The sequence below is a fragment of the Streptomyces sp. NPDC051207 genome (genome assembly GCF_040682395.1).
Taxonomy (GTDB): domain Bacteria; phylum Actinomycetota; class Actinomycetes; order Streptomycetales; family Streptomycetaceae; genus Streptomyces.
The window spans coordinates 1-89,392 of the sequence record NZ_JBFBAX010000027.1 but is presented as its reverse complement, the minus strand read 5'-3'; the positions used below and the strand labels follow the sequence as shown (position 1 = coordinate 89,392).

Sequence of the window (89,392 nt, the reverse complement as noted above, 5' to 3'; positions counted from 1 at the left end):
TATCAACATATCTGGCGTTGACTTTTGGCACGCTGTTGAGTTCTCAAGGAACGGACGCTTCCTTTGTACTCACCCTCTCGGGCTTTCCTCCGGGCGCTTCCCTTCGATGTTTCAACTCTACCAGTGTTTTTCCGTCCCCCTGACCACCGTTCTGCGAGCGCGCAGAAAGTGACCTCTGGAGAGGATCTGGCTGAGTTGGATGCTGCCGGGCCGGACGCCGTGCGGCGCTGCTCAGCCCCAAGCAGGTCTTCGACTGTACATCGCGCTCTGGAGAGGCGCAAATCGCAGTGGGCCGACGCCAGGGGCGCGAAGCGAACCTCTCGTGCGGAACCGGCACTTCATATGACATACGCTGCTGGTCAGCGCCGTCCGGGACAGGTAGTGACGGCGCTCGTCTGACTCTCCACCTCTGGGAGGCTTCCCATGACCACCGTGACGTCCCCGCTGGCAGGACGTGCCATCGGACTGGCCGCCGTGCCGGATCCGGTCTTCTCCGGGGCCATGGTCGGCCCGGGTATGGCGATCGATCCCGTGCGTGAGCCATCGGAGGCTGTGTCACCCGTTGACGGAGTCATCGTCTCGCTTCATCCGCACGCCTTCGTCGTGGTCGACGAGCAGGGACACGGTGTGCTCACCCACCTCGGCATCGACACGGTGCAGCTCAACGGCGAGGGCTTCGAGCTGCTCGTCGGCAAGGGCGACAAGGTCACGCGCGGCCAGGGCATCGTGCGCTGGAACCCGGCCGACGTCGAGGCCGGGGGCAAGTCCCCGGTGTGCCCGGTCGTGGCGCTCGAAGCCACGGCGGAGGCGCTCTCTGAGCTCCGTGAGGACGGCGATGTGAAGGCCGGCGACACGCTGTTCGTCTGGAAGTGACGTCAGTGCCGTCCTCACGACGGCCCGCAGGACAACCAACGCGGCGGCGGGACCCGCCGCTCTATCGGAGACGGGTGAGATGGAGACAACGCTGCGAGGCGTCGGCGTCAGCCACGGAGTGGCGATCGGCGAGGTTCGGCACATGGGTACGGCGGTGCTCGAACCGCCGGCCAAGCAGATTCCGGCCGAGGACGCGGAGCGTGAACAGGGGCGCGCGCACAAGGCGGTCGAGGCTGTGGCGGCCGACCTCATGGCGCGCGGCAACCTGGCGGGCGGCGAGGCCCAGGCGGTGCTCGAGGCGCAGGCCCTGATGGCCCAGGACCCCGAGCTGATGGCGGACGTCGAGCGGCGTATCGCCGTGGGCAGCACCGCCGAGCGCGCGGTGTACGACGCCTTCGCCGCGTACCGGGCCCTGCTGGCCGGTGCCGGTGAGTACCTCGCCGGCCGGGTGGCCGACCTGGACGACGTGCGGAACCGTATCGTCGCGCGGTTGCTCGGGGTGCCCATGCCGGGTGTCCCAGACAGCGACCAGCCGTACGTCCTCATCGCGCGCGATCTGGCGCCGGCCGACACGGCGCTGCTCGATCCGGCGCTGGTCCTCGGTTTCGTGACCGAGGAGGGGGGGCCGACCAGCCACAGCGCGATCCTCGCGCGGGCGCTCGGGGTGCCGGCGGTCGTGGCGCTTCCCGGTGCCGGGGAGCTCGCCGAGGGCACGGTGATCGCTGTGGACGGCAGCACGGGCGAGATCTTCGTGAATCCGAGCGAGGAGAAGAAGGCGCAGATGGAGGCCGCGGCGGCCGAGCGGCGTGCGGCGCTGGCGGCGTCGTCGGGGCCGGGTGTCACGTCCGACGGTCACAGGGTGCCGCTGCTGGCGAACGTGGGCGGTCCTTCGGACGTGCCCGCGGCCGTCGAGGCCGGGGCCGAGGGTGTCGGCCTGTTCCGTACCGAGTTCCTCTTCCTGGACGACAGCAAGCAGGCGCCGTCCGAGGAGAAGCAGGTCGCCGCCTACCGTCAGGTGCTGGAGGCGTTTCCCGAGGGCCGGGTCGTCGTGCGGGTCCTGGACGCCGGTGCCGACAAGCCGCTGGACTTCCTGACGCCGGCCGACGAGCCTAACCCCGCGCTGGGCGTGCGCGGCCTGCGGACGCTGCTCGACCATCCGGAGGTGCTGCGCACCCAGCTGACCGCGCTCGCCAAGGCTGCGGAGGGCCTGCCGGTGCACCTGGAGGTCATGGCGCCGATGGTGGCGGACCGTACCGACGCCAAGGCGTTCGCGGACGCCTGCCGGGAGGCCGGGCTGCGGGCGAAGTTCGGTGCGATGGTGGAGATTCCGTCGGCCGCGCTGCGGGCGCGTTCGATCCTGCAGGAGGTCGAGTTCCTGTCGCTCGGCACCAACGATCTGGCGCAGTACACCTTTGCCGCCGACCGTCAGGTGGGTGCGGTGTCCCGCTTGCAGGACCCGTGGCAGCCCGCGCTGCTCGACCTGGTCGCGCTGTCCGCCGAGGCGGCGAGGGCCGAGGGCAGGAGCTGCGGGGTGTGCGGCGAGGCCGCGTCCGACCCGTTGCTCGCGTGTGTGCTGACCGGTCTGGGTGTCACCTCCTTGTCCATGGGTGCGGCGTCGATTCCGTATGTGCGGGCGACGCTGGCGAAGTACACGCTGGCGCAGTGCGAGCGGGCCGCTGCGGCCGCGCGGGCGGCTGACACCGCCGAGGAGGCGCGCAGCGCGGCGCAGGCGGTGCTGTCCGGCGAGTGAGGCGGCCGGTTCGCCGACCGGCTGCGGTGAGGGGCGCTCCGCCTTCGGGTGGGGCGCCCCTCCCGTGTTTCAGCCGTCGCCGTGGTCGTGTCCCGGGACCTCAGGTCCCGTGTCTCCGAGGTCGGGTGGCTCGCAGTAGTCGACGCCCGGTTCCGGGGCGATCAGGTCTCCGGTCTCGCGGTCGGTGCAGTAGGCGTCGAAGACCTCGCCCGCGGTGAGCGGTTCGAGGCCGTTGCCGCGCAGGCGCCAGCCGTAGACGTGGTCGGGGGTGCCGGGGGCGCTGGTGCGGATGACGATTCCGCCCGGGTGGTGGGTGGCGAGGCCGAGGGCCAGGACCGTGGTGAATTCGAGGGCTTCCGCCTCGTCCAGTTGGGTGGCGCCGTCGGTGTCGTCGTCGGCGTGCAGGACGGCGAGGAGGGTTTCCGGTGGTCCCGAGACGCTGCACACGAGGTGCCGGTTGCCGCTGCGCGATGTTTCGAGGATGCGCAGGAGCAGTTCCGAGGCGCGGGTGAAGGCGGCGCGGCCGATGTCCTCGCCGCAGGTGGCGCAGGTGCCGAGGCGGGCCAGGAGGGTGCTCGCGTACTCCCAGGTGGCCTGTCGTACGGCTGCGTCGACCAGGTTCGGCAGGAGGTCGGTGAGCGGCCGGCCGTCGTAGGGGACGGTCGGGCCGGTGGTGGCGAGCTCGGCGGTGAAGCGGGCGCGGCTGGCGGGCCGGTCGGGGTCGAGGCCGGTCTCCTGGCAGAACTCGGCGTACTCGGCCGGGTCGAAGAGGGCGACCGTGGTGACGGTGCCCTGGGTGGCGCGGGCCCTGAGGAGGGCCTCGACTTCTCGTAGGTAGGTGGTGTGGTCGTCGAAGGTGAAGCTGCGGTAGCGCCGCATGGCACGGAAGTCGTGCTCGTCGGTCAGCAGGCCGAGGGTGCCGGCGATTTCGCGGCGCAGAGCGCGTCGCATGGTCAGTCGGTCGGTGTGCGCCATGTTTTCCCCCTGTGCGCAGTCGATCAATGCTCACTCACAGTAATCGGAGGCACTGACAACGGCGTCCGGCGGGGCGCGGACTTCGCCGGGCGTTCGGCGAAGTCCGCGTGGTGGTGAGGGAGTTGGCCAACCGACGGGGGTGGTCAGGAGCGCTTGCGGGCCAGGTCCTCGTAGAAGTGCAGGAGGTCGAGGTTGTCGATGGATCCGGGGTTGACCGCCTTCTCCATCGGGGTGCCCTGGAGGAGGCGCTTGACCGGGACCTCGATGCGTTTGCCGGTGAGGGTGTGCGGGACTCCGGGCACCTCGATGATCTCGTCGGGGACGTGGCGGGGTGAGAGCTGTTCGCGGATGGTCTGCTTGATGCGGTTCAGGAGTGCCTCGTCGAGGACGGCTCCGGGGGCGAGGTGCACGAACAGGGGCATCCAGTAGCCGCCGTCGGGCTGCTCGATGCCGATGACGAGGGACTCCTTGATCTCGGGGAGTCGCTCGACGGCTTCGTAGATGTCGGCGGAGCCCATGCGGACGCCCTGGCGGTTGAGCGTGGAGTCGGAGCGTCCGTGGATGACGACGGAGCCGCGGGAGGTGACGGTGGTCCAGTCGCCGTGCCGCCACACGCCGGGGTAGGTGTCGAAGTAGCTGTCGTGGTAGCGACTGCCGTCGGGGTCGTTCCAGAAGTGGATCGGCATGGACGGCATGGGGTTGGTGACGACCAGTTCCCCGACCTCGTCGACGAGCGGAGCGCCGTTCGGGTCCCAGGACCGCAGGTCGGTGCCCAGGCAGGGGGCCTGGAGTTCGCCGACGTACACGGGGAGGGTGGGGACGGCTCCGGCGAAGCAGGAGCACACGTCCGTGCCGCCGCTGACGGAGGCGATCCACATGTCGTCGCGGACCTCGTCGTGGAGCCAGCGGAAGCCGTCGGGCGGCAGCGGTGAACCGGTGGTGGCCACGCACCGCACCTTGCTGAGGTCGTGGTCCCGCGCGGGGTGGACGCCGGCCTTGCGGCACGCCATGACGTATGCCGCCGAGGTGCCGTACAGGGTGGCGCCGGTGCGTTCGGCGACCCGCCACTGCGCGCCGGTGTCCGGGAAGCCGGGGCTGCCGTCGTAGAGGACGACCGTGGTGCCGGTAAGGAGGCCGGAGACCAGGAAGTTCCACATCATCCAGCCGGTGGAGGTGTACCAGAAGAAGGTGTCCTCGGGGCCGAGGTCGCAGTGCAGGCCGAGCTGCTTGAGGTGTTCGACCAGGATGCCGCCCTGGGACTGGACGATGGCCTTGGGCAGGCCGGTGGTGCCGGAGGAGTAGAGCACCCACAGGGGGTGGTCGAAGGGCACCTGCTCGAAGACGGGGTCGGTGTCCGCCGCTGTCAGGGCCGACCAGTCCAGCGCGCCCTCGGGTGCCTCGGTGCCGAGGAGGGGGATGTGGACGACGGCGCGCAGGGTGGGCAGTTCGCGGCGCAGTTCGGCGACGGTGTCGCGGCGGTCGTGTTCCTTGCCGCCGTAGCGGTAGCCGTCGACGGTGAACAGGACGACCGGTTCGACCTGCTGGAAGCGGTCGAGGACGCTGCGGGCGCCGAAGTCGGGGGCGCAGGACGTCCACACGCCGCCGACGGCGGCTGTGGCGAGCAGGGCGACCACGGCCTGCGGGACGTTCGGGAGATAGCCGCTGACGCGGTCGCCGGGGCGTACGCCGAGGGCGCGGAGTTCGGCGGCCAGGGAGCCGACCTGGCGGCGCAGTTCGGCCCAGGTGACGGGGCGGGGTTCGTGGGTCTCGTCCACGTGCAGGAGGGCCGGTTCGTCCGCGCGGGTCCGTGCGGCGCGCAGGGCGTGCTCGGCGTAGTTCAGGGTGGCGCCGGGGAACCACTGGGCGCCGGGCATGGAGCGGTCGCCCAGCACGCGCGCGTAGGGCGTGGTGAAGCGGACGTCGAACCACTCCGTGACGGCCTTCCAGAAGGTCTCCAGCTCGTCCACGGACCAGCGGTGCAGTGCCGCGTAGCCGCCCTCGGCCGGAGCGCCGTGGTGTTCGGCGGCCCAGGTCTGGAACCTGGTGATCTGCGCCTGGGCGATGCGTTCCGGATCGGGCTGCCAGAGCGGCTGGGGGTTCTGGGTCGACATGGGGCGGCTCCCGGACTGTGCGCGTCGTGTGCGTCCTCCGCGCACGGGCTGGGGTGTGCGCGTGACGCGGCTGACACGGACGATGCCATGTGATCGACTTCAACACCAGGGCGCCCTCCACATAGTCCCCCTCGTGAAGATGTGGCCGGGACACGAGTGAACGGAAGCTGAACGGCACGCGGGCGTGGGTCACGCAGTGGCAGGGTGAGCAGCATGGACGGTCGTGACCTGGTGCGTTCGGTGAAGGCAGTCGGTTCCGCGGGGGTGGCCCAGGGGTTGCGTACCGTACGGGCGGCATGGCGCAGGCGGCGTGCGGATGCCGCCGGGCTGCCGTCACGCGGGGCAGAGCGCGCCCGGGTGCCGGGGTCGGTGCGGGGTGCGGAGCCGGGGCCGGGCGGTGGTGTGCTGCGCTTCGACCGGTCCGAGCTGCGGATTGTCGTCGCCGGGAACGGGTCGGTCTTCTGGGGGTGGGACGGGGCCGGTCCCGAGCCGTCGTACGCGCTCGCCGGGAGCTGTCCCGAGCCGGATCCGCGGGCCCAGCTGGAGCCGGACACGGACGGCGGCTGGCGGGTCGTGTCGGAGCGGATGACGGTGGGGGTCTCCCGGCACGGCGCGATCGAGGTGTGCACGCCGGGAGGGGTGACGCTGCGCCGTGATCACCCGCCGCGCTGGTGGGAGCCGGTGGGTGGCGGTCCGGCGCGGTGGATGCAGCGGTCGGAGGTCGCGGCGGACGCCCGGTTCTTCGGGCTGGGTGGCCGCGCGTCGGGGCCGCGGCTGCGGGACGGGACGTACCGCCTGTGGAACACCGACCCCGGCCGGGCTTTCGCGGCGGGGGACGATCCGCTGTACATCACGATGCCGGTGCAGATGATCGTGGCCGACGCCGGGACGCATCTCGTCTTCCACGACACCTCCTGGGACGGCACGGTGAGGCTCCAGGAGGGCGTCGAGGGTGCCGGTTCCGGGCACGACCGGGTCGGGACGAGCGAGGTGCGCGCGGACGGCGGGCCGCTGCGGTGCTGGGTGATGGTGGGCACTCCCGCGCGTGTGGTGCGCGCCTGGAGCTCCCTGACGGGGGCCGCCGCTGTGCCGCCCGCGTGGGCGCTCGGGCACCAGCACGCGCGGTGGGGTTTCGGCACCGAGCAGGAGGTGCGGCGGATCGTGGCGGGCTATCAGGAGCGCGGACTGCCGCTCGACGCCGTGCACCTGGACATCGACCACTACGACGGGCACCAGGTGTTCACCGTCGACGAGGACCGCTTCCCGAAGCTGCCGCAGCTCGCCGAGGACCTGCGGGCGGACGGGATCCGGCTGGTGTCGATCGTCGACCCGGCGGTGCGGGCGGCGCCCGGCAACGCCGTGTACGACGCGGGGACGGCCGGGGACGCGTTCGTGCGGGACGCCTCGGGGCGGGTGGTGCGGGGCGTCGCGTGGCCCGGGGAGGCGGTCTTCCCGGACTTCACGCACGCGCGTGTGCGTGAGTGGTGGGGCGGCCTGTACGAGGAGCGGCTCACGCGGGGGTTCGCCGGGTTCTGGCACGACATGAACGAGCCGACGTCGTTCGCCGCCTTCGGTGAGTCGACGCTGCCGCGCTCGGCACGACACTCCCTGGAGGGGCGCGGTGGCGACCACCGGGAGGCGCACAACGTGTACGCGTTGTGCATGGCGAGAGCGGCCTACGAGGCGCTGCGCACGCTGGAGCCGGGCCGGCGGCCGTTCGTCTTCTCGCGCTCCGGCTGGGCCGGCATGCAGCGGTACGGCGGGACGTGGTCGGGTGACGTGGCCACGGGCTGGCCGGGGCTGCGGGCGTCGCTGGCCCTGGTCCTGGGCCTCGGGCTGTGCGGGGTGCCGTACTCGGGGCCGGACGTCGGCGGGTTCGACGGGAGTCCTTCGCCGGAGCTGTACCTGCGGTGGTTCCAGCTCGGCGCGTATCTGCCGCTGTTCCGTACGCACGCGAGTCTGCGGGCGGGGCGCCGGGAGCCGTGGGAGTTCGGTGCCGACGTGCTGGAGCACGCGCGTGTGGCGCTGCTGGAGCGCCGGCGGCTGCTGCCGTACTTCCTGACGCTGGCGCATGTGGCCCGGCGCACGGGAGCGCCCTATGTGCGCCCGCTGTGGTGGTCGGCGCCCGAGGAGCGTGCCCTGCGCGACTGCGGGGACGCGTTCCTGCTGGGCGACTGCCTGCTGGTGGCGCCGGTGCTCGCGCCGGGCGTGGACCGGCGTGCGGTGCGGCTGCCGCGGGGGCGGTGGTACGACACGGCGACGGGGCGGGCGTACGAAGGGCCGACGCAGGTGCTGGTGGAGGCCCCGCTGTCGCGGATCCCGGTGTTCGCACGCGCGGGTGCCGTGATTCCGGTGCGGGGGCCGGAGGGGGACCTGGAGTTGGAGGTGTGGGCGCCCGCCCCGGGGCGTTTCGGGGGCGGGCTGGTCGTGGTGGACGTGGGGGACGGCTGGGACGAGCCGGAGGTCGAGCGGTACGCCGTCCGCCGGGAGGGCCGGAGGGTGATCGTCGAGCGGGAGGGTGAGGACGGCGTCGGCGAGCCGCCTCATCCGGTGCGTGTGCGCGGGCTGGCGCCTGCCGGACGCCGCGCGGTGGGCACGCCGTGAGCCGCATCCACAGGCCGGACTTGCGTCGGTCAGGTGCGGGCGGTCACCAGGCGGCGGGCCGCCGCCCGCGGACGACGGCCCGGAAACGCGGCCCGCGTGCCTGCCGGGCGCCGCTTCACGTGGACCGCCCAAGGGCACCGTCGGCTCAGTAGCGGCCCTCGAACCAGGCCCGTACGGCCACCGTGTGCAGCGGGAAGGCGAGTTCCTCGGGCCTGCGCAGCAGGTGCCAGCCCTCTGTCTCGTCCGTGGCGGCGGAGGGCGGCAGGCCGTCGGCGGGGCGCTCCGGCAGCAGGCCGAAGAGCAGGAGGTGGCCGTCGGGCGAACTCATCACGTCGGCGAGGCGCACGTCGCGTGCCGCCGCGTCGATGCCGGTCTCCTCCTTGAGTTCGCGGACGACCGCGTGCCGCCAGTCCTCCCGGTCGTCGACGTAACCGCCGGGCAGGGCGGTGCCGCCGAGGGCGGGGGCCACGGTCCGCGTGATGACGACCAGGGCGGTGCCGCTGGTGTCGTACACGGGCTGGAGGGCCACCGCGACGGGCAGCGGATTGCGGTGGGCCACGGTGCCGCACGCGGGGCAGGTGCGGGGCCAGCCGGAGACGCCCTCCCCGTAGGGTGCGCCGCATCCCGAACAGTGGGAGCCCGGCACGGAGTTGGGGGTTGAGGTGTGGGTTTCGGACACGCCGCGGACTGTATCCGATCACCACGAGGGCGTCTCCGTCGGGCGGCTCAGTGCCTGCCGGTCAGCGACTTGGCGGACACGGGGAAGTCGAAGAAGGTGCCCGGGTACGGCTCGGGTTTGAAGGTGAAGTGCCACCACTCCTCGGCCAGGTTCACGAAGCCGAGGCTCTCCAGGGTGCCCTTGAGGAGCAGCCGGTTGGCGCGCTGTTCGCCCTGGATGCGCGGGTCGAGGGTGTGGGAGAGGGTGTCGAAGCAGTCGTAGCCGGTGCCCATGTCGACGGAGTTGTCCGGGAAGCGCTGGTCCTGGGGCGCGTAGCAGGGCACGAAGGGCTGGCCGGGGTGGTGGGGCCGGGTCGGCTTCGCGGGGAGCCGGACGATGGTGAGGTCGACGGTCGAGCCGCGGCTGTGGCCTGATTTCTCCGCGATGTAACCGTCCGCGAACAGGCGGGACTTGTCGACGTCCGGGTAGAACTCCGCCTTCATCGCCTGGTCGTCGAGGTCCTTGGCCCAGCGCACGAAGTGGTCCACGGCGCGCTGCGGCCGGTAGCAGTCGTAGACCTTGAGGCTGTAGCCCTGGCGCAGCAGTGCCGTCTGGGCCTCGTGCAGGGCTTCGGCGGCGGGGCGGGTGAGGATGCACAGGGGCTGCTGGTAGCCGTCGATGCGCTCGCCGACGAAGTTGTGCGGCGTGAAGTAGCGCATGTCCTCGATGATCGTCCGGTCGACGTCCCTGAGGGCCACGAAGTCCTCGGGCGCCCCGGGTTCGGTGCCGGCGTGGGCGGTGCCCGCGGCGGTGGTGGCGACGAGCAGGGTGGTGAGAGCGGTGACCAGAGCGCGTACCGCGGTGGAGAGTCGTGTCATGTCCCTGCGTCTATCAGGAGTGGGTTCCGCCGGGGAAGTGACCGGGCGCTGTCGTGCCGGTGGCGCCTGCCGCGCTGAAGGTCGGGCCAAGGCATGCACACGCTGTGCGACCGGGCGGGAAGCCTGCGTGAACGTCTCATGAACTGGGCCAGGGCGGTCCTCGGCGGCGCCACGATGCTCCCGTGCCCTCCTGGACGGACAGTCTGCGGTTCGCCTTCCAGCCGGTGGTCAATCTGGCCACCGGCGGGGTCGCCGGGCTGGAGGTACTCGCCCGCCCGGAGAGCGGCGACATCCTGGCCGAGGCCCGCCGCGACCCGGAGCTCGACAGGCGGCTCGCGGTGTCCGCCGTCCGTGCGGCGGTGCGCCACGAGACGCTGCTTCCGCTGCACGTCAACGTGTTCGCGGGCACCCTCGCCGATCTCGGCGGCCTCACGCCCCTGCACGACGCCGTGCGCGAGGCCGGGCGGCTGCCCTGGGAGGTGACGGTCGACGTCTGCCCGCCGTACACGCACGTGCCGCAGCGGGCCCTGCTGGAAGCCGTGGACGCGGTCAGGGAGCAGGGCTTTGGGATCTGCGCCGACGGCGTCGGGGACGGGGACGTTCCGCTGCGGCTGCTCGCCGACCTGGCCCCCGGTCTGGTGAAGCTCGACGCCGCGCTGCTGGCGCGGCCGGCCGCCGTACGGGCGATGCGGACGCTCTGCGACGAGCTGGGCGCGCTGCTGTCGGTCGAGGGCGTGGAGACCGAGGTGCAGTGCGGGGCGGCGCTGGCGGCCGGTGCGCAGCTCGCGCAGGGCGAGCTGTTCGCGCCGCCCGCCCGGCTGCCCGTGGCGGACGTGTACGTTCCGCCACGCTCCCCCGGGCCCGTGGCGGTGCCGCGGTCCGGACCGTCGGTCCGCGAGTTCGTGCGGCCGGCCGCGCTGCTGCCCGCCACGGCGTCCGCCGGTCAGGTGCGCGCGCTGCTGACCGGCTCCCCCGAGGTCTCCGGGGTGCTGCTCGTGGACCGGGCCGGGGTTCCGGTCCGTTCGGTGCACCGGTCGCGCTTCCTGCTGTCGATGTCGGCGCGCTACGGGCACGCCCTGTACGCGGACCGACCGGCCGCCAAGCTCGGTGACGCGCCCCGCACGGTCGGCGTCGACGCGACCGCGTGGGAGGTGCTGGACGTGCTGGCGGTCGGCGACCGGGACCGCACGTCGGACGACGTGGCCGTGGTGGACCGGTACGGGCGGTGCGTGGGCGTCGTACGGCTCGCGGACCTGGTGCGCGCCCTGGCCGAGAGCCGTGTGGAGGAGGCGGCCGGGCTCAATCCGCTGACCAGGTTGCCCGGTTCCGACGCGATCACCGGCGAGGTGGACCGGAGGATCGCCGCCGGGCGGCTCTTCACGCTGAGCTGGCTGGACGTCGACCACTTCAAGCAGGTCAACGACGGTGCCGGATTCGCGGCCGGGGACGAGCTGATCCGTTCGGTGGGGCGGGCGCTGCAACAGGCGGCGACGGGCGGCACGCGCGTGGGGCACATCGGCGGGGACGACTTCCTGGTGCTGGCGGAACCGGACGAGCTGGATCCGCTGGCCTCGTCCGTCCTTGACGCGCCCTGGTCGGCGGGTGGCAGGCCGGTCACGTTGTCGCTGGCGACGGTGCTGTGCGCGCCGGGCAGCGTCACGGACCACCGGCAGGTGGCCGCCTGTCTCGCGCCGCTGAAGAAGGCCGCGAAGGCGTTGCGGGGCGCGAGCTGGGTGCTGGGCCGGGCGGGGCTGCCCGGGTTCGAGATCCGGCGCGGCGCGGAGGGGACGCCCGCGCCCGCGGGGCTCGCGGTGGTGGAGCCGGGCGGGGTCTGACGGGGCGGACCACCGGGTCCGACGGGCGGAGTCGGGCGGAGGGCTACGGGGGGGGGCGCCGGCTGTCCGTGCGGGCTGTCGGGCGGTCGCCGACGTGTGCCGCCTCGTGGCCGATTCCCGCGCTCGTCTCTCCAGGGCTCTTGCGCTTGTCGTGCGCCGGCACGCTCTCAACCGTTGCCGTCGGCGACCTTGACGCCCTTTGGGTGCCGGTGAACACTTCCGGTGTCGGTCGACATCGCGCTCCATCTCGGCGCATTCCGGTATTGCGCCGCGCGGCCCCGCTGTGCTTCGGGCCAGTCCCCCACGGGCGATTCGGCTGCGCGGGCACACCCGTCGCGGGCGCCGGGCAGGCGCGCGGGATTCCTGCCGCCGGGCGAGACCGCCATGGGAAACGCACCATGGGAGAACGAACCCACCCTGCACGGAGCGCCGGGGCCGACCGTCCCGGAGCCGGGGCCTAGGAGTCGCCATGAGCAACGGAGACATTTTCGTCGGCGAGGTCATCGGTACGGCGATCCTCATTCTGTTCGGCGCCGGTGTCTGTGCCGCCGTCACCCTGAGATTCTCGAAAGCCCGCGCCTCGGGCTGGATCGTGATCGCGTTCGGATGGGGCTTCGCCGTGCTGGCGGGCGCCTACACCGCCGCCCCGCTGTCCGGCGGGCACATCAATCCGGCCGTCACCGTCGCCATCGCCATCGACACCGGCGAGTGGGGCAAGGTCTGGGTCTACGTCCTGGGCCAGCTCGTCGGCGCCATGCTGGGCGCGGTGCTGTGCTACCTGGTGTACTTCGCGCAGTTCCAGGCCAACGTGCGCGAGACGGGCACCACGGAGGGCACGGCGGACGAGCCGGTTCCGACGCTCGGGATCTTCTCCACCATCCCGGAGATCCGCAACCCCGTCGCCAACCTGCTGACGGAGATCATCGCGACCATGGGGCTCGCCCTGCCGATCCTCTCCTTCGGCCTCACCAAGGGTCTCGGCGAGTCCGGCATGCTCGTGCTGATCGTCGCGCTCCTCGTCGTCGGCCTCGGCCTGTCCCTGGGCGGTCCGACCGGCTACGCCATCAACCCCGCGCGCGACCTCGGCCCCCGGATCGTGCACACCTTCCTGCCGATCCCGAACAAGGGCACCTCCGACTGGGGCTACGCGTGGATCCCGGTCGTCGGCCCGCTGATCGGCGGATCGCTCGCGGGCCTCATCTACAACGCAGCCTTCTGACGTCCCAGCCCAAGGGGTAGCCATGACGGACAACTCTGAGAAGTACGTCGCCGCAATCGACCAGGGCACCACTTCGAGCCGCTGCATCGTCTTCGACCACAGCGGCGCCATCGTCGCCGTCGACCAGCGCGAGCACCGCCAGATCTTCCCCAAGCCGGGCTGGGTGGAGCACGACGCCACCGAGATCTGGTCCAAGGTGCAGGCGGTGGTGGCGGGGGCCATCGCCAAGGCAGGGCTGCGCGCGGACCAGATCAGCGCGCTCGGGATCACCAACCAGCGCGAGACGACGGTCCTGTGGGACCGCTCGACGGGCAAGCCCGTGCACAACGCGATCGTGTGGCAGGACACCCGTACCTCCGCCCTGTGCAACCAGCTGGGCGGCTCGGACGGCCAGGACCGGTTCCGCGAGCAGACCGGGCTGCCGCTGGCCAGCTACTTCTCCGGCCCGAAGGCGGCCTGGCTGCTCGACAACGTGCCCGGCCTCAGAACCCGCGCGGAGCGCGGCGAGATCGCCTTCGGCACGATCGACTCCTGGCTGATCTGGAACCTGACCGGCGGCACGGACGGCGGCCGGCACGTCACCGACGTGACGAACGCCGGGCGCACCATGCTGATGAACCTGGAGACCCTCCAGTGGGACCCCTCCATCCTGTCCGCGATGAACGTCCCCGAGGCGATCCTGCCCGAGATCAGGTCGTCCTCCGAGGTGTACGGCACCGCGGTCGGGCAGCTGTCCGGGGTGCCCGTCGCATCCGCGCTGGGCGACCAGCAGGCGGCCGTGTTCGGTCAGGCCTGCTACGACGTGGGCACGGCGAAGAACACCTACGGCACCGGCAGCTTCCTGCTGCTGAACACCGGGAACCGGCCGGTGCCGTCGAAGAACGGGCTGCTGACGACGATGGGGTACAAGATCGGCGACGAGGCGCCCGTGTACTGCCTCGAGGGCGCGATCGCCATCACGGGCGCGCTGGTGCAGTGGTTCCGCGACCAGCTCGGCATCATCCGTACCGCCGACGAGATCGAGCCGCTGGCGGCGAGCGTGGAGGACAACGGCGGGGCGTACATCGTGCCCGCGTTCTCGGGCCTGTTCGCGCCGTACTGGCGCTCCGACGCGCGCGGTGTCGTCACCGGGCTCACCCGGTACGTCACGAAGGCGCACCTCGCGCGGGCGGTGCTGGAGGCGACGAGCTGGCAGACCCGTGAGGTCGTGGACGCCATGTACCAGGACTCCGGGGTGCGGATCACGACCCTGAAGGTCGACGGCGGCATGACGAAGAACAACCTGCTCATGCAGCACCAGGCGGACGTGCTCGACGTGCCGGTGATCCGGCCGAAGGTGTCCGAGACGACCTGCCTGGGCGCCGCGTACGCGGCCGGGCTCGCCACGGGCGTGTGGAACGACCTCGACGAGCTGAAGGCGCACTGGCAGGAGGACGCCGAGTGGCGGCCGGCCATGGAGGCGTCGGTGCGTGACCGCGAGTACCACAACTGGCGGAAGGCGGTGGAGAAGAGCTTCGGCTGGCTGGAGGAGGGTGAATAGGCGGGCAGGCACGCGTCCGCTGGGCCGAGCAGCACGCACGCGTGCACGCGGTTCTTTCGTCCACGCGCGTGTGCCGCCGCCCTCTCACCGCGTTCCGTGCCCCTGGACGGCCGAGGGGCACGGGCCCGCGCGCGTCAGGTGGTGACGGCCCGGCGGCGGTCCGACGCGAACCTCATCGCATGCTGGACGACGCCCACCAGGATGTCCTTCACGGACTCGCGGTCGCGCGCGTCGCACATCACGACCGGGACGTAGTCGTCGAGGTCGAGGGCGTGCCGGACGTCCTGCTCGGGGTAACGGGCCGCTCCTTCGAAGCAGTTGACGCCGACGAGGAACGGTATGGACCGCCGCTCGAAGTAGTCGATCGCGGCGAAGCAGTCCTCCAGGCGGCGCGTGTCGGCGAGCACCACGGCGCCGAGGGCACCCTCCGAGAGCTCGTCCCACATGAACCAGAACCGCTCCTGGCCGGGCGTTCCGAAGAGGTACAGCACCAGGTCCTCGCGGAGCGTGATGCGACCGAAGTCCATGGCCACGGTGGTGGTGTGCTTGCCCTCCACACCGCTGGTGTCGTCGACCGGACGACCGGCCTCCGTGAGCAGTTCCTCGGTGCGCAGCGGCCTGATCTCGCTGACCGCGCCGACCAGCGTGGTCTTGCCCACGCCGAAGCCGCCGGCCACCAGGATCTTGAGCGTGACGGGCTCGACGGGGGGCTTGCCGCGCTCAGAGCGCCCGAAGATCATCGGTCTTTTCTCCTGCTTGATGGGGGTCGGGCGGCGGTGGGCCGTAGCCTCCGCCGCCGGGGGTTTCGATGACGAGCACGTCATCGGGGCCGACGTCCGCGAAGTCGCTTCCGCCGAGCTCGGTGACCGTGCCGTCGGCGCGCTCCACCCGGTTGGCGCCGAGCGCGCCGGGGGCGCCGCCGGCCATGCCGTACGGCGGGACCCTGCGGTGCTGGGAGAGCGTGGAGGCGGTCATGGGTTCCAGGAACCGGATGCGGCGTACGGCGCCGTCCCCTCCAGGCCACCGTCCGGCGCCGCCGCTGCCGCGCCGGACCGCGAACTCGTCGAGCCGGACGGGCAGGCGCCACTCCAGGACCTCGGGGTCGGTGAGCCGCGAGTTCGTCATGTGGGTCTGGACCACGGGCGCGCCGGGGAAGCCGTGGCCGGCGCCCGATCCGGAGGCGACGGTCTCGTAGTACTGGTGGCGTTCGTTGCCGAAGGTGACGTTGTTCATGGTGCCGGAGCCCTCGGCCTGGACGCCGAGGGCGGCGTACAGGGCGCCGGTGATGGCCTGGGAAGTCTCGACGTTGCCCGCGACGACGGCGGCCGGTGGCTCGGGGGCGAGCATGGAGCCGGGCGGCACGACGATGTTCAGGGGGCGCAGGCAGCCGTCGTTGAGGGGGATGTCGTCGGCGACCAGGGTGCGGAAGACGTACAGGACCGCGGCGTCGACGACCGAGGAGGGGGCGTTGAAGTTGGTGGCGAGCTGCGCCGAGGTGCCGGTGAAGTCGATGGTCGCTGAGCGGTTCCCGCGGTCCACGCGCACGCGTACCCGGATGATCGCGCCGGAGTCGGTCTCGTAGGCGTACTCGCCGTCGTCCAGGGCGTCGATGACGCGGCGGACGGCTTCCTCGGCGTTGTCCTGCACGTGCCGCATGTAGGCCTGCACGACGTCGAGGCCGAAGTTCTCGATCATGTGGCCGACTTCGTCGACGCCCTTTTGGTTGGCGGCGATCTGGGCGCGCAGGTCGGCGAGGTTGGTCTTCGGGTTGCGGGAGGGGTACGGCGCCTCGGTCAGCAGGCGGAGGGTCTCGGCCTCGCGGAAGCGGCCGTTCTCGGTCAGCAGCCAGTTGTCGAAGAGGACGCCCTCCTCCTCGATGGTGCGGCTGTTCGCGGGCATGGAGCCGGGGGCGATGCCGCCGATCTCGGCGTGGTGGCCGCGGGAGGCGACGTAGAACAGAATCCGGTCACTGTGCGTGCCCGTGTCCACGGTCGCTTCGGTACTCGTGGCCGCGGCGGGCGCGGTGCCGAAGACGGGGGTGATCACTGTGACGTCGGGGAGGTGGGTGCCGCCGTGGTAGGGGTCGTTGACGGCGTACATGTCGCCGGAGCGCATGCTCGTGCCGCGGCGCCGGATGACCTCCTTGACGCTGGTGCCCATCGAGCCCAGGTGGACGGGGATGTGCGGGGCGTTGGCCACCAGGTTCCCGTCCGGGTCGAACAGCGCGCAGGAGAAGTCGAGCCGCTCCTTGATGTTGACGGACTGGGCGGTGGACTCCAGCCGGGCGCCCATCTGTTCGGCGATGGACATGAACAGGTTGTTGAAGACCTCGAGAAGAACCGGGTCGGTTTTCGTGTCGAGATCGGAACTCTGCGTGACCGCGACGCGTTCCATGACCAGATGCCCGTCGTCGGTCGTCGCGGCTTGCCAGCCGTCGTCGACGACGGTCGTCGAGCCGGCCTCGGTGATGATCGCCGGGCCGGTGACGGTCTCGCCGGGGGGCAGGTGCTCACGGCGGTGGAGGGGTACGTCGCGCCAGGTGCCGCCGGTGTGGAGGCGGACGGTGTCGGGGGCGGCGCGGTGGCCTTCGTAGCGGGCGAGGGCCGACAGATCGGGGGGTTCGGTGATGCCGGTGGCTTCGACGGAGAGGGCTTCGACGACGATCGGACGGTCGAGCGTGAAGGAGTACGTGGCGCGATGACGTTCTTCGAAGGCGCCCCGCATGGTGTCGGGGTCGGTCAGCTCGACGGTGAGGGTGGTGTCGGTGCCGTCGTAGCGCAGTTGCGCACGGCGGGTGACGCGGATGCGGTCCTCGGGGACGTCCTCCGCGAGGACTTCGGCGCGGGCCGCGGTCGCCAGGTCGTCGGCGGTCTTGTGGACGCCGGGCATCGCGGCGGGGTTCAAAGGCGCTTCGACGGACTGTTCGCGCATGGCGGTGGTGTCGGCGAGGCCGATGCCGAGCGCGGACAGGACACCGGCCATGGGCGGCACGAGTACGGTGCGGATGCCGAGGGAGTCGGCGACCATGCACGCGTGCTGGCCGCCGGCGCCGCCGAAGGTGGTGAGGGCGTAGCGGGTGACGTCGTGGCCCTTCTGGACGGAGATGCGCTTCACGGCGTTCGCGATGCTGACGACGGCGATCCGGAGGTAGCCCTCGGCGACCTCCTCCGGGCTGCGGTCGTCGCCGGTCCGCTCGCGGATCTCGCGCGCGAGGCCGGTGAAGCGGTCCCGGACGACGTCCGCGTCGAGCGGCTGGCCGCCGCCGGGGCCGAACACGCTGGGGAAGAACGCGGGCTGGATGCGTCCGAGCATCACGTTGGCGTCGGTGACGGCGAGCGGTCCGCCCGCGCGGTAGCAGGCGGGGCCGGGGTCCGCGCCCGCCGAGTCCGGCCCTACGCGGTAGCGGGCGCCGTCGAAGTGGAGGACCGAGCCGCCGCCGGCCGCGACGGTGTGGATGTCCAGCATGGGCGCGCGCAGCCGGACGCCGGCGATCTGCGTGGTGAAGACCCGTTCGTACGCGCCGGCGAAGTGCGAGACGTCGGTGGAGGTGCCGCCCATGTCGAAGCCGATGACACGGTCGAAGCCCGCGAGCTGCGACATGCGGGCCATGCCGACGATGCCTCCGGCCGGGCCCGACAGGATGGCGTCCTTGCCGCGGAACTGACCGGCCTCGGCGAGTCCGCCGTTGGACTGCATGAACATCAGCCGCACGCCTTCGAGCCGGCCGGCGACCTGCTGCACGTAGCGGCGCAACACGGGCGACAGGTAGGCGTCGACGACGGCTGTGTCCCCGCGCGGGACGAGCTTCATCAGCGGGCTGACCTCGCTGGACAGCGAGACCTGCGGGAAACCGACACGCGCGGCGAGCGCTCCCACGGCCTGTTCGTGCGCGGGATGCAGGTGGCTGTGCAGGCATACGACGGCGACGGCGCGGATCCCGTCGTCGTACGCCGCCTCGAGCTGCCCGGCGAGGGCGTCCAGATCGGGGGCGCGCAGGACGGTGCCGTCGGCGGCGATGCGTTCGTCGACCTCGATGACCCGCTCGTACAGCGGCTCGGGCAGCTCGATGCGGCGGGCGAAGATGCGGGGGCGGTTCTGGTAGGCGATGCGCAGCGCGTCGCGGAAGCCGCGGGTGATGACGAGCAGGGTCCGCTCGCCCTTGCGTTCCAGCAGGGCGTTGGTGGCGACGGTGGTCCCCATCCGGACGGCCTCGACGGGATCGCCGGCACCGTCGAGCAGCGCCCGGACACCGGCCACCGCCGCGTCGGGGTACCGGGCCGGGTTGTCCGACAGCAGCTTGTGCGTGAGCAGCCGGCCGTCGGGGCGGCGCGCGACGATGTCGGTGAACGTGCCGCCCCGGTCGACCCAGAACTGCCAGCCTGTCACGTCAGTACTCCGCTTCCGCACCGCTCACAGCGCACGCAGGCCGTTGATCACGTCGCGCAGAATACTCTCGTCCGGCAGCTCGGCCGGGGGTACAGGCCGGTTCACATGGACGAGTTCCGCGGCCACGAGATCCCCCACGAGTACCCGCACCACGCCGATCGGCAGGTCGAGTTCCGCGGCGAGTTCCGCGACCGACTGCGGGGTGTCCCGGCACAGTCCGACGATGTCGACGTGTTCCGGGGACAGCGTGGGGTCGGCCTCCGGGTCGTCCGCGTGGGGTTCCGTGACGACCACCGCGATCACGTCGAGGCGGTGCTGGGCCGCACTGGTGGTGCGGCCCCGCGTCATGGCGTAGGGACGGACGACCGGTCCGGCCTCGTCGTCGAACCAGTGGCTTCTTCCCTGACCGTCTGCGCTCATGTCATCCCACTACCCGCCTGGGTGCAGATCGGTGCGCGGAGCGGTGCCCAGATGTACGCCGACCCGCTTGACCAGCAGCGTCATCTCGTAGGCGACCTGACCGACGTCCGAGTCCGCGTCCGAGAGGACGGCGAGGCAGCTGCCGTCGCCGGCGGCCGTCACGAACAGGAACGCGTCGTCGAGTTCGACGACGGTCTGCCGGACGTTGCCCGCCTCGAAGTGCCGGCCCACGCCCTTGGCGAGGCTGTGGAAGCCGGAGGCCACGGCGGCCAGGTGCTCGCTGTCCTCACGGGTGAGGTCCTTGGACGCCCCCGTTGCCAGACCGTCGCCGGAGAGCACGACGGCTTTCCGGATGCTGGCGACGCGGTCCACCAGGTCGTCGAGGAGCCAGTTCAGCTCCCCGTTGATGGTCGCGGTGTGGCCGGTCGGCTTTGGTGCGGTCATCGACCGTCCCCCTTGTTCGTTCCTTGCGGTGCTGGGCCGCTGCGGGCTTCGTCGCCCGCGGCGTTCTCCTCGCGGCCGCGCTGCCAGCCGCGCTGGAGCGAGGCCATGCGGCTGCGTACTTCGTCGGCGTCCCGGTCGGCGGGCTCGGCCCGGTTCGCGGTGCGCCGCTGTTCGCGTTTCAGCTGGGGCGCCAGGCTGGCCTGCCGGACGCGCCGGGGCAGTCCGCCCGGGCCGCCGGGTCCCGACGCCGCGTCCGTATCTGCGTATGGGGCGCCACGGCCCGGTGCCCGGTCCGCCGGGCTCGGTGCGGCACCGGTTCCCGCCGCTGCGGGACCGGGGCGCTCGGAGGCGTCCACCGGGCCGCCGGCCGCGGCTTCCGGGCGCCGGGCGCGCCTGGGCAGGCCAGGGACCTCGGGCTCGTCGCCGGGGGCGCCGCACCAAGGGGCGGGCGTGGCCGGGGTCGCGGCCTGCCCGTCGGCGCGGGCCGCCGGGTCGGTGTCCCAGCGGGCGGGTGTCGTGCCGCGGCGCCGGGCGGGCAGCGGTGGCACGGCGTCGGTCTGCGGGCGGCCCGGGCCGGGCCCGGAGGCGGGCTCGGGACCGCGGCGGCGGGTCGGCAGCGTGGGCGGCGTCTCGTCGAGCCGCTCGGGGCCGCCCGACAGGGCCGTGTCGTCCGCCTCACCGCGCCGCCCGCGCTGGTCGGTGACCGGGCGGCCGTGCGAGCTGACCAGCTTCGGCGTGTGGCGCCGTGGCAGCGGCACGGGGGCGTTGAGGGCGCCGTCCGCGTCGTCGGTCGTGCCCGGGGTGTCGGCGGGGGCGCGGTGGTGACGGTCACGGCGGCGTGCCGTGGTGTCGTCGGGGCGGGGGACGGCGCCGCGCCTGCGGAAGATGCCGCCGCGTTCGCTGTCCTCGTCGCCGAGCACGCCCGGGAAGTCGTCGAGGCCGTCCAGGCCGACGGGCGCCTCCAGCTCGATCGGGCCGTCCAGCACGGAGACCGGGAGGCCCGGCAGGTGCGCCGGCACCTGGGTGAGGGCGTCCCGGCCGTCCTCGGACTCGGCGGCGTCGGGACGCTGGGGTCGGTCGAGGCGGAAGCCGACGCCGTTGGTGTCGGGGGCGTCGTCCGTCAGCAGCGTGTCGGGGATGAACACGACGGCGGTGGTGCCGCCGTACGGGGACGGCTGGAGGGAGACCCGGACGTTCTGCCGCTGGGCGAGCCGGCTCACGACGAACAGGCCGAGCCGGTCGGTGTCGGACAGCTCGAACTCGGGGGTCTCGGCGAGCCGGAGGTTGGCGTCGAGCAGCGCGTCGGCCGTCATGCCGAGGCCGCGGTCGTGGATCTCCAGGGTGAAGCCGTTGGCGACGCGCTCGCCGAGGACCTGCACGGCGGTGTGCGGCGGGGAGAACACCGTGGCGTTCTCCAGGAGTTCCGCCACGAGGTGGGTGAGGTCGGCGACCGCGGGGCCGGTGACGGCGACCCGCGGCAGGCGGCGCACCTCGATGCGCTCGTAGTCCTCGACCTCGGCGACGGAGGCGCGCACGACGTCCATCAGCTGGACGGGCTTGCGCCACTGCCGGGAGGGGGCGGCGCCGGAGAGGATCACCAGGCCCTCGGCGTGCCGGCGCATACGGGTGGTCAGGTGGTCCAGGCGGAACAGGTCCGCGAGTTCCTCGGTGTCCTCGGTCCGCCGCTCCATGCTGTCGAGCAGGGTGAGCTGCTTGTGCAGCAGGACCTGGCTGCGCCGGGCGAGGTTCACGAAGACCTCGGAGACGCCGGCCCGGAGTTCGGCCTGCTTGACGGCTGCCTCGACGGCGGCCCGCTGGAGGGTGTTGAGGGCCTGGCCGACGTCGCCGATCTCGTTCTTGTCGTACTCCAGGCGCGGGACCTCGGTCTCCACGTCGACCTGCTCGCCCGCCGAGAGGCGGCGCATCACGCTGGGCAGCCGCACGCCGGACGCCTCGTGGGCCTCCAGGCGCAGCTGGCGCAGGTCGCGGATGAGGCCGCGGCCGATGCGGACGGACAGGAAGAGGGAGAGCAGCAGGGCGATCAGGCCGAGGACGCCGGCGACGGCCACCTGGGCGATGACGTTCATCGCGGCCGGGCTGACCCGGTCCTGGTAGCGGTCGCCGGCCTGGTCGTTGAGGGTGGCGAGCTTGTCGAGGACATTGCCGGCCGCGGCGTCCCAGCTCTTGGCGTCGACTCCCCTGGGGCTGCCGGTGTCCGAGGTCACGGCCGCTTCCTCGGCCACGCGCACGGGAGCGGAGGAGGCGTTCTTCCAGAAGCTCTCGAACCGGTCCCGCTCCGACGAGGGCAGCAGCGGCAGGTTGACGTCGTACAGCAGCCTGCGCTGGGCCACCAGGTCGGAGACGTCGCGCATCTCGCCGCGGGTGATCCTGCCGACGATGAGGGCCGAGCCGAGCAGGGCGTCCTCGCGGGAGAGCAGTTCCCGGGCCCGGGCGAGGTTGACGAGCGCCCGGTACTGCTTTTCGAGCTCACCGTCGTCGACGACGGTGAGGCCGGAGAGCAGGACGTAACAGGGGTCGATCAGACGGTTGTAGAGGTCGAGGGCCTGGGCGCGGTTGACGGTGCCCTCCTCGACGCTGCGGCGCAGGGAGGTGATGCCCTCGAAGGCGTCGAGGACGGCGGTCAGCCGGTCGCTGGAGCCTTCGCCGAGGGCGTCCCGTACATCGGCGTTCCTGGCGTTGGCACGAATTGTGGCGACGGCCTTGTCGGTGGCCGTGCGGCTGCGTCGGAGATCGGCCAGTCCTGCGGAGGCGCGCGGGTCGGCGAGGTGGACCAGGGTCTGGCGGCGCTCCTGCTGGAGCACCCGGACGGTGTCCTCGACGGGGTAGCCGATCTTCTCGACCACGGCCGACACGTTGAACAGCCGGCTCGCCTCACGTCCCGTGATGACCGTGGCGAAAGCCCAGATCGCGGTGAGCGACACCAGCGGCACGAGAAGCAGCGCCACGATCTTCCGGCGGATCGACTTCCCGCGAAAGCGCATGGCCTCCCCCAGCTCGACCCCCGTCGGCACGGGGATACTCATGTGCGTCAACAAACGGCGCGAGCCTACTACCGACGCCCCGGGAACTCGAAGAGCCTTCCGGAACCTGAACTTCCGTACCGGCGGAAAGAGATGGGGAGTTGTCCGGTCATTGGGGGAGATTGCCTCCCCGAATCCGGCTGGACCCCTGTGCGCGGATCACTGTGTGGCGCAGGTCAGTTGGCCGGTTTTCATCGCTGCCCGGGAATCTTCATGCGGCGCCGTTCGTCCTACTCCATGGGAAATGGGGGCGGAATCGGCCACAGGAACCGTGCCCTGCCCCGGGGCGGCGTAAAACAGCGCAAGCCGGGCAGCCAGTGGGAGTCGGGTCGTCGGACTCGGGACGAGCGGACTGCTGGGGATGGGAAGTGACACTTGATGGGCACGGCGGAGCGGCTGAAGACATCCGTTGACGAGGGGGCGGGACGCGTGAGGGCGCCACGCGGCACGGAGGCACGGGATATCGGCATTCCGGCGGCCCGGCAGGAGACGGCGGGCAAGGACGCGCCCGGGAAGACCGGGACCGGGGCGGGGACACCCCGAGGCGGAGGCATATCCGGGGCGGCCGGCGCGGACGAGGCGCGACAGGAGCAGGCGGCCTACCGGCCGCTGTGGATCGAGGAGCCCGCGCGGCGGCGCCGACTGCCCGATCCGGTGCGCACCGCGGCGGTGCGGGCGGTCCTCATCATCGCGGTGACGCTGGTGCAGGCGGTGGTGGCCTTCCTGTGCACCATGGCCGGGTCGTGGCTGGCGGTCCCGATGGTGATCAGCAGCGTGGCCAGCACGATGGTGGCCACCTGGGGTGCGCTGGACGTCTGGGTGACGCGCCAGGTCTGGAACCAGCGCAACGGCGTGGTGTCGACCCCGAGCAGCACGGCCCGCGCCCTGCGGCGCGAGCGGCGCCGGGCCCGCAGGCAGGCGCGCGTCGCCGAGCGGGCACAGGAGCGGATACGCAGGCGGGGCGGCACGGGCCGGCTGTCGCATTCGTAGCGGTCGAGGCCTGAGCCGGCGGCTGAGCGGCGCCCCGGGGGCGCGGGAAACGGCGCGACCAGCCGCACCGAATCGCAGTTCCCGACGACGCCCCGCCACGACGAAGCTGCGGAGCGACGAAGCTGCGGAGCGACGAACCCGCGGTCCCACGCCGAGCTACGAGCTACTGGCCGCCGGCCGCCGGTACATCCGCGTCGCGGTGATCTCACTGTGCCCGCCCTCCGCGCCGGAGGTGACCCGCGGCAGTCCCGGCCGCAGGTGTTCCTCCACGCTGATGTACTTCAGCCCGGCCCGCAGGTCGGCGTCGTTGCGCAGCCGGATGACCAGCGGGAACTCGGCCAGGGCGGTCGTGTCGAACAGACCGGTGGTGTAGAGGAGCTGGACCCCGAGGGCGTCGGCGACCGCGCGCTGGAGTTCCAGGAGGTACGTGGCGTTGGCGCGGCCGATCGGGTTGTCCAGGAACAGCGTGCCGGCGTGCCGGTGCTTGTCCCGGCCGCGGTCGTTGGAGCGCAGGGCGGCCATCGTGCAGTACAGGGCGATGGCCGCCGTCAGCAGCTGGCCGCCCGAGAACACATCGCCCATCTGGCCGACCGGCACGCGCTCGGCGCGCAGCACCGCGTCCGGCTTGAGGATCTCGACGGCCACGCCCTTCGGCTGGAGCGCCGCGGCGACTCCCCGCAGCAGCAGGGACATGCCGTCGCGCCGCAGGTCGGAGTTCTTCTTCACGGCCGCGCGGGTCGCCTCGTCCACCACGTCGCCGAGCCGCTCGGTGAGCGTGGCCTGGTCGGGCTCCTCGAAGCGGATGCGCAGGAACTCCTGCCCGGACCACTCGCCGAGCCCTTCGGGCAGCCGGGACAGCCGCTGCGCGGACCGCAGCGTGGCGAGGGCCGACTCCACGAGTCCGCGCAGGCGGTCCACGATCGAGTCGCGGTTGCGCTCCAGTTGCGCCAGTTCGTCCGTCAGGACCCGCAGGCGGGGTGCGAAGGCGTCCGCCCATTTCTGGGCGTGTTCGGGCAGGGTTGCGGCGGGCAGTTCGCGGATCTGCTGCCGGGCCGGGGTGCGCACCTGCTCGTAGCGCGTGGAGTTGGCGTGCCGGACGAGGATGTCGCTGGCCTCGCGGACGGCGGCCTCGGCGGCCGACAGGTCGGCGGCGCAGCCGCGCAGGGACCGGCGGGCCTCGGCGGCCGAGTGCCGGGCCTCTTCAAGGCTGCCCGGGTACGGCTCCGGGGCCTCCTGGTCCTCCTCGGCGGGGTGCTCGCGCAGCAGGTCGCGGAGCATCGCGGCGATCTCGTCGAAGCCGCCGGCCGCGTCCTCGGCCGCGCGGTGGGCGTCGAGGAGCTCGGCGTGGGCCTCGCGGGCCCGCGCCAGTGCCTCGGTGCGGGAGGCGAGTTCGGCCGTCGCCGTGCGCAGCAGGGCCTGGGCGTGCTCGGCGTCGCGCGGGACGAGGTCCCCGGGGAGTTCGGTGTGGGCGTCGCCGTCCTCGGGCGCGTGCCGCTCGGCCTCGCCCCGCAGCCGTCCGAGGTGCTCGCTGGCGCTGGACATGCGGGTCTCCAGCAGCTGCACCAGTTCCTCGGCGCGGGCCGCGGCGGCCTGCCGGGAGGGCCCGTCGGAGCCGTCCGGGGACTCCAGCAGGTGTGCGGCGCGCGTGCGGACCTTGTTGCTGAGGCGGTCCAGCTCGGCCCGGGCGGCGCTCTCGTCGCTCTCCGCGCGGGCCTGCTCGGCGCGCAGGTCGGCGCCGACGCCGACCTTCTCGTACAGCTGGGAGGCGGCCCGGTAGGCCTCGCGGAGAGCGGGCAGGGACGACTTCGGGGCGGCCGCGTCGTCCGCGGGCACGTCGTCGGGGGCGCCGGCGATCTCGGAGCGTTCGGCGCGCAGCGCACGCGCGGTGCGGCGGGCGTCGTCGGCGGCGCGCTGGGCGGCACGCCGGTCCTCGTCGGCGGCGCGGGCGCGTTCCAGGCAGGACTGGGCGCGGGCCTCGGCCTCGGTGGCCTCGTCGGCGAGTTCACGCAGCTTGGCCTGCCAGCCCGCCCGTTCCCGCAGCCGGAAGGCGAGGCCTGCGAGGGCGTCGGCGGCGCGGCGGGCCTGCTGCGCGGCCTCCTGACGTTCGTCACGGACCCGTACCGCCTCTGCGGCGGCTTCCTCGGCCTCGGCCCGCACGGTGCGTGCCTCGGCGAGTTCGGCCTCGGCCTCCGCTGCGAAGGCGCGTGCCTCCGCGGCGGCCCGGGCCAGCTCGGCGAGGCGTCCGGCGGGGCAGCCGGTGCGCCAGGAGGCGAGGCGGGCGGCCAGCTCGCGGTCCTTGCCGAGCCGCGCGGCGAGCGCCCGGATCTCCTCGTCGCGCGCGGTGGCGCGGGCGCGCAGCGCCTGCCGCTCCTCGTCGGCGGCGTGCTCGTCGTGCATGGCCGGGTTCGGCGGTACGAGGAACACATCGCCGCTGCCGGAGCCGGTGCCCGGGGTGGGGGCGAGCAGGGCGGCGGCGGTGCCGACCGCGACGGCCGACCTCGGCAGCAGGGCCGCGTCGCTCAGCGCGTCCCGGGCGCGGGCGTGCGAGTCGGGGTCGGTGATGATCACGCCGTCGACGAGTTCGGGGCGGGCGGCCAGGACGCGCGCGTGGTCGGCGGGGTCGACGGCCTGGGCCAGGTAGCGCCAGCCAGGCAGCGCGGGGATGCCGTGCTCGCCGAGGAACTCGACGGTGGCCAGCACGTCCGGTCCGGGCGGCAGCAGCCCGCCGTCGCCGAGGGCGCCGAGGATCCGGGCGTCGTCGGCGGCGGCCGTACGGAGGTCGAACAGCTGGCGTTCGGCGGAGGAGACGGCGTCGTCCAGGAGTGCGCGCAGGTCGTCGGCGAAGCGGTCCAGCTCCTCGGCGGTGAGCGCCCCTTCGGCGGCGGGGCTGCCCGCCCAGGACGGTTCCTGGGCGGCGCCGCGCGCGCCGTCGGGCCGGGCTGCGGACGGGCCGTCGCCGCTGCGGGGCCCGGGTACGCCGACCCGTGCGGTGCCGGGCAGGCTGAGCAGTTCCGCGAGCCGTTCCTCGGCCGCGAGCGCCTCGGCGGTGCGCAGCTCCGCCTGGTGGCCGCGCTCCGCGGCGGTGGCGGCGTCGGAGGCGCGGGCCGCGGTCAGTTCCGTGCGGGTCTCGGCGGCGGCTGCCTCGCGCGCGTGCTCGGTGGCGCGGCGTGCGGCTTCGCGGGCGGTGTCCCAGGCGGCGACCGCGGTCTTCTCGGCGTCGCTGGCGGCGAGGGCGGCGCGGGCCGGGTCGGCGTCGGGCGCGCTGTCGTCGAGCCAGCCCGCGCGGACGGCCTCGGCGGTCTCCTGCTCGACCTCGGCGAGGCGCTGGCGCAGGTGTCCGATCTCGCTGCGGGCGCGCTGGGCCTCGGTGGCGGCGGCCGTGGCGTCCCGGTGGGCGAGGTCGCCGGTCTCCTGGAGGGCGGCGGAGCGCTCCTCCTCCTCGTTGGCGAGGTTCTCGGCGTTCTGCGCGGCGGCGTGCAGGGCCCGTACGAGGTCGGTGGCGGCCTTGGTACGGGCGGCGAGCGCGGGGGCGGCGTCCCGCTCGGCCTCCTGGATCGCGGCGGACACGCGGGCGACGCGGTCGGCGGCGGCGCGGTGGCGCAGTACGGCCTCGGCGGCCTGCCAGGCGGCGTGCAGGGTGCGGGCGTCGGCGAGTTCCCGCTTCTGCGCGGCGGCGGCCTTCTCGGCGGCGGCGAGGGCCAGCGAGGCGTGCCGGTAGGCGAGTTCGGCGGCGGTCAGGGCGCTGCGCTCGCGGGCGGACCCGGCATGGGTGACGGCGTGCGCGGCGGCGGTGACGCGCTGGGCGAGGTCGGCGGCGCGGGCCCGCTCCTGTGCGCCGCGCGCGGAGAGCCGGCGGGCCAGTGTCCTCGTGCGGCGTTCGGCGCCGGCGTGCACGTCACGCGCGCGTGAGCGGGCGTCGGCGGCTTCCACGATGCGGCCGAGGAGGTCCACGGAGCCCGCGGTGAAGTCGCGTTCGGCGATCAGTTCGGCGCGGCGGCCGAGTTTGCTGCCGAAGCCGCCGACGAGGTCGGCGAGGCCGTCGGTGTCCCGGGTGTCGGTGACGGCGCGCAGCAGCAGGTCGGTGAAGTCGGAGTCCTTCTTGACGGCGAACAGACCGGCGGCCTCGCCCTCGTCGGCGTTCATCTCCCGCTGGTAGCGGAAGAGTTCGGGGTCGAGGCCGAGTTCGCCGAGGTGCTCGGTCCAGCGCTCGTGGATCTCCTCCCAGTGCACCTCCAGGTGCGGGTAGGCCTTCTGGGCCTCGGTGAGGGCGTCGCGGAAGCCCTTCATGGTGCGGCGGCGGCCCTGGGCGCCCGAGACGCCCTCCGCCGCGGGGCGCACGGCGGTCGACTCGGCGACGGGGAGGTTGTCCAGGCTGAGTCCGGGGCCGGGCCGGAAGGAGTACCAGGCCTCGGCGAACTTCCGCGGGTCGTTGGAGACCTGGCGCCCGCGCCATTCGCTGACCTTGCCGACGACGACGCACTCGCCGGTCAGCACGTGCTGCCACTCCAGGGCCACGTGCCCGCAGTCGTCGGCGAGCAGGAACTTGCGCAGCACGCCGGAGCTGGCGCCGCCGAGGGTGTTGCGGTGGCCGGGCAGCATCACGGAGAAGATCAGCTTGAGCAGTACCGACTTGCCGCCGCCGTTCTCCAGGAAGAGCACGCCGGCGGGCGCGGGGCGGCGCGGCGGGCCGACCGGTTCCTCCTCGAAGAACTCCGCCTGCGTGGGCGCGGGGTCGGGCACGGGTTCGCCGACACCGCGCAGGTCAAGCACGGTGTCGGCGTAGCGCGCACCGGCGGGTCCGATGGAGTAGAGGCGGACCCGGGACAGCTCGTACATGGCGGACTCTCGTCAGTCTTTTCGAGGTGGGGGGTCAGGGGGCTTCAGGAGGAGTGGAAGGGCAGCCCGGCGTCGGCCACCAGCTCCGGGTCGTCGGCGTCCTGCGGGGGCAGCAGTGTCGGCGTGCCGTCGGTGACCGGGACGATCCCCAGCTCCAGCAGTTCGGCCATGGCGGCGCTGCCGGCCATGTCGCGCACCTGGAGCTGGTAGCGGGCGGTGGTGCGGTAGGTGCCGCCGTTGTCGTCGCCGGTGCGCTGGAGGAAGCCGGAGTCGGTGAGGAAGGCGACGGCCTTGCCGACGATGCCGGTGGTGGAGCCGGCGAGGCGGCGTGCGTCCTTGGTGGCGCCGGTCGCGGTGCGTCTGGCCCAGATCCGCCAGGCGGTCTCCAGGCCGGGCGCGTCGGTGGCCGGGTCGGTGTTCTCGCCCTGTGCCTCGGCGCGCTCCTCCAGCCGTCGGCAGGCCTGGCGGACAAACGCGTCGACGCCGTTGACCGTGACGCGCCCGATGTACCCGTCGTCGGCGAGGTCCTCGGGGCGCGGGAACGCCAGGGCGGCGACGGCGAGATGGGCGAGGCCGTGCAGGAAGCGGTCGGCGGAGTCGGCGGACGTGCGGCGCGCGTACTCGCCCATGCGGACGGCGAACACCGAGTCCTCGGCGGCGGTCACGGCCATGCCCGCGCGCGGGGACACCTCCAGGACGACGAGCCCGAGCCCGGTCGCGACGGCGTCGGCGAGCCGCGCGAACGGCGGGTCCTCCCGGTAGCGGCGCAGCAGGTCGGCGTACTCCTGGTCGCGGGCCGGCTGCAGCTTGGGCTGCAGGCCGAAGGCGACGAGCCGGGCCGCGTCGGCGGCGTCGGCGGGGGTGACGGCGGCGCTCGCCGACGGGGCCGCGGGCTCGGCCTCACTCCACTCGACGTGCTCGGTCACGGTCGGTGCTCCTTGCTGCGCTGGTGCTCACTCATGCCGCTTCCGTCCGGTCCGCGGCCATCCCCGCCGCGTCCAGCAGCGCGGTGCCGACGACGAGGTCGGCGCCGCCGAACTCGGGGTCGTCCAGTTCGGTGCCGTCGTCCACGGCGAACAGCAGTCTCTGCTCGCCCTGCCGGTAGGCCGTGCCGACCGGCGGGCTGGCCGCGTGGACCGCGAGCAGGGCGACCAGGTACGGCAGGTCGGGGTCGCGCCGGCGGGCGTCGGCGAGCAGGCCGGACAGCCGGCGCGGCGCGTCGTGCGGCAGGTCGAGCAGTTCCCTGGCGGCAGCCAGCTGCTCCTCGCTGAACCGGCTGTCGTCCGGCGTGGCGATCAGGTCGGGTTCGGGCATCTCGGCGCCGAGGTGCTCACGCTCCACGGGCGGGGTGAGCAGCAGGTCCACGAGGTCGCCGACCCGGACGGAGACCGGTGTGCGCAGTCCGGTGCCGCGGGCGAAGAAGGCGTCGGTGACGCGGATCGCCTGTTCCAGCGGGAGCGGCAGGACGGGCGCGACGAGGTGGCCGTAGAGGTCTATGCCGGCGGTGCCGATGGGGGTGGCGAAGGCCTGCCGGTCCTGCTCGGCGCGGAACAGGGGGCCCGCCTCCAGCAGCCGGGACTGGAGCTGGGTGTGGCGGCGGATGCAGTCCTTGACGATGTCGACCAGTTCGGCGGCGCGGCGCTTGTGCTCGGGGTCCTCGGACTCGTCGCGTGCCTTGCGGATGTTGGTGAGGATCGCGTTCTCGTGGCGGTAGCGGTCGGCGACGTGGTCGAGGGCCTCGGCGATCATGTCGGGGACGGCGTTGAGCCAGTCGACCGCGCGGACGTTGCGCCGGGTGGCGTCGAGGGCTCTGCGGAGGGTTTCGGAGTACTGCACGGTCCGGTAGCGGGCCTGCTCGGCGGCGAGCTGGGCGTCGGCGAGCCGGCCGCGGCTGATGAGCACCTCCAGCTTGACCTCGGCGGCGATCTGCGCGCTGGTGACATCGGTGTCGAGGGCGCCGACGAGGACGTTGACCGCTTCGTCGGTCGTGCGCAGGTACACCGTGCCGCCGGGGCCGGGGACCTCCTCGATCAGCTTGAAGTCGTAGTCGCGGCGGACGTACGAGCCGTCCGGTCCGAAGGTGCCGTACACGGCGCGGAAGCCGCGGTCGACGCTGCCGACGTTAAGCAGGTTCTCCAGGACCCAGCGGGCCACGCGCTCGTGCTCGGCGGCGGGGCGCCGCGGGGCCTGGGCGGCCACGCGCGGGACGAGGCGGGCCACGATCTGGTCGTGGTCGGCGCCCGTGTCGAAGTCCATGTTGAGCGTGACGAGGTCGATGGCGGCGAGGGCGATCTCCGCCATCCCGTACACCGAGTATTCGCCCGCGAGGTTGGCCTTGCGGGTGTCCAGGTCGTGCAGCGGCGCGGTGCAGGCGAGCGCGCGCAGGCGCCGCGCCAGTCCTTCGTCGGCGGCCGGGCCCGGCGCGGGCCGCGGCCCCGCGCTGAGCTGGGGCGGAACGCTGTCCGTCGATGCAGGCGAAGTCACGGTGCACAGACTAGGTCCTCGGTCTGACAACGGCCCAAACGACGCAGACGCGCCCCGGCGCCACGGTTGTCATGCCCGCACCGTCCGGCCTCGGGCCTCTCCGGCGGCGGGGGCGCAGCGGAGTCCGCGCACCGTCTCCCGGAGTGGTCCCGGCCCTGCCGCGTCGCGTGTCCGCGCCCCGCGTTCGAGTAGCTCCATGTCACGTACGGCACACGCGGAGTTGAGTAGAGTTTTACCTTCACGGGGAGGGGAGAACACGTGTCTGAGTTACTGACGGCCGCGGCCGTCATCGCGCCGTTCGTCAGCACGGCGGCGACGTCCTTCGCCGGTGCGGTCGTCCAGTCGGCGCAGACCCGGCTGGCGGACAGCGCGGTGGAGAGGGGCCGGGTCCTGCTGGGCAGGGTGCTGCGGCGGAACGAGGACGACCCGCCGGAGACCGAGCAGGACACCGCCGCGGCCGCGGCCATCGCGCGGCTTTCCGCCCAGGAGCGGGAGATCCTGGAGGCGGCCATCGGTACGTGGCTGACCAGTGGGGACGATCTGAGCGCCCAGTCCTTGCGGAGGCAGATCGAGCTGGCCCACCGCACGACGCACAGCGCCGACCGCATCGAGGTGACCTCGCACGGCGACGGCTCACCGGCGATCGGCAAGCTGGAGAGCGCGACCTTCTACTTCAATCCGCGTCCGGGCCGGGGGGACGGCAGTTGACCGGTGAGAGCCCGGTCACCGGCAAGGCGAAGACCTGGGGTGACGGGTCCCCGGCGATCGGGTTCGTCAGCAAGCTGTTTTTCAGCGTGTTCGTCGGGGACGTCGTGGAGTTCGCCGACAAGGCCAGGCGCTGGGGCGGCTGGAACTGGCCGCCGTTCCTGCTGGTGCTGGCGCTCGGCACCTTCGCCCTGATCACCGCGCCCGACGGACCGTTCCGCCAGTTCGTGTGGGTGTACGCCGCCTTCGGCACGGCCGTGGCGCTCGCGCTCGCGCGTCTGCTGGCACTGGCGAGCGAGGTCCGGGGCCGTCGCTGGCGGGTGCTGATGTCGGCGACGGCGGTGATCTGCGCGGTCGCCGGGACCATCGGCATGGACCACCTCGCGGAGCACGGCGAAGTCGACGTCACCGGACGGACCCGCATCATCCCCGGCACCGCCACCGACGGCTCGCGCCTGCGGCTCGTCGTGGACAGCCCCGCCGACCGTTCACGGCTGCGTCTGACCCTCACGATCAGGGACGCGGCCCTCGACCAGCAGTACTGCGTGCCCGAGACCGAGTACACCGCCGAGCTGCCGGGCAACGCGAACAGCCGGGTGGAACATGTGCGCAGCGGCCAGACCGTCGAGCTCGCGCTGGGCGGGCTGCGGGGCGAGATCGAAGCGCTGATCACCCTGGCGACCGACGAGAACTGCCGCATGAACCTGTCCGTCGCGGACGTCGTACTGCACGACTGAGAGGACACCGTGCCCGACACCTCGCAACCCAGGTCTTCCACCGTGCGCCTGCCGAGGCGCCTGATCGGCGCGGCGACCGCGCTCGCCTCACTGGTGGGGCTCGGGGCATGCTCCGCCGAGGAACAGGAGCCGACGTTCCTCGGCCTGAACCGGATCACCGTCGCCATGCACAACGACCTGCCCGGCATGTCCTACTCCTCGAACTACGACCGTTCCGGACTGGACTTCCACGTGTTCCATCACATCAAGGACACACTCGACGTGGCGTTCAGCGAGCCCGTGGACGTCTCCTCCAGTGACCGGGTGACCCAACTCCTCGAGAAGAAGGCGGACCTGACGATCGCCTCCTTCTCCATCACCGCGGAGCGGATGAAGAAGATCCATTTCGTCGGCCCCTATCTCACCACCCGGCAGGGCTTCCTCGTCGGTCCGGACAGCGACGTGCGCAGCAAGGCCGACCTGCGCCGCTCCACGGTCTGCACCTGGGACGGCACCACGTCCAAGTCGGCGCTGGACGAGATCAGGGAGGTCCGGGGCGTGGAGATACTCCCCCTCGACGACGCGTCCGACTGCGTCGATCAGCTCATCGCCGGAAAGGTCGACGCGGTCTCCACCGACCAGGCGATCCTGTACGGCTTCGCCCACCGGTACCGCAAGGAAGGTCTGCGTGTGGTGCAGGGGGTGACGATAGGAGTGGCTCAGCACTACGGCATCGGGCTGCGCAAGGGACACACGGCCGACTGCAACCACCTCAAGGAGTGGCTGATGGGGTATGTCGGCAGCAGTGAGTGGACCCGGGACATCCAGACGTCCCTGCCGGCCCTCGTGGACCAGGAGCCCGGCTGGATCAGCAACTACAAGCCGAGCGCCGCGAGGATCGAGGCCCGCTCGTGCCGGGACACGGTGAGCCCTTGAGCATGCCGGACCGGTGGTGTGCTCAGCCGGCCGCGTCCTGGTCCTCCTCGCCGACCCGCCGCCGGTAGACGTCCACGATCCGTTTCCGGGAGTCTTCGAGGTAGCCCGCGAGCAGCCGTTCGGCCTTGTCGCGGTCGCCGGCCCGGAGGGCGTCGAGGATGTCGGCGTTGCGTGCGATGTACGGCTCGTGCAGGGCGCGCGGGTCGTCCACCACGTGGAAGGCCAGGCGCAGTTCGGCGAAGACGCCGCGCATCAGTTCGCCGGTGCGCGCGCTGCCGGCGAGGGCGACCAGTTCCCGGTGGAAGTGGATGTTGGCCGTACCCACTGCTTTCCAGTCAGCTTCGCGGGCCGCGCGCCGCCCGCGTTCGACGGCCTCGACGAGTCCGTCCAGACCGTACGGCGGCTCGCCGAGGCCGCGGACGACGGCGCACTCCACGAGGGTGCGCGTGCGGTAGATGTCCTCGACGTCCTCGACCGTCAGGACCCGGACGAACACGCCCCGGTTGAGTTCGTGGACGAGCAGGCGTTCGTGGGTGAGCAGCCGGAACGCCTCCCGCAGCGTGTTGCGGGAGACGCCGAGCGCGCCGCCGATGCTGTCCTCCGACAGCCGGGTGCCGGGCGGGAAGAACCCCTCGGCGATCCGGCTCCTGAGGATGTCGGAGACCCGTTCGGCGGTGCTGGTGCGACCCAACAGGGCGCGGTCGCCGGCCAGTTCGCTCAGCTGCTCTGCCATGCCCGAATTCAACCGCAGACACCAGAGCGAAACAACAGGGGTATTGAGGGATCGTTCAACGATCCTCTACCTTGCTACGGACGGCGCCGCCTCCGGTACTGCGGCGCCGACCGCTTCGGCACGGCACGGCACGGCTCAGTTCCCAGCACCCTCCGTCCTTCCACTGCGAGGTGCCCATGAGCACGACCCCTCCACCGCAAGCCCTGACGACCGCGGCCCCGCCCGGCCCGGACGAGCGCGCCTCCCACGACGGCGCCCTCGGCTGGCTGCGCGCTCTGGGCCCGCGCGGCCGACGCGCCTTCGGGGGCGCGTTCGGCGGCTACGCCCTGGACTCCTACGACTACTTCACCCTGCCGCTGAGCATGGTCGCCCTGGCCGCGTACTTCGGCCTGGACAGCGGCCAGACCGGCCTGCTCACCACCGTCACGCTGGTGGTCTCCGCGATCGGCGGCGCCCTCGCGGGCGTCCTGGCGGACCGCATCGGCCGCGTGAAGGCACTGCTGATCACCGTGATGACGTACGCCGTCTTCACCGTGGCGTGCGGCTTCGCGCCCAACTACGAGACGCTGCTGGTGTTCCGCGCCCTGCAGGGCCTCGGCTTCGGCGGCGAGTGGGCGGTGGGCGCGATCCTGGTCGCCGAGTACGCGAGCGCCAGGCACCGGGGCCGCACGCTCGGTGCGATCCAGAGTTCGTGGGCCGTCGGCTGGGCCCTGGCCGCGATCGTGTACACGCTGGTCTTCTCGCTGGCCGGCGAGGACCTGGCCTGGCGCATCATGTTCTGGACCGGCGCGCTGCCCGCGCTGCTCGTGGTCTGGGTGCGGCGCAGCGTGCACGACGCCCCGCAGGCGGCCCTGGCACGCGAGCGGAGCACGGAGAAGGGCTCGTTCGCGGCGATCTTCCGGCCGGGCACGGCCGCGTCGCCCGGACTGCTGCGCACGACACTGTTCGCGGTGCTGCTGTCCACCGGCGTCCAGGGCGGTTATTACACCCTGGCGACCTGGGTGCCGACCTATCTGAAGACCGAGCGCGGCCTGTCGGTCGTCGGCACCGGCGGCTATCTGACGTTCCTGATCTCGGGCGCCTTCATCGGCTACCTGACCGGCGGCTACCTCACCGACCGGCTCGGCAGGCGCCGCAACATCTGGCTGTTCGCGCTGCTGTCGGCGATCTGCATCCTGGCGTACGCGAACATCCCGAGCGGCGCCGACACCCTGCTGCTCGTGCTCGGTTTCCCCCTCGGGTTCTGCATGTCGGCGATCTTCAGCGGATTCGGGTCCTACCTGAGCGAGCTGTACCCGACGGCCGTGCGCGGCACGGGCCAGGGCTTCACGTACAACACGGGCCGCGCGGTCGGCGCCGTCTTCCCCACGACGGTCGGCTTCCTGGCCGACAGCTGGGGCGTGGGCGGCGCGCTGGTCTTCGGGGCGATCGGCTACGGGCTCGCGGCGCTGGCGCTGCTGGGCCTGCCGGAGACGCGCGGGAAGGAGCTGACGTGAACCGCACCGGTGACCGCCCCCTGGTCCTCGTCGACGAGCACGCGCACGCGTGGAGCCCGGCCGCCGCACGCGCGCGGTTCCGCGCCGGCCTGTCCGGTCCCACGGCCGGCGTCGCGGCGGGGCACACGCAGGCCAACCTGATCTCGGTGCCCGCCGACTGGGCGTACGACGTGCTGCTGTTCTGCACGCGCAACCCCAAGCCGTGCCCGGTGCTCGACGTCACCGACGCCGGGTCGTACCGGACGGCGCTCGCGGACGGCGCCGACCTGCGCACCGACCTGCCGCGCTACCGGGTGTGGCGGGACGGCGAGCTGGTGGACGAGCCGCGAGACGTACGCGCGTACTGGCGCGAGGACCTGGTGTCGTTCCTGATCGGGTGCAGCTTCACCTTCGAGTGGGCGCTCGCGGAGGCCGGGGTGCCGATGCGCCACATCGACCAGGGGCGCAACGTGCCGATGTACCGGACGAGTTGGCAGTGCCGTCCGGCGGGCCGGCTGCACGGGCCGTTGGTGGTGTCGATGCGCCCGGTGCCCCCGGAACACCTGTCGGCCGCGATCCGGGAGAGCAGTCTGCTCCCGGCGGTGCACGGCAGCCCGGTGCACTGCGGCGATCCCACGGGGCTCGGGATCGCCGACCTCGGCCGCCCCGACTTCGGCGATCCGGTGGATGCCGAACCGGACGACATCCCGGTGTTCTGGGCCTGCGGAGTCACCCCGCAGGCCGCCGTGACGGCCTCACGGCCGCCGTTCGCCATCACCCACGCGCCGGGACAGATGTTCATCGGCGACGCCCGCGACGAGCAGTACCGCGTGGCCTGAGAAGGAGACTCCGGGGAACCATGACCACGATCGATCTCAACGCCGACCTCGGTGAGGGCTTCGGCCGCTGGCGCCTGACCGACGACGAACAGCTGCTGTCCGTCGTCACCAGCGCCAACGTGGCCTGCGGCTTCCACGCCGGGGACGCGGCCACCATGCGCCGGGTGTGCGACCAGGCCGCCGAGCGGGGGGTGCGGATCGGCGCCCAGGTCTCCTACCGGGACCTGGCCGGGTTCGGCCGGCGCGCGATGGACGTGCCGGCCGCCGAGCTGACCGCCGAAGTGGCCTACCAGATCGGCGCCCTGGAGGTGTTCGCCCGCGCCGCGGGCGCGCACGTGGCCTACGTCAAGCCGCACGGCGCGCTCTACAACCGGGTCGTGCACGACGAGGAGCAGGCCGGCGCGGTCGTGGACGGTGTGCTCCTCGCCGGCGCCTCGCTGCCCGTGCTCGGGCTGCCCGGGTCCCGCCTGCTGGAACTGGCCGGGAAGGCCGGACTGCCGGTCGTCACGGAGGCGTTCGCCGACCGTGCGTACACCCAGCGGGGCACGCTCGTGCCCCGCGGCCGGGACGGCGCCGTGATCACCGACCCGGAGGCCGTTGTGGAACGCTCCGTCGGCCTCGCCCGGTACGGCGTGGTCACCTCGCACACCGGCACACCGATCGGGGTACGCGCGCGTTCCCTGTGCCTGCACGGCGACACGCCGGGCGCGGTGGAGCTGGCGCGGCGGGTCCGGGACGGGCTGGAGGCCTGCGGGGTCCGGGTGGAGGCCTTCGTATGAGAGTCCTGCCGGCCGGCGACACCGCCCTGCTGGTCGAGGTCGCCTCGGGCGAGGAGGCCGAGGCGCTCCACGCGGAGTTGCTGCGCCGCCGCGCGGAGGGCTCGCTGACGGCCCGGGAGATCGTCCCCGCGGCCCGTACGGTCCTCCTGGACGGCGTCGCCGACCCGGCCCGGCTGGCGTCCGAGCTCGCCGCCGCCGAGGTGCCGCCCGCTCCGCCACGCGCGCGTGAGGTGATCCGCATCCCGGTCCGCTACGACGGCCCCGACCTGGCCGACGTCGCCGCGCTGTGGGGGGTGCCGGAGGAGGAGGTGGCCCGCATTCACGCGGGCACCGAGTTCACGGTGGCCTTCTGCGGTTTCGCGCCGGGCTTCGGCTACCTCACGGGTCTGCCCGCGCGCTACGAGGTGCCGCGCCGGGCCACGCCCCGCACGGCCGTCCCGGCCGGTTCGGTGGCGCTGGCCGGGCCGTACACGGGCGTGTACCCGCGCTCGTCGCCGGGCGGCTGGCAGCTGATCGGCACGACGGACGCCGTGCTGTGGGACCACACACGCGTACCGGCGGCGCTGCTGTCACCGGGCACGCACGTGCGGTTCCTCCCCGTGGACGGCGCGGACGCTTCGCAGGGAGCTTCGGCGCACCGGACGGGAACCCCATGACCGACCGTGCGCTCTGCGTCGTACGCGCCGGGGCGTTGACGACCGTTCAGGACCTCGGCAGGCCCGGGCACGCCCACCTCGGGGTGCCGCGGTCCGGGGCGCTGGACCGGCCCGCCGCGGCGCTCGTCAACCGGCTGGTCGGCAATCCACCGGACGCGGCCGTGCTGGAGACCACCCTCAACGGCTGCGCGGTACGGCCCCGTTCGGCGCTCACGGCCGCCGTCGGCGGCGCCCCCTGCCGGGTCACCGTGGACGGCCGCCCGGTCGCGTGGGGTGCGCCCGTGCACGTCCCGGCCGGGGCACTCCTGGACGTCGGACCGGCCGTCGCGGGGGTACGCGGCTATCTGGCCGTGTCCGGTGGCATCGCCGTCGAGCCGGTGCTCGGCAGCCGCTCCACCGACCTGCTGTCGGGGCTCGGCCCGGCGCCGCTGACGGACGGCGCGGTGCTGCCGCTGGGCACCCCGGCGGGCGGCCACGCGTGCGTGGACGTCGCGCCGCAGCCCGCGCCGCCCGCCGAGCTGGTGCTGCGGGTGACGCCGGGCCCCCGCGACGACTGGTTCACCCCCGGGGCGCTGCGGACGTTCACCACGCGCGCGTACCGGGTGTCGGCGGCCAGCAACCGCATCGGCCTGCGCACCGAAGGCCCCGCCCTGGAGCGGGCCCGCGATGGTGAACTTCCCAGCGAGGGCATGGTCCTCGGCGCCGTCCAGGTGCCGCCGGACGGCCGGCCGGTGGTGTTCCTGGCCGACCATCCCACCACCGGGGGCTACCCGGTGATCGCGGTCGTGCGCACTGCCGACCTCTCGGCCGCCGCCCAGGCGGCACCCGGCACACCGGTGCGGTTCATTGCCGTACGCCGCCGGTGACCGCACCCGCCCGCACCACCCAGCACCCCCGTGCACTTCATCCCCGTACGCCGCCGATGACCGCACCCACCCGCACCACCCAAGCGGCACCCGGCACCCCCGTGCGGTTCGCTGCCGTACGCCGCCCCCGTCCGCAACCCCTAGGCGGCGTCCGCCCGTTCCGGTGCCGGGAGGGCCGTCAGCGCCGCCGACACCGCCGCGGCCGTGCGCAGGTCGAGCCGCGTGCTCGTGCCCCGCGCGCGGTGCCGGACCTCGTCGGCGGCCAGCCGCAGGAGCTGCGGCAGCAGGTCGGTGCAGCGCCGGGTGACCCAGCCGGTGCCCGCGGTGGCCAGCCACCACAGGCTCTGCCAGGTGCCGGGCGCGGGCGCCTCGGGCTCCGGTGAGGGCGCCCGGCCGGTGGCGAGGCCGCGTTCGGCGAGCAGCGCGTGGAACCGCAGGGCGACGTGCCGGTGCCCGCGCTCGCCGGGGTGCAGCCGGTCCGCGCTCCACATCGCGCGGTCCGTGATCCAGGCGCCCTCGGCGGCGTGCAGGTGCACCGCGCCGTACCGGTCGGACAGCGCATGCACGACGCTGTTGACGGCCTGTTGCCGCCGGGCGAGCGGCCGGGCCAGGGCGCCGGGCAGCCCGAGCAGCGCGCCGGGGTCGGGCAGGCACGCCGTGAGGATCACGGTGCCCTGCCGGGTGAGGGCCGCGTACACCTCGTCGAGCCGGGCGGTCACGGCGTGGATGTCGAAGGTGCGGCGCAGCGTGTCGTTGACGCCGACGACGACGGAGGCGAGCTCGGGCCGCAGGGCGAGCGCGGCGGGCAGTTGCCGTTCCCGCACGTCCCGGGTCTGGGCGCCGCTCTCGGCGAGGTTGGCGAAGCCGCCCGTGCCGCGGGGGCCGTCGCCGAGCCCGGGGGCGAGCAGCGCGGCCCAGCCGCGCCACGCGCCGCCGACCGGGTCGCCCACGCCCGCGGTCAGCGAGTCGCCGAGGGCCACGAACCGGGTGGGTCTCATGCGACGCCCTCCGGCACCACCGCCGGACGTGCGGTGCCCGGTGCGGGAGCGTCGTGCGCGGCGAGGAACGCGGCGACGGCCGTGTCCCAGCCGAAGCACTCCGCACGCGCGCGTGCCGCCTCGCGCCGGTCGCTCTCCCGGCGTCCGAGCAGTGTGTCCACGGCGTCCGCGAAGGCGTCGCCGTGGTCGGCGGCGACGGCCCCGGCGGAGCCGATGATCTCGGGCAGCGCGGACGAGGCGCTGGCCACGACGGGCGTGCCGCAGGCCATCGCCTCCAGCGCGGCGAGCCCGAACGTCTCAGCGGGCCCGGGTGCCAGGCACACGTCGGCGGACGCCTGGAGCGCGCCGAGCAGCGCGCGGTCGCGGACGTGCCCGAGGAAGGTCACCGGCAGCCCGCGCTCCCGCGCCCGCTGCTGGAGCCGGGAGCGCAGCGGACCGTCCCCGGCCACCACCAGCACCGCGCGCCGGCCGCGCCGCCGCAGTGACTCCAGGGCGCCGAGGGCGGTGCCGGGCCGCTTCTCGACGGACAGCCGGGAGCACATCACCAGCAGCGTCTCGTCCTCGCGCGCGTGCCGGTCGCGCAGCGCGGGGTCGCGCAGCGCGGGGTGACGCGCCGCCAGGTCGACGCCGAGCGGAGCCCGTACGACGTTGCGGACACCGATGCGGACGAACTCCCGCTCGGCGAACTCGGTCGTGCACACCACGCGCGCGTAGGCGTGCGCGGTGCGGAGGTTGAGGCTGTCGGCGGCCCGCCGGGCGGCTGCCTCGGACAGGCCCCAGGTGCGCAGTACGCCGTCGGCGCTCTCGTGGGAGACCATCACGGCGGGCACCCGGGCGCGCCGGGCCCAGGTGCCGGTCCAGCGCAGCGTGGTGCGGTCGGACACCTCGAGCCGGTCGGGCGCAAGTTCTTCGAGCAGCCGGGCGACGTGCCGTTTGCCGGTGAGGACGCGGTAGCCGCCGGTGCCGGGCAGCAGCGGCCCGGGCAGGGTGATGACGCGGCCCTGTTCGGTGTCGCGGTCGTCGTACCGCTCGCCCGGCACGATCAGGACGGGTTCGTGTCCGGCGGCGGCGTAGCCCTTGCCGAGTTCGCGCAGCGCGGTGCGCAGCCCGCCGGACGCGGGCGTGACGAAGTTGGCGAGCCGGACGATGCGCAGCGGGCGCGGGGCGGCGGTCACGCGGCCACCACCGAGCGCCGCGCGGCGAGCACGTCCGCGTAGTGGCCGATGAGCTGGTCGCCGACGGCGGCCCAGGTGCGGCCCTCGACCATGGCGCGTCCGGCGGCGCCGTAGCCGGCCCGGCGCGCGGGGTCGGCGGCGAGGGAGGCCACCGCGTCGCGTACGGCGTCCGCGTCGCGCGGCGGGACGAGCAGTCCGGTGCGGCCGTGGGCGACCAGGTCGAGGGGGCCGCCGGCGGCGGGCGCGACGACGGGCACGCCGCTGGCCATGGCCTCCTGCACGGTCTGGCAGAAGGTCTCGAAGGGGCCGGTGTGCGCGAAGACGTCCAGGGAGGCGAAGACGCGGGCGAGGTCGTCGCCGGTGCGGCGGCCCAGGAAGACGGCGCCGGGCAGGGCCTGCTCCAGGCCGGGGCGGCTGGGTCCGTCGCCCACGACGACGAGCCGGACGCCGGGCAGCCGGCAGACCCCGGCGAGCAGTTCGATGTGCTTCTCGGGGGCGAGCCGGCCGACGTAGCCGACGAGGACCTCGCCGTTCGGGGCGAGGCGGCAGCGCAGCGTCTCGTCGCGGCGGCCGGGCCGGAAGCGGACGGTGTCGACGCCGCGCGGCCACAGCGTGACGCGGGGCACGCCGTGCGCCCGGAGGTCGTTCAGGGCGGCGCTGGACGGGGCGAGGGTGAGGTCGGCGGCGGAGTGGACGGAGCGGATCCGGCGCCAGGCGGCGGCCTCGCCCGCGCCCATGTAGGTGCGGGCGTATCCGGCGAGGTCGGTCTGGTAGACGGCGACGGCGGGGATGCCGAGCCGGGCGGCGGCGGCCATGCCGCGCACGCCGAGGACGAAGGGGCTGGCCAGGTGGACGACGTCGGCGCGGTGCTCGGCGAGTACCGCGGCGAGGCGCCGGCTGGGCAGCGCGACGCGGACCTGGGGGTAGCCGGGGAGCGGCAGGGAGGGGACGTGGGAGACGGGGCACGGCGCGAGGGCGTCGGGCTTGCTCCCGGGGGCGGGGGCCGGGGCGACGACGACGGGGGCGTGACCGCGGTCGACGAGGTGCCGGGCGGTCTGGAGCGCGCAGTGGGCCACGCCGTTCACGTCGGGAGGAAAGGATTCGGTCACGATGACGACACGCATACGGGTGTTGTCGCCCTGCTGGACGTGGCCGCGTCAACGTGGATCTTTCCGGCCGGGGAACGTCCCATGAGCGTTGCCTCGTACGTCCGCGCAGGTCAGGCGGCGGACATGCGCTCCTGACCGGCGGGTCACCCCTCGTTCATCCGGCAGGCCTGAATCCGCCGTGCTCACGTGCCGAACGGGGGTCTACAGCGCGGGTGCGTCGGGTCCGATGCGGCTGCGCACGGCCGTCTGGACCTCGGCCTCCTCGGCCGGGTCGGCGGCGAGCCTGCGCAGGCGCTCGACCACGCGGGCGTCGCCGGTCTCGGCGTGCCGGGCGGCCAGTTCGCGGGTGGTCTCCTCGCAGTCCCAGAGGCATTCGATCGCGAAGCCGGTGGCGAAGGAGGGGTCGGTGGCGGCGAGGGCCCGGGCGGCCCTGCCGCGCAGCTGGGAGGAGGCGGTCTCGCGGTAGACGTGGCGCAGTACGGGGGCGGCGCAGGCGATGCCGAGCCGTCCGGTGCCGTCGACGAGGGTCCACAGGGTGGGCGCGTCGGGGCCTTCGCCACGTACCGCCTCGCGCAGCGCGGCGAGGACCAGGTCCCGGTCCTGTGCCCCGCCGCGGCAGGCGAGGACGCGTCCGGCGGCGGCGCCGAGCGGGTCGGGCCGGTGCACCCAGCGGCGGGCGCGGTCGACGGCGGCGACACTGCGCATCCGTTCGAAGGCGTCGACGGCGGCGTCCGCGACGGCGGCCGGTCCGGTGGCCACGGCGCCCTCGATCAGGTCGAGCGCGGCCGGGTCGTTGCCGTCGGCGAGGTAGCGCAGGGCGGTGCAGCGGGCGCCGTCGGTGCCCGACGCGGCGGCCGTGAGGATCTCGGTCCGGTCCTCGGGGGCGGCGACGGCGGCGAGACATCGGGCGGCCGGGACGTGCAGCGCGGCGCCGCGTTCGAGGCCCTGCTGGGCCCAGTCGAGGACGGCCCGCACGCTCCATCCCGGCCGGGGCCCGGTGGGCCGCATCTGCCGCTGCCAGCGGTCGAAGCACCCGGACTCGTACGCGGCACGCACGCGTGCGGCGACGGACGGTCGCGGGTCGTCGGCCCACAGCCGCCAGGGCCGGGGCTCGAAGGCGTCGCGGACGGCGACGGCGAGTTCGGCCTCGCCCTCGGCGTCGGCGGGGAAGCGGGCGAGGACGGGCACGGCGAGGGCGCGCAGCCCGGCGTCGTCGTCCCGCAGGGCCAGCTCGTCCAGGGCCCAGGCCCAGTTGGTGCCGTGGGCGGCGTACCTGCGCAGCAGGTGGAGGGCGTCCCGCCTGCCGTAGGAGGCGAGGTGGCCGAGGACGGCGAGGGCGAGGCCGGTGCGTGACTCCTCGGTGTCGAGGACGTCCTCGGCGTCGAAGAGGTGGGCCTCCACGGCGTCGAGGCCGCCGTTCAGGTCGAGGTACAGGCGCGCGTAGTAGAGGGAGCGGTTCTCGACCTGCCAGTCGTGGCGGGGGTCGCGCAGCACGCAGTGGTTCAGTGCCGCGAGCGCCTCGCCGCGGGGGGCGGTGAGCGCGTGCAGCGTGCCGTCGCCGCGGCCCCTCTGGAGCAGGCCGAGCAGCGTACCGCTGGGCGCTATGACCGGATCGAACATGGGAAACAGCCTCACATCAAGCGTCGACGCAACCGGGGACGTGCCTTACCTGGCCGCGAGACAACACGTCGGGGCGCCCGCCGCTTCCTGCTTGCTGTAGACCATCTTCCTCTGCCTCTCGTCGGTGACCCTTGCGGGCCGGGTCACGGCCCGCGCGGTGCGGCAAGACCTGCCCAGCCATCGCGTCCGTGAACCACGACGTCATGATGACTCGGCGGTAAGACCTGCCGCGACCGATATTTCGGCGGCCCTGTACCGCCTCCCCCGTTTTCCGTGTTGTGCCTGGTCAGGGCGGATGAGTCAGTGTCGGATCACTGTTCGCCGAACAGCTGGAGCAGTTCCGTGCGGCCGAACATGCGGGCCGTGTCGACGGCCGAGGGCGTGCCCGCGCGCGGGTCGGCGCCGCCCTCCAGGAGCGCACGGATCACGTCCGTCTCTCCCTTGAACACGGCTCCCGCGATGGGGGTCTGGCCCCGGTCGTTGATCCGGTCGGCGTCGGCGCCGCGGGCGAGCAGCGCGCGGACGGCGTCGGCGTGGCCGTGGTAGGCGGCGAGCATGACGAGGGAGTCGCCGCGGTCGTTGGTGAGGTCGGCCGGGACGCCCGCGTCGACGTACGCGACGAGTGCTTCCGTCCGCCCCTGCCGGGCCAGATCGAAGATCTTGGTCGCGAGTTCCACGACCTCGGGGTCGGGGGCATCACTCATCGGCGGGACCGCCTCTCACTGCGAACTCCGGGGACTGCGCGCACGGCGGCGAGCGGTGCGCCGTACGGGTGAATCGCCAGGGTACTGGCTCGCGGGGCACATGACGGGATGCGCCCGAGGCAAAGATCACACAGCTCCGGCCGGACGCGGCAGTGCGCCGCGACAGGCCGGGCAGGGCTCCGCCGAACGAGGGTAATTGCCGGAATTTCACTCACTTGCACCTTTTATCGTATGGATACATGCTGTGAGCCTGGAAGTACTCATGGTGACTGTCCCCGCGAACCAGGAGAACTCACATGATCCTCTCCATCTCAGGCGTGGTGCTGCTCGGCATCATCGTCTTCCTCTTCTTCCGCAAGGACGGCCTGAAGGCGTCGCACGCCATCGTCGCCACGCTCTTCGGGTTCTACCTGGCGAGCACGGCCATCGCCCCGAGCATCAAGGCGGGCGGCGAGAGCCTCGCGAGCCTCCTCGGCGGTATCAAGTTCTGAACGCCCGTCCGCCCGCCCGCACGCACCCTCTGGAGGCAGCAGTGGCCCGGCGCCCTCTCCCCCGCATTCTGAGCACCGGCACGGCGCAGCTCGCCCGCGGCCGGGAGCTGGCCCGGACGGCGGTCGACGGCGCCACCGACGTCCTCCACCCGCTGATCACGATCACCCGCGGGTTGCGCCGGCTGGCCTCGGCCGGCCTGCGCAAGTGGACCGCCACCCCCAAGGACAGGCGCGGCGCGCTGCTGTTCCTGGTGGCGTCCGTGGTCCTGGTCGTGGCGCTGGTGCCCTACGGTCCGCTGCTCGCCGTCATCACCCTGATGGCGGCGGCGGCCTGGCGGGGCCGGGACCGCACCGGGTCCTCGCCCGACGGTCCCGACGAGTCCCAGAGCCAGCGCCTGCGATCGCTGTACGAGGCCCTCGTGCCGTACTTCTCGGCCGCGGAGGACCCCGCTCCGCTGTACGCGCACGGCGGCGAGTGGGACAAGGCGTTCCCGGCCTACGAGTTCGACTCCACCGGCCGGGTCTCGCAGCTGGTGGTCCGCTACCCGGCGTACTTCACCGACGGCGAGGCCGAGGCGCGCGCCCGGATCGAGCACCTGCTCGCCGCGAAGGCGGGTCGCGAGCGGGAGTACCACATCGCGTGGGACGAGGAGGGCAACGAGCTCACCCTCACCGCCCTCGCGCCGCTGCCCGCCGACATCGCCGCCCAGCGTTTCGTCACGGCCCCCGGCGAGACGGTCCTCGGCTTCACCGACGCCACGCAGGTGCAGCGCACGCTCCCCCTCACCCACGGGGAGGAACAGTGCGACGTGCCGCCCGTCGTCTGGCGCACCGGCATCCGCTCCACCGAGCCCCATCTGCTGATCCTCGGCCAGCCGGGCAGCGGCACCTCGACGCTGCTGCGCTCGATCGCCCTGCAGGCGCTCCAGCACGGCGACGTCGTGATCGTGGACGGAGGCGGCACGGGCGAGTACGCCTGCCTGACCGGCCGGGACGGCGTGCTGGCCGTGGAGCTGGACCTCGGCGGCGCGCTGGCCACCCTGGAGTGGGCCGCGCAGGAGACCGAGCGCCGGCTGATCGCCGCCAACCGCGCGCGTCAGGCCGGCCAGCCGCCGCCGGAGGACACCAGGCGACCCCTGTGGATCCTGCTGGACCGGCCGAGCGCGTTCACGCACCTCGCGGCGGCGGACGGCGACCGGGACCCGCAGTCGCTGCTCCAGGTCCCGCTGCGGCACGGCCGCCCGGCCAACGTGACCGTGGTCGTCGCCGACCAGCTGGACGGCACGGAGACGCTGAGCGAGGCCGTCCTCCAGCACACGCGCGCGCGTGTCGTCCTCGGCCCGGCCGCGCGGGACCGGCTGACGGCCGTCCTGGGCGCCGCGCCGGGCACCACCCCGGTCGCGCAGCTTCCGCCCGGCCGCGGTTACGCCCGGCTGGGCAGCGGTCCCGTGCACCGCCTCCAGGTCCCGGCGACCCCGGACCCGTACGACGACGCCACCAGCGACGCGCACCGCCAGGCCGTCCTGGACCTGCTCCCGCCGCGCTCGACCCCGGCGGACGAGACACCGGCCCCGGCGGAGGAAACGGCACCGGAGCCGACCCCGGTGCCGCAGCTCGTGCCGGAGAGGGTGGCCGCGGCCCCGGCGGAGGAAGCGGCACCGGCCCCGGTCCCGCAGCTCGTGCCGGAGACGGTGGCCCCGAAGGCGGTGGCGGCGGAGACGTCGTAACCCTCCACAGGCAGGCAGCCTTTGCCGTACGAACGGCTCGCTTACGCCACGAACGTCCGCGGCGGTTCATGGCCCGCCGTGCCGCCGCTCTCCACCAGACGGGCGGCCGACGCCAGCCGTGCCGCCGCCTCCTCGGCCACCGCTCCCCCGACCGTGAACGGCAGCCGCACATACCCCTCGAAGGCGCCGTCGACTCCGAAGCGGGGCCCCGACGGCACCCGCACGCCGACGCGTTCGCCCGCCTCGGCGAGCCGCGAGCCCGACAGGCCGCCCGCGCGGACCCACAGCGTGAGCCCGCCCCTGGGCACCTCGAACTCCCAGCCGGGCAGCTCGCGCCGGACCGCGGCGACGAGCGCGTCCCTGTTCTCCCGGGCCTGGCGGCGCCGCACTTCCACCGCCTGCGCCCAGCCGCCGGTGCTGAACAGCCAGTTCACGGCCAGCTGCTCCAGCACGGGGGTGCCCAGGTCGGCGTAGGCCCGCGCGGCGACCAGGCTGCGGATCACGTCCGGGGCGGCCCGCACCCAGCCGATGCGCATGCCCGCCCAGAACGCCTTGCTCGCCGAGCCGACGGTGATCACGGTGGACCCGGCGGGGTCGAAGCCGCACACCGGGCGCGGCATGGCGGCGTCGTCCAGGTCGTCGTCCAGCCACAGCTCGCTCATCGTCTCGTCGGCGACGATCACCGTACCCGCCGAGCGGGCGGCCTCCACGAGCTGCCGCCGCTGTTCCTCCCCGGCGAGGGCACCGGTCGGATTGTGGAAGTCGGCGACCACGTACGCCAGCCGGGGCGCGGCCTCCCGCATGACCTGCCGCCAGCGGTCCAGGTCCCAGCCGCTCAGCCCTTCCGCCATCGCGACGGGCACGAGCCGGGCGCCCGCCTCCCGCATGAGCTGGAGGATGTTGGCGTAGGACGGCGACTCGACCGCGACGCGTTCGCCGCGGGGCGCGAAGAGGTGGCAGATGGCGTCGATGGCGCCCATCGCGCCGGTCGTCACCATGATCTGCTCGGGCATGGTCGGGATGCCGCGCGCGGTGTAGCGCTCGGCGATCATCGCGCGCAGCGCGGGCAGCCCGGCGGGATAGTCGCCGTGCGTGTGCGCGTACGGCGGCAGTTCCTCCAGCGCGCCCTGCACGGCGCGGGTGAGCCACGGCTCGGGTGCGGGCAGCGAGGCGCAGCCCAGGTCGATCACGGAGCCGAGCGCCTCCGGGGGCAGCGGTTCGAGACCCCGGGCCGGAAGCGGGTTGCCCGCCGGGACGGCGGTCCAGCTGCCCGCGCCGCGCCGGGACTCCAGGAAGCCCTCGGTGCGCAGCGCCTCGTAGGCGGCGGCGACGGTGGTGCGGCTGACGGACAGCGCCATGGCCAGTTCGCGTTCGGCGGGCAGCCGGGCGGCGACCGGCACGCGCCCTTCGAGCACCAGCAGCCGGATGCCGTCGGCGAGCGCCCGGTAGGCGGGCGGGCGGCGGGTGCCGGGGCCGGTCGGCCGGTCCTGCTGGGAGGTGAGCAGCCGGGCCAGCTGCGCGGCCCCCACCGCCGAGGTCCACTGCGGCATGGAAATCAGTCCACCTTCCCCGAATTGGCCATGGCTGGCATGCTTCCCCGAGCCACAGGGTGTCATGCGTCAGGCCACTACGACCACTGGGGGGCACATCTTGTCCGCGAAGAGACGTCTGGGACGGCGGCTGGTCCAGCTGTACGCGGGGCTCGCCCTGTACGGGGCCAGTTCCGCGCTGCTCGTCGAGGCGGGCCTGGGGCTCGAGCCGTGGAACGTGCTCCACCAGGGCCTCGCCGAGCTGACCGGGCTCACCATCGGCGTCGTGTCGATCGTCGTGGGCGCCGCGGTGCTGCTGCTGTGGATCCCGCTGCGGCAGCGGCCCGGCCTCGGCACCGTCTCGAACGTCTTCGTCGTGGGCATCGCCATGGACGGCACCCTCGCCCTGCTGCCCGCCGTGCACAGCCTGACGGTCCGGGTGCCGCTGCTGCTCGCGGGTGTCGTCCTCAACGGCGCGGCGACCGGCCTGTACATCGCCGCGCGCTTCGGGCCGGGCCCGCGGGACGGGCTGATGACCGGGCTGCACCGGCGCACCGGCCGCTCGATCCGCCTGATGCGCACCGCCGTCGAGGTGGCGGTCGTCGTCACCGGTTTCGCGCTGGGCGGCACCGTCGGCGCCGGCACCCTGCTGTACGCGGTGTCGATCGGCCCGCTGGCCCAGCTGTTCCTGCGCGTCTTCGCCGTCGCGCCGGCATCCGACGGCAGCACGGTCGTTGCCGTCGGGCAACCCCGGAGCGCGATACTGCGTCCGTGACCCCGCGGATACGCCACCCCTACCTCGACCATCCGGGACCCCTCGCCTTCGCCCACCGGGGCGGCGCGGCGGACGGCCTGGAGAACACCGTCCGGCAGTTTCGGACCGCGGTCGAGACGGGCTACCGGTACATCGAGACCGACGTGCACGCCACCCGGGACGGCCGGCTCGTCGCCTTCCACGACGCGACGCTGGACCGGGTGACGGACGGCGCGGGCCGCATCGCCGACCTGCCGTGGGCGGAGGTACGGCAGGCCCGCGTGGCCGGCGAGGAGCCGGTGCCCCTCTTCGAGGAGCTGCTCGACCTGTTCCCCGAGGTCCGCTGGAACGTCGACGTCAAGGCGGAACCGGCACTGCTGCCCCTGCTGGACCTGATCGAGCGCACCGGCTCCTGGGAGCGCGTCTGCGTCGGCTCGTTCTCCGAGGCCCGCGTGGTGCGCGCGCAGCGGCTGGCCGGGCCCCGCCTGGCCACCTCGTACGGCACGCGCGGCGTGCTCGGTCTGCGGCTGCGGTCCTGGGGCGTGCCCGTGGCGGTGCGCCGTCACGCGGTCGCCGCCCAGGTGCCCGAGTCGCAGTCGGGCGTCCGGGTGGTGGACCACCGCTTCGTACGCACGGCACACGCGCGTGGACTGCAGGTGCACGTGTGGACGGTCAACGAACCCGACCGCATCCACCGGCTCCTGGACCTGGGGGTGGATGGCATCATGACCGATCACATCGACACGTTGCGCAAGGTCATGGAGGACCGCGGCGCCTGGGTCTGATCCCGGCGCCGCCCGCCGCCCTCGCGCGGCACCTTCCTGGGGAAGCGAGGGCACGGGTGGGCACCGACACCGTGCGGGCGGGGGAAGCCGACGGGGCCCGCGCGCGGCGGCGCGAGCAGCGCGGCTGGTACTTCTACGACTGGGCGTGCTCCGTCTATTCGACGAGCGTGCTCACCGTGTTCCTGGGCCCCTATCTGACGTCGGTCGCCGAGTCGGCGGCGGACGCGGACGGGTTCGTGCATCCACTGGGGATCCCGGTGCGCGCCGGTTCCTTCTTCGCGTACTCGGTGTCCCTGTCGGTGATCCTCGCGGTGCTGGCGATGCCGCTGGTGGGCGCCGCCGCCGACCGCACCGGCCGCAAGAAGCCCCTGTTGGGCTGCGCCGCCTATGTGGGGGCGGCGGCGACGGCGGGCATGTTCTTCCTCGGCGGCGAGCGCTACCTGCTGGGCGGCGCCCTGCTGATCGTCGCCAACGCGGCCCAGTCCGTCGCCATGATGCTCTGCAACTCCTACCTGCCGCAGATCGCGGGCCCCGAGGAGCGCGACGCGGTGTCCTCGCGCGGCTGGGCCTTCGGGTACGCGGCGGGCGCCCTGGTCCTCGTCGCCAATCTGGTCCTCTACACCGCGCACGACAGCTTCGGGCTCTCGGAGGGCGAGGCGGTCCGGATCTGCCTGGCGTCGGCCGGGCTGTGGTGGGGCGCCTTCACCGTCATTCCCCTGCGCAGGCTGCGCGACCGGCGGACCGCCGCGCGGGACTCCACGCCGGGCCTGCCCGGCTTCGCACAGCTCGCCGCCACGCTCCGGGACATGCGCCGGCACCCCCTGACGCTGTCGTTCCTGTTGGCGTACCTCGTCTACAACGACGGCATCCAGACGGTGATCTCCCAGGCCTCGGTCTACGGCTCGAAGGAGCTGGGGCTCGGCCAGTCCACGTTGATCGTGGCCGTCCTGCTGGTCCAGGTGCTGGCGGTGGCGGGCGCGCTTGCGCTCGGCCGGCTGGCGCGGACCTACGGGGCGAAGCGCACGATCCTCGGCTCGCTGGTCGCGTGGACGGTGACGCTGGCGGCCGGTTACTTCCTGCCGGCGGGTGAACCGGTGTGGTTCTTCGTGCTGGCCGCCGGCATCGGGCTCGTCCTCGGCGGCAGCCAGGCGCTGTCCCGCTCCCTGTTCTCCCACCTCGTGCCGCCGGGGAAGGAGGCCGAGTACTTCTCGGCGTACGAGATCAGTGACCGCGGGATGAGCTGGCTGGGGCCACTGCTGTTCGGGCTCACCTACCAGCTGACCGGGAGTTACCGGGAGGCGATCATCTCCCTGGTGGCGTTCTTCGTGCTCGGTTTCGCGCTGCTCGCGCGGGTGCCGGTGCGGCGGGCGATCGGCGACGCGGGCAATCCCGTACCCGAGAGGATTTAGCACTCGGAGCGAAAGGGCTGTAGTGTACGCGTTTGGCCTGCCTGCCGTACCGTTACTGCGCGTCAAAGGTGCCGGAACGCTGGGTCACATGTGCTAGCAGATGTGACAAACCGGGCGCTGGTGGGTACAACAAGGGGCGGCTACGACGGCGACGCATGACCCGGAACGGGAATCTTTACCGCCGACCGGACGTTGACCGGATGACGACGACAGCGACACCTGTCCTGTGGGCGACAAGCCCGGGAGGCACGATTCATGAGTGAGCGAGCTCTTCGCGGCACGCGCCTCGTGGTGACCAGCTACGAGACGGACCGCGGCATCGACCTGGCCCCGCGCCAGGCCGTGGAGTACGCATGCGAGAAGGGGCACCGCTTCGAGATGCCCTTCTCGGTGGAGGCGGAGATCCCGCCGGAGTGGGAGTGCAAGGTCTGCGGGGCCCAGGCACTCCTCGTGGACGGCGACGGTCCGGAAGAGAAGAAGGCCAAGCCCGCGCGTACGCATTGGGACATGCTGATGGAGCGCCGTACCCGTGAGGAGCTCGAAGAGGTCCTCGAGGAGCGGCTGGCCGTTCTGCGGTCCGGCGCGATGAACATCGCGGTGCATCCGCGGGACAGCCGCAAGAGCGCGTAATCCCCGCAAGGGCTCGGGCGACTGTTTCCCCACACGTGGTGAACCGCGGGCGCCGTACGTCAGCTGACGTACGGCGCCCGCGGTTTTTCCGTTCCTCAGTGCGTGAGCGGCGGGCGCGGCTGCTCGCGCGGGGTGTCGCCGGGCTCGTCCCGGACGACCTCGCCGGGGACGACCTTGCCGTCGGGGCGGTGCATACGGGCCTGCCGGAAGGCGTCCCCCAGGCCGCCGCCCTGCGAGGCCTCGCGGAGCTTGCGTTCGAAGGTGCGCTCGGCGTACCGGCTCACCGCCTTCTGGACGGGCGGCAGAAGCATGACCAGGCCCAGGGCGTCGGAGATCACGCCGGGCAGGATCAGGAGCAGGCCGCCCAGCATCGTCAGGCCGTTGCCCTCGCTGTTCGGCCGGGCCGTGGGCGGCACGCCGCCCTGCTGCTGTTGCAGCGTCTCGGTGAGGTTCTGGAAGGCCCGCCGCCCGGCCCGCTTGATCACCCCGGAGCCGAGGACGAAGCCCGCCACCAGGATCAGGAAGACCACCAGCCCGCTCGACGCGCCGGCGATCACCGTCAGCAGCCAGACCTCCAGGACGAGCCACGCGGCGGCACCCAGCGGCAGGAGCGTACGCAGCCGGGAGCGCCGGGGCCGGGCCGGATACCTGGGGGTCTGAGCGCCAGTCGTCATGCGTCCAGTGTGCCTGGGACCGGCTCAGCGCGGGATAAGGGAACGGCCCAGGCCGCCACCGCCGCCCATGCCGCCACGGTTCCTCAGGGTCGCCCGGGCTCGGCGGGCTTCTCGGCGGCCTCGGCTGCGGGCTTGGTGGCGGCAGGCTTGGCCGCGGGCTTCTCGCCCCGGCCCACCACCTTGCCGACCCGCTCCCCCACGCCCCACGCCGTGACCCGCCACAGCGCCTCCACCAGGATGTCCCGGCTCATCTTGGAGTCGCCGTGCTCGCGCTCCACGAAGGTGATGGGCACCTCGACCACGTGGTACCCGGCCTTGACCGCGCGGCGGGCCAGGTCGACCTGGAAGCAGTAGCCCTGCGAGGCGACGTCGTCGAGGCCGAGCCCTTCCAGCGTCTCGCGGCGGAAGGCGCGGTAGCCGCCGGTGATGTCGCGCAGCGGCAGATCGAGGGCCAGGCGCGAGTAGAGACTCCCGCCGCGGGAGATGACCTCGCGGGACTTGGGCCAGTTCACCACCCGCCCGCCGGGCACCCAGCGGGAGCCGAGCACCAGGTCGGCGCCCTTGAGCGCGGTGAGCAGGCGGGGCAGCTCCTCGGGCTGGTGGGAGCCGTCGGCGTCCATCTCGACCAGCACGCCGTAGCCGTGCTCCAGACCCCAGTGGAAGCCCGCGAGGTAGGCGGCGCCGAGGCCCTCCTTGCCCTTGCGGTGCAGCACCTGCACGTGGTCGTCCCGGGCGGCCAGTTCGTCGGCGAGCTTGCCCGTGCCGTCGGGGCTGTTGTCGTCGGCCACCAGGACGTGCGCCTCGGGGACGGCCTTGCGCACCCGGCCGACGATGGCCTTGATGTTCTCGGCCTCGTTGTAGGTCGGGATGATCACCAACGCCGTGCCGAGCGGGCCGAACTGCCTCTCCTGGGCTCCTGCCGCAGGAGTCCCGTCGCCGTCGTTCACTACTGCCCCTTCATGTCCGTACGCAGGGGACCACCATAGTGGGCCCGGCCTGCGCGGACGCGACGGCACGGACGTCCGGCGGTGTGGATTCGGCCGGAGCGGGGTAGGCACTCGGGTTCCGGCGACGGACGCGGGGCCCGCACGAGGTCACCCGGACGCGTCCGGGGGGGGCCGCCGTACGGCGGACGGGGGCCCGGCGCCCTTCGGGCCGGCCCGGGACCCGCTGGCTGTGGATCGACCGAAAGCCGTTGTCTACTGAGCGCCCGGGCCCCGCCCGCGTCACACCTCCCGACCGGTTGGAAGGTCCTCGTCGCCGTGCCTGCGCTGAGCCTGGCTCCCAGTGGCGGTGTCCCGGTGCGGCACACCGTCCGTGACCCAGCGGCGCCGGGACGCGTGCGCGGAGGTTCCCCGGTCGGGCGTCCGGTGGTGGACCCGACCTACCGGCCCCGGGCCGCCGCCTGTCAACAGTCGCTTGACCTGCGCCTCGCCGCTCGACGGCCTGGTCGGCGCGGAGGATGCGCAGGTCGCGCGACGAGGGCCCGGCAGCCGTCCGGCGGCCGGGCGGCCCGGCAGATCACTCGCCCGGCCGTACGAACACCGTCCGGCCGCCCACCACGGTGCGCAGGCAGACAGGCAGGTCCCGGCCGGGCGTGAGGTCCGGCAGGCCGGGGGTGCCCGAGCGCGGGTCGGTGGACCAGCGCGCGACGCGGTCGTCGGGGGCCTGCACGACCAGCTCGCCGGTGCGCCACACGGCGTAGTCCGCGGGCGCGCCCGGTACCAGGACACCCGCGTCGTCCCGTCCGGCCGCCCGCCAGCCGCCCCGCGTATGCGCGGTGAACGCGGCGCGCACGGACACCCGGTGCTCGGGCGTGCGGTGGAAGGCGGCGGCGCGCACGGTGCCCCACGGGTCCAGCGGGGTGACCGGGCTGTCGGAGCCGAGCGCGAGCGGGACACCGGCCTTCAGCAGGGCCGCGAAGGGGTTCAGGGTGCGGGCCCGCTCGACGCCGAGGCGCTGGGCGTACATGCCGTCCTCGCCGCCCCACAGCGCGTCGAAGGCGGGCTGCACGGAGGCGGTGAGGCCGAGTTCGGCGAAGGCGGCGATGGTCTCGGGGGTGAGCATCTCGACGTGCTCGACGCGGTGCCGGGCGGCGCGGACACGGGCGAGGCCCACCTTGTCGGCGGCGGCGCGCATGCCCTCCACGACGGCGGTCACGGCGGCGTCGCCGATCGCGTGGAACCCGGCCTGGAGGCCCGCCTCGGTGCAGGCGACGACGTGGGCGGCGACGGCGGCGGCGTCCAGGTAGGCGGTGCCGGTGTGGCCCGCGTCGGCGTACGGGTGGTGCAGGCAGGCGGTGTGCGAGCCGAGGGCGCCGTCCACGAAGAGGTCTCCCGCGGCGCCGGCCGCGCCCAGCTCACGGGCCCGGGCGATGCCCTCCTCGCCGGGTTCGGCCCAGTAGCCGACGACCCGCGGCCCCGGCTCCTCGGCGGCCAGTCGCAGCAGGCCCGCCAGGTCGTCCTCGGAGGAGATCTCGGGCCCCGCGCACTCGTGAAGGGTGCCGATGCCGAGGGAGGCGGCGTGCGCGAGGGCCGTGCGCTGGGCCTCGGCGCGCTGCCCGGGGGTGATCGCGGCGAAGGCGGCGGCGCGGACGGCGTGGTGTGCGTCGGCGGTGAGCGGGCCGTCCTCGCGGGTGAGGTCGCGGAAGCCGCCGGAACATCTGGAAGCTAGGTCCAGCAGGGCGGTGGTGACGACCGCGGAGTGCACGTCGATGCGGCTGAGGTAGAGGGGCCGGCCTCCGGTGGCCGCGTCGAGCTCGGCCCGGGTCGGCGGCTGCCCGCCGGGCCAGCGCGAGGCGTCCCAGCCGTGCCCGAGCAGGACCCGGTCTGCGGGGCGGGCGGCGGCGAACGCGCGCACGAGGTCGAGGGCCTCCTCGCGGGTGGCGGCGCCGGTCAGGTCGAGGCCGGTGAGGGCCAGGCCGGTGGAGGTCGTGTGCACGTGGGCGTCGGTGAACGCGGGCGTGACGAGCGCCCCGTCGAGGTCGATCACCTGGTCCACGCCGCCCGCGAAGGCGTCGGCGGCGCCTTCCGAGCCGACCCAGGCGACCTGACCGCGCTCCACGACCATCGCGGTCGCGAAGGGGTCGGCGGGGCTGTGGACTTCTCCGCGGCGGAGCAGGACGGTCTTGGGCGGGGCGGTGCGTTCACTCATGACGCACAGTGTCGCGCCTGACGCCCCGGCCGCCGCACGCAGGTCGGGTCTGCGCCGGGCACGCGCCCCGGCACGTGGGCCCGGTCCCGCGCCGGGCGCGCGCCCGACACACAGCAGTCGGACTCCCGGCGATCGAACCCGCACCAGTCGGACACCCGGCAATCAGGCACACGGCGGTCGGGCCCGGCGACCGGACGCGCATCGGCCCGGCACCCGCCCGTCACACCCGCGGCGGCCTGGCCTCGTACGGGGTCGACAGGACGACCGTCGTCCGGGTCGACACCCCCGCCAGGGACCGCAGCCGGGCCAGCAGTTCCTCCAGTTCGTGCGGCGTGGCGACCCGCACCTTGAGGATGTAGTTCTCGTCGCCCGCGACGCTGTGGCACGCCTCGATCTCCGGGACCCCGGCGAGCCGTTCGGCGATGTCGTCGGGGGCGCTGGGGTCGAACGGTTTCACCGAGATGAAGGCGGTGAGGGGCAGCCCGACGGCCTCGGGGTCGACGACGGCGGCATAGCCGCGGATGACGCCCCGCTGTTCCAGGCGGCGCACCCGCTGGTGCACGGCCGACGTGGACAGGCCCGTGGCCTTGCCCAGGTCTGTGTAGCTCATCCGCCCGTCCTTGACGAGCAGCTGCACGATCCGACGGTCCAGCTCCTCCATGGCGCAAGAACCTACAGGGGCTTGATCTCCTGGGATACCTGAGCGGCCAGGTCATACCCGGTTCGTGATGTGACCGGCGGCCCGCCCGGAATCGCGCCGCGCCGGGCACCTGCGGTTGACATGTGACGAACACCACAGGCCGGGAACCGTCTCCGTGATGTTCTCGTGATTACCCGGGAGAGCGGACGGGAAGTGCTTGCTGTGGTCGAGGCCGCAGTGCCTTCACGGCCCAGCCCGAGGGGGAGAATCCCATGCAGAGTCTCAAGCGCTCTGGACGTACTACGCCCAAGCGTCAGCAGCCGCTCGTCGATCCCGAGCCGGAGGGCGTCGAACCCGACGCCTACGACGACGAGGAACTCGACGCGTACGACACGTTCGAGATGTTCCGGGTCATCTGCCCGGACTGCGCGCAGCCCATCGCCCTGCTGGCGGACGAGGAGGTCCTGCCGGAGCACGCGCTGTGCGCCTCGCCGTGGAACCCGTTCGGCCTCACGGTCTGCGCCGGTACGGGCCGCAGGGCCGCCGAGGCCCGGCCCGCGGACGAGTCCGTCGAGCCGCAGGAGCAGGACACGGCCCTGCTGCTGACGCTTCCGCACGGTCTCGACTGGCGCAAGCAGCCCTTCTCGCACGTCGGCGGACCGGGCTCGCGCCCGATGCGCGTGCCGACGATGCGCCGCCACGCCGCCTGAGACACCCGGCCGAAGCCGCCTGATCTCTTCTCGCGGGGATCGACGGCGCGTCAACGGACGACTGACGCGCCGTCACCGCATCCGCGCAGCGGTGAACTCGCACGCGATGAAGTCACACACGATTTCCGTCGGCCGGTGACCTGGCCGCCCGGCGTCGCGTTGCCCGGGTATGACCCACACACATGCGGCAGCCGGGCGTCCGCGCCGCGTGTACGTCCCGCCGCCCGCAGCAGCGGTCCCGCTCGGCCCTGCGCGGCTTCCGGACCCGCCGATCCACCGCGACCTGATGCGCGCTGGGCCGACCGCGGCCGCGCGTTGCCGGGGCGCCACGACCCGGAGTGGGTGCGGCTCGCGGCGCCCCCGCGCGGCCTCGGTCGGTTCAGCGGGTCTCTGGACCCACCAGGTGACGGGCGATGACCATCCGCTGGATCTGGTTGGTGCCCTCCACGATCTGCAGCACCTTGGCCTCGCGCATGTAGCGCTCGGCCGGGAAGTCGGCGGTGTAGCCGTAGCCGCCGAGGATCTGCACGGCGTCCGTGGTGACCTGCATGGCCGTGTCCGTGCAGTGCAGCTTGGCCATGGCCGCCTGCTTGGAGAAGGGCCGCCCGGCGTCGCGCAGCCGCGCCGCCGCGAGGTACAGCGCGCGGCCCGCCTCGATCCGGGTCGCCATGTCGGCGAGCATGAAGCGCAGCCCCTGGAAGTCGGCGATGGGCCGGTTGAACTGCCGGCGCTCGGTGGCGTACGCGGCGGCCTCGTCCAGGGCCGCCTGGGCCAGGCCGATCGCGCAGGCCGCGATGCCGAGCCGGCCGGAGTCCAGCGCGGACAGGGCGATCGTGAACCCCTGCCCCTCTTCGCCGAGGCGCCGGTCGTCGCGGACCCGTACGCCGTCGAAGTGGACCTGCGCGGTGGGCGAGCCCTTCAAGCCCATCTTCTTCTCCGGCGCGGCGGCGCTCAGTCCCTCCGCGTCGCCGGGCACCAGGAACGCCGTGATGCCGCGGTGGCCGTCTTCGCCGGTGCGGGCCATGACGGTGTAGAAGTCGGCTGTGCCGCCGTGCGTGATCCAGGCCTTGGTGCCCGTGATGACCCACTCGTCGCCGTCCCGGACGGCCCTGGTGCGCAGGGAGGCGGCGTCCGAACCGGAGGACGGCTCGGAGAGGCAGTAGGCGCCGAGCAGACCGCCGCCGAGCATCGCGGGCAGGTGCTCGACCTGCTGCTGCTTGGTGCCGTAGGCGGCGAGCCCGTAGGAGGCGAGGGTGTGGACGCTGGCGCCGAGGCCGACGGTGAGGCGGGCGGCGGCGAGTTCCTCCAGGACCTGCAGGTAGACCTCGTACGGCTGGTCGCCGCCGCCGTACTCGGAGTCGTAGGGCAGGCCGAGCAGGCCGGACTCGGAGAGCAGGGTGAAGACCTCGCGCGGGAAGCGGCCCGCTTCCTCCTCCTCGGCGGCCTTCGGGGCGATCTCGCGCTGGGCGATGTCGCGGACCAGTGACATCAGGTCCCGGGCCTCGTCCGTGGGCAGTTGCCGGTCCACCGGCTGCGGGGCGCGGTCGGGCATGGCGACGCTCTCCTCCCTGTCGGGCACATCGACGGATGCGCCTTGGGTGGGGCCGCTCCGCCAGTCGTTCCAAAGCTCGGCCGAGGTTCCGCCTCCGGGTCTCGGAAGCGGCTGACCAGCGGCTGTGCGCTGAGTATGCCCGATCACAGGCCGCCAGTCACCAGTTAACGACCGCTTACTTCACGATATCGCCTGCCGCGCCGCGGAGCCACTGCGCGGGCGTCGCCTCACGCCTCCCGGCGGGCCGGCTGCGGGGCCGGGTGGACGGGGTCCAGTTCCTCGACGGCGCGCAGGGTGCCGCCGAGCATCCTGACCATCAGGTCGCTCATGGTCTCGCGGGTGAGCCCGGGGCGGTCGATCCAGTCCAGGGTGGCGCCCTCGACGGCGCACACCCAGCCGAGCAGGCCCATGCGTGCCACCGGCGCGATGTCGCGGCGGCCGTACGCCCCTTCGGCGACGGTGGTGACGATCGTTTCCCGCACGCCGTCCCGGATGGCGTGCACCTCGGTGTCGAAGCCGACGCCGCCGCTGACGATCGCGCGGTAGGCGGCCTGGTTGTGCTCGGCGTAGCGCAGGTAGCTGTCGATGGTGCGGTGCACCCGCTGCGCAGGGGGCAGGTCGACGCCGCTCGCCGCGAGGGTGACCAGGGCGGCGACCGCGTCCTGGATGATCGCCAGGTAGTAGCCGCGCTTGGACTGGAAGTAGTAGTAGATCAGTCCCTTGGCGACCTGCGCCTGCCGGGCGATGTCGTCCATCGAGAGCGCGTCGTAGGACGTGTCGGCGAACAACTTCCGCCCGATGGCGATGAGTTCGGCACGACGGGTCGCGGAACGCCCGGTGCCGCGGGCCCGGTGGGGACGCGCGGCACCTTGTTGACTGATATTCACTTTCGACCCTGGTCTTCAACGGGCGGCGGGACACCCGCAGTATGGCAGACCGGCGTCTTCTGCTTGTTCGACGCGGATTCGACAGATCGGGCGCGCGTGCGGCCGGACCGGGCCGAGCCGGATGATCAGAGCAGGCCGAGCTGGGTGACGAGCATGGCGAGGACGACCACGAGGACCCACCCCATGGCGTGCTCGAGGATCTGCGGGCCGTCGTCCTTGGGGCCGCCGGTACGGACACGGACGGCTGCGGCTGCGTTCGCGGTCATGGTCTCTCGCTGATGGTCGGTGCGGAGTGGATTCCCCCCAGGGACTGTCCACTTTGCCATTCGGGGCGGCCTTTGCGGCGGAGACGTTGGTCACATGACACAGGGCCCCGGCGCACCGGGGCCCTGTGGTGCCGACCGGGCTCAGCGCACGCCCACCGCGGCGAGCGCCTCGCGCTGGCGCGAGGTCGGGCGCGCCGGGAAGTACAGGTAGCAGACGCCGCCCGTGCCGGAGACGACCTTGCCGCTGGCGTTGTACCGCTTGGTCCGCAGCCAGATGTTCTCGAACTCGCGCCGCTGGTAGACGCGCCGCACCGCCTCGTTGCTGGGCGACGCCGGGTCGTTGGCGATCACGTCGCCGTCCGGGGTGAAGCCGATCACCGTCATCAGGTGCCCGGAGGTTCCGTAGCCCGCCCCGGTCAGCTCCTCCGCACGGAAGGACTGGGACGTTATGGCCGGGATGCCCGCCGCGATCAGGGTCTCCAGGTCGGTGAGCGAGCCGAGCCGGGTGACGAGGCCCTGGATGCCGTCGAACGTGGCCGCGTAGGCGGCGTTGAACGGCCAGTTCCCGCAGCCGGCGTACTGGTAGTCGTAGGTGTACCGGGCCGCGTGGCACACCTGCGGGTCGGCGAAGGACGGGTCGACCCAGGCCAGCTGCTCGGGGGTGAGCCGGCCGCCCCAGTACTCGATGACCATCTGGGAGGAGGTGGGGCTGCACCAGGCCTCGCCGCCGTTGTCGTACTCCGGGTACTGGCCCGCGTGGATCTCCTGCGAGTAGCGCGGTACGGCCAGTTCCCGGGCGACGCCGGGCGTGGAGGCCGGGACGGTGAAGCGGTCCGGGACGTCGGAGCCCATCGCGCCGACCCGCCACACGGTGGGCGTGAGCGTGGTGCCCGGCTTGCGGTAGAGGGTGAGCCGCAGCCGGTAGGAGACCAGGCGCAGCCCGGAGGCCGCGTTGTCCACGGCGAAGGTGTCCGTCCAGATGCTGCTCTTGCCGTCGCCCTGGTCGTCGACCGAGGCCCGCCGGATGTCCTTGTCACCCGCCGCCCAGCGGCCCATCACGTACCAGGGCGTGTCCGTGCCGTCGGAGTAGGTGCCCTTCAGCTCGACCTGGAGCCAGGTCCCCTCGGGCGTGTGGGCGTTCCAGGAGGCGACGGCCTCGGTGGCGGGGACGGCGAGCCGGTGGACGGGCGAGGTCCAGGTGGCGTACTCCCAGGCGGCGGTGGTGCCGGTGTGCGGGTCGGTGTGGTCGACGGTTCCGGCGGGGGTGCCGATGGCGACGCCCGGCCGGGCGCCGGCGACGACGCGGGTACCTCTGGCGGTTCCGCCGCGCCAGTCGAGGCACGACGTCCAGGCCCGGTTGTCGATGGGGTGCGTCGGCGCCGCGCCCGGGTCGGCGGCGTCGGCGCCCGTGTCGGCGACCGCGGTGCCCGTGCCGGTGGCGACCGCCACGGCGAGGGCGGCGGCCAACACGGCTCTGCGGGACGGCTGTTCGGCTCTGCTCATGGGCGGTAGACCCCCAGGGTGTCCGAGTCGGGCGGGTCCGTAGCACGGCTGTGCGCCAACTATGGACGCCCGCCGCCGGGTCGGGCCAGCACTTCGGCCCATGCCGCGCCGAGCAATATTGGCCTCTACCAGTGGCATGACCTGCCGCGCGGCACCCCCGGGGAACCCGCGCCCCGCCCCGCGGCCGCCGTTACAGTGCTGGGGTCCCTCGTCCGCCCGCGCCCCACCCCAGGGAGCGCCCCGTCCCAGGAATCCGCCATTGACGCTCTCGCCTCCCGGATCCGCCGCCTCCCGCCGTCCTGCGGGCCGGTCCGCCTGATCGGCGTCGACGGGCACGCCGGCTCCGGGAAGTCCACGTTCGCCGGGCAGTTGGCCGCGGCGCTGGACGGCGCCCCGGTGCTGCATCTCGACGACGTCGCCAGCCACGACGAGCTGTTCGGCTGGACGGAACGACTGCGGGAACAGGTGATCGAGCCGCTCGGCCGCGGCGAGAGCGCGCACTACGCCCCCTACGACTGGCGGGCCCGCCGCTTCGGTCCGCCCCGCGCGCTGCCCCCGGCGCCGGTGGTCCTCGTGGAGGGCGTCGGCGCCGGCCGCCGCGCACTGCGCCCGCGTCTGGCGTTGCTGCTGTGGATGGAGATGCCGCGCGGGGAGGCGTGGCGGCGCGGGCGGGAACGGGACGGCGAGGAGCAGCGGGAGTTCTGGGACGGGTGGGTCGAGGCGGAGCGCCGGCATTTCGCCCGGGACCCCTCCCGGCCGTTCGCGGACCTCCTGGTGCGGCAGGGAAAACAGGGTTACGAGGTGCTCCCGGGCCCGCTGAGCACACCTGCCGCGGACCAGTTCTTCACTCACCGTGACGAGCCGGGCCCGATGTGGTGAAATCGTGAAGACCCCGTCCGGGGGAACTTCCCCGACTGCCTCAACTCGGCTTGACCGACGGGCCGTACAGGTCTTACGTTCTCAATGTGCGGTCTTTCGAGGGCCGCCGACAGACGCGAAGCCCCCGGTTGTTCCCCCGTGACCGGGGGCTTCGTTCTGTCCTCTTCCCCTTCCAGGCGCCTTTTCCGGACGTCGAAGGACCCCGGACGCTCACCCTCGGTCACCACCCGGCGTGCGCCCCATGTGCTCCCACCTCGCCGAACGGCCCGGGCGGCACCCTTCGGCAGGGTGTCACCACGCGGGTACGATGCCCTCGGTGCGATCTACCGGACAGCTGCTCGCGCACCTGCAACTCCGTTCCGCAGCACAGTGGTTCGACCAAAGGCGGCCCTCGGGCGACAGCTCGGCGGCATACCGACGGGGGCACGGTTCGTGGGGGACGTGATGGACTTCGGCACCCAGGGCCCCGAGGGCCCGGCCGACCGCGCCTGGCTCAGAGGCGTGGACGCCTACACCATGGGCGCGTATCCGCAGGCCGAGGAGGAGTTCCGGACGGCGGTACGGCTGGACCCGGCGATGGCGGACGGCTGGCTCGGACTGCACGCCCTGCGCGTCGACACGACGACCGCGCTGCTGCGGATGCACCGGCACCGGGACCGCTTCGGGGAGCAGCGCGCCCGGCACCGCCGCGCCCTCAACTCCTGGTACTGGCTGGGCTGGTGGGTGCAGCCCGTCCTGGAGAGCCCGCGGGACCTGCTGCTCGCGCACGCCTCGCACTGGCTGGACGGCCGGCACGTACCGGAGCTGGACCGGGCCCTCGCGGGTCTGCCGCCCGTCGACACCGACCCGCAGGTCCGCTTCCTGCACGCCTGCCGCGCCTATCTCGTCAAGGACTGGGAACAGCTCGTCCGGCACACCGACCCGCTCCTGGACGACCCGCTGCTCGGCATCGAGGCGGGCCTGTTCGGCGGCATGGCCCGGGTGCGCCTGGAGATGTACGGACAGGCCGAACCGCTGCTGGCGGCGGCCCTGATGCGCTGCCGCAGCGAGCAGCCGCAGCGCAAGGAGCTGCGCTACTGGCTGGCCCGCGCCCACGAGGGCACCGGCCGGTCGGCCGCGGCCCTCCCGCTGTACCGGGCGGTGCACCGCGTCGACCCGGCGTTCATGGACACCTCCGCCCGCCTCGCGGCGATCTCCGAGGGCGACGGGTACGACGACTCCGCCGACCTCGCGGCCATCACGCTGTCCGGTGCCGGACAGGACATCGTGGACGGCCCCGACGTCCTCGACCCGCTGTACGGCACCGAGGGGCGCGACCTCAAGCTGGACCCCGAACCGCCGCCCTCCGCTCCCCCGCCGTCGGTGGCGGACCGCGCGGCGCGCGAGAAGACCGGCACCGCCGCGCAGTCCCTCCCGTCGGGACCCACCGACCCGGAACTGCTGGAGGCGGCGCTCGCCGAGCTGGAGCGCATGGTCGGCCTGGATCCCGTCAAACGCCAGGTCAAGGCGCTCTCGGCGCAGCTGAACATGGCCAGGCTGCGCGCCGGGCAGGGCCTGCCGGTGCAGCCGCCCAAGCGGCACTTCGTCTTCTCCGGCCCCTCCGGCACCGGCAAGACCACGGTGGCCCGCATCCTGGGCCGGGTCTTCTACGCCCTCGGCCTGCTCGGCGGCGACCATCTCGTGGAGGCGCAGCGGGCCGACCTGGTCGGCGAGTACCTCGGGCAGACGGCCGTGAAGGCCAACGAGCTGATCGACTCCGCGCTCGGCGGGGTCCTCTTCGTCGACGAGGCGTACTCGCTGTCCAACTCCGGGTACGGCAAGGGCGACGCCTACGGGGACGAGGCGCTGCAGGTGCTGCTGAAGCGGGCCGAGGACAACCGGGACCACCTCGTGGTGATCCTCGCCGGGTACCCGGAGGGCATGGACCGGCTGCTCGCCGCCAACCCGGGGCTGTCCTCCCGCTTCACGACGCGCGTCGACTTCCCCTCGTACCGTCCGGCGGAGCTCACGGAGATCGGCAAGGTCCTCGCCGCGGAGAACGGGGACGTGTGGGACGAGGAGGCGCTGGAGGAGCTGCGGGCGCTGGCCGGGCACGTCGTCGACCAGGGCTGGATCGACGAGCTGGGGAACGGGCGGTTCCTGCGGACGCTGTACGAGAAGAGCTGCGCCTACCGGGACCTGCGGCTGTCCGCGTGTCCGGGGGCACTGACCCGGGAGGACCTGGCCACCCTGCGGCTGCCGGACCTGATGCAGGCGTACGGGGAAGTGCTGTCGGGGCGGGGGCCGCAGGACCCGTCGGCTCTGTGAGGCGCCGCCCCGAGCAGCGGCGTCGGCCGGCGGGCTACGTCGTCGTGAGCACCTCCCGGTGCGCCGGGTCGCGGACCTCGCCCACCAGCAGTTCCAGGACGTCCTCCAGGGCGACCAGGCCCAGGACCTTGCCGGAGGCGTCCGTGACCTGGGCCAGGTGGGTGGCCGCCCTGCGCATGACCGTCAGGGCGTCGTCCAGGGGGAGTTCCGGTCTGAGCGTCGGCATCGGGCGCCAGACCCGCTGAGGCACCGCGTGGTCGGAGTCCTCCAGGTCGAGGACGTCCTTGACGTGCAGGTAGCCCATGAAGGCGCCGCCCTCCGCGGCGACCGGGAAGCGGGAGTACCCGGTGCGCGCGGTCAGTTCGACGATCCGGCCCGCCGTGACCGACGGGCTGACCGTGACCAGTGCCTCGCGCTTGAGCAGGACGTCCGTGACCGGGCGGGAGCCCAGCTCCAGGGCGTCCTCCAGGCGCTCCTGCTCCTCCGGGTCGAGCAGGCCGGCCTGCCCGGAGTCCTCCACCAGCCGGTTGAGCTGCTCGCTCGTGAAGACGGCCTCCACCTCGTCCTTCGGCTCGACCCGGAACAGGCGCAGGACGCCCTGGGCGCAGGCGCCGAGGGCGACCGTGACGGGCCCGCACAGGCGGGCGAAGGCGACCAGGCCCGGGCCGAGCCACAGCGCGGCCTTCTCCGGCGCCGCCATCGCCAGGTTCTTCGGGACCATCTCGCCGATGACGAGGTGGCAGAAGACGACGGTGACGAGGGCGATGACGTAACCCAGCGGGTGGATCATCGCGTGCGGCAGGTGGATCCACGCGAAGACGGGCTCCAGCAGGTGCGCCACCGTCGGTTCGGCGACCGCGCCGAGCGTCAGCGAGCAGACGGTGATGCCGAACTGGGCGGCGGCCATCATCTGCGGCAGGCGTTCCAGGCCGTGCAGGACCTGGCGGGCGCGTGCCGTGCCGAGCGGTTCGATCTGGCTGCGGCGCACGGAGACGAGCGCGAACTCGGCGCCCACGAAGAAGCCGTTGGCGAGCACGAGCAGCCCGGCGAACAGCAGTTGCAGCACGCTCAGCGGACGGCCTCCGCGGCCGGGGCGGTCGACTCCACGACGGGCGCCGTCCGCACGATCCGCACCCGCTCGGCGCGGTAGTGGCCGACCTGGCGCACCGACAGCCGCCAGCCGGGCAGTTCGGCCCGGTCGCCGACGGCCGGGATCCGCCCGAGCAGGTCGGCGACCAGGCCGGCGACCGTCTCGTACGGGCCTTCGGGAGCGGTGAGGCCGATGCGCCGCAGCACGTCGACGCGGCAGCCGCCGTCGGCGTCCCAGGCGGGTCTGCCGTCCTCGGGCGGGACGGCGGCCAGCTCGGGCAGGTCGTGCCCGTCGTGCTCGTCGCGGACCTCGCCGACGATCTCCTCGACGATGTCCTCCAGCGTGACGACGCCGGCCGTGCCGCCGTACTCGTCCACGACGACCGCGATGGGCTGCTCGCTGCGCAGCCGCGTGAGCAGTGGCCGCACGGGCAGCGTCTCGGGGACGAGGAGCGCGGGCCGGGCGATGCCGCCCACGGGGGTGCGCAGCCGTTCGCGCACCGGCACGGCGAGGGCGTCCTTGAGGTGGACCATGCCGACGATCTCGTCGATCTTCTCCCGGTAGACGGGGAAGCGGGACAGTCCGGTGGCCCGGGTCAGGTTGACGACGTCCTCGGCGGTCGCCGACGACTGCAGGGCGCTGACCTTCACCCGCGGGGTCATGACGTGCTGCGCGGTCAGCTCGGCCAGGGACAGGGTGCGCACGAACAGGTCGGCCGTGTCCTGTTCCAGGGCGCCGGCCCGGGCGGAGTGCCGGGCCAGGGACACCAGTTCGCCCGGGGTGCGGGCGGAGGCCAGTTCCTCGGCGGGCTCGAAGCCGAGGGCGCGTACCAGCCGGTTCGCGACGGCGTTGAGCCCGGCGATCACCGGGCGGAACAGGCGCGCGAAGGCGTGCTGCGGGCCGGCGACGAAGCGCGCGACCTGCATGGGCCGGGACACCGCCCAGTTCTTGGGCACGAGTTCGCCGATCACCATCTGCACGGCCGAGGCCAGCAGCATGCCGACGACGACGGCCACGCCGGGCACCGCGCCGCCGGGCACGCCGACCGCGGTGACGGGGCCGCTGAGTACGGCGGCCAGCGCCGGCTGGGCGAGCATGCCGACGACGAGGGAGGTGATGGTGATGCCGAGCTGGGTGCCGGAGAGCTGGAAGGACAGCTCCTTCAGCGACTCCACGACCCGGCGGGCGCGTCGGTCGCCGTCGGCGGCGGCCTGTTCGGCCTCGGGGCGTTCGACGGTCACCAGGCCGAACTCGGCCGCGACGAAGAAGCCGTTGGCGAGGATCAGCAGGAACGCGGCTGCCAGGAGCAGCAGGGGGGTGGTCATGATGCCGCCGCCTGAGCGCGGGCGCGGACCGGGTCCGCGCTGGGCCGGCCGGGGGCGGCGCAGGTACTGCAGGACGATCCGTCCATCGCCTGAGAGGGTCACTCCTCGGATAGCTGGGGCCCCTGGGCACCGGGCGGGCGGCAGGGGCGGAGGCGCGACGACTGCCCCTCCGCCAACAGAATATTCGACAGGGGCGCTCGCGGCAGGGTGGACGACCCCGATCGGCCCCCCGTGGAACCCCGAATGATCTCCGGGGTGGTGCGGGTCAGTCCCGAGGAGCGTCGGGACCGGCGGACCGGGCCTCGACCAGCGCCCTCAGGGCCCGTGCGTCGGCGAGGGCGCGCTCGCGGGCGATGCCCGGCTGGATGCCGAGCGCGGGCAGGCTGGTGCCGTCGCTGAGGTTCAGGAACACCCACGGGTCACCGGGCCGGAGGTTCACGGACACGATCTCCGCCCACTCCAGGCGCCGCTTGGTGGTCAGGTTGACGACGGTGACGCCGGAGTCCTCGGCGACGACCTTGGGCCGGGACAGCACCAGCATCACGCCGGCGAGCAGGGCCGCCGTGAGGACGAAGCTGGCGCGCTCTCCCGGTCCGAGCGGCTTCAGCAGCAGGCCGACGGCCGTGACGACCGCGAAGATCGCGACGGCCGCGCAGAGCATGATCGCCCGGGTCCGGGCCGGCCGGAACGTGACGGGAAGGTCGGGCAGGTCGGACATCGCGGCGCCCCTCAGAGCCGGCAGGCGTGGATGGCCGTGGTGAGAATGGCGCGGGCGCCGATCTCGTACAGGTCGTCCATGATGCGCTGCGCCTCCTGGGCGGGGACCATCGCGCGGACGGCGACCCAGCCCTCGTTGTGCAGCGGGGACACCGTCGGGGACTCCAGGCCGGGGGTCAGCGCGACGGCCTTCTCCAGCTGCTCGACCCGGCAGTCGTAGTCCATCATCACGTACGTCCGGGCCACCAGGACGCCCTGGAGGCGGCGCAGGAACTGCTGCACCTTGGGCTCGTCGGCGTCGGCGCCGGTGCGGCGGATGACCACGGCCTCGGACTTCATGATCGGCTCGCCGATGACCTCCAGGCCCGCGTTGCGCAGCGAGGTGCCGGTCTCCACGACGTCGGCGATGACCTCGGCGACGCCCAGCTCGATGGCGGTCTCGACGGCGCCGTCGAGGTGGACGACGGAGGCGTCGATGCCGTTGTCGGCGAGGTGCTTGGCGACGATGCCCTCGTAGGAGGTGGCGACCGTCATGCCGTTCAGGTCCTCGACGCCGCTCGCCGTGCCGGGCTTGGTGGCGTAGCGGAAGGTGGAGCGGGCGAAGCCGAGCGGGAGGATCTCCTCGGCGTTGGCGCCGGAGTCGATCAGCAGGTCGCGGCCGGTGATGCCGATGTCGAGGCGACCGGAGGAGACGTAGATCGCGATGTCGCGGGGGCGGAGGTAGAAGAACTCGACCTCGTTCTCCGGGTCGACGATGCGCAGTTCCTTGGACTCGCGGCGCTGCTGGTAGCCGGCCTCATGCAGCATCTCCCCCGCAGGTCCGGACAGGGAACCCTTGTTGGGGATGGCGATGCGCAGCATGAGGTCGGCTTCCTTCGCGTGGTGTGGGTGGGAACGGGTGCGGCTCAGAGGTGGGCGTAGACGTCGTCGAGGGAGATGCCGCGGGCGACCATCATCACCTGGACGTGGTACAGCAGCTGCGAGATCTCCTCGGCGGCCGCTTCCTTGCCCTCGTACTCGGCGGCCATCCAGACCTCGGCGGCCTCTTCGACGACCTTCTTGCCGATGGCGTGCACGCCCTTGTCCACCAGTTCCGCGGTGCGGGAGGTGGCGGGATCGCCGTGGGCGGCCTTGTGCTGGAGCTCGGTGAAGAGCTCCTCGAACGTCTTCTTGGACATGGTGCTGCTTACCCTACGCGCTCCCGGGGGTGTCTCAGCGCCAGGGTTCGGACACCGAACGCAGGGTGGCAGCGGTCGCCACGGCGGCCGTCACCGCCTCGTGTCCCTTGTCCTCGCTGGAGCCGGGCAGGCCGGCGCGGTCCAGGGCCTGCTCCTCCGTGTCGCAGGTCAGCACGCCGAAGCCGACGGGGACGCCGGTCTCGACGGACACCTGGGTCAGGCCCTGGGTGACGCCCTGGCACACGTACTCGAAGTGGGGGGTGCCGCCGCGGATGACGACGCCGAGGGCGACGATCGCGTCGTAGCCGCGGCCGGCGAGGACCTTGGCGACCACGGGCAGCTCGAAGCTGCCCGGGACGCGCAGCAGGGTCGGCTCGTCGATGCCGAGTTCGCGCAGGGCGCGCAGGGCGCCGTCCACCAGGCCGTCCATCACCTTGTCGTGCCACTGCGCCGCGATGACGGCGACCCTGAGGTCCCCGACGTTCTGTACGGACAGTTCCGGTGCGCCCTTGCCGCTCACGTTCTTCGTCTCCTCGGTGGCTGTGGGGTGGTGCCCTGGGTGGTGGGGTGTGCGGTCACTGGCTGCCGCAGGCAGACACGGGGGCCGCCGTGTCCAGCCAGGGCAGGTCGTGGCCCATCCGGTCCCGCTTGGTGCGCAGGTAGCGGAGGTTGTGCTCGCCGGCGCTCACCGGCATCGGCTCGCGGCCGGTGACCTTGATGCCGTGGCGGACGAGCGCGTCGGTCTTGTCGGGGTTGTTGGTCATCAGGCGCACGCCGCGCACGCCGAGGTCCCGGAGGATCTGGGCGCCCGCCGCGTAGTCCCGGGCGTCGGCGGGCAGGCCGAGCTCCAGGTTGGCGTCGAGGGTGTCGCGGCCGCGCTCCTGGAGTTCGTAGGCGCGCAGCTTGGACATCAGGCCGATGCCGCGGCCCTCGTGGCCGCGCAGGTAGACCACCACGCCCCGGCCCTCGGCCTGGATGCGGGCGAGGGAGGTGTCCAGCTGGGGGCCGCAGTCGCAGCGCTGGGAGCCGAACACGTCACCGGTGAGGCACTCGGAGTGGACCCGGACCAGGACGTCCTCGCCGTCGCCGATCTCGCCGTGCACCAGGGCGACGTGCTCGACGCCGTCGACGGTGGAGCGGTAGCCGTACGCGGTGAAGGTGCCGTGCGCGGTGGGCAGGTGGACCTCGGCCTCGCGGCGGACGGTGGGTTCGGAGCTGCGGCGGTAGGCGATCAGGTCCTCGATGGAGATGATCGTCAGGCCGTGCTTGCGGGCGAACGGCACCAGTTCGGGCAGTCGCAGCATGCGGCCGTCCTCGCCGGCGATCTCCACGATCGCGCCGGCCGGGCGCAGGCCGGCGAGCCGGGCGAGGTCGACGGCGGCCTCGGTGTGGCCGTTGCGCACGAGGACGCCGCCGGGCCGGGCGCGCAGCGGGAAGATGTGGCCGGGCCGCACGAGGTCGCCGGGTTCGGCGGTGCCGCTCGCCAGGAGCTGGAGGGTGGTGGCGCGGTCGGCGGCGGAGATGCCGGTGGTGACGCCGTGGGCGGCGGAGGCGTCGACGGAGACGGTGAACGCGGTCTTCATCGACTCGGTGTTGTCCTCGACCATCTGCGGCAGGCGCAGCCGGTCGAGTTCGTCGCCCTCCATGGGGGCGCAGATCAGGCCGCGGCACTCGCTCATCATGAACGCGACGATCTCGGGCGTGGCCTTCTCGGCGGCGACGACGAGGTCGCCCTCGTTCTCGCGGTCCTCGTCGTCGACGACCACGACCGGGCGGCCGGCCGCGATGTCGGCGATCGCCTGCTCGACCGGGTCGAGCGCGAGATCCTCGAAGCCGTCGGCGCTGTACAGGACGGGTGGGACCGGGGGTGCGGCGCGCAGCGGCTCGGCCGGGGCGGTGGCGGGAGACGGGCGGGCGGTCATGCGGGCGCTCCTTCCAGGACGGGCTGCGAGGCCTTGCGGGAGCGCAGCCACCAGTCGCGCAGGCCCCACAGGACGAGCGCACCGTAGATGACGTAGACGAAGCCGGAGAAGGCGTAGCCGTTGGCGAAGTTGAGGGGCACGCCGACCAGGTCCACGAGCAGCCAGGCGAACCAGAACTCGACCATGCCGCGCGCCTGGGCGTACATGGCGGCGATGGTGCCGACGAAGATGTAGGCGTCGGGCCAGGGGTCCCAGGACAGGGTCGGGTAGGCCTTGAACAGCAGGGCGACCGCGACCGTGCCGAGGGCGGCGGCGCCGAGCATCGCGGCGCGCTCGCGCCAGGTGGCGAACCGTACGGGGATCTGGCCGTCGCCGGAGCGGTCCTTGCCGCGGTTCCACTGCCACCAGCCCCACAGCGCGACGACGACCACGACGACCTGCTTGCCGGCGCTGCCGGTGAGGTGGCCGTAGAAGGCCGCGAAGAGGATGGCGCCGGAGAGGATCTGCACCGGCCAGGTCCACAGGGAGCGCCGCCAGCCGAGGGCGAGGGCGGTCAGGCCCAGGATGTTGCCGACCATGTCGGACCAGAGGATGCGCTGGCCGAAGAGGGTGAAGGCCTCGGAGTTGAGCCAGTTCACCGGGTCACCTCCCGGTCGCCCAGCAGCCGCTCGACGTACTTGGCGATGACGTCCACCTCGAGGTTGACCGGGTCGCCGGGCTGCTTCAGGCCGAGCGTGGTCAGGGCGAGGGTGGTGGGGATGAGGCTGACGGTGAAGAAGTCGGGGCCCGCGTCGACGACGGTGAGGCTGATGCCGTCGACGGTGATGGAGCCCTTCTCCACGACGTACCGGGCGAGGCCGGCGGGCAGGGAGATCTTGACGATCTCCCAGTGCTCGGAGGGCTTGCGCTCCAGGATCTCTCCGGTGCCGTCGACGTGGCCCTGCACGATGTGGCCGCCGAGGCGGGCGCCGACCGCGGTGGGGCGTTCGAGGTTGACCCGGGAGCCGGTGGTGAGGACGCCGAGGCTGGAGCGGTTCAGGGTCTCGGCCATGACGTCGGCGGTGAACTCGTCGCCCTCGTGGTCGACCACGGTGAGGCACACGCCGTTGACGGCGATGGAGTCGCCGTGCTTCGCGCCTTCGGTGACGACGGGGCCGCGCAGGCGGAAGCGACAGGCGTCGTCGAGTTCCTCGACGGCGGTGACCTCGCCCAGCTCTTCGACGATTCCGGTGAACACGTCCCGGGTCCTCCTGCCTCTTCGGGCACGGACTCCGGGGCTGTCGACGACGACAGGTTCCACGGACGAGAACAACGGAGGCGACGCCGGACGGAGCTCGTCCCTGGGGACGAACCGGTACGGCGGCGCGCACGGATGCTCGCCCGCCGCGCACTGCCTCCCATCCGGACTTTAACCGTCGGTCCAGGAATTTCACCTGGTCAACCGGTCACTGGAGGTGACCGGGTCGCGGACTGTAACCGCCGGTTCGGACTTTCACCGACCCCGGAGTGCGCTGCTTGTTGTGTACGCCCAGTGTGCCACGCCTGATCCACGCCCATACAAACGGGTCGTGTGGGCTGCCTCACAGGCGGTGACCCGCTCCGCTCCGTGCGTGCCGCACGGATGCAACTCCCGCCACGGCACCCGGGTTTGATTGGTCCATACCTATTGACGCACTGGTCTAGTCCTTTCTAAGGTCTGCGCAACTTCCGTGGAGAGGAACCGACTGTGCTGTCTGCCTCACGCCACCGCGCGAGACCCGCTCTGCTCGGCGCCGCGGCCGCCGTCGCGGGCCTGCTGCTCGCCGGCCTCCCGGCGAGCGTCTCGCACGCCGCCGACCAGGAGAGCTGCCGCCCCGACGGCCTGTACCGCACACCCGGCGTCGCCGTCCCGTACTGCTCGGTCTACGACGAGGCCGGGCGCGAGAAGATGGGCGCCGACCACCAGCGCCGCGTGATCGGCTACTTCACCGGCTGGCGCACCGGCAAGGACGGCACGCCCGCCTATCTGGCCCCGGACATCCCGTGGGACAAGGTCACCCACATCAACTACGCCTTCGCGCACGTCGACGGCGGCAACAGGCTGTCCGTCGGCGCGGACACCGCCGCCAACCCGGCCACCGGGATGACCTGGCCCGGCGTCGCGGGCGCCGAGATGGACCCGGCGCTGCCCTACAAGGGCCACTTCAACCTGCTGAACAAGTTCAAGAAGCAGCACCCGAACGTGAAGACGCTGATCTCGGTCGGCGGCTGGGCGGAGACCGGCGGCTACTTCGGCGCCGACGGCAAGCGCGTGGACTCGGGCGGCTTCTACGCGATGGCCACCAACGCCGACGGGTCGGTCAACCAGGCCGGCATCGACACCTTCGCGGACTCGGCCGTCGCGTTCGTCCAGAAGTACGGCTTCAACGGCGTCGACATCGACTACGAGTACCCGACGACCATGAAGGACGCGGGCAACCCGCTCGACTGGTCCTTCGCCAACGCCCGCCGGGCCGGGCTGGTCAAGGGCTACGCGGCCCTGATGAAGTCGCTGCGCGAGAGGCTCGACCGCGCGGGTGCGGCGGACGGCAGGCACTACCTGCTGTCGGTGGCGGCGCCCTCCTCGGGCTACCTGCTGCGCGGCATGGAGACCTTCCAGGTCCAGAAGTACCTGGACTTCGTCAACATCATGTCGTACGACCTGCACGGCGCGTGGAACGAGTACGTCGGCCCGAACGCCTCGCTGTTCGACGACGGCAAGGACGCCGAGCTGGCCGCGGCGGGCGTGTACACCACGTCCCAGTACGGCGGGATCGGCTACCTCAACACCGACTGGGCCTACCACTACTTCCGCGGCTCGATGCCGGCCGGCCGCATCAACATCGGACTGCCCTACTACACGCGCGGCTTCAAGAACGTCACCGGCGGCACGGACGGGCTGTGGGGCAGGGCACCGGCCACCAGCTGTCCGGCCGGCGCCGGGCTGACCAAGTGCGGCGACGGCGCCACCGGCATCGACAACCTGTGGCACGACCTCGACACCAACGGCAAGGAGTCGCCCGCCGGGTCGAACCCGATGTGGCACGCCAAGAACCTGGAGAAGGGGATCGTCGGCGACTACGTCACGAAGTACGGCTTCCCGGCCGGCACCCGGCTGACCGGCACCTACGCCCGCAAGTACGACGCGACGCTGGTCGCGCCCTGGCTGTGGAACGCCGAGAAGAAGGTGTTCCTGTCCACCGAGGACGAGCAGTCCGTGAAGGCCAAGGCCGACTACGTGGTGAACCGCGGCATCGGCGGCACGATGGTGTGGGAGCTGGCGGGCGACTACGGCTGGAACGCGGCCAAGGGGCAGTACGAGCCCGGCTCGACCCTGACCACGGCGATGTACGAGAAGTTCAAGACGGCCTCCCCGTACGGAGCCAAGCGCGCCACGACCGACCTGCCCAGTGAGGCGCTGGACATCGGTGTGGACTTCGGGCAGTTCCCGCTCGGCGACTCCAACTACCCGATCAGCCCCAAGCTGAAGATCACCAACAACACGAAGACCACGCTGCCCGGCGGCACCGAGTTCCGCTTCGACTACGGCACCTCGGCGCCCGGCAACGCCAAGGACCAGTCCGGCTGGGGCACTTCGGTCGTCCGCAGCGACCACACCGGCAGCAACGTCGGCGGCCTGAAGGGCGACTACCACCGCGTCTCGCTCAAGCTGCCGGCCTGGCAGTCGCTGGCGCCCGGCGCCTCCGCCCAGCTGGACTTCGTGTACCACCTGCCGGTGTCCACGCCGTCGAACTGGACGGTGACCTTCGGCGGGAAGACGTACGCACTGGCCGGTGACCTGGCGCGCGGCACGACCGTGGTGGAGCCGGGCGGCGGCACGGGCACCCCCTCGCCGACCCCGACCGGCGGCACGTGCGCGGACCCGGCCTGGAGCGCCGCCAAGGAGTACACCGGCTCCAGCGTCGTCTCGCACAAGGGGCACACCTGGAAGGCCCGCTGGTGGACGAAGGGCGAGGAGCCCGGCACCACCGGCGAGTGGGGCGTCTGGCAGGACCTCGGGGTCTGCTGAGCCCCGGTACCGGACCGGCCCGGCGGCGGTGACGACGGTCCTTGCCCGCCGCCGGGTCCTTCACAGCGCCCGGAGCGCCCCCGTTCGCGGGGGCGCTCCGGGCTGATCCCCCCGGGCATGCGCGCCGTGACGAACCCCGGCAAGCTGGAGTGCGTACGACGCCGGCCGGTGGCGGTGGTCACCGTCTTCGAGGACTGCCCGGTCCCGGTCGGCGCAGGGCGCTCCCGGCCGGGGGCGCCCCGGCGTCCGAAGGGCTGAACAGCATGACCACGATCCTGGTGACCGGTGGCACCGGAACCCTTGGCCGGCAGGTGACCGAGCGGTTGCGCGCGGACGGGCACGAGGTGCGCGTCCTCAGCCGGCACTCCCAGCCGTACGCCGTCGATCTGCGGGAAGGGGGCAGCGGGCTGGACGCGGCCGTGGCGGGCGTCGACACGATCGTCCACTGCGCGAGCAGCCCCCGCGGCGGGGACGAGGAGGCGGCCGGGCACCTGCTGGCGGCGGCGCGGCGGGCGGGCGTGGGCCACCTGGTCTACATCTCGATCGTCGGCGTCGACCGGGTGCCGTTCGGCTACTACCGGACCAAGGCGGCCGTCGAGAAGCTGGTCGAGGAGTCCGGCCTGGGCTGGACGGTGCTGCGCGCCACCCAGTTCCACGATCTGCTCGCCCAGCTGTTCGGCGTGCTGTCCAAGCCGCCGGTCATGATGCTGCCGGCCGGGGTGAGCGACCAGCCCGTGGACGTCAGGGAGGTCGCCGGGCGGCTCGCCGAGCTGGCCCTGGGCGAACCGGCCGGGCGGGTGGACGACATGGGCGGGCCCGAGGTGCGGACCTTCGAGTCGCTGGCCCGCGCCTACCTCGCGGCGACCGGGCGGCGCCGGGCCGTGGTGAACGTCCCCCTGGCGGGCCGGGCCTACCGCGCCTTCCGCGCGGGCGGCCACCTCACGCCGGAGCGGGCGGTGGGCAAGGGGACGTTCGAGGAACACCTGGCGGCACGGTTCGGCGCCCGGGGACGCGGCTGAGCGGCACGGCGGCCCGCCGGGAGCCGCCGTTCACGGGTGCGGGGCCGTAGCGAACAGGGCGTCCTGGGCCAGGTCCCGGGACGTCAGCAGGGCGCCGCGCGACCCCGCTCCGTCGGCAGGGCACCCCGCGGAACCGCTCCGCCGCCCAAGGCCGCGGCCGAGCCGCGTGGCAGCCCGCCCGAAGCCCGCCGTGCGCGGCAGTCCTCCCGGAGCCACCGTTCACCGACGCGGCAGCCCACCCGGAACCCGCCGCGCGCGGCAGCCCGCCCGGGAACCCGCCGTTCACCGGCGCGGCGCCGTGGTGGGTCACCGCCGCGGCGCCGTGGCGAACAAGTCGTCCTGGGCCCGGTCCCGGGCCGTCAGCAGGGCGCCGCGCAGGACCGCTCCGCCGCCCAGGGTGCTCGCCCGTACCTCCGTGGGCAGCGGGGACATCCGGGTCAGGCGGGCCCGGACCCGCTCGGCGAGGGCTTCGCCGCCCGCGCGGCCCACCTCGCCGGCGAGCACCACGCAGCCGGGGTCCAGGACGGACACGACGGCGGCGGCGCCGAGCACGATCCGGTCGGCGAGGGTGTCGAGGAAGCGCGCGGCGGCCGGGTCCGCGCCGGCGCGCTCGACGGCCGCGCGGACCAGGGCCGCGGCGTGCGGTTCGTGCGGGGCGAGGTCCGCCGTGAGGCCGTGCCCGGCGGCGAGTGCCGCGACCGCCGCCGCGCCGGCCAGCGAGTGGAAGCCGCCGCCGCAGTCGGTGGCCGACGGCAGCCCGGCCGTCCCCGGTACCGGTAGGAAGCCGATCTCGCCCGCGCCGCCGGACGCGCCCCGGCGCAGCCTGCCGTCCAGGACGAGCGCGGCGCCGATGCCCATGTCCAGCCACAGCAGCACGAACGTGTTCCGGCCCCGGGCGGCGCCGTCGCGCTGCTCGGCCAGCGCCGCCAGGTTGGTCTCGTTCTCCACGCTCACGCGGGCCTCGGGGAGGCGTTCCTGGAGGGCGGCCACCAGGCGGCGGTGCCACTGGGGTAGGCCGGTGGAGTCGCGGAGTTCGCCGTCGGCCGGGTCGATCAGGCCGGGGGCGCCGATGCCGACGGTGTGCAGCCGGGCGGCGCCGGCCTCCTTGGCGACGCGTTCGACGAGGGCGACCGCCTGTTCCACGGCGGGCCCGGTCCCGGTGGCGGCGTCGATCGGCAGCGCCCCCTCGGCGAGGACCCGGCCGAGCAGGTCGCAGACGGCCACGGCGACGCCCTCGGTGCGCACGTCCAGGGCGGCGAGGTGGGCGCGGTCGGCGACGATGCCGTAGAGCTTCGCGTTGGGGCCGCGGCGCTGCTCGCCCGCCTCGCCGACCACGGTGATCAGGCCGGCGGCGGTCAGGCGTTCGACGAGGTCGGCGACGGACGGCCGGGACAGGCCGGTGAGCTGCTTGAGCTGCCCCGCCGTCAAGGGGCCCTCCTGCTGGAGCAGGCGCAGGGCGAGCCGGTCGTTGATGGCCCGGGCGGTGCTCGGGGATGCGGGCATGCCGGGATCCTTCCAGATGAGCGCCGGGGGCAGGCGGGGGCCGCCGAAACCCACTATCTATCAGGCAGGGTTCCTGATAGTTTACGGCGTCGGATGCGGGACGGTACACCAGGGAGGGGCCGGAGAATGAGCGACGTGGTCTACGGGCAGCGCGAGGTGAAGCGGGCGCGGTATGCCGTGGCCGCCGTGTTCGCCGCGCACGGCGCCGTCGCCGGGTCCTTCGCCACACGCGTGCCGTGGATCCAGGACCATGCCGGGGTCAGCGCGGGCCAGCTCGGCCTGGCGCTCGCCTTCCCGGCGCTCGGCGCGTCCGTGGCGATGCCGCTGGCGGGCGCCGTCAGTCACCGCTTCGGCGCCCGCAACGCACTGCGCGGACTGATGGCCCTGTGGACGCTGTCGCTGGTGCTGCCGTCCCTCGCGCCGAACCTGCTCACCCTGTGCCTGGCCCTGTTCACGTTCGGCGCCACGGCGGGCATGGCGGACGTGGCGATGAACGCCCTGGGGGTCGAGGTCGAGAACCGGCTCGACCGGTCGATCATGTCCGGGCTGCACGGCATGTGGAGCGCGGGCGCCCTGGCCGGCTCGGCGGCGGGCACGCTCGCCGCGCACCTGGGCTCCGACGCCCGGCTGCACCACCTGCTGGCGTCCGGCGTGCTGACGGTGCTCGGCGTGAGCGCGTGCGCGTGGGTGCTCGACCTCCAGCCGGCCGAGGACGAGGCCGCCCCGCCGCGCTTCGCGCTGCCGCCGAAGTCGGCCGTGCTGATCGGCGCGGTCGGGTTCTGCGCGGTGTTCGCGGAGGGCGCGAGCCTGGACTGGTCGGCGGTCTACCTGCGTGACCGGCTGGAGGCCTCCCCCGGCCTCGCGGCGGCGTGCACCACCGGCTTCACGCTCACCATGGCGGTGGCCCGGATCGCCGGCGACAGGATCGTGGACCGGTTCGGCGCGGTGCGCACGGTCCGGTCGGGCGGTGTCCTCGCCGTGCTCGGCGGGCTGCTCATCGTCCTGTCGGGGCATCCGGCGGCGGCGATGGCCGGCTTCGCGCTGATGGGGCTCGGCATCGCGGTGGTCGTGCCGCTGTGCTTCGCGGCGGCGGGCCGCAGCGGCCCCAGCCCCAGTCAGGCCATCGCGGGCGTCGCCACCATCACGTACACCTCGGGCCTGGTCGCGCCGGGCGCGATCGGCGGCCTGGCCGAGGCCACCAGCCTGGTGGTGTCGTTCGGGCTGGTGACGGTGCTGGCGTGCGGGCTCGTCGCGTTCGCGGGTGTGCTGCGCACCGCCGACCGCGACCGCCCGAAGATCAGCCTGCCGGACGCAGCAGTGCGCGACCGGCAGCTCTGAACTCCTCGCTCCAGGGCGCCGGGCGCAGCGTCCCGGCGTCCAGCCGGACCAGCACCCGGCTGCCGTGCGCGTAGGTCACGGCCCCGTCGGCCGAGCAGAACCGGAAGCCGTAGGTCAGGCCGGTGGTGCCGAGCCGCTCCAGCCAGAGGTGGACGGCGTAGGTGCCGGGCCTGGTGACCGAGGCCTCGTAGCTGACGCGGAGTTCCCTGACGGCGTTGCAGGCGTCGCCGGCCGCGGTCCAGTCGCCCTCGAAGCGGAAGCCGTGCTCCTGCCACAGCTCGGCCCAGGCCCGCTCGGCCAGCAGCGGGTAGCGGGCGTTGTGCAGGAGTCCGAGCGCGTCCAGGTCGTCGAAGTGGACGGTGACGGGAATCAGCCGTCCGTACGACAGGGCGGGGGCGGTCGGGGCTTCGGCGGTCACGGCGGTGCTCCTGGGACGTGTGGGGCGGGTGCTGAGGACACCGGTATGCGGTGCGCCGCCCATCCTAAGCGGACGCTCACGTGTGCGAATCACCGTTCGGCGCCCCGCACAATGGACCGGACCTGCACGTACGACGAAAGCGACACCCGACATGGATCTCGGCGTCCGCTGGAAACTGCACGGCGACGGACGCTCTCCGGCGCCCGGGGCGGTGGTCCGCCCCGACGAGCGGCTCTCCTGGCCGCGCACGGTGGGGCTCGGCGCCCAGCACGTGGTGGCCATGTTCGGCGCGAGCTTCGTGGCGCCGGTCCTGATGGGCCTGGACCCGAACCTCGCCATCATGATGTCGGGCGTGGCGACCGTCGTGTTCCTGCTGGCGACGCGCGGCAGGGTGCCGAGCTACCTCGGCTGCTCGCTGTCCTTCGTCGGCGTGGCCGCGGTGATCCGCGCCCAGGGCGGCACGAGCGCCACGGTGACCGGCGCGGTCTTCGTGGTCGGCGTGGCGCTGTTCCTGGTGGGGCTCGCCGTGCAGCGGTTCGGGGCGCGGGTCGTCCACGCCGTGATGCCGCCGGTGGTCACGGGCGCGGTGGTGATGCTGATCGGCTTCAACCTGGCGCCGGTGACGGCCTCGACGTACTGGCCGCAGGACCAGTGGACGGCCCTGCTGGTCATGCTGTTCACCGGCCTGGCCGTGGTGGGCCTGCGCGGCTTCTGGTCCCGGATCGCGATCTTCCTGGGCCTGGTCTTCGGGTACGGCGTCTCCTGGGTCTTCGACCGGGTCTTCGGCAGGATCCACTCGGCGGACGCCGGCGGCAGGGTCACCGACCACTGGCGGCTCGACCTGTCCGCGGTGGGCCGGGCCGACTGGATCGGGCTGCCCGACCTGCACGGCCCGTCCTTCCAGTGGTCGGCGGTCCTCGTCGCGCTGCCCGTCGTCATCGCCCTCGTCGCCGAGAACGCCGGGCACGTCAAGGCGGTCGGCGAGATGACCGGCGACAAACTGGACGACAGGCTCGGCACGGCGATCTCCGCCGACGGCGTCGGCTCCATGCTGTCCACCGCGCTGGGCGGCCCGCCGAACACCACGTACTCCGAGAACATCGGCGTGATGGCCGCGACCCGCGTCTACTCGACGGCCGCCTACTGGACCGCCGCCGGTTTCGCGCTGCTGTTCGGCCTGTGCCCGAAGTTCGGCGCGGTCGTCGCCGCGATCCCCGGCGGGGTGCTCGGCGGCATCACGGTCATCCTGTACGGCATGATCGGCCTGCTCGGCGCGCAGATCTGGATCAACGCCGGGGTCGACCTGCGCAACCCGCTCAACCTGGTGCCGGCCGCGGCGGGCATCATCATCGGCGTCGGCAACGTCACGATGGAGTTCACCGACACCTTCTCGCTGAGCGGCATCGCGCTCGGCACGATCGTCGTCATCACCGGCCACCACGCCCTGCGCGCCTTCGCCCCGGCCCACCTCAAGACGCAGGAGCCCCTGCTGGACGAGGGCACGTCGTCCTACGACGAGGACGCCCGGCGGGCCCGTACGTAGAGCTGCCGCGGACCCTCCGCCGTGGCGGGCGCGTTCCCCCGTTCCGGGGAAGCGGCGCGCCCGCCGCCACCGCGCCCGCCCGGAAGCTGCGACTCTGCCCCCATGGCGCCCAGCGAACAACCCACCGCCGTCGTGGACACCGCCGGCACGGTCGGCTCCCGGATGCGCGCCCTCGACGCGGCCCTGCCCGCCCGCGACGGCATCGCCGTCTTCAACCGTGTCTACCTCGCCGTCAGGGAGGCCGCCGGCCGGCACATCGGCGCCGGGCTGTTCCCGGACGCGCGGGCCGCGGCGCCGCTGGACGTGCGGTGCGCCGAGCGCTATCTGGACGCGGTCGACGCGGCTGCGCGAGGCCGCCGCCCGCCGGCCTGCTGGCGGCCCCTGCTGCAGTTCCGCCGCCATCCCGGCGTACGGGCCCCGCAGTTCGCGCTCGCGGGCCTCCACGCGCACATCGGTCACGACCTCGCGCTCGCCGTGGTGGACGCCTGCCGGGCGCTCGGCTGCGAACCGGCCGACCTGGAGGACGAGTTCGACCGGGTGGGCGACCTCCTCGTGGCGCTGGAGGAACGCATCCGCGAGGATCTGATGCCGGGTCCCGACGTGCTCCGGATCGCCGATCCGCTCACGCACCTGCTCGGCTCCTGGAGCCTGGAGCGGGCCCGGGACGCCACCTGGTCGGCGGCCCGGGCCCTGTGGGCGCTGCGGGAAGTGCCCGATGTCGCCGAGGAGTTCACCGAGCGGCTGGACGCGGCGGCGGGCCTCGCCGGCCGCATGATGCTCACGCCGCTGCCGGACTGAACCCGCCGCCTCGGCGTCAGTCCTCGGGGAGTTCCACGGGCGCGATCTCGTCGTACACGTCGCCCGGGCCCGGGTTGGACGGGTCGGTGGCGCCGCCGAGGTGGTGCATGACGCCCCACACCGCGTTCAGAGCGGTCTGCACGGCGCCCTCGGCCCAGCCGGCCGTCCAGGAGATGTCGTCGCCGGCCAGGAAGACGCCCCGCTTGTCCTCGGGCAGCCGGTCCTGCATGAAGTGCGTGAACAGGCGCCGCTGGTAGCGGTAGTGGCCGGGCAGGTTGGCCTTGAACGCGCCCATGAAGTAGGGCTCGTTCTCCCAGGACACGGTCACCGGGCTGCCGATGATGTGCTTCCTGATGTCGACCTTCGGGTAGATCTCGCCGAGCGACTTCAGCATGACCTCCATCCGCTCGTTCGCGGACAGCGGCAGCCACTTCAGGCTGTCGTCGCACCAGGTGTAGGACAGGCAGATCACGGCGGGCCGGTCCGGCCCGTTGTCGAGCAGGTAGGTGCCGCGGGTCATGCGGTCGGTGAGCGTCATCGACATGACGTCCCGGCCGGTCTCCTCGTCCTTGTCCAGCCAGAACGGCCGGTCGACGGGCACGAACAGCTTGCTCGACTCCATGTAGTGGGTGCGCTCGATGGCGGTCCAGTGGTCGATCGGGAAGAGCGAGTCGTCGCACTGGATCTTCGACAGCAGCATCCAGGACTGCGCGGTGAAGATCGCCGCCCGGTAGGTGCGGATGTCGCCGTTCGCGTCGGTCACCGTGATGCGGTTGCCGGCGGTGCGGTGCAGCCGGGTCACGGCCGGGCGGGGCTCGCCGTCCACGTGCAGGGACTTCAGCGAGGTGCCGTAGGGCCAGTGCACGATCTTCTCCGGCTCGCGCTCCCACAGCCGCAGCGGCAGCTGCTGGGAGCCGCCGACGATGCCGCGGTGGTGGTCGTCGGCCTCGGTGTAGACGACGCGCAGGATCTCCAGGATGGAGTTCGGGAAGTCGGTGTCCCAGCCGCCGGTGCCGAAGCCGACCTGGCCGAAGATCTCGCGGTGCCGGAAGGACGTGAAGGCCTCCGACTCGCACAGGAAGCCGTAGAAGGTCTGGTTGTCGAGCTTCTCGACGAGCCTGGCCCAGATCTCGCGGATGCGCGGCACGTCCCGCTCGCGCATGGCGCGGTTCATGTCGGAGAAGTCGGCGCCCTCTTCGAGGCACCTGTTCCAGGCGGCGGCGACGTCCCGGTAGACCTGCGGCAGGTCCTCGATGGTCTTCGCGTAGTGCGACTCGCCCTTCAGGTCCACGACCGTCGAGGGCGTCGTCTCGGCGAGCGGGTTCGGGAACGGGCGGGTCTCCAGGCCGACGAGGTCGATGTAGTGCTGGAGGGCGGTGGAGGACGGCGGGAAGCGCATCGCGCCCATCTCGGCGGTCAGCGACGGGTCGCAGCCGTCGAAGCCCACCGTCCGCAGCCGTCCGCCGATCTGGTCGGCCTCGTACACGACGGGCTTGAGGCCCATCTTCATCAGCTCGTACGCGGCGACGATGCCGGACAGGCCGCCGCCGATCACCGCGACCTCGGTGCCGAGCTCGGTCGCGGGTATCTGGCCGAGGCCCGCCGGGTGGGCGAGGAAGTCGTCGTACGCGTACGGGAAGTCCGGGCCGAACATGGTGATCGGCGGCTGCTGCTCGTCGGCGTGCTCGACGGCGTTGGGCACCGTGGACGTCATGGGGTACGGACTCCTTGCGGGGAAAGCTACGGGGGAGGGCTTCGGGTGCTGCGGTTCAGGTGAGAGACCCGTACAGGCCGGGGCGGCGGTCCTTCAGGTACGGGTTCGCCTCGCGGGAGGCGGCGAGGAGGACGGGATCGACGTCGGCGAGGACGAGTTCCTCGGCGCGCCCGGCCCGCGCGCGGGCGACCCCGTCGGGACCGGCCAGCGTGGACAGCCCGACGAACTCGAACTCGCCCTCCCGGCCGACCCGGTTGACGTACGCGACGTACATCTGGTTCTCGAAGGCGCGCACCGGCACGACGGACTCGGCGACGAACTGGTACGGGTGCAGCTGCGCCGTCGGCACCAGCAGCAGGTCGGTGCCGGCCAGGGCGTGGGCGCGGACGTTCTCCGGGAACTCCACGTCGTAGCAGATCATCAGGCCGACGGTGAGGCCGTTCAGCCGGGCCTGGACGACCGGCCGGTCGCCGGGCGTGAAGTGGTCGCGCTCGAAGCAGCCGTAGAGGTGGGTCTTGCGGTAGTTGGCCAGGCGCGTGCCGTCGGCGGAGATCAGCTGCGCCGCGTTGTAGACGGTCCCGCCGTCGCGCTCCGGGTAGCCGTAGGCGACCGCGACACCGTGCCGGGCGGCGATCTCGGCGACGGCGTCGGCGCAGTCGCCGTCGGCGGGCTCGGCGAGACGGGCGATGCCGTCGCCGATCGCGTACCCGGTGAGGAACAGCTCCGGCGCCACCAGCAGTCCGGCCCGCGCGGCGGCGGCACGCTCGGCGGCCTCGTCGAGGACCTTCAGGTTCCCGACGGTCGAGCCGGGTCGTCCGGAACTCTGGAGCAGGGCGGTGCGCATGCGTGTTCCTCACCGGGTACGCGGGGGATTCAGGGGCCAGATAGACGGTACGGTCGGCGCGCGCGGGCGGACAAGGCGGAGCCGTTGCGCGCCGACGCGCCGATCATTGCGTCCGTGCCGGGGTGGACGGCGATTCGTTGCGCGTCTCCGCGCGGGCCTTGCCGCGCCGGGTGCGCAGGCCTCTCGCGGTGGCCGCCAGGACCGCCGCGGTGAGCAGGTAGGGCACCGCGCCCCACACGAAGGCGGTGCCGTGCGAGGTCCCGGCCGCGACGGCCGCGTACGGCAGGTACACGGCGATCGTGGCCACCTCGGTGCCGAGCCCGGCGACCGAGGTCAGGGTGGCGCGGCGGGCGTCGCCGACCCGCTCCTGGAGCCGGGCGTCGGCCAGCACGGTCGCCAGCTGGAAGCCGCCGAAGGCGACGCCCACCAGGACCAGGGCGGCCGGCGTGCCCAGGGCGGCTCCGGCGGCGAGGGCGAGCGCGGCGCACGCGAGCAGCCCGGCGAGACCGGCCCTGCCGAGGCGTTCGGCGGGTCCGGCCAGCAGGCCGCCGGCCGTGGCGCCGGTCCAGATCAGCAGGAGCAGACAGGGCACGGTCTCGTCGGCGACGCCCGTGTCCCGCACGAGCAGCGGCGTGTACTCGTCGAGCGCGCCCCAGACGGCGGCGACGGCCGGGACCAGCAGGAGCGCGCCCCGCACCCGCCGGTCGCCGCGCGCCTCGGCGAGACCGGCGCGCAGGGTCGCCACCCAGCCGTCGTCACCGCCGTCGTCGTCGGCCGGGGTGCGGTGCTCGGGGAAGCGGGTCGCGGTGGCCGCGGCGAGCAGGCAGGCCAGTACGCTCGCCGCGCCGACCAGCGGGTAGCCGCCCAGCGCGAACAGCGGGCCGCCCAGCGCCATCGAGGCCATCACGCCGATCTGGCCGGCGGCCCGGGCCCGGCCCATGACGCGGGCGTACCGGCCGGCCTCGCCGAGCCGGTCCAGCTCCTCGTGGACCAGTGCCTCCAGCGCGCCCGAGCCGAGCGCGCCGCCCGCGCCCCACAGCACGAAGCCGAGCGCGAACGCCCCGTACGACGGGACCAGCACCCACAGGGCGAAGCCCGCGGCGGTCAGCAGCGGGCCGAGGCACAGCAGCAGCCGGCGGGAGCAGGCGTCGGCCCAGGCGCCGGAGGGGACCTCCAGCAGCAGGCCGGTGACCGACCACAGGGCGAAGAGGGTCGAGATCTGCCACAGGGGCAGCCCGGTGTCGCTGAACAGCAGCGCGTACACCGGGTAGAGCAGGACGAGGTCGTCCAGGAACGAGTAGCCGTACAGCGTGGCCGTGAGCCGCCGGGCTCCGGTGCCGGGCACACGCGCAGGTGAGAGTGTCATGGGGCCTTCCCGCAGGGACTTGTCGGACGCCGGTGGTCGGGCGTCCGGGGCGGCCCTCGGGAGGCACGGCCGGTGGATCAATGTCGCCAGGTCATGACACGAGGCTAGACGGGCGGGCGGGGATCGGCCAGCCCTTTTGCGGGGCGGGGAGCGCTGCGTGGGCGGGCCCTTTCGCCGCCGGGCGCCGTGACGCAGGCGGGCCCTTCCGCCGGCCGGCACCCCTACGTCGGCGACCCCGACGAGAAGCGCCGCAGCAACGGCGACAGCACGAGCACCGACTTGGTGCGCTCCACGAACGGCTCCCCCGCGATGCGCTCCAGGACCCGCTCGAAGTGCCGCATGTCGGAGGCGAAGACCTGGGCGACCGCGTCGGCGTCGCCGGTCACGGTGGAGGCGGCCACGACCTCCTGGTAGCGCTCCAGGCCCCGCTGGATGGTCTCCGGCGAGGTGTTGCTGCGGCAGTAGATCTCGACGAACCCCTCGGTCTCCCAGCCGAGGGCCGCCGGGTCGACCCGCACGGTGAAGCCGGTGATCGCCCCGGTGGCCCGCAGCCTGTCCACGCGCCGCTTCACGGCGGGCGCGGACAGGCCGACCTGTTGCCCGATGTCCGCGTAGGAGCGGCGGGCGTCCTCGGCGAGGGCGTGCACGATGCGTTCGTCGAGATCGTTCAGCACGGTGGGTGGTTCACTTCTCCGATGGCGCGAGCGGTGCGGCCAGCCGCGAGCGGCGATAGCCGTACACGAAGTACACCACGAGCCCGACGGCCATCCAGACACCGAAGACCACCCAGGTGACGCTGTCCAGGCTGCCCATCATCCAGACGCAGAAGGCGAGGCCCAGCGCCGGCAGGACCGGCGACAGCGGTACGCGGAAGGTGCGGGGCATCTCGGGACGCTTCCGGCGCAGCACCACGACGGCGATGTTGACCAGCGCGAAGGCGAAGAGGGTGCCGATGCTGGTGGCGTCGGCGAGCCGGCCGAGCGGCACGGCGGCGGCCAGGACACCGCAGAACAGCGACACGATGAGGGTGTTGGCGCGGGGCGCGCCGGTGCGCGGGTGGACCTTGGCGAACACCTTGGGCACCAGGCCGTCGCGGGACATGGCGAACAGGATGCGGGTCTGGCCGTACAGGACGGTCAGGACGACGCTGGCGATGGCGACGACGGCGCAGAACGCGAGCAGGGTGCCCCAGAAGCTCTGGCCGGTGACCTCGCGCATGATCTGGGCGAGTCCCGCCTCGCTGCCCTCGAAGCGCTGCCAGGGCTTGGCGCCGACGGCGACCGCCGCGACCAGCACGTACAGGGCGGTGACGATGACGAGGGACAGCATGATCGCGCGGGGCAGGTCGCGCTGCGCGTTCTTGGCCTCCTCACCGGCGGTGGAGGCGGCGTCGAAGCCGATGTACGAGAAGAACAGGGTGGCCCCGGCCGCGCTGACGCCGGCCATGCCGAGCGGCATGAAGTTCTCGTAGTTGCCGGAGCGGAAGCCCTGGACGCCGATGGCGCAGAACAGCACCAGCGCGCCGATCTTCACGACGACCATGACGGTGTTGGCGCGGGCGGACTCGCGGGCGCCGCCGAGCAGGAACGCCATGGCGAGCACGACGACGATCAGCGCGGGCAGGTTGAACAGGCCGCCGTCGCCGGGCGGCGCGGACAGCGCGGCGGGGATGGTGACGCCGATCGTGCCGTCGAGCAGTTCGTTGAGGTACTCGCCCCAGCCGACGGCGACGGCCGCGACCGAGACGCCGTACTCCAGGATCAGGCACCAGCCGCACACCCAGGCGATCAGCTCGCCCATCGTTGCGTACGCATACGAGTAGGAGGATCCGGAGACGGGGATGGTGCCCGCGAGTTCGGCGTAGGACAGTGCCGAGAACAGGGCCGTGAGACCGGCGATGACGAAGGACAGCGTCACGGCGGGCCCGGCCTTGGGAACCGCCTCGCCGAGGACGACGAAGATGCCGGTGCCGAGGGTGGCACCGATGCTGATCATGGTCAGCTGCCACAGGCCGAGGGAGCGGCGCAGGCTTCCTCCCTCGCCCTGGCCGCCCTCCGCGACCAGGCGTTCCACGGGCTTGCGGCGCATGAGGCGCCCGGCGACGCCCGGAGGCGGTGGGGCGGCCTGGGGGCTGTGGTGCGGTGGTGCGCCTTGGTCGAGCACGCGCTGACTCCTTGATCGCTGCCGGTCGAGGTGGCGGGGACCGGCGGCGACCCCGCGGATGCGGGGACCCACCGAGCGGGTCCTCGCCACGCCACGTACAGCGCAGAACCCTACGAGGGGGGCGTTGCCTCTGTAATGCAGCAACCTTGCGCGTCTCCGCAAGATCGTTGCGTTCCTCGGGCGGTGGCGGGCGTTCGTTGCGCGAGGGCTTACGACCGTTGCACAAGGGGCCGTCGGGAGGGTGAACGGCGGCGATTCGGGTCTCGCCCGGCCGCCTCGCGCGGGCGGGTGCGCCGGCGTCCCGTCGCAGCTCACCGGGCCTGCCGCGGGCCACTTCCGGGAGCCCCGGAGCACGGCCCCGCGCATGCCGAGGGCCCCCGGCCGTCCCGTGGCGGGACGGCCGGGGGCCCGGTGACGTGCGGGGTCAGTTCCAGCTGGCGTGCAGCGGCTTGCCCTCGGCGTATCCGGCGGCGCTCTGGATGCCGACGATGGCCTTCTCGGCGAACTCCTCCAGGCTCGCGGCACCGGCGTAGGTGCAGGAGGAGCGGACGCCCGCGATGATCGAGTCGATCAGGTCCTCGACGCCGGGGCGGTCCGGGTCGAGGAACATGCGGGAGGTGGAGATGCCCTCCTCGAACAGCGACTTGCGGGCCCGGTCGTAGGCCGACTCCTCGCTGGTGCGGTTGCGCACCGCGCGCGCGGACGCCATGCCGAACGACTCCTTGTAGAGGCGGCCGTTGGCGTCCTGCTGGAGGTCACCGGGCGACTCGTAGGTGCCGGCGAACCAGGATCCGATCATCACGTTGGACGCGCCGGCCGCGAGCGCCATCGCCACGTCGCGCGGGTGGCGGACGCCGCCGTCGGCCCACACGTGCTTGCCGTACTTCTTCGCCTCCGCGGCGCACTCCAGCACGGCGGAGAACTGCGGGCGGCCCACGCCGGTCATCATGCGCGTGGTGCACATGGCGCCCGGTCCGACGCCGACCTTGATGATGTCGGCGCCCGCCTCGATGAGGTCGCGCACGCCCTCGGCGGACACGATGTTGCCCGCGACGACCGGCACCCGCGGGTCGAGGTCGCGCACCAGCTTGACGGCGCTGATCATCGACTCCTGGTGGCCGTGCGCGGTGTCGATGACGAGCGTGTCGACGCCCGCGGCCAGCAGCTGCTCGGCCTTGCCCGCCACGTCGCCGTTGATGCCGACGGCGGCGGCGATGCGCAGCCGGCCCCGCGCGTCGACGGCCGGGGTGTAGAGCGTGGCGCGCAGTGCGCCCTTGCGGGTGAGGATGCCGGCGAGACGGCCGCCCGCGTCGACCGCGGGCGCGTAGCGGCGGTTGGCCGCGTCGAGGGTGTTGAAGGCCTCGCGCGGGTCCATGTCCGCGTCGATCAGCAGCAGGTCCTTGGACATGACCACTTCGAGCTGGGTGAAGCGGTCCACGCCGGACAGGTCGGTGTCGGTGACGACGCCGATGGGCCGCTGCTCCTCGTCCACGACGACACCGGCGTTGTGCGCGCGCTTGGGCAGCAGGGAGAGCGCGTCGGCGACGGTCTGGTGGGGGGCCAGCACGATCGGGGTGTCCAGCACCAGGTGGCGGCTCTTGACCCAGGACACGACGTCGGTGACGACCTCGATGGGGATGTCCTGCGGGATGACGACCAGTCCGCCGCGCCGGGCGACCGTCTCGGCCATGCGGCGGCCCGCGATGGCGGTCATGTTGGCGACGACCAGCGGGATCGTGGTCCCCGTCCCGTCCGGGGAGGAGAGGTCCACGCCCTGCCGCGACCCGACCGCGGAGCGGCTCGGCACCATGAAGACGTCGTCGTACGTCAGGTCGTAGGCGGGCCGGATGTCATTGAGGAAACGCACGTGCTGCACATCCCAGTCGATCAGAGGTGGCCCCCGGACAGGTCAGCCAGGGGGAAGAGCACGTACTTCATTGTCCCATGACGACCGGAACGCGTGGGCCTGGCTCATCGTCCAGGCAGGTCAGGGGTGCTCTAGGAGGAAACTCCAAGAGCCGGCGGCACCGTGCGGCCGGCCGCCTCGGCGAGCAGGCGGGCGGATCCGTGAGCGTCCGTGGGGCGACCGCGGCGGCGCCGACATCGAGGTCCCCTGGGGCGACGGGCGCCTGTGCTACGGCTCCGTCGAGGTCAC

74 protein-coding genes and 1 riboswitch are annotated in these 89,392 nt (G+C 73.2%); of the genes, 30 read left to right on the top strand and 44 right to left on the bottom strand.

The genetic code is table 11. The features are described 5' to 3' along the window. Nucleotides 1–423 precede the first annotated feature (423 nt). On the top strand, nt 424–873 hold the full coding sequence (locus AB0M97_RS24090; protein WP_365963028.1) for a PTS glucose transporter subunit IIA: 450 nt from the start codon (nt 424–426) through the stop codon (nt 871–873). 79 nt (nt 874–952) lie between these two features. After that, the gene (gene ptsP, locus AB0M97_RS24085; RefSeq protein WP_365963027.1) at nt 953–2,623 is read left to right on the top strand and encodes a phosphoenolpyruvate--protein phosphotransferase; all 1,671 of its coding nucleotides are present in this window, start codon (nt 953–955) and stop codon (nt 2,621–2,623) included. A 69-nt stretch (nt 2,624–2,692) separates the two neighbouring features. On the opposite strand, the gene AB0M97_RS24080 is transcribed toward ptsP, so the two are convergent. Together AB0M97_RS24080 and AB0M97_RS24075 are read right to left on the bottom strand one after the other, a co-directional pair. Continuing rightward, the gene (locus AB0M97_RS24080) at nt 2,693–3,598 is read right to left on the bottom strand and encodes a hypothetical protein (protein ID WP_365963026.1); all 906 of its coding nucleotides are present in this window, start codon (nt 3,596–3,598) and stop codon (nt 2,693–2,695) included. Nucleotides 3,599–3,741: 143 nt separating this feature from the next. Then, nucleotides 3,742–5,709 carry an acetoacetate--CoA ligase gene (locus tag AB0M97_RS24075; RefSeq protein WP_365963025.1) on the bottom strand — a complete coding sequence of 656 codons (1,968 nt, stop codon included), beginning with the start codon at nt 5,707–5,709 and terminating at the stop codon, nt 3,742–3,744. Nucleotides 5,710–5,922: 213 nt separating this feature from the next. Here AB0M97_RS24075 and AB0M97_RS24070 point away from each other — a divergent pair, with 213 nt between their 5' ends. Then, nucleotides 5,923–8,313, top strand: coding sequence for a glycoside hydrolase family 31 protein (locus tag AB0M97_RS24070; RefSeq protein WP_365963024.1), 2,391 nt, complete (start codon nt 5,923–5,925; stop codon nt 8,311–8,313). 145 nt (nt 8,314–8,458) lie between these two features. Here the strand turns inward: AB0M97_RS24070 and AB0M97_RS24065 are convergent, their stop codons facing one another. Both AB0M97_RS24065 and AB0M97_RS24060 read right to left on the bottom strand, forming a co-directional pair. Then, nucleotides 8,459–8,992 (bottom strand): NUDIX domain-containing protein, encoded by a 534-nt coding sequence (locus tag AB0M97_RS24065; protein ID WP_365963023.1) that lies wholly within the window; start codon nt 8,990–8,992, stop codon nt 8,459–8,461. Between the two features lie 47 nt (nt 8,993–9,039). After that, nucleotides 9,040–9,849 (bottom strand): M15 family metallopeptidase, encoded by an 810-nt coding sequence (locus AB0M97_RS24060; protein WP_365963022.1) that lies wholly within the window; start codon nt 9,847–9,849, stop codon nt 9,040–9,042. Between the two features lie 182 nt (nt 9,850–10,031). Between AB0M97_RS24060 and AB0M97_RS24055 the strand changes: the two genes are divergently transcribed. From AB0M97_RS24055 to glpK, 3 genes are all read left to right on the top strand, one after another. Beyond that, nucleotides 10,032–11,684 carry a GGDEF domain-containing protein gene (locus AB0M97_RS24055; protein ID WP_365963021.1) on the top strand — a complete coding sequence of 551 codons (1,653 nt, stop codon included), beginning with the start codon at nt 10,032–10,034 and terminating at the stop codon, nt 11,682–11,684. A 469-nt stretch (nt 11,685–12,153) separates the two neighbouring features. Beyond that, a complete protein-coding gene (locus AB0M97_RS24050; protein ID WP_365963020.1) occupies nt 12,154–12,903 on the top strand; it encodes an MIP/aquaporin family protein in 750 nt (249 codons plus the stop codon). Between the two features lie 22 nt (nt 12,904–12,925). Next, a complete protein-coding gene (gene glpK / locus AB0M97_RS24045) occupies nt 12,926–14,443 on the top strand; it encodes a glycerol kinase GlpK (RefSeq protein WP_365963019.1) in 1,518 nt (505 codons plus the stop codon). Between the two features lie 134 nt (nt 14,444–14,577). Here the strand turns inward: glpK and AB0M97_RS24040 are convergent, their stop codons facing one another. Genes AB0M97_RS24040 through AB0M97_RS24020 form a run of 5 tightly spaced genes read right to left on the bottom strand, consistent with a single transcriptional unit; the run spans nt 14,578 to nt 22,695 of the window. After that, a complete protein-coding gene (locus AB0M97_RS24040; RefSeq protein ID WP_365963018.1) occupies nt 14,578–15,183 on the bottom strand; it encodes an ATP/GTP-binding protein in 606 nt (201 codons plus the stop codon). Next, entirely contained in the window at nt 15,164–18,829 is a 3,666-nt protein-coding gene (locus AB0M97_RS24035; protein WP_365963017.1) for a hydantoinase B/oxoprolinase family protein, read from the bottom strand. Before AB0M97_RS24035 ends, AB0M97_RS24040 begins: the two co-directional genes overlap by 20 nt. 24 nt (nt 18,830–18,853) lie before the next feature. Then, nucleotides 18,854–19,249 carry a DUF742 domain-containing protein gene (locus AB0M97_RS24030; protein WP_365963016.1) on the bottom strand — a complete coding sequence of 132 codons (396 nt, stop codon included), beginning with the start codon at nt 19,247–19,249 and terminating at the stop codon, nt 18,854–18,856. Nucleotides 19,250–19,258: 9 nt separating this feature from the next. After that, complete coding sequence (locus AB0M97_RS24025; RefSeq protein ID WP_365963015.1) at nt 19,259–19,693, bottom strand: roadblock/LC7 domain-containing protein; 435 nt, start codon at nt 19,691–19,693, stop codon at nt 19,259–19,261. Continuing rightward, nucleotides 19,690–22,695 (bottom strand): nitrate- and nitrite sensing domain-containing protein, encoded by a 3,006-nt coding sequence (locus AB0M97_RS24020; RefSeq protein ID WP_365963032.1) that lies wholly within the window; start codon nt 22,693–22,695, stop codon nt 19,690–19,692. The genes AB0M97_RS24025 and AB0M97_RS24020 overlap by 4 nt, the downstream gene beginning before the upstream one ends. A 417-nt stretch (nt 22,696–23,112) precedes the next feature. Here AB0M97_RS24020 and AB0M97_RS24015 point away from each other — a divergent pair, with 417 nt between their 5' ends. Then, nucleotides 23,113–23,724 carry a hypothetical protein gene (locus AB0M97_RS24015; RefSeq protein ID WP_365963014.1) on the top strand — a complete coding sequence of 204 codons (612 nt, stop codon included), beginning with the start codon at nt 23,113–23,115 and terminating at the stop codon, nt 23,722–23,724. 156 nt (nt 23,725–23,880) lie between these two features. Here the strand turns inward: AB0M97_RS24015 and AB0M97_RS24010 are convergent, their stop codons facing one another. Genes AB0M97_RS24010 through AB0M97_RS24000 form a run of 3 tightly spaced genes read right to left on the bottom strand, consistent with a single transcriptional unit; the run spans nt 23,881 to nt 31,044 of the window. Continuing rightward, entirely contained in the window at nt 23,881–28,560 is a 4,680-nt protein-coding gene (locus tag AB0M97_RS24010; protein WP_365963013.1) for a hypothetical protein, read from the bottom strand. Nucleotides 28,561–28,604: 44 nt separating this feature from the next. After that, nucleotides 28,605–29,486 (bottom strand): hypothetical protein, encoded by an 882-nt coding sequence (locus tag AB0M97_RS24005; RefSeq protein ID WP_365963012.1) that lies wholly within the window; start codon nt 29,484–29,486, stop codon nt 28,605–28,607. Nucleotides 29,487–29,517: 31 nt separating this feature from the next. Then, nucleotides 29,518–31,044, bottom strand: coding sequence for a hypothetical protein (locus AB0M97_RS24000; protein ID WP_365963011.1), 1,527 nt, complete (start codon nt 31,042–31,044; stop codon nt 29,518–29,520). 258 nt (nt 31,045–31,302) lie between these two features. Between AB0M97_RS24000 and AB0M97_RS23995 the strand changes: the two genes are divergently transcribed. The 3 genes from AB0M97_RS23995 to AB0M97_RS23985 are packed head-to-tail and all read left to right on the top strand — an operon-like array spanning nt 31,303 to nt 33,401. Continuing rightward, nucleotides 31,303–31,752, top strand: a complete 450-nt coding sequence (locus AB0M97_RS23995) for a hypothetical protein (protein WP_365963010.1) — start codon at nt 31,303–31,305, stop codon at nt 31,750–31,752. Next, nucleotides 31,749–32,486 carry a hypothetical protein gene (locus tag AB0M97_RS23990; RefSeq protein WP_365963009.1) on the top strand — a complete coding sequence of 246 codons (738 nt, stop codon included), beginning with the start codon at nt 31,749–31,751 and terminating at the stop codon, nt 32,484–32,486. The genes AB0M97_RS23995 and AB0M97_RS23990 overlap by 4 nt, the downstream gene beginning before the upstream one ends. A gap of 42 nt (nt 32,487–32,528) precedes the next feature. Beyond that, on the top strand, nt 32,529–33,401 hold the full coding sequence (locus tag AB0M97_RS23985) for a transporter substrate-binding domain-containing protein (RefSeq protein WP_365963008.1): 873 nt from the start codon (nt 32,529–32,531) through the stop codon (nt 33,399–33,401). A gap of 22 nt (nt 33,402–33,423) precedes the next feature. On the opposite strand, the gene AB0M97_RS23980 is transcribed toward AB0M97_RS23985, so the two are convergent. After that, on the bottom strand, nt 33,424–34,134 hold the full coding sequence (locus tag AB0M97_RS23980; protein WP_365963007.1) for a GntR family transcriptional regulator: 711 nt from the start codon (nt 34,132–34,134) through the stop codon (nt 33,424–33,426). 176 nt (nt 34,135–34,310) lie between these two features. Between AB0M97_RS23980 and AB0M97_RS23975 the strand changes: the two genes are divergently transcribed. Genes AB0M97_RS23975 through AB0M97_RS23955 form a run of 5 tightly spaced genes read left to right on the top strand, consistent with a single transcriptional unit; the run spans nt 34,311 to nt 38,749 of the window. After that, entirely contained in the window at nt 34,311–35,630 is a 1,320-nt protein-coding gene (locus AB0M97_RS23975; protein WP_365963006.1) for an MFS transporter, read from the top strand. Then, entirely contained in the window at nt 35,627–36,448 is an 822-nt protein-coding gene (locus AB0M97_RS23970; RefSeq protein WP_365963005.1) for a putative hydro-lyase, read from the top strand. Before AB0M97_RS23975 ends, AB0M97_RS23970 begins: the two co-directional genes overlap by 4 nt. A 20-nt stretch (nt 36,449–36,468) precedes the next feature. After that, nucleotides 36,469–37,227 carry a 5-oxoprolinase subunit PxpA gene (locus tag AB0M97_RS23965; RefSeq protein ID WP_365963004.1) on the top strand — a complete coding sequence of 253 codons (759 nt, stop codon included), beginning with the start codon at nt 36,469–36,471 and terminating at the stop codon, nt 37,225–37,227. Further along, nucleotides 37,224–37,883 carry an allophanate hydrolase subunit 1 gene (locus tag AB0M97_RS23960; RefSeq protein WP_365963003.1) on the top strand — a complete coding sequence of 220 codons (660 nt, stop codon included), beginning with the start codon at nt 37,224–37,226 and terminating at the stop codon, nt 37,881–37,883. Before AB0M97_RS23965 ends, AB0M97_RS23960 begins: the two co-directional genes overlap by 4 nt. Beyond that, the gene (locus AB0M97_RS23955; protein ID WP_365963002.1) at nt 37,880–38,749 is read left to right on the top strand and encodes a biotin-dependent carboxyltransferase family protein; all 870 of its coding nucleotides are present in this window, start codon (nt 37,880–37,882) and stop codon (nt 38,747–38,749) included. The genes AB0M97_RS23960 and AB0M97_RS23955 overlap by 4 nt, the downstream gene beginning before the upstream one ends. Nucleotides 38,750–38,889: 140 nt before the next feature. Here the strand turns inward: AB0M97_RS23955 and AB0M97_RS23950 are convergent, their stop codons facing one another. The 5 genes from AB0M97_RS23950 to AB0M97_RS23930 form a co-directional block, all read right to left on the bottom strand. Further along, nucleotides 38,890–39,747 carry an SGNH/GDSL hydrolase family protein gene (locus AB0M97_RS23950; protein ID WP_365963001.1) on the bottom strand — a complete coding sequence of 286 codons (858 nt, stop codon included), beginning with the start codon at nt 39,745–39,747 and terminating at the stop codon, nt 38,890–38,892. After that, nucleotides 39,744–40,922: a glycosyltransferase gene (locus AB0M97_RS23945; RefSeq protein WP_365963000.1), complete on the bottom strand. Its 1,179-nt coding sequence runs from the start codon at nt 40,920–40,922 to the stop codon at nt 39,744–39,746. The genes AB0M97_RS23950 and AB0M97_RS23945 overlap by 4 nt, the downstream gene beginning before the upstream one ends. Further along, nucleotides 40,919–42,046, bottom strand: a complete 1,128-nt coding sequence (locus AB0M97_RS23940; RefSeq protein ID WP_365962999.1) for a glycosyltransferase family 1 protein — start codon at nt 42,044–42,046, stop codon at nt 40,919–40,921. Before AB0M97_RS23940 ends, AB0M97_RS23945 begins: the two co-directional genes overlap by 4 nt. 186 nt (nt 42,047–42,232) lie before the next feature. Then, nucleotides 42,233–43,651: a HEAT repeat domain-containing protein gene (locus AB0M97_RS23935; protein ID WP_365962998.1), complete on the bottom strand. Its 1,419-nt coding sequence runs from the start codon at nt 43,649–43,651 to the stop codon at nt 42,233–42,235. A 311-nt stretch (nt 43,652–43,962) separates the two neighbouring features. Beyond that, entirely contained in the window at nt 43,963–44,355 is a 393-nt protein-coding gene (locus AB0M97_RS23930) for an ankyrin repeat domain-containing protein (RefSeq protein WP_365962996.1), read from the bottom strand. 296 nt (nt 44,356–44,651) lie between these two features. Between AB0M97_RS23930 and AB0M97_RS23925 the strand changes: the two genes are divergently transcribed. Together AB0M97_RS23925 and AB0M97_RS23920 are read left to right on the top strand one after the other, a co-directional pair. Then, nucleotides 44,652–44,846, top strand: a complete 195-nt coding sequence (locus AB0M97_RS23925; RefSeq protein ID WP_279551584.1) for a hypothetical protein — start codon at nt 44,652–44,654, stop codon at nt 44,844–44,846. A gap of 41 nt (nt 44,847–44,887) precedes the next feature. Further along, entirely contained in the window at nt 44,888–46,573 is a 1,686-nt protein-coding gene (locus AB0M97_RS23920) for a hypothetical protein (RefSeq protein WP_365962995.1), read from the top strand. 41 nt (nt 46,574–46,614) lie between these two features. On the opposite strand, the gene AB0M97_RS23915 is transcribed toward AB0M97_RS23920, so the two are convergent. Continuing rightward, complete coding sequence (locus AB0M97_RS23915) at nt 46,615–48,123, bottom strand: PLP-dependent aminotransferase family protein (RefSeq protein ID WP_365962994.1); 1,509 nt, start codon at nt 48,121–48,123, stop codon at nt 46,615–46,617. A gap of 64 nt (nt 48,124–48,187) precedes the next feature. Between AB0M97_RS23915 and AB0M97_RS23910 the strand changes: the two genes are divergently transcribed. The 4 genes from AB0M97_RS23910 (at nt 48,188) to AB0M97_RS23895 (ending at nt 51,680) form a co-directional block, all read left to right on the top strand. Then, nucleotides 48,188–48,877 (top strand): hypothetical protein, encoded by a 690-nt coding sequence (locus tag AB0M97_RS23910; protein ID WP_365962993.1) that lies wholly within the window; start codon nt 48,188–48,190, stop codon nt 48,875–48,877. Next, nucleotides 48,874–49,641 (top strand): glycerophosphodiester phosphodiesterase, encoded by a 768-nt coding sequence (locus AB0M97_RS23905; RefSeq protein WP_365962992.1) that lies wholly within the window; start codon nt 48,874–48,876, stop codon nt 49,639–49,641. Before AB0M97_RS23910 ends, AB0M97_RS23905 begins: the two co-directional genes overlap by 4 nt. A gap of 56 nt (nt 49,642–49,697) precedes the next feature. After that, nucleotides 49,698–51,050, top strand: a complete 1,353-nt coding sequence (locus AB0M97_RS23900) for an MFS transporter (protein ID WP_365962991.1) — start codon at nt 49,698–49,700, stop codon at nt 51,048–51,050. A gap of 255 nt (nt 51,051–51,305) precedes the next feature. Beyond that, nucleotides 51,306–51,680 carry an RNA polymerase-binding protein RbpA gene (locus tag AB0M97_RS23895; protein WP_003977404.1) on the top strand — a complete coding sequence of 125 codons (375 nt, stop codon included), beginning with the start codon at nt 51,306–51,308 and terminating at the stop codon, nt 51,678–51,680. Between the two features lie 95 nt (nt 51,681–51,775). Here AB0M97_RS23895 and fxsA read toward each other — a convergent pair whose 3' ends face one another. The 4 genes from fxsA to AB0M97_RS23875 all read right to left on the bottom strand — a co-directional run bounded on the left by fxsA (nt 51,776) and on the right by AB0M97_RS23875 (nt 56,168). Next, entirely contained in the window at nt 51,776–52,354 is a 579-nt protein-coding gene (gene fxsA, locus AB0M97_RS23890) for an FxsA family membrane protein (protein ID WP_365962990.1), read from the bottom strand. Between the two features lie 83 nt (nt 52,355–52,437). Continuing rightward, nucleotides 52,438–53,301 carry a polyprenol monophosphomannose synthase gene (locus AB0M97_RS23885; RefSeq protein ID WP_365962989.1) on the bottom strand — a complete coding sequence of 288 codons (864 nt, stop codon included), beginning with the start codon at nt 53,299–53,301 and terminating at the stop codon, nt 52,438–52,440. 574 nt (nt 53,302–53,875) lie between these two features. Beyond that, nucleotides 53,876–55,507, bottom strand: coding sequence for an amidohydrolase (locus tag AB0M97_RS23880; RefSeq protein WP_365962988.1), 1,632 nt, complete (start codon nt 55,505–55,507; stop codon nt 53,876–53,878). Between the two features lie 220 nt (nt 55,508–55,727). Next, nucleotides 55,728–56,168 carry an Lrp/AsnC family transcriptional regulator gene (locus AB0M97_RS23875; protein ID WP_365962987.1) on the bottom strand — a complete coding sequence of 147 codons (441 nt, stop codon included), beginning with the start codon at nt 56,166–56,168 and terminating at the stop codon, nt 55,728–55,730. 251 nt (nt 56,169–56,419) lie between these two features. Here AB0M97_RS23875 and AB0M97_RS23870 point away from each other — a divergent pair, with 251 nt between their 5' ends. Continuing rightward, the gene (locus AB0M97_RS23870) at nt 56,420–56,857 is read left to right on the top strand and encodes a hypothetical protein (protein ID WP_365962986.1); all 438 of its coding nucleotides are present in this window, start codon (nt 56,420–56,422) and stop codon (nt 56,855–56,857) included. A gap of 379 nt (nt 56,858–57,236) precedes the next feature. Here the strand turns inward: AB0M97_RS23870 and AB0M97_RS23865 are convergent, their stop codons facing one another. From AB0M97_RS23865 to AB0M97_RS23850, 4 genes are all read right to left on the bottom strand, one after another. Further along, the gene (locus AB0M97_RS23865; RefSeq protein WP_365962985.1) at nt 57,237–58,409 is read right to left on the bottom strand and encodes an acyl-CoA dehydrogenase family protein; all 1,173 of its coding nucleotides are present in this window, start codon (nt 58,407–58,409) and stop codon (nt 57,237–57,239) included. A gap of 227 nt (nt 58,410–58,636) precedes the next feature. Beyond that, nucleotides 58,637–59,296: a TetR/AcrR family transcriptional regulator gene (locus tag AB0M97_RS23860; RefSeq protein ID WP_365962984.1), complete on the bottom strand. Its 660-nt coding sequence runs from the start codon at nt 59,294–59,296 to the stop codon at nt 58,637–58,639. A gap of 125 nt (nt 59,297–59,421) precedes the next feature. Further along, nucleotides 59,422–59,562 carry an SCO1431 family membrane protein gene (locus AB0M97_RS23855; protein WP_365962983.1) on the bottom strand — a complete coding sequence of 47 codons (141 nt, stop codon included), beginning with the start codon at nt 59,560–59,562 and terminating at the stop codon, nt 59,422–59,424. Between the two features lie 141 nt (nt 59,563–59,703). Then, a complete protein-coding gene (locus AB0M97_RS23850) occupies nt 59,704–61,065 on the bottom strand; it encodes a peptidase C39 family protein (protein ID WP_365962982.1) in 1,362 nt (453 codons plus the stop codon). Between the two features lie 258 nt (nt 61,066–61,323). Here AB0M97_RS23850 and AB0M97_RS23845 point away from each other — a divergent pair, with 258 nt between their 5' ends. Together AB0M97_RS23845 and AB0M97_RS23840 are read left to right on the top strand one after the other, a co-directional pair. Continuing rightward, nucleotides 61,324–61,944, top strand: coding sequence for a hypothetical protein (locus AB0M97_RS23845; protein ID WP_365963031.1), 621 nt, complete (start codon nt 61,324–61,326; stop codon nt 61,942–61,944). A 444-nt stretch (nt 61,945–62,388) separates the two neighbouring features. Continuing rightward, nucleotides 62,389–64,251, top strand: a complete 1,863-nt coding sequence (locus AB0M97_RS23840; protein WP_365963030.1) for an AAA family ATPase — start codon at nt 62,389–62,391, stop codon at nt 64,249–64,251. 34 nt (nt 64,252–64,285) lie between these two features. Here the strand turns inward: AB0M97_RS23840 and AB0M97_RS23835 are convergent, their stop codons facing one another. From AB0M97_RS23835 to AB0M97_RS23795, 9 genes are all read right to left on the bottom strand, one after another. Further along, nucleotides 64,286–65,323 carry a hemolysin family protein gene (locus AB0M97_RS23835; RefSeq protein ID WP_365963029.1) on the bottom strand — a complete coding sequence of 346 codons (1,038 nt, stop codon included), beginning with the start codon at nt 65,321–65,323 and terminating at the stop codon, nt 64,286–64,288. Continuing rightward, nucleotides 65,320–66,666, bottom strand: a complete 1,347-nt coding sequence (locus AB0M97_RS23830) for a hemolysin family protein (protein WP_365962981.1) — start codon at nt 66,664–66,666, stop codon at nt 65,320–65,322. Before AB0M97_RS23830 ends, AB0M97_RS23835 begins: the two co-directional genes overlap by 4 nt. A gap of 265 nt (nt 66,667–66,931) precedes the next feature. After that, nucleotides 66,932–67,384: a PH domain-containing protein gene (locus AB0M97_RS23825; RefSeq protein ID WP_365962980.1), complete on the bottom strand. Its 453-nt coding sequence runs from the start codon at nt 67,382–67,384 to the stop codon at nt 66,932–66,934. An 11-nt stretch (nt 67,385–67,395) separates the two neighbouring features. Beyond that, nucleotides 67,396–68,244, bottom strand: a complete 849-nt coding sequence (gene hisG, locus AB0M97_RS23820) for an ATP phosphoribosyltransferase (RefSeq protein ID WP_365962979.1) — start codon at nt 68,242–68,244, stop codon at nt 67,396–67,398. A gap of 44 nt (nt 68,245–68,288) precedes the next feature. Next, nucleotides 68,289–68,561 carry a phosphoribosyl-ATP diphosphatase gene (locus AB0M97_RS23815; RefSeq protein ID WP_004990764.1) on the bottom strand — a complete coding sequence of 91 codons (273 nt, stop codon included), beginning with the start codon at nt 68,559–68,561 and terminating at the stop codon, nt 68,289–68,291. A gap of 34 nt (nt 68,562–68,595) precedes the next feature. Next, nucleotides 68,596–69,081 carry a 6,7-dimethyl-8-ribityllumazine synthase gene (ribH, locus tag AB0M97_RS23810; protein WP_365962978.1) on the bottom strand — a complete coding sequence of 162 codons (486 nt, stop codon included), beginning with the start codon at nt 69,079–69,081 and terminating at the stop codon, nt 68,596–68,598. Between the two features lie 55 nt (nt 69,082–69,136). Then, complete coding sequence (locus tag AB0M97_RS23805; protein WP_365962977.1) at nt 69,137–70,483, bottom strand: bifunctional 3,4-dihydroxy-2-butanone-4-phosphate synthase/GTP cyclohydrolase II; 1,347 nt, start codon at nt 70,481–70,483, stop codon at nt 69,137–69,139. Further along, a complete protein-coding gene (locus tag AB0M97_RS23800; RefSeq protein ID WP_365962976.1) occupies nt 70,480–71,121 on the bottom strand; it encodes a nicotinamide mononucleotide transporter family protein in 642 nt (213 codons plus the stop codon). Before AB0M97_RS23800 ends, AB0M97_RS23805 begins: the two co-directional genes overlap by 4 nt. Beyond that, nucleotides 71,118–71,720 (bottom strand): riboflavin synthase, encoded by a 603-nt coding sequence (locus tag AB0M97_RS23795; RefSeq protein WP_365962975.1) that lies wholly within the window; start codon nt 71,718–71,720, stop codon nt 71,118–71,120. The genes AB0M97_RS23800 and AB0M97_RS23795 overlap by 4 nt, the downstream gene beginning before the upstream one ends. A 146-nt stretch (nt 71,721–71,866) precedes the next feature. Next, a riboswitch (FMN riboswitch) is annotated at nt 71,867–71,997 on the bottom strand. Between the two features lie 212 nt (nt 71,998–72,209). Here AB0M97_RS23795 and AB0M97_RS23790 point away from each other — a divergent pair. The 3 genes from AB0M97_RS23790 (at nt 72,210) to AB0M97_RS23780 (ending at nt 75,550) form a co-directional block, all read left to right on the top strand. Then, nucleotides 72,210–74,531 carry a chitinase C-terminal domain-containing protein gene (locus tag AB0M97_RS23790; protein WP_365962973.1) on the top strand — a complete coding sequence of 774 codons (2,322 nt, stop codon included), beginning with the start codon at nt 72,210–72,212 and terminating at the stop codon, nt 74,529–74,531. 117 nt (nt 74,532–74,648) lie between these two features. Beyond that, nucleotides 74,649–74,789, top strand: coding sequence for a hypothetical protein (locus AB0M97_RS23785; RefSeq protein WP_365962972.1), 141 nt, complete (start codon nt 74,649–74,651; stop codon nt 74,787–74,789). 5 nt (nt 74,790–74,794) lie between these two features. Then, nucleotides 74,795–75,550 (top strand): NAD(P)H-binding protein, encoded by a 756-nt coding sequence (locus AB0M97_RS23780; RefSeq protein ID WP_365962971.1) that lies wholly within the window; start codon nt 74,795–74,797, stop codon nt 75,548–75,550. Nucleotides 75,551–75,856: 306 nt separating this feature from the next. Here the strand turns inward: AB0M97_RS23780 and AB0M97_RS23775 are convergent, their stop codons facing one another. Further along, nucleotides 75,857–77,053 carry an ROK family transcriptional regulator gene (locus AB0M97_RS23775; protein WP_365962970.1) on the bottom strand — a complete coding sequence of 399 codons (1,197 nt, stop codon included), beginning with the start codon at nt 77,051–77,053 and terminating at the stop codon, nt 75,857–75,859. 126 nt (nt 77,054–77,179) lie between these two features. On the opposite strand from AB0M97_RS23775, the gene AB0M97_RS23770 reads away from it, so the two are divergent. After that, complete coding sequence (locus tag AB0M97_RS23770) at nt 77,180–78,391, top strand: MFS transporter (RefSeq protein ID WP_365962969.1); 1,212 nt, start codon at nt 77,180–77,182, stop codon at nt 78,389–78,391. Here the strand turns inward: AB0M97_RS23770 and AB0M97_RS23765 are convergent. Further along, complete coding sequence (locus tag AB0M97_RS23765; RefSeq protein ID WP_365962967.1) at nt 78,351–78,809, bottom strand: thioesterase family protein; 459 nt, start codon at nt 78,807–78,809, stop codon at nt 78,351–78,353. The genes AB0M97_RS23770 and AB0M97_RS23765 overlap by 41 nt on opposite strands. Before the next feature lie 151 nt (nt 78,810–78,960). Here AB0M97_RS23765 and AB0M97_RS23760 point away from each other — a divergent pair, with 151 nt between their 5' ends. Further along, nucleotides 78,961–80,352 carry a solute carrier family 23 protein gene (locus AB0M97_RS23760; RefSeq protein ID WP_365962966.1) on the top strand — a complete coding sequence of 464 codons (1,392 nt, stop codon included), beginning with the start codon at nt 78,961–78,963 and terminating at the stop codon, nt 80,350–80,352. 102 nt (nt 80,353–80,454) lie between these two features. Beyond that, nucleotides 80,455–81,150 (top strand): DUF5995 family protein, encoded by a 696-nt coding sequence (locus AB0M97_RS23755; protein WP_365962965.1) that lies wholly within the window; start codon nt 80,455–80,457, stop codon nt 81,148–81,150. 16 nt (nt 81,151–81,166) lie between these two features. Here AB0M97_RS23755 and AB0M97_RS23750 read toward each other — a convergent pair whose 3' ends face one another. The 6 genes from AB0M97_RS23750 to AB0M97_RS23725 form a co-directional block, all read right to left on the bottom strand. Further along, entirely contained in the window at nt 81,167–82,864 is a 1,698-nt protein-coding gene (locus tag AB0M97_RS23750) for an NAD(P)/FAD-dependent oxidoreductase (protein WP_365962964.1), read from the bottom strand. Nucleotides 82,865–82,919: 55 nt separating this feature from the next. After that, complete coding sequence (locus AB0M97_RS23745; RefSeq protein WP_365962962.1) at nt 82,920–83,708, bottom strand: carbon-nitrogen hydrolase family protein; 789 nt, start codon at nt 83,706–83,708, stop codon at nt 82,920–82,922. A 103-nt stretch (nt 83,709–83,811) separates the two neighbouring features. Continuing rightward, nucleotides 83,812–85,074, bottom strand: a complete 1,263-nt coding sequence (locus tag AB0M97_RS23740) for an MFS transporter (RefSeq protein WP_365962960.1) — start codon at nt 85,072–85,074, stop codon at nt 83,812–83,814. A 221-nt stretch (nt 85,075–85,295) separates the two neighbouring features. Continuing rightward, the gene (locus AB0M97_RS23735) at nt 85,296–85,748 is read right to left on the bottom strand and encodes an Lrp/AsnC family transcriptional regulator (RefSeq protein WP_365962959.1); all 453 of its coding nucleotides are present in this window, start codon (nt 85,746–85,748) and stop codon (nt 85,296–85,298) included. A gap of 10 nt (nt 85,749–85,758) precedes the next feature. Then, complete coding sequence (locus tag AB0M97_RS23730; RefSeq protein ID WP_365962957.1) at nt 85,759–87,237, bottom strand: amino acid permease; 1,479 nt, start codon at nt 87,235–87,237, stop codon at nt 85,759–85,761. Between the two features lie 424 nt (nt 87,238–87,661). After that, a complete protein-coding gene (locus tag AB0M97_RS23725; protein WP_365962956.1) occupies nt 87,662–89,104 on the bottom strand; it encodes a GuaB1 family IMP dehydrogenase-related protein in 1,443 nt (480 codons plus the stop codon). Nucleotides 89,105–89,392: the final 288 nt, after the last annotated feature.

What these genes read in the sequence shown, in the direction of transcription:
- AB0M97_RS23815 (WP_004990764.1), bottom strand. Translation starts at nt 68,561, where the DNA reads ATGTCCAAGAAGACGTTCGAGGAGCTCTTCACCGAGCTCCAGCACAAG.
- AB0M97_RS23755 (WP_365962965.1), top strand. Translation starts at nt 80,455, where the DNA reads ATGGCGCCCAGCGAACAACCCACCGCCGTCGTGGACACCGCCGGCACG.
- AB0M97_RS23865 (WP_365962985.1), bottom strand. Translation starts at nt 58,409, where the DNA reads ATGCCCGACCGCGCCCCGCAGCCGGTGGACCGGCAACTGCCCACGGAC.
- AB0M97_RS23915 (WP_365962994.1), bottom strand. Translation starts at nt 48,123, where the DNA reads ATGCCGCAGTGGACCTCGGCGGTGGGGGCCGCGCAGCTGGCCCGGCTG.
- AB0M97_RS23750 (WP_365962964.1), bottom strand. Translation starts at nt 82,864, where the DNA reads ATGACGTCCACGGTGCCCAACGCCGTCGAGCACGCCGACGAGCAGCAG.
- AB0M97_RS23840 (WP_365963030.1), top strand. Translation starts at nt 62,389, where the DNA reads ATGGACTTCGGCACCCAGGGCCCCGAGGGCCCGGCCGACCGCGCCTGG.
- AB0M97_RS24050 (WP_365963020.1), top strand. Translation starts at nt 12,154, where the DNA reads ATGAGCAACGGAGACATTTTCGTCGGCGAGGTCATCGGTACGGCGATC.
- AB0M97_RS23745 (WP_365962962.1), bottom strand. Translation starts at nt 83,708, where the DNA reads ATGCGCACCGCCCTGCTCCAGAGTTCCGGACGACCCGGCTCGACCGTC.
- AB0M97_RS23825 (WP_365962980.1), bottom strand. Translation starts at nt 67,384, where the DNA reads ATGTCCGACCTGCCCGACCTTCCCGTCACGTTCCGGCCGGCCCGGACC.
- AB0M97_RS24025 (WP_365963015.1), bottom strand. Translation starts at nt 19,693, where the DNA reads ATGACCGCACCAAAGCCGACCGGCCACACCGCGACCATCAACGGGGAG.
- AB0M97_RS23850 (WP_365962982.1), bottom strand. Translation starts at nt 61,065, where the DNA reads ATGAGCAGAGCCGAACAGCCGTCCCGCAGAGCCGTGTTGGCCGCCGCC.
- AB0M97_RS23870 (WP_365962986.1), top strand. Translation starts at nt 56,420, where the DNA reads ATGCAGAGTCTCAAGCGCTCTGGACGTACTACGCCCAAGCGTCAGCAG.
- AB0M97_RS23760 (WP_365962966.1), top strand. Translation starts at nt 78,961, where the DNA reads ATGGATCTCGGCGTCCGCTGGAAACTGCACGGCGACGGACGCTCTCCG.
- hisG (WP_365962979.1), bottom strand. Translation starts at nt 68,244, where the DNA reads ATGCTGCGCATCGCCATCCCCAACAAGGGTTCCCTGTCCGGACCTGCG.
- AB0M97_RS23940 (WP_365962999.1), bottom strand. Translation starts at nt 42,046, where the DNA reads ATGCGTGTCGTCATCGTGACCGAATCCTTTCCTCCCGACGTGAACGGC.
- AB0M97_RS23855 (WP_365962983.1), bottom strand. Translation starts at nt 59,562, where the DNA reads ATGACCGCGAACGCAGCCGCAGCCGTCCGTGTCCGTACCGGCGGCCCC.
- AB0M97_RS23925 (WP_279551584.1), top strand. Translation starts at nt 44,652, where the DNA reads ATGATCCTCTCCATCTCAGGCGTGGTGCTGCTCGGCATCATCGTCTTC.
- ptsP (WP_365963027.1), top strand. Translation starts at nt 953, where the DNA reads ATGGAGACAACGCTGCGAGGCGTCGGCGTCAGCCACGGAGTGGCGATC.
- AB0M97_RS24090 (WP_365963028.1), top strand. Translation starts at nt 424, where the DNA reads ATGACCACCGTGACGTCCCCGCTGGCAGGACGTGCCATCGGACTGGCC.
- AB0M97_RS24060 (WP_365963022.1), bottom strand. Translation starts at nt 9,849, where the DNA reads ATGACACGACTCTCCACCGCGGTACGCGCTCTGGTCACCGCTCTCACC.
- AB0M97_RS23875 (WP_365962987.1), bottom strand. Translation starts at nt 56,168, where the DNA reads ATGGAGGAGCTGGACCGTCGGATCGTGCAGCTGCTCGTCAAGGACGGG.
- AB0M97_RS24070 (WP_365963024.1), top strand. Translation starts at nt 5,923, where the DNA reads ATGGACGGTCGTGACCTGGTGCGTTCGGTGAAGGCAGTCGGTTCCGCG.
- AB0M97_RS23975 (WP_365963006.1), top strand. Translation starts at nt 34,311, where the DNA reads ATGAGCACGACCCCTCCACCGCAAGCCCTGACGACCGCGGCCCCGCCC.
- AB0M97_RS24010 (WP_365963013.1), bottom strand. Translation starts at nt 28,560, where the DNA reads ATGTACGAGCTGTCCCGGGTCCGCCTCTACTCCATCGGACCCGCCGGT.
- AB0M97_RS23980 (WP_365963007.1), bottom strand. Translation starts at nt 34,134, where the DNA reads ATGGCAGAGCAGCTGAGCGAACTGGCCGGCGACCGCGCCCTGTTGGGT.
- AB0M97_RS23740 (WP_365962960.1), bottom strand. Translation starts at nt 85,074, where the DNA reads ATGACACTCTCACCTGCGCGTGTGCCCGGCACCGGAGCCCGGCGGCTC.
- AB0M97_RS23780 (WP_365962971.1), top strand. Translation starts at nt 74,795, where the DNA reads ATGACCACGATCCTGGTGACCGGTGGCACCGGAACCCTTGGCCGGCAG.
- AB0M97_RS23930 (WP_365962996.1), bottom strand. Translation starts at nt 44,355, where the DNA reads ATGAGTGATGCCCCCGACCCCGAGGTCGTGGAACTCGCGACCAAGATC.
- AB0M97_RS24030 (WP_365963016.1), bottom strand. Translation starts at nt 19,249, where the DNA reads ATGAGCGCAGACGGTCAGGGAAGAAGCCACTGGTTCGACGACGAGGCC.
- AB0M97_RS23775 (WP_365962970.1), bottom strand. Translation starts at nt 77,053, where the DNA reads ATGCCCGCATCCCCGAGCACCGCCCGGGCCATCAACGACCGGCTCGCC.
- AB0M97_RS23910 (WP_365962993.1), top strand. Translation starts at nt 48,188, where the DNA reads ATGCGTCAGGCCACTACGACCACTGGGGGGCACATCTTGTCCGCGAAG.
- AB0M97_RS23770 (WP_365962969.1), top strand. Translation starts at nt 77,180, where the DNA reads ATGAGCGACGTGGTCTACGGGCAGCGCGAGGTGAAGCGGGCGCGGTAT.
- fxsA (WP_365962990.1), bottom strand. Translation starts at nt 52,354, where the DNA reads ATGACGACTGGCGCTCAGACCCCCAGGTATCCGGCCCGGCCCCGGCGC.
- AB0M97_RS24075 (WP_365963025.1), bottom strand. Translation starts at nt 5,709, where the DNA reads ATGTCGACCCAGAACCCCCAGCCGCTCTGGCAGCCCGATCCGGAACGC.
- AB0M97_RS23785 (WP_365962972.1), top strand. Translation starts at nt 74,649, where the DNA reads ATGCGCGCCGTGACGAACCCCGGCAAGCTGGAGTGCGTACGACGCCGG.
- AB0M97_RS23830 (WP_365962981.1), bottom strand. Translation starts at nt 66,666, where the DNA reads ATGACCACCCCCCTGCTGCTCCTGGCAGCCGCGTTCCTGCTGATCCTC.
- AB0M97_RS23935 (WP_365962998.1), bottom strand. Translation starts at nt 43,651, where the DNA reads ATGTTCGATCCGGTCATAGCGCCCAGCGGTACGCTGCTCGGCCTGCTC.
- AB0M97_RS24020 (WP_365963032.1), bottom strand. Translation starts at nt 22,695, where the DNA reads ATGCGCTTTCGCGGGAAGTCGATCCGCCGGAAGATCGTGGCGCTGCTT.
- AB0M97_RS23955 (WP_365963002.1), top strand. Translation starts at nt 37,880, where the DNA reads ATGACCGACCGTGCGCTCTGCGTCGTACGCGCCGGGGCGTTGACGACC.
- AB0M97_RS24080 (WP_365963026.1), bottom strand. Translation starts at nt 3,598, where the DNA reads ATGGCGCACACCGACCGACTGACCATGCGACGCGCTCTGCGCCGCGAA.
- AB0M97_RS24040 (WP_365963018.1), bottom strand. Translation starts at nt 15,183, where the DNA reads ATGATCTTCGGGCGCTCTGAGCGCGGCAAGCCCCCCGTCGAGCCCGTC.
- AB0M97_RS23805 (WP_365962977.1), bottom strand. Translation starts at nt 70,483, where the DNA reads ATGACCGCCCGCCCGTCTCCCGCCACCGCCCCGGCCGAGCCGCTGCGC.
- AB0M97_RS23965 (WP_365963004.1), top strand. Translation starts at nt 36,469, where the DNA reads ATGACCACGATCGATCTCAACGCCGACCTCGGTGAGGGCTTCGGCCGC.
- AB0M97_RS23950 (WP_365963001.1), bottom strand. Translation starts at nt 39,747, where the DNA reads ATGAGACCCACCCGGTTCGTGGCCCTCGGCGACTCGCTGACCGCGGGC.
- AB0M97_RS23960 (WP_365963003.1), top strand. Translation starts at nt 37,224, where the DNA reads ATGAGAGTCCTGCCGGCCGGCGACACCGCCCTGCTGGTCGAGGTCGCC.
- AB0M97_RS24015 (WP_365963014.1), top strand. Translation starts at nt 23,113, where the DNA reads ATGGGCACGGCGGAGCGGCTGAAGACATCCGTTGACGAGGGGGCGGGA.
- glpK (WP_365963019.1), top strand. Translation starts at nt 12,926, where the DNA reads ATGACGGACAACTCTGAGAAGTACGTCGCCGCAATCGACCAGGGCACC.
- AB0M97_RS23895 (WP_003977404.1), top strand. Translation starts at nt 51,306, where the DNA reads ATGAGTGAGCGAGCTCTTCGCGGCACGCGCCTCGTGGTGACCAGCTAC.
- AB0M97_RS23880 (WP_365962988.1), bottom strand. Translation starts at nt 55,507, where the DNA reads ATGAGTGAACGCACCGCCCCGCCCAAGACCGTCCTGCTCCGCCGCGGA.